Annotated in this window: 110 protein-coding genes and 1 rRNA gene (1 of these 111 running past the window's edge); 40 read left to right on the plus strand and 71 right to left on the minus strand. The window is 45.9% G+C overall.

Features of this window, described 5'->3' with window-relative positions:
- Positions 1 to 77, minus strand: a 16S ribosomal RNA gene (locus AZ46_RS17410); the annotation flags it as partial.
- Positions 78 to 321: 244 nt separating this feature from the next.
- On the minus strand, positions 322 to 1194 hold the full coding sequence (locus AZ46_RS17415) for a nucleotidyltransferase-like protein (RefSeq protein ID WP_029286001.1): 873 nt from the start codon (positions 1192 to 1194) through the stop codon (positions 322 to 324).
- Between the two features lie 203 nt (positions 1195 to 1397).
- Here AZ46_RS17415 and AZ46_RS17420 point away from each other — a divergent pair, with 203 nt between their 5' ends.
- A complete protein-coding gene (locus AZ46_RS17420) occupies positions 1398 to 1751 on the plus strand; it encodes a YgzB family protein (RefSeq protein ID WP_029285999.1) in 354 nt (117 codons plus the stop codon).
- A gap of 93 nt (positions 1752 to 1844) precedes the next feature.
- On the opposite strand, the gene perR is transcribed toward AZ46_RS17420, so the two are convergent.
- The 6 genes from perR to modA all read right to left on the minus strand — a co-directional run bounded on the left by perR (position 1845) and on the right by modA (position 5942).
- Positions 1845 to 2282, minus strand: coding sequence for a peroxide-responsive transcriptional repressor PerR (gene perR, locus AZ46_RS17425; RefSeq protein WP_029285997.1), 438 nt, complete (start codon positions 2280 to 2282; stop codon positions 1845 to 1847).
- A gap of 116 nt (positions 2283 to 2398) precedes the next feature.
- Positions 2399 to 3352, minus strand: a complete 954-nt coding sequence (locus AZ46_RS17430; RefSeq protein WP_029285995.1) for a D-2-hydroxyacid dehydrogenase — start codon at positions 3350 to 3352, stop codon at positions 2399 to 2401.
- A gap of 154 nt (positions 3353 to 3506) precedes the next feature.
- On the minus strand, positions 3507 to 3974 hold the full coding sequence (bcp, locus tag AZ46_RS17435) for a thioredoxin-dependent thiol peroxidase (RefSeq protein ID WP_029285993.1): 468 nt from the start codon (positions 3972 to 3974) through the stop codon (positions 3507 to 3509).
- Between the two features lie 63 nt (positions 3975 to 4037).
- Positions 4038 to 4442: an ion channel gene (locus AZ46_RS17440; RefSeq protein ID WP_029285991.1), complete on the minus strand. Its 405-nt coding sequence runs from the start codon at positions 4440 to 4442 to the stop codon at positions 4038 to 4040.
- Between the two features lie 80 nt (positions 4443 to 4522).
- The gene (modB, locus tag AZ46_RS17445; RefSeq protein WP_029285989.1) at positions 4523 to 5182 is read right to left on the minus strand and encodes a molybdate ABC transporter permease subunit; all 660 of its coding nucleotides are present in this window, start codon (positions 5180 to 5182) and stop codon (positions 4523 to 4525) included.
- Positions 5172 to 5942 carry a molybdate ABC transporter substrate-binding protein gene (modA, locus tag AZ46_RS17450; protein WP_029285987.1) on the minus strand — a complete coding sequence of 257 codons (771 nt, stop codon included), beginning with the start codon at positions 5940 to 5942 and terminating at the stop codon, positions 5172 to 5174. Before modA ends, modB begins: the two co-directional genes overlap by 11 nt.
- Positions 5943 to 6058: 116 nt before the next feature.
- On the opposite strand from modA, the gene AZ46_RS17455 reads away from it, so the two are divergent.
- The 3 genes from AZ46_RS17455 to AZ46_RS17465 all read left to right on the plus strand — a co-directional run bounded on the left by AZ46_RS17455 (position 6059) and on the right by AZ46_RS17465 (position 13468).
- Positions 6059 to 7354 (plus strand): glutamate-1-semialdehyde 2,1-aminomutase, encoded by a 1296-nt coding sequence (locus AZ46_RS17455; RefSeq protein ID WP_029285985.1) that lies wholly within the window; start codon positions 6059 to 6061, stop codon positions 7352 to 7354.
- A gap of 313 nt (positions 7355 to 7667) precedes the next feature.
- Positions 7668 to 12140, plus strand: a complete 4473-nt coding sequence (locus AZ46_RS17460; RefSeq protein WP_029285983.1) for a glutamate synthase-related protein — start codon at positions 7668 to 7670, stop codon at positions 12138 to 12140.
- A 245-nt stretch (positions 12141 to 12385) separates the two neighbouring features.
- Positions 12386 to 13468 carry an aromatic acid exporter family protein gene (locus tag AZ46_RS17465; protein ID WP_029285981.1) on the plus strand — a complete coding sequence of 361 codons (1083 nt, stop codon included), beginning with the start codon at positions 12386 to 12388 and terminating at the stop codon, positions 13466 to 13468.
- A gap of 39 nt (positions 13469 to 13507) precedes the next feature.
- Here the strand turns inward: AZ46_RS17465 and AZ46_RS17470 are convergent, their stop codons facing one another.
- From AZ46_RS17470 to AZ46_RS17515, 9 genes are all read right to left on the minus strand, one after another.
- A complete protein-coding gene (locus AZ46_RS17470; RefSeq protein WP_029285979.1) occupies positions 13508 to 14065 on the minus strand; it encodes a YdhK family protein in 558 nt (185 codons plus the stop codon).
- 379 nt (positions 14066 to 14444) lie between these two features.
- Positions 14445 to 15341, minus strand: a complete 897-nt coding sequence (locus AZ46_RS17480; RefSeq protein ID WP_029285976.1) for an ABC transporter permease — start codon at positions 15339 to 15341, stop codon at positions 14445 to 14447.
- Positions 15342 to 15358: 17 nt separating this feature from the next.
- Positions 15359 to 16360, minus strand: a complete 1002-nt coding sequence (locus tag AZ46_RS17485; protein WP_029285974.1) for an ABC transporter permease — start codon at positions 16358 to 16360, stop codon at positions 15359 to 15361.
- A gap of 192 nt (positions 16361 to 16552) precedes the next feature.
- Entirely contained in the window at positions 16553 to 18160 is a 1608-nt protein-coding gene (locus AZ46_RS17490; protein WP_029285972.1) for an ABC transporter substrate-binding protein, read from the minus strand.
- 50 nt (positions 18161 to 18210) lie between these two features.
- Positions 18211 to 19179, minus strand: coding sequence for an ABC transporter ATP-binding protein (locus AZ46_RS17495; protein WP_029285970.1), 969 nt, complete (start codon positions 19177 to 19179; stop codon positions 18211 to 18213).
- Positions 19160 to 20161: an ABC transporter ATP-binding protein gene (locus AZ46_RS17500; protein ID WP_029285968.1), complete on the minus strand. Its 1002-nt coding sequence runs from the start codon at positions 20159 to 20161 to the stop codon at positions 19160 to 19162. Before AZ46_RS17500 ends, AZ46_RS17495 begins: the two co-directional genes overlap by 20 nt.
- Before the next feature lie 322 nt (positions 20162 to 20483).
- Entirely contained in the window at positions 20484 to 22247 is a 1764-nt protein-coding gene (locus AZ46_RS17505; protein ID WP_029285966.1) for an ABC transporter ATP-binding protein, read from the minus strand.
- 110 nt (positions 22248 to 22357) lie between these two features.
- Complete coding sequence (gene ntdP, locus AZ46_RS17510) at positions 22358 to 22888, minus strand: nucleoside tri-diphosphate phosphatase (protein ID WP_029285964.1); 531 nt, start codon at positions 22886 to 22888, stop codon at positions 22358 to 22360.
- A 139-nt stretch (positions 22889 to 23027) separates the two neighbouring features.
- Positions 23028 to 23279 carry a YgaB family protein gene (locus tag AZ46_RS17515; protein WP_029285962.1) on the minus strand — a complete coding sequence of 84 codons (252 nt, stop codon included), beginning with the start codon at positions 23277 to 23279 and terminating at the stop codon, positions 23028 to 23030.
- 210 nt (positions 23280 to 23489) lie between these two features.
- Here AZ46_RS17515 and AZ46_RS17520 point away from each other — a divergent pair, with 210 nt between their 5' ends.
- Complete coding sequence (locus tag AZ46_RS17520) at positions 23490 to 24041, plus strand: methyltransferase family protein (protein ID WP_235728243.1); 552 nt, start codon at positions 23490 to 23492, stop codon at positions 24039 to 24041.
- 21 nt (positions 24042 to 24062) lie between these two features.
- Positions 24063 to 25571 carry a phytoene desaturase family protein gene (locus tag AZ46_RS17525; RefSeq protein ID WP_029285958.1) on the plus strand — a complete coding sequence of 503 codons (1509 nt, stop codon included), beginning with the start codon at positions 24063 to 24065 and terminating at the stop codon, positions 25569 to 25571.
- Positions 25572 to 25808: 237 nt separating this feature from the next.
- Here the strand turns inward: AZ46_RS17525 and AZ46_RS17530 are convergent, their stop codons facing one another.
- From AZ46_RS17530 to fabL, 5 genes are all read right to left on the minus strand, one after another.
- Positions 25809 to 26729 (minus strand): glycerophosphodiester phosphodiesterase family protein, encoded by a 921-nt coding sequence (locus AZ46_RS17530; RefSeq protein ID WP_081870245.1) that lies wholly within the window; start codon positions 26727 to 26729, stop codon positions 25809 to 25811.
- Between the two features lie 237 nt (positions 26730 to 26966).
- Positions 26967 to 27176 (minus strand): hypothetical protein, encoded by a 210-nt coding sequence (locus AZ46_RS17535; RefSeq protein ID WP_029285954.1) that lies wholly within the window; start codon positions 27174 to 27176, stop codon positions 26967 to 26969.
- Positions 27157 to 27324: a GIY-YIG nuclease family protein gene (locus AZ46_RS22015; RefSeq protein ID WP_161781223.1), complete on the minus strand. Its 168-nt coding sequence runs from the start codon at positions 27322 to 27324 to the stop codon at positions 27157 to 27159. The genes AZ46_RS17535 and AZ46_RS22015 overlap by 20 nt, the downstream gene beginning before the upstream one ends.
- 1224 nt (positions 27325 to 28548) lie before the next feature.
- The gene (locus AZ46_RS17545) at positions 28549 to 28734 is read right to left on the minus strand and encodes a gamma-type small acid-soluble spore protein (RefSeq protein ID WP_029285950.1); all 186 of its coding nucleotides are present in this window, start codon (positions 28732 to 28734) and stop codon (positions 28549 to 28551) included.
- A gap of 83 nt (positions 28735 to 28817) precedes the next feature.
- The gene (fabL, locus tag AZ46_RS17550) at positions 28818 to 29570 is read right to left on the minus strand and encodes an enoyl-[acyl-carrier-protein] reductase FabL (protein ID WP_029285948.1); all 753 of its coding nucleotides are present in this window, start codon (positions 29568 to 29570) and stop codon (positions 28818 to 28820) included.
- 89 nt (positions 29571 to 29659) lie between these two features.
- Here fabL and AZ46_RS17555 point away from each other — a divergent pair, with 89 nt between their 5' ends.
- The gene (locus AZ46_RS17555; RefSeq protein ID WP_029285946.1) at positions 29660 to 29884 is read left to right on the plus strand and encodes a hypothetical protein; all 225 of its coding nucleotides are present in this window, start codon (positions 29660 to 29662) and stop codon (positions 29882 to 29884) included.
- Positions 29885 to 29912: 28 nt separating this feature from the next.
- Here the strand turns inward: AZ46_RS17555 and mutY are convergent, their stop codons facing one another.
- Positions 29913 to 31007 (minus strand): A/G-specific adenine glycosylase, encoded by a 1095-nt coding sequence (gene mutY, locus AZ46_RS17560; RefSeq protein ID WP_035319472.1) that lies wholly within the window; start codon positions 31005 to 31007, stop codon positions 29913 to 29915.
- Between the two features lie 234 nt (positions 31008 to 31241).
- Here mutY and AZ46_RS17565 point away from each other — a divergent pair, with 234 nt between their 5' ends.
- Positions 31242 to 32222, plus strand: coding sequence for a metal-dependent hydrolase (locus AZ46_RS17565; protein WP_029285942.1), 981 nt, complete (start codon positions 31242 to 31244; stop codon positions 32220 to 32222).
- 34 nt (positions 32223 to 32256) lie between these two features.
- Here AZ46_RS17565 and AZ46_RS17570 read toward each other — a convergent pair whose 3' ends face one another.
- The gene (locus tag AZ46_RS17570) at positions 32257 to 32526 is read right to left on the minus strand and encodes a YfhJ family protein (protein WP_029285940.1); all 270 of its coding nucleotides are present in this window, start codon (positions 32524 to 32526) and stop codon (positions 32257 to 32259) included.
- Between the two features lie 99 nt (positions 32527 to 32625).
- On the opposite strand from AZ46_RS17570, the gene AZ46_RS17575 reads away from it, so the two are divergent.
- A complete protein-coding gene (locus tag AZ46_RS17575; protein WP_029285938.1) occupies positions 32626 to 32787 on the plus strand; it encodes a small, acid-soluble spore protein K in 162 nt (53 codons plus the stop codon).
- A gap of 32 nt (positions 32788 to 32819) precedes the next feature.
- Positions 32820 to 32978, plus strand: a complete 159-nt coding sequence (locus AZ46_RS21630) for a YpzG family protein (protein WP_081414247.1) — start codon at positions 32820 to 32822, stop codon at positions 32976 to 32978.
- Between the two features lie 37 nt (positions 32979 to 33015).
- Here AZ46_RS21630 and AZ46_RS17580 read toward each other — a convergent pair whose 3' ends face one another.
- The gene (locus AZ46_RS17580; RefSeq protein ID WP_029285936.1) at positions 33016 to 33357 is read right to left on the minus strand and encodes a YfhH family protein; all 342 of its coding nucleotides are present in this window, start codon (positions 33355 to 33357) and stop codon (positions 33016 to 33018) included.
- 72 nt (positions 33358 to 33429) lie between these two features.
- Here AZ46_RS17580 and AZ46_RS17585 point away from each other — a divergent pair, with 72 nt between their 5' ends.
- Entirely contained in the window at positions 33430 to 34086 is a 657-nt protein-coding gene (locus tag AZ46_RS17585) for an SDR family NAD(P)-dependent oxidoreductase (RefSeq protein ID WP_029285934.1), read from the plus strand.
- A gap of 5 nt (positions 34087 to 34091) precedes the next feature.
- Here the strand turns inward: AZ46_RS17585 and recX are convergent, their stop codons facing one another.
- Positions 34092 to 34904 carry a recombination regulator RecX gene (gene recX, locus AZ46_RS17590; protein ID WP_029285932.1) on the minus strand — a complete coding sequence of 271 codons (813 nt, stop codon included), beginning with the start codon at positions 34902 to 34904 and terminating at the stop codon, positions 34092 to 34094.
- A 163-nt stretch (positions 34905 to 35067) separates the two neighbouring features.
- Between recX and AZ46_RS17595 the strand changes: the two genes are divergently transcribed.
- The 5 genes from AZ46_RS17595 (at position 35068) to AZ46_RS17615 (ending at position 39106) form a co-directional block, all read left to right on the plus strand.
- Positions 35068 to 35964 (plus strand): TIGR01777 family oxidoreductase, encoded by an 897-nt coding sequence (locus tag AZ46_RS17595; RefSeq protein ID WP_029285930.1) that lies wholly within the window; start codon positions 35068 to 35070, stop codon positions 35962 to 35964.
- Positions 35965 to 35993: 29 nt separating this feature from the next.
- A complete protein-coding gene (locus tag AZ46_RS17600; RefSeq protein ID WP_029285928.1) occupies positions 35994 to 37124 on the plus strand; it encodes an amidohydrolase in 1131 nt (376 codons plus the stop codon).
- 457 nt (positions 37125 to 37581) lie between these two features.
- Positions 37582 to 38139 (plus strand): GNAT family N-acetyltransferase, encoded by a 558-nt coding sequence (locus AZ46_RS17610; RefSeq protein WP_029285924.1) that lies wholly within the window; start codon positions 37582 to 37584, stop codon positions 38137 to 38139.
- Positions 38140 to 38247: 108 nt separating this feature from the next.
- The gene (locus AZ46_RS21635) at positions 38248 to 38376 is read left to right on the plus strand and encodes a YfhE family protein (RefSeq protein WP_081414248.1); all 129 of its coding nucleotides are present in this window, start codon (positions 38248 to 38250) and stop codon (positions 38374 to 38376) included.
- A 547-nt stretch (positions 38377 to 38923) separates the two neighbouring features.
- On the plus strand, positions 38924 to 39106 hold the full coding sequence (locus AZ46_RS17615) for a YfhD family protein (protein ID WP_029285923.1): 183 nt from the start codon (positions 38924 to 38926) through the stop codon (positions 39104 to 39106).
- Positions 39107 to 39543: 437 nt separating this feature from the next.
- Here the strand turns inward: AZ46_RS17615 and AZ46_RS17620 are convergent, their stop codons facing one another.
- Complete coding sequence (locus tag AZ46_RS17620) at positions 39544 to 40680, minus strand: DEAD/DEAH box helicase (protein ID WP_029285921.1); 1137 nt, start codon at positions 40678 to 40680, stop codon at positions 39544 to 39546.
- Between the two features lie 207 nt (positions 40681 to 40887).
- On the opposite strand from AZ46_RS17620, the gene AZ46_RS17625 reads away from it, so the two are divergent.
- From AZ46_RS17625 to AZ46_RS17635, 3 genes are read left to right on the plus strand one after another with little or no spacing between them, the layout of a single operon-like run.
- Entirely contained in the window at positions 40888 to 42594 is a 1707-nt protein-coding gene (locus tag AZ46_RS17625; protein WP_029285919.1) for a molecular chaperone HscC, read from the plus strand.
- Positions 42591 to 44057, plus strand: a complete 1467-nt coding sequence (locus AZ46_RS21095) for a J domain-containing protein (protein WP_029285917.1) — start codon at positions 42591 to 42593, stop codon at positions 44055 to 44057. Before AZ46_RS17625 ends, AZ46_RS21095 begins: the two co-directional genes overlap by 4 nt.
- 17 nt (positions 44058 to 44074) lie before the next feature.
- Entirely contained in the window at positions 44075 to 44716 is a 642-nt protein-coding gene (locus tag AZ46_RS17635; protein WP_029285915.1) for a DUF1266 domain-containing protein, read from the plus strand.
- A 54-nt stretch (positions 44717 to 44770) separates the two neighbouring features.
- Here the strand turns inward: AZ46_RS17635 and AZ46_RS17640 are convergent, their stop codons facing one another.
- Positions 44771 to 45154 carry a hypothetical protein gene (locus AZ46_RS17640; RefSeq protein WP_029285913.1) on the minus strand — a complete coding sequence of 128 codons (384 nt, stop codon included), beginning with the start codon at positions 45152 to 45154 and terminating at the stop codon, positions 44771 to 44773.
- A 273-nt stretch (positions 45155 to 45427) separates the two neighbouring features.
- Here AZ46_RS17640 and AZ46_RS17645 point away from each other — a divergent pair, with 273 nt between their 5' ends.
- Entirely contained in the window at positions 45428 to 47170 is a 1743-nt protein-coding gene (locus AZ46_RS17645) for an ABC transporter ATP-binding protein (RefSeq protein WP_029285912.1), read from the plus strand.
- A 46-nt stretch (positions 47171 to 47216) separates the two neighbouring features.
- Here the strand turns inward: AZ46_RS17645 and AZ46_RS17650 are convergent, their stop codons facing one another.
- Positions 47217 to 48092 (minus strand): alpha/beta fold hydrolase, encoded by an 876-nt coding sequence (locus AZ46_RS17650; RefSeq protein ID WP_029285910.1) that lies wholly within the window; start codon positions 48090 to 48092, stop codon positions 47217 to 47219.
- A gap of 294 nt (positions 48093 to 48386) precedes the next feature.
- On the opposite strand from AZ46_RS17650, the gene AZ46_RS17655 reads away from it, so the two are divergent.
- Complete coding sequence (locus tag AZ46_RS17655; protein ID WP_029285908.1) at positions 48387 to 48884, plus strand: DinB family protein; 498 nt, start codon at positions 48387 to 48389, stop codon at positions 48882 to 48884.
- Between the two features lie 151 nt (positions 48885 to 49035).
- Here the strand turns inward: AZ46_RS17655 and map are convergent, their stop codons facing one another.
- From map to AZ46_RS17705, 9 genes are all read right to left on the minus strand, one after another.
- On the minus strand, positions 49036 to 49776 hold the full coding sequence (gene map, locus AZ46_RS17660; protein WP_029285906.1) for a type I methionyl aminopeptidase: 741 nt from the start codon (positions 49774 to 49776) through the stop codon (positions 49036 to 49038).
- Positions 49777 to 49874: 98 nt separating this feature from the next.
- Entirely contained in the window at positions 49875 to 50378 is a 504-nt protein-coding gene (locus tag AZ46_RS17665; protein ID WP_029285904.1) for a P-loop nucleotide/nucleoside kinase family protein, read from the minus strand.
- Between the two features lie 484 nt (positions 50379 to 50862).
- Positions 50863 to 51300: a hypothetical protein gene (locus AZ46_RS17670; protein ID WP_029285902.1), complete on the minus strand. Its 438-nt coding sequence runs from the start codon at positions 51298 to 51300 to the stop codon at positions 50863 to 50865.
- Between the two features lie 409 nt (positions 51301 to 51709).
- Positions 51710 to 53101 (minus strand): 23S rRNA (uracil(1939)-C(5))-methyltransferase RlmD, encoded by a 1392-nt coding sequence (gene rlmD / locus AZ46_RS17675; RefSeq protein WP_029285900.1) that lies wholly within the window; start codon positions 53099 to 53101, stop codon positions 51710 to 51712.
- 16 nt (positions 53102 to 53117) lie between these two features.
- Positions 53118 to 53981 (minus strand): DNA-3-methyladenine glycosylase family protein, encoded by an 864-nt coding sequence (locus AZ46_RS17680; protein ID WP_029285899.1) that lies wholly within the window; start codon positions 53979 to 53981, stop codon positions 53118 to 53120.
- Between the two features lie 83 nt (positions 53982 to 54064).
- Positions 54065 to 54865 carry a delta-lactam-biosynthetic de-N-acetylase gene (gene pdaA / locus AZ46_RS17685; protein ID WP_152554777.1) on the minus strand — a complete coding sequence of 267 codons (801 nt, stop codon included), beginning with the start codon at positions 54863 to 54865 and terminating at the stop codon, positions 54065 to 54067.
- Between the two features lie 116 nt (positions 54866 to 54981).
- The gene (locus AZ46_RS17690; RefSeq protein ID WP_029285895.1) at positions 54982 to 56514 is read right to left on the minus strand and encodes a fumarate hydratase; all 1533 of its coding nucleotides are present in this window, start codon (positions 56512 to 56514) and stop codon (positions 54982 to 54984) included.
- 292 nt (positions 56515 to 56806) lie between these two features.
- Entirely contained in the window at positions 56807 to 61036 is a 4230-nt protein-coding gene (locus AZ46_RS17695; RefSeq protein ID WP_029285893.1) for a phosphodiester glycosidase family protein, read from the minus strand.
- Positions 61037 to 61594: 558 nt separating this feature from the next.
- Positions 61595 to 61786, minus strand: a complete 192-nt coding sequence (locus AZ46_RS17705; protein WP_029285889.1) for an SE1561 family protein — start codon at positions 61784 to 61786, stop codon at positions 61595 to 61597.
- 141 nt (positions 61787 to 61927) lie between these two features.
- Between AZ46_RS17705 and yfkAB the strand changes: the two genes are divergently transcribed.
- Positions 61928 to 63052 (plus strand): radical SAM/CxCxxxxC motif protein YfkAB, encoded by a 1125-nt coding sequence (yfkAB, locus tag AZ46_RS17710; protein WP_029285887.1) that lies wholly within the window; start codon positions 61928 to 61930, stop codon positions 63050 to 63052.
- A gap of 85 nt (positions 63053 to 63137) precedes the next feature.
- On the opposite strand, the gene AZ46_RS17715 is transcribed toward yfkAB, so the two are convergent.
- The 3 genes from AZ46_RS17715 to cax form a co-directional block, all read right to left on the minus strand.
- A complete protein-coding gene (locus AZ46_RS17715; protein ID WP_029285885.1) occupies positions 63138 to 63923 on the minus strand; it encodes a YfkD famly protein in 786 nt (261 codons plus the stop codon).
- Positions 63924 to 63991: 68 nt separating this feature from the next.
- The gene (locus AZ46_RS17720; RefSeq protein WP_328286785.1) at positions 63992 to 64597 is read right to left on the minus strand and encodes a YczE/YyaS/YitT family protein; all 606 of its coding nucleotides are present in this window, start codon (positions 64595 to 64597) and stop codon (positions 63992 to 63994) included.
- A 166-nt stretch (positions 64598 to 64763) separates the two neighbouring features.
- Complete coding sequence (gene cax, locus AZ46_RS17725) at positions 64764 to 65816, minus strand: calcium/proton exchanger (protein WP_029285881.1); 1053 nt, start codon at positions 65814 to 65816, stop codon at positions 64764 to 64766.
- Positions 65817 to 65944: 128 nt separating this feature from the next.
- Here cax and AZ46_RS17730 point away from each other — a divergent pair, with 128 nt between their 5' ends.
- A complete protein-coding gene (locus AZ46_RS17730) occupies positions 65945 to 66361 on the plus strand; it encodes a pyridoxamine 5'-phosphate oxidase family protein (RefSeq protein ID WP_328286786.1) in 417 nt (138 codons plus the stop codon).
- 27 nt (positions 66362 to 66388) lie between these two features.
- Here the strand turns inward: AZ46_RS17730 and AZ46_RS17735 are convergent, their stop codons facing one another.
- Complete coding sequence (locus tag AZ46_RS17735; protein ID WP_029285878.1) at positions 66389 to 66772, minus strand: OsmC family protein; 384 nt, start codon at positions 66770 to 66772, stop codon at positions 66389 to 66391.
- A 125-nt stretch (positions 66773 to 66897) separates the two neighbouring features.
- On the opposite strand from AZ46_RS17735, the gene AZ46_RS17740 reads away from it, so the two are divergent.
- Positions 66898 to 68064: an MFS transporter gene (locus AZ46_RS17740; RefSeq protein WP_029285876.1), complete on the plus strand. Its 1167-nt coding sequence runs from the start codon at positions 66898 to 66900 to the stop codon at positions 68062 to 68064.
- A 132-nt stretch (positions 68065 to 68196) separates the two neighbouring features.
- Positions 68197 to 68343, plus strand: a complete 147-nt coding sequence (locus AZ46_RS17745) for a BH0509 family protein (protein WP_035207669.1) — start codon at positions 68197 to 68199, stop codon at positions 68341 to 68343.
- 390 nt (positions 68344 to 68733) lie between these two features.
- On the opposite strand, the gene AZ46_RS17750 is transcribed toward AZ46_RS17745, so the two are convergent.
- The 3 genes from AZ46_RS17750 to AZ46_RS17760 are packed head-to-tail and all read right to left on the minus strand — an operon-like array spanning position 68734 to position 70382.
- Positions 68734 to 69558, minus strand: coding sequence for a YihY/virulence factor BrkB family protein (locus AZ46_RS17750; RefSeq protein WP_412768606.1), 825 nt, complete (start codon positions 69556 to 69558; stop codon positions 68734 to 68736).
- Positions 69559 to 69568: 10 nt separating this feature from the next.
- Positions 69569 to 69895 carry a YtxH domain-containing protein gene (locus AZ46_RS17755; protein ID WP_029285873.1) on the minus strand — a complete coding sequence of 109 codons (327 nt, stop codon included), beginning with the start codon at positions 69893 to 69895 and terminating at the stop codon, positions 69569 to 69571.
- Positions 69888 to 70382 carry a low molecular weight protein-tyrosine-phosphatase gene (locus tag AZ46_RS17760; protein WP_029285871.1) on the minus strand — a complete coding sequence of 165 codons (495 nt, stop codon included), beginning with the start codon at positions 70380 to 70382 and terminating at the stop codon, positions 69888 to 69890. Before AZ46_RS17760 ends, AZ46_RS17755 begins: the two co-directional genes overlap by 8 nt.
- Positions 70383 to 70565: 183 nt before the next feature.
- On the opposite strand from AZ46_RS17760, the gene AZ46_RS17765 reads away from it, so the two are divergent.
- The gene (locus tag AZ46_RS17765) at positions 70566 to 70793 is read left to right on the plus strand and encodes a DUF1128 domain-containing protein (RefSeq protein ID WP_029285869.1); all 228 of its coding nucleotides are present in this window, start codon (positions 70566 to 70568) and stop codon (positions 70791 to 70793) included.
- Positions 70794 to 70863: 70 nt separating this feature from the next.
- Positions 70864 to 71064 (plus strand): hypothetical protein, encoded by a 201-nt coding sequence (locus AZ46_RS17770; RefSeq protein WP_029285867.1) that lies wholly within the window; start codon positions 70864 to 70866, stop codon positions 71062 to 71064.
- Positions 71065 to 71096: 32 nt separating this feature from the next.
- Here the strand turns inward: AZ46_RS17770 and AZ46_RS17775 are convergent, their stop codons facing one another.
- Positions 71097 to 71612 carry a type 1 glutamine amidotransferase domain-containing protein gene (locus AZ46_RS17775; protein WP_029285865.1) on the minus strand — a complete coding sequence of 172 codons (516 nt, stop codon included), beginning with the start codon at positions 71610 to 71612 and terminating at the stop codon, positions 71097 to 71099.
- A 310-nt stretch (positions 71613 to 71922) separates the two neighbouring features.
- On the opposite strand from AZ46_RS17775, the gene AZ46_RS17780 reads away from it, so the two are divergent.
- Positions 71923 to 76131, plus strand: coding sequence for a bifunctional 2',3'-cyclic-nucleotide 2'-phosphodiesterase/3'-nucleotidase (locus AZ46_RS17780; protein ID WP_029285863.1), 4209 nt, complete (start codon positions 71923 to 71925; stop codon positions 76129 to 76131).
- Positions 76132 to 76179: 48 nt separating this feature from the next.
- Here AZ46_RS17780 and AZ46_RS17785 read toward each other — a convergent pair whose 3' ends face one another.
- Both AZ46_RS17785 and AZ46_RS17790 read right to left on the minus strand, forming a co-directional pair.
- Positions 76180 to 77454 carry a lysine N(6)-hydroxylase/L-ornithine N(5)-oxygenase family protein gene (locus tag AZ46_RS17785; RefSeq protein WP_029285861.1) on the minus strand — a complete coding sequence of 425 codons (1275 nt, stop codon included), beginning with the start codon at positions 77452 to 77454 and terminating at the stop codon, positions 76180 to 76182.
- Positions 77455 to 78087: 633 nt separating this feature from the next.
- Positions 78088 to 79023, minus strand: coding sequence for an alpha/beta hydrolase (locus AZ46_RS17790; protein WP_051865724.1), 936 nt, complete (start codon positions 79021 to 79023; stop codon positions 78088 to 78090).
- A 120-nt stretch (positions 79024 to 79143) separates the two neighbouring features.
- Between AZ46_RS17790 and AZ46_RS17795 the strand changes: the two genes are divergently transcribed.
- On the plus strand, positions 79144 to 80679 hold the full coding sequence (locus tag AZ46_RS17795; RefSeq protein ID WP_235728244.1) for a phytoene desaturase family protein: 1536 nt from the start codon (positions 79144 to 79146) through the stop codon (positions 80677 to 80679).
- Positions 80680 to 80716: 37 nt separating this feature from the next.
- Here AZ46_RS17795 and treR read toward each other — a convergent pair whose 3' ends face one another.
- The 6 genes from treR to AZ46_RS17825 form a co-directional block, all read right to left on the minus strand.
- Entirely contained in the window at positions 80717 to 81436 is a 720-nt protein-coding gene (gene treR, locus AZ46_RS17800) for a trehalose operon repressor (protein ID WP_029285856.1), read from the minus strand.
- Between the two features lie 33 nt (positions 81437 to 81469).
- Positions 81470 to 83152, minus strand: a complete 1683-nt coding sequence (gene treC, locus AZ46_RS17805) for an alpha,alpha-phosphotrehalase (protein WP_029285854.1) — start codon at positions 83150 to 83152, stop codon at positions 81470 to 81472.
- A 63-nt stretch (positions 83153 to 83215) separates the two neighbouring features.
- A complete protein-coding gene (gene treP, locus AZ46_RS17810; protein ID WP_029285852.1) occupies positions 83216 to 84631 on the minus strand; it encodes a PTS system trehalose-specific EIIBC component in 1416 nt (471 codons plus the stop codon).
- 266 nt (positions 84632 to 84897) lie between these two features.
- A complete protein-coding gene (locus AZ46_RS17815; protein WP_029285850.1) occupies positions 84898 to 85548 on the minus strand; it encodes a DUF429 domain-containing protein in 651 nt (216 codons plus the stop codon).
- 14 nt (positions 85549 to 85562) lie between these two features.
- On the minus strand, positions 85563 to 86906 hold the full coding sequence (locus AZ46_RS17820) for an FAD-binding domain-containing protein (protein WP_051865730.1): 1344 nt from the start codon (positions 86904 to 86906) through the stop codon (positions 85563 to 85565).
- A gap of 15 nt (positions 86907 to 86921) precedes the next feature.
- Positions 86922 to 87293 (minus strand): DnaJ family domain-containing protein, encoded by a 372-nt coding sequence (locus tag AZ46_RS17825; protein WP_029285846.1) that lies wholly within the window; start codon positions 87291 to 87293, stop codon positions 86922 to 86924.
- A gap of 167 nt (positions 87294 to 87460) precedes the next feature.
- Here AZ46_RS17825 and AZ46_RS17830 point away from each other — a divergent pair, with 167 nt between their 5' ends.
- Together AZ46_RS17830 and AZ46_RS17835 are read left to right on the plus strand one after the other, a co-directional pair.
- On the plus strand, positions 87461 to 87862 hold the full coding sequence (locus AZ46_RS17830) for a hypothetical protein (protein ID WP_029285845.1): 402 nt from the start codon (positions 87461 to 87463) through the stop codon (positions 87860 to 87862).
- 161 nt (positions 87863 to 88023) lie between these two features.
- Positions 88024 to 89838, plus strand: a complete 1815-nt coding sequence (locus tag AZ46_RS17835; RefSeq protein WP_029285843.1) for a solute:sodium symporter family transporter — start codon at positions 88024 to 88026, stop codon at positions 89836 to 89838.
- Between the two features lie 34 nt (positions 89839 to 89872).
- On the opposite strand, the gene AZ46_RS17840 is transcribed toward AZ46_RS17835, so the two are convergent.
- On the minus strand, positions 89873 to 90667 hold the full coding sequence (locus AZ46_RS17840) for a VOC family protein (RefSeq protein WP_029285841.1): 795 nt from the start codon (positions 90665 to 90667) through the stop codon (positions 89873 to 89875).
- 143 nt (positions 90668 to 90810) lie between these two features.
- On the opposite strand from AZ46_RS17840, the gene AZ46_RS17845 reads away from it, so the two are divergent.
- Entirely contained in the window at positions 90811 to 92076 is a 1266-nt protein-coding gene (locus AZ46_RS17845; protein WP_029285839.1) for an MDR family MFS transporter, read from the plus strand.
- 15 nt (positions 92077 to 92091) lie between these two features.
- On the opposite strand, the gene AZ46_RS17850 is transcribed toward AZ46_RS17845, so the two are convergent.
- On the minus strand, positions 92092 to 92694 hold the full coding sequence (locus AZ46_RS17850; RefSeq protein ID WP_035319483.1) for an MOSC domain-containing protein: 603 nt from the start codon (positions 92692 to 92694) through the stop codon (positions 92092 to 92094).
- A 151-nt stretch (positions 92695 to 92845) separates the two neighbouring features.
- Here AZ46_RS17850 and AZ46_RS17855 point away from each other — a divergent pair, with 151 nt between their 5' ends.
- Positions 92846 to 94300, plus strand: coding sequence for an aldehyde dehydrogenase family protein (locus tag AZ46_RS17855; RefSeq protein WP_029285835.1), 1455 nt, complete (start codon positions 92846 to 92848; stop codon positions 94298 to 94300).
- Positions 94301 to 94903: 603 nt separating this feature from the next.
- Here the strand turns inward: AZ46_RS17855 and AZ46_RS17860 are convergent.
- The 3 genes from AZ46_RS17860 to AZ46_RS17870 are packed head-to-tail and all read right to left on the minus strand — an operon-like array spanning position 94904 to position 98579.
- Positions 94904 to 96124, minus strand: a complete 1221-nt coding sequence (locus tag AZ46_RS17860; RefSeq protein WP_035207678.1) for an iron-containing alcohol dehydrogenase — start codon at positions 96122 to 96124, stop codon at positions 94904 to 94906.
- Positions 96124 to 97668: an aldehyde dehydrogenase family protein gene (locus tag AZ46_RS17865; protein ID WP_029285832.1), complete on the minus strand. Its 1545-nt coding sequence runs from the start codon at positions 97666 to 97668 to the stop codon at positions 96124 to 96126. The genes AZ46_RS17860 and AZ46_RS17865 overlap by 1 nt, the downstream gene beginning before the upstream one ends.
- A 20-nt stretch (positions 97669 to 97688) precedes the next feature.
- Entirely contained in the window at positions 97689 to 98579 is an 891-nt protein-coding gene (locus tag AZ46_RS17870) for a R2-like ligand-binding oxidase (protein ID WP_029285830.1), read from the minus strand.
- A gap of 123 nt (positions 98580 to 98702) precedes the next feature.
- Between AZ46_RS17870 and AZ46_RS17875 the strand changes: the two genes are divergently transcribed.
- Complete coding sequence (locus AZ46_RS17875; protein WP_029285828.1) at positions 98703 to 99374, plus strand: response regulator transcription factor; 672 nt, start codon at positions 98703 to 98705, stop codon at positions 99372 to 99374.
- A gap of 48 nt (positions 99375 to 99422) precedes the next feature.
- On the opposite strand, the gene AZ46_RS17880 is transcribed toward AZ46_RS17875, so the two are convergent.
- Positions 99423 to 99845: a GNAT family N-acetyltransferase gene (locus AZ46_RS17880; RefSeq protein WP_035319474.1), complete on the minus strand. Its 423-nt coding sequence runs from the start codon at positions 99843 to 99845 to the stop codon at positions 99423 to 99425.
- 50 nt (positions 99846 to 99895) lie between these two features.
- On the opposite strand from AZ46_RS17880, the gene AZ46_RS17885 reads away from it, so the two are divergent.
- Positions 99896 to 100204, plus strand: a complete 309-nt coding sequence (locus AZ46_RS17885) for an acylphosphatase (protein ID WP_235728245.1) — start codon at positions 99896 to 99898, stop codon at positions 100202 to 100204.
- On the opposite strand, the gene AZ46_RS22020 is transcribed toward AZ46_RS17885, so the two are convergent.
- From AZ46_RS22020 to AZ46_RS17905, 5 genes are all read right to left on the minus strand, one after another.
- The gene (locus AZ46_RS22020) at positions 100194 to 100331 is read right to left on the minus strand and encodes a hypothetical protein (protein ID WP_161781224.1); all 138 of its coding nucleotides are present in this window, start codon (positions 100329 to 100331) and stop codon (positions 100194 to 100196) included. The genes AZ46_RS17885 and AZ46_RS22020 overlap by 11 nt on opposite strands.
- On the minus strand, positions 100328 to 101209 hold the full coding sequence (locus tag AZ46_RS17890; protein ID WP_029285823.1) for a helix-turn-helix transcriptional regulator: 882 nt from the start codon (positions 101207 to 101209) through the stop codon (positions 100328 to 100330). Before AZ46_RS17890 ends, AZ46_RS22020 begins: the two co-directional genes overlap by 4 nt.
- Positions 101210 to 101311: 102 nt before the next feature.
- Positions 101312 to 101767: a hypothetical protein gene (locus AZ46_RS17895; protein WP_029285821.1), complete on the minus strand. Its 456-nt coding sequence runs from the start codon at positions 101765 to 101767 to the stop codon at positions 101312 to 101314.
- Between the two features lie 16 nt (positions 101768 to 101783).
- Positions 101784 to 102494, minus strand: a complete 711-nt coding sequence (locus tag AZ46_RS17900) for an alpha/beta fold hydrolase (RefSeq protein ID WP_029285819.1) — start codon at positions 102492 to 102494, stop codon at positions 101784 to 101786.
- Positions 102495 to 103108: 614 nt separating this feature from the next.
- Entirely contained in the window at positions 103109 to 104197 is a 1089-nt protein-coding gene (locus tag AZ46_RS17905; protein WP_029285817.1) for a nitric oxide synthase oxygenase, read from the minus strand.
- Positions 104198 to 104611: 414 nt separating this feature from the next.
- Between AZ46_RS17905 and AZ46_RS17910 the strand changes: the two genes are divergently transcribed.
- The 4 genes from AZ46_RS17910 to AZ46_RS17925 all read left to right on the plus strand — a co-directional run bounded on the left by AZ46_RS17910 (position 104612) and on the right by AZ46_RS17925 (position 108669).
- Positions 104612 to 106252 (plus strand): PTS transporter subunit IIBC, encoded by a 1641-nt coding sequence (locus AZ46_RS17910; protein ID WP_029285816.1) that lies wholly within the window; start codon positions 104612 to 104614, stop codon positions 106250 to 106252.
- 3 nt (positions 106253 to 106255) lie between these two features.
- The gene (locus AZ46_RS17915; protein WP_029285814.1) at positions 106256 to 107047 is read left to right on the plus strand and encodes an endonuclease/exonuclease/phosphatase family protein; all 792 of its coding nucleotides are present in this window, start codon (positions 106256 to 106258) and stop codon (positions 107045 to 107047) included.
- Positions 107048 to 107169: 122 nt separating this feature from the next.
- On the plus strand, positions 107170 to 107982 hold the full coding sequence (locus tag AZ46_RS17920; protein ID WP_029285812.1) for a YihY/virulence factor BrkB family protein: 813 nt from the start codon (positions 107170 to 107172) through the stop codon (positions 107980 to 107982).
- A 66-nt stretch (positions 107983 to 108048) separates the two neighbouring features.
- Positions 108049 to 108669 carry a DedA family protein gene (locus AZ46_RS17925; RefSeq protein ID WP_235728246.1) on the plus strand — a complete coding sequence of 207 codons (621 nt, stop codon included), beginning with the start codon at positions 108049 to 108051 and terminating at the stop codon, positions 108667 to 108669.
- 30 nt (positions 108670 to 108699) lie between these two features.
- On the opposite strand, the gene AZ46_RS17930 is transcribed toward AZ46_RS17925, so the two are convergent.
- From AZ46_RS17930 to AZ46_RS17940, 3 genes are all read right to left on the minus strand, one after another.
- Positions 108700 to 110052 carry an amino acid permease gene (locus AZ46_RS17930; protein WP_029285809.1) on the minus strand — a complete coding sequence of 451 codons (1353 nt, stop codon included), beginning with the start codon at positions 110050 to 110052 and terminating at the stop codon, positions 108700 to 108702.
- Positions 110053 to 110140: 88 nt separating this feature from the next.
- Complete coding sequence (locus AZ46_RS17935; protein ID WP_029285807.1) at positions 110141 to 110857, minus strand: 5-formyltetrahydrofolate cyclo-ligase; 717 nt, start codon at positions 110855 to 110857, stop codon at positions 110141 to 110143.
- Positions 110841 to 111305: a GNAT family N-acetyltransferase gene (locus AZ46_RS17940; RefSeq protein WP_029285805.1), complete on the minus strand. Its 465-nt coding sequence runs from the start codon at positions 111303 to 111305 to the stop codon at positions 110841 to 110843. The genes AZ46_RS17935 and AZ46_RS17940 overlap by 17 nt, the downstream gene beginning before the upstream one ends.
- 135 nt (positions 111306 to 111440) lie before the next feature.
- Here AZ46_RS17940 and AZ46_RS17945 point away from each other — a divergent pair, with 135 nt between their 5' ends.
- The gene (locus tag AZ46_RS17945; RefSeq protein ID WP_152554779.1) at positions 111441 to 112457 is read left to right on the plus strand and encodes an NADP-dependent oxidoreductase; all 1017 of its coding nucleotides are present in this window, start codon (positions 111441 to 111443) and stop codon (positions 112455 to 112457) included.
- A gap of 459 nt (positions 112458 to 112916) precedes the next feature.
- Here the strand turns inward: AZ46_RS17945 and AZ46_RS22025 are convergent, their stop codons facing one another.
- The 3 genes from AZ46_RS22025 to AZ46_RS17960 form a co-directional block, all read right to left on the minus strand.
- Positions 112917 to 114224 carry a globin-coupled sensor protein gene (locus AZ46_RS22025; protein WP_029285801.1) on the minus strand — a complete coding sequence of 436 codons (1308 nt, stop codon included), beginning with the start codon at positions 114222 to 114224 and terminating at the stop codon, positions 112917 to 112919.
- A 164-nt stretch (positions 114225 to 114388) separates the two neighbouring features.
- Positions 114389 to 115021 (minus strand): response regulator transcription factor, encoded by a 633-nt coding sequence (locus AZ46_RS17955; protein WP_029285799.1) that lies wholly within the window; start codon positions 115019 to 115021, stop codon positions 114389 to 114391.
- Positions 115014 to 115343 carry the 3' end of a sensor histidine kinase gene (locus AZ46_RS17960; RefSeq protein ID WP_029285798.1) on the minus strand. Its footprint extends 711 nt past the window's final position, so the window shows 330 of its 1041 coding nt (coding positions 712-1041); the start codon falls outside the window, past its right edge; the stop codon is at positions 115014 to 115016. The genes AZ46_RS17955 and AZ46_RS17960 overlap by 8 nt, the downstream gene beginning before the upstream one ends.

Consider the following 115343-nt stretch of genomic DNA (forward strand, 5'->3'; position numbering starts at 1 on the left):
GAAGAGATCCGCTCGACTTGCATGTATTAGGCACGCCGCCAGCGTTCGTCCTGAGCCAGGATCAAACTCTCCGAAGAAAATTTGTGACTCATAAATGTTGCTGACTTAAAAAATTTAAAACGTTTGGTACGCTTTTGGTTTTGTTTAGTTTTCAAAGATCATTTTCGCTCTTGAAGCGACCTTCTTAATATATCATTTCGTTAACTCAGTGTCAACAACTATTTTAAGAAGTTTTTTTATGAGAAGTCGCTGTCTGCGCCGTCAAAAGTGAACTTGCTTCAGCAGCGACGCTTATTAATATATCACCGTAAAATATCAAAGTCAATACTTTTTTGTAACAGAATATCCGCGATGGAAAATTCTTTGTCCCTTCGTTTCAATCTTCACGACTTCAACGAATTCTTTATCAACAAGAAACTCAAGTAAAACACTTAAATCAACTGAATAATAGCGCGCTTCCGGATGCTCCATCAGATCGGCATACAGCCATACTTCTTTCTCTGAAAGAATGCCAAGAAGATGCCCCGCTCCGATTTCCGACTTGGAATGGATAAGAAAATCACTCGCCAAAAACAGCAGCTCAAGTCTTTTTTCTAGAGATTCTTCACTTTCGACCAGTTCTTTGTAGAGCTTGTACACCTGCGGCTCCATTTGGCGCACCTGGTTCCATACCGTTACTTCGGGATAAAATCCGCGGTCGATGACTTCAAGTCTTGCCAGATGATGAAGAGCATGGACGATATGATTGTAGGCATCAAGAAATTGTCTTGATTCAAAGAAGACCTTTCCTTCCAGATACCTTCTGATCAGCTTGCCGTATTCAAGGCCGATTTTCAGCCTGCGCTCTGAGAACGGAAATACTTTCAGGCGGTCTACAAGCTCGCCTAAATACTCATTGCGGTCAAATAATACTTTTCCGTTCAGGATCCAGTCGACCATTCTCCGGTTTGTTCCAAGCAGGATCCACTCCTGCACCTGCTGATCTGAAACAATCGTAAGAGAAGCCTTTTGTCCGTCAAATTCATAGTGTTTAATAAAAACAGGCTGCTTCGCCTCTTTCACGATGACAAGCAGCGCGACATCCAAATTATCAGTAAGCGGTGATGTCTGGTTTCTTTTTTCAATCATGACGATTGCAAGCGTATCCGGATGGCTCGCTCTTTCTTGATAAATAGGACGGAGAAGATTTTCCATTGGTATTCCCCCATTATATTTATGACTATATATCACAATTCTACAAAGGCGAAAAAACTCCTTTTGCATTCAGCACTTCAAAATTATAAGGGAAGGAAGAAAGAGAATCTATCGTTTTCTGATATTTTCTCGTCAAAAGCTTCAGGTAAGTTGTCCGAAATCCCTTACATTTGTGCTATATTGGTAATTAGGAGGTCGGAATAATGGCACTGAAATATTCAAGCAAGATCAACAAAATCCGCACGTTCGCGCTCAGTCTCATCTTTATTGGCTTTTTCATTATGTATATCGGCATCTTCTTTAGAACATCTCCGATTATCATGACCATCTTCATGATGCTCGGATTATTATCAATAGTAGGAAGCACGGTTGTTTATTTCTGGATCGGCATGCTTTCCACTAAAGCCGTCCAGGTCACTTGCCCGTCCTGCGGGAAGACCACGAAGATTCTCGGAAGGGTGGACATGTGCATGTACTGCAATGAACCGCTGACGCTTGATCCGAACTTGGAAGGCAAAGACTTTGACGAAAAATACAACCGGAAGACAGTGGAATAAAAAGATTTACACACAAAAGCGGAGAGCGACAGCCCTCCGCTTTTATTCGTATAGAAAGAAAAAACTGAATGCCGCTTGCAGCATTCAGTTCGATTAATGAGTCTCTCTCTTTTCGCAAGTTCCGCACACGCCGTATATTTCCATACGGTGGTGGCTTACTTTAAAGCCTGTCACGTGAGAAGCAAGGTGTTCTACCTCGTCCAGTCCCGGATAATGAAAATCTACGATCTTGCCGCATTTTTCGCAGATCACGTGGTAGTGCTCTGTTGTTACGAAATCAAATCTGCTTGAGGCATCTCCGTAGGTAAGCTCCTTCACAAGGCCAACTTCTCTGAAGACACGAAGGTTGTTGTAGACAGTCGCAACGCTCATGTTCGGAAATTTGCTTTCGAGGGATTTATAAATATCATCTGCCGTAGGGTGAGTCATTGATTGGATAAGATATTCTAAAATGGCATGCCGCTGGGGTGTGATTCTTACTCCAGTCTGCTTCAGCGTGTCAAGGGCTTCTTTTAACTGATGTTCTGACATCCGCTATGCACCTCTTTTCTGAAAAACATTCTTACTTTATAATATTTATAATTAGTGTACAGTGTGCCTGGGACTTTTGTCAATCAGATGCCCCGGGAATTCCTTTAAAAGATGGCTCAGTATTCCTTCTCTAAATCGACCGGGTTTTCAAAAGCTGACGGGTCCCTGTCCAGGTATCGCCTTAAGTTCCGCTTGAAAATCTCCATTGCCCTTGGCAGGTAGTTCTTCGTAATTCCAGATAAATGAGGGGTTACCGTTACCTTCTCCATTTCCCAGAAAGGATGATCTTCTCTAAGAGGCTCTTCTTCAAATACATCCAGCACAGCATGCTTCAGGGAACCTTCATTAAGGGCTGTGATCAAATCCGTTTCCACAACGGCATCCCCGCGCCCGATGTTGATAAAAACCGCTTCCTTCTTCATCTGCCTGAAAGCTTCTAGGTTCAGGATATGCCTTGTCTCTCCTGTGCTCGGAAGGACCGATACCGCAAAATCCGCTTCCTGAAGACCACGGTGCATCTCCTCAAACGTCAGAATCTCGTCAAAAAATTCAACAGACTTGCCGGAGCGGTTCATTCCGACTGCCGTCATGCCAAAAGCCTTAGCAAGCCTCGCTATTTCCGTGCCGATCGCTCCCGCTCCCAGAACAAAAAGGGTCTTTCCGTGAATTTCATTCATCACGACTCTCCGGTCCCACTTTCGTCTCTGCTGATTTTCAGAGAGTTTGGCGGCGTCTCTTGAGATTTGCAGCATCATTGATAGTGTATATTCAGCCATCGGGATCTTATGTACACCTTTAGCATTTGTTACAAGAATTTTTTTATCACGCAATGCTTCAAACGGCATTCTGTCCATTCCGGCAGATGCGACCATGATCCATTTCAGGGACGACGCCTCTTCAATGATTTCAGCCGTTAAATCTTCCCCGTAGGTTAAAATCACTTCCGCATTGTGCAGTTCATCTCCAGCTTCTTCTATTTTATTGTCAAAGCTGAACTGCGCTTCAGGAAATACGTTTAATAGGTCTTTTTTCATATGTAGTGGCAATTTTACTGTAGAAAATACGTTCACTGTTTCTCCCCCTTTTTTTGTTAGTTTACCAAAAATAAAAAGCGTGCAGGAATCTGAATTCCTGCACGTACAATGCGCTAACGAATGAGGAGGTTATGCCTTCCATACAGCATACTCACGGATGAATGGTTCTGTCTGGACGTTTGCCTCATGTTCACATATTTTCTTTTATATACTGCAGCGCTTCTTCTACATGTCCCTTCACTTTCACTTTTCTCCATTCTTTGGCGATTTCGCCGTCTTTGTTGATGATGAAAGTGGAGCGCTCGATTCCCATGTATTCTTTGCCGAAGTTCTTCTTAAGCTTCCACACTCCGAATTTTTCTGCTGCCTCATGTTCTTCATCCACAAGAAGGAGAAACGGTAGATCGTATTTCTCTTTGAATTTTTCATGACGGCTCTGAGGATCCGTGCTTACACCAAGTATGACGGCATCCACTTCTTCAAAGCTTTTGTGCTGGTCTCTGAAATCGCAGGCCTGAGTCGTGCAGCCAGGCGTCATGTCTTTTGGATAAAAATAAAGGACTACGTTTTTCCCTCTAAAGTCAGACAGCTTCACTTTTTGCCCGTTATCTGCTGTCAGTTCAAAATCAGGAGCCATTTGGCCGGCTTCGATTGTCATCGTATCATCCTCCGCTAAAATAGGTTTACTTAAAGACTACCCAATTCAGCGGCAGGATACAACTTATGACACTTTATCCATGCCCCAAACGGTTCTTGCCACAAACACCGCCGGAAGCACATAACCGATCAGCGCCTCAAGCACGGCGAGCAGGCGGCCGAACCCGATGGGCACAACATCCCCGTATCCGAGGGAAAACAGGGTCACCGCACTGAAATATAAGCATGTATGCAGCCGTTCAAGATACGTTCCTTCCAAAATAACACCGTTATCCACCAGCACCTCAAAACCGCTTGCGTCAAGGATCAGGTACATCATGCTAAAACCGATCAAAATCGAAAGATATAGAAAGATCACGATCAGCAGTGTATCAATGGAGAGAAAGTTTTTTCTCGAAAACGTCCGGATGAAAATGTTGAAGCTCATCAGCAGGCACAGCGTTACAGCTACCGCAAAAAGCCCTCCCATGTATGCAGCACCCCATGTCCAAAACAGGTAATGATACAATATATACAGGAAGGCTTTGTTTATTCGGCCTGTCTGAAAAATTACGGCCTCTTCAGCATCTGCACGAAGAATAACAGGGTGAAAGACAAGAGGACCAGCACACCCGTTAAAAGCCAGGCAAGGTTCATATCACCTGAATCCATCGCGACATAAATGGCCGTTGCCGCCGTCTGGGTCTGACCCGGTATATTTCCCGCAAACATCAGACTCGCCCCAAATTCCCCCAGGGCTCTTGTAAAAGAAAGGACCACTCCGGTTATAAGAGACGGAACAGCAAGAGGCAGGGTAATGTGCATAAACGTCTGCATCCCTCCTGCCCCGTCCACCTTGGATGCATCCTCGATCTCCCTGTCCACCATCTGAAAACCGAGCTTTGCCGCCTGATACATAAGGGGAAAAGAGACCACTCCTGCAGCGATGACAGCAGCCCACACTGTAAAAATAAGCGGGGATCCCGTGACCCCTTCAATTAGCCTGCCTGCCGGACTGTTCACACCGAATGCGACAATCAGCAAAAAGCCGACAACGGTAGGCGGAAGGACAAGAGGGAGCATCAGGATGGTTTCAAGGAGCGTCTTCCCCTTGAACGAGGCTCTCGCCATCAGTCTCCCAGCGAGTATCCCGGATGCAGCCACAAAGATCGTGGAAATCACCGCAACCTGGACAGACAGCAGGACCGGTCCGCTTGCATCAGTCCACATGTTCGTCACCTGCAGGCAAAACCGCAAATCCGTACTTTTTAAATACCTGCTTTGCCCTGTCTGTTTTTAAGTATTCATAAAAAGCTTCTGCTTCTTTTTGGTGCCTCGTTCTCTCCAGAACACCTGCCGGATAGACAATGTCGCCATAGGATTCAGGATCGATGCTTTCCTGCTTCACTTTTTGGGACTGCATGGCATCTGTCCTGTAGACAATTCCCGCATCGACGTTACCTGTCTCTACATATGAAAGAACCTGCCTGACATCCTTAGCAAAGACGGTTTTTGCTTCCACCATGTCCCATATCCCGTGATATTCAAGGGCTTCTTTTGCATACGCTCCCGCCGGTACGGTTTCAGGAATGCCGATTGATATTTTTCCTGCCTCGGGCAAATCCTTCATTTCCATGTCCTCCTTGGCTGTAACCATAACAAGTTCATTTCCCAGATAGTCCATTTGCAGGGAAGGGCTTATGTATCCTTTTTTGCTCAGCTCTGTGAAAAATGGTTTAGATGCAGATATCAGCAGGTCTGCGGGAGCACCCTGTTCGATCTGTTTCTGAAGGGAACCGGTTGAGCCGAAGTTCATTTGTACTTCAATAGAAGGATTTTCCTTTTCAAACTGTTCTATTACCTCCTGCAGGGATTCCTTCAGGCTCGCTGCAGCCGAAATCAGCAGCACGGTTTTCTTTTCGGGGGGTGCCTGTCCCCCGCAGGCAGCAAGAACAAGGCATAATAAAATCAAGAGATAGTTTTTGCGCACAGGTGCCCATCCTTTTCATAGGTTCATTATTTCTATTATACTAGTGTCATCTGACGTTTTTCATCTTATTTAAACGTGCTAGAATAGACAGCAGACTTATTTTTCAGGAGGATTCTATGAATTTCACAAAATCTGAACAGCTTCATTCAGAAGCATTAGAACATATTGTCGGCGGGGTGAACAGCCCTTCCCGTTCCTATAAAGCGGTTGGCGGAGGATCGCCGGTTGTAATGGAGAGAGCGAACGGAGCTTATTTCTGGGATGTGGACGGCAACAAATACATTGATTATCTTGCTGCGTACGGGCCGATCATCACAGGACATGCCCATCCTCATATTACAAAAGCGATTCAAAAAGCGGCAGAGGACGGCGTCCTTTACGGAACTCCGACTCCGCATGAAGTGAAATTTGCAAAAATGCTGAAAGAAGCCATGCCGGGCATGGACAAGGTCCGATTTGTCAACTCAGGTACAGAAGCGGTCATGACGACCATCCGTGTAGCCCGTGCTTATACAGGACGCGACAAAATCATCAAATTCGCAGGCTGCTATCACGGACATTCCGATCTTGTGCTTGTTGCAGCAGGATCCGGTCCTTCCACTCTCGGCACCCCCGATTCAGCAGGCGTGCCGAAAAGCATTGCAAATGAAGTCATCACAGTACCATTTAATGATATCGAACCTTTTAAAGAAGCGTTAGATAAATGGGGAGATCAAATCGCCGCTGTGCTTGTTGAGCCGATCGTCGGCAACTTCGGGATCGTTGAGCCGCTTCCGGGATTCCTTCAAGCAGTGAACGACCTGACACACGATGCAGGAGCACTAGTCATCTATGATGAAGTCATTACAGCTTTCCGCTTCATGTACGGCGGAGCGCAGGATCTGCTCGGCATCACCCCTGACCTCACTGCCCTCGGCAAAATTATCGGCGGAGGTCTTCCAATCGGTGCATACGGAGGCAAAAAAGAGATTATGGACCAGGTTGCCCCGCTCGGACCTGCTTACCAGGCGGGAACCATGGCCGGAAACCCGGCGTCCATTCTGTCCGGCATTGCCTGTCTTGAAGTTCTGAAGGAAGAAGGAGTCTATGAAAAGCTGGACAAACTTGGCCAGATGCTTGAAGAAGGCATCGGGAAGCATGCAGAAACCCACGGTATCCCGATTACGATGAACCGCTTAAAAGGAGCCCTTACCATCTACTTTACGACTGAGAAAGTAGTGAACTATGATCAGGCTGAAAAGACGGACGGTGAAATGTTCGCCAGGTTCTTCAAGCTGATGCTTCATGAAGGCATCAACCTTGCCCCGTCCAAATATGAAGCGTGGTTCCTCACTACAGCTCACACGGAAGAAGACATCGCACAGACACTTGCAGCGGTGGAGCGGTCATTCAGACAATTAAAGACTGTATAAATATACAATTTATTCAAACAGGGATTTTATTCCCTGTTTTTTTCTTTTTTTGAACGTGTTTGAAAACGTTTACAAATAAGCCGTTAAGCGTTTTGTATGAATATTTAAATTTTTCTGGCATGTATGCCTCCTCCAAAAAAATGTATAAATAATTGAATTTTCATAATCTAAATGATATGATAAGTATTACATTTCTGAAAATTTTGTTATTAAATCTCACAAAGAAATCTATGTTTTTACATGATAGATTCATATTTTACCCGGGAGGTGAAGGCTATAAGCGGGAAACGAATTCCCCTTTCAAGCCGCTTTTATGAGAGAAAACTGGAGCCCAAGTAAGTTTAAGGACTTTCACAACGCAGAGCATGACGCTTGCGGCATTGTGTCCATCATTGAGAAACGTAAAGTCCCGACAAAAGAAAATATCGACCTCTGTATTGATGCCCTCGTGACGATGAACCATCGTGCAGGTTTCATCAATGGCGAAGGTGACGGAGTCGGCATCCACATCGACATTCCAAGAGCTCTTTGGAAGGAAAAGCTTGAGAATGCAGGCCTTGACCCGGCGCTAGCCGAACGCGGAGATTTCATCGTCGGACACCTGTTCCTATCCAAAAACGAAAACCCGGATACACTAAAAAAAGAAATCAGGCAGCTTCTTTCTGATAAAAACTTCGAACTTCTATTTGAATCTGACAAAGTAACAACTTCATCTGCACTTGGACCCATCGCTTTACAAGAAGAACCTCTCTTTTGGCAATTTGCCGTGATTCCTGCTGGAAACCCTGATTCCCTTAATAAGGATCTCTTTGAACTAACCATTCAAATCGAGAAAAATCATCATGTGCATGTGGCATCGCTCAGCCAGCATGCAGCCGTCTACAAAGTAATGGGAGCAGGAGATGTTCTTCCGAAGTTCTATCATGACCTTGCAAACCCGCTTGCAGCATCAACGATGACTCTTGGCCATAACAGGTATTCTACGAATACGCTTTCTACTTTTTTTCGCGTGCAGCCATTCAGCCTGCTAGGCCACAACGGAGAAATCAATACGATTGCCAAGCTTCGCGATGAAGCAAGAATCATGGATGTCCCGCTTACAGACGGAGGCAGTGATTCCCAGGATCTGAACAGAACGATTGAAACGCTTGTTGCAAGAGAAGGATACAGCCTCTTTGAAGCACTTGACGTCCTGTTCCCTCCTATTATTAATGAAATCAAAGCTTATCCTGATCACCTGAAGGATTTGTATACGTATATCCGCGAGGCGTGGGGACACTTTGCACAGGGACCTGCGGGCATTATTTCAAGATTTGCCGATGAAGCTGTCTTCAGTGTTGATGCACTCGGCCTCAGACCGCTTTGGAAAGTTGAATCTGTTTCTTCCTATATTTTCGCATCAGAGCCGGGAATCATTCCGAACTCCCTTTATGCGGGCGAACCAAAGCCGCTTGGACCAGGAGAAAAACTTGGCCTTAAGTGGAAAGAAGACGAGATGGAACTGTTTGAATATCCATCCCTCCAGGAAGAAGTCTACAAGCGTTTCTCAAGCAGACTTGATGTGGACGGATACAGAGAACGGCTTCTGCACCCTGTCAGCAAAGGCAAATGCTCTGCTTCACCTATTTTCAAGGTACACAACGGGCATTATGCAGCATTCGGCTGGGACCGCGAGCACATCCAGCTGCTTGAGCAGATGGCTGAAAAAGGCGCTGAGCCAATTCGCTCACTTGGACACGACGGACCGCTAGCAGCCATCCATCCGGACCGAAAAAACATCGCAGACTTCATTAAAGAAAGTGTTGCGGTTGTTACAAACCCTGCGATTGACCGGGACCGCGAATCCGAACACTTTTCAATCCGCTCGGTTGTCGGCAAACGTCCTTCTCTGACGGAGCAGCATGACAAAACGGCGATGATTGAACTGCCGTCACCGCTTCTGCTTGAAGGCAAGCTCGGCATTATGGCTTCTGAGCAGATTGACCAGCTGCCATATGAAGAAGTCATTGACTATTTTTCAAAAGAAAAGCAGCTCCATGTGCTTTCAGCGGTGTACACAGAAGAGGAAACGCTTAAAGACGCTCTTAACCGTCTGAAGCTTGAAGCCATTCATGCCGTAAATGACGGCGCTGTCCTGCTTGTCCTTGATGACAGAGAAGCCCATCAGAACGGCAAGCTCTGGATTGATCCTCATTTGGTGACATCCGTGATTGATCAGGCCCTTGTAAAGGAAAGCCTGCGCAGAAACTGTTCGATCCTTCTCCGCACCGGTGCGGTCAGATCGCTGCATGACATTATGGTGGCTTACGGTCTCGGTGCGAACCTGATCAGCCCGTACATTCTGTTTGCTACGGTTGCTGAAGAAGACTCTGCGAAGCCTGCGGTCAATCTGTATGAATCATTAAACAAAGGACTTGAAAAAGTCATTTCGACCATCGGAATTCATGAGCTGCGCGGTTACGGCAGACTCTTCTCTTCCATCGGCTTAAATGAGGAAATTGAAAAAGAACTGAACATCGTCAACTTCCTTGGCTCTCCTTCTTTGAAATTCAATTTTGAAAGCATGAAGGCAGATGCTGTAGAACGAAGCAGTGATTTTGAAAATGAAAAAGCACGTCCGAGCAAAACGTTCCACATCTTCCCGCGTATCTGGAAAGCAATCGGCGATGTCGCGAAATCAGGAGATTACGAAGGCTACCGCGAAAAGCTGACGGAACAGGAAGAAAGCAATCCGATTACGATCCGCCATCTGACAGATCTGAAAAAAGGAAAGACTTCTGTCCCTAAAGATAAAGTCAATATTGGCATCGGCGATCACAGCCTTCCGTTTGTCATCGCTTCAATGTCATTCGGGTCTCAAAACGAGGTTGCTTTCCGCGCATATGCAGAAGCGGCGGAGCAGCTGAACATGGTGAGCTTAAACGGTGAGGGCGGCGAGATTAAAGATATGCTCGGGAAATATCCGCGCACCCGCGGCCAGCAGATTGCGTCCGGACGCTTTGGCGTAAACGCCGAGCTTCTGAACTCGTCAAACCTGCTTGAAATCAAGATTGGCCAGGGGGCAAAGCCTGGTGAAGGCGGACATCTTCCAGGTTCAAAAGTAACAGCAAAAATTGCTGAATCACGGAATGCTACAATCGGTTCTGACCTTATTTCACCGTCAAACAACCATGACATCTATTCGATCGAAGATTTGGCGCAGATGATTTCAGAGCTGAAAACAGCCAACGATCAGGCGAAGGTTTCTGTAAAGGTTCCTGTTGTTCCAAATATCGGAACAATCACAGTGGGAATCGCAAAAGCCGGCGCTGACATCATCACACTCAGCGGATTTGACGGCGGAACAGGTGCAGCGCGTATTCATGCCCTTCAGCACGTAGGTCTTCCTGTTGAGATTGGGGTAAAGGCGGCGCACAACGCCCTGCTTGAAGCCGGTCTCCGCGAAAAAGTGGAGCTTTGGGCAGACGGCGGCATCAAGAGTGCGATGGACGTCATGAAGGTCATGCTGCTTGGCGCCAACCGCGTCGGCTTCGGCACCCTTTCAATGATTGCCATCGGCTGTACAACATGCCGCGGCTGTCACTTGGATACATGCCATGTAGGAATTGCGACACAGATTGAATCAGAAGCACAGGCGAAAGAACATGGTCTTCGCCGATTTGTTCCAAGAAAGTACGACCCGTCTGTAGAAGGGCTTGTGAACCTGTTCAGCGCGTTCGGTTCAGAGCTCCAGACATTGACTGCTTCCCTTGGCTTTACAAATCTTCAGGACCTTGTCGGACGCTCTGATCTTCTTGAACAGACTCGAGGCAAGGATGAAATGGACCTGTCCCTTCTTCTTGAGACGCTTGAAATCCAGAACCTCTCACATAAAGAAGTGGCAGCAAGCCTTGAAAGCAAGCGTCTTGCCGTTGCTGCGGGAGCAGAGTACCTTGACTATGACGAAAGCGAACTTCACAGCTCAAGAGAATTCTCAAGCGTTACATCCGAGCAGCGAATTCTTGGAAGCCGCGTTTCCTGTCACAGGGTCCGCGGACGTCTTGACGGTTCATACCGCAAACTTGATGACATTGAGCTGCACTACAAAGAAGGTTCCATTCCGGGCAACGGACTTGGCGCCTACAACTCAAGCGGCATCAATATCCGCGTAGAAGGCGGCGCCCAGGACGGCACGGGTAAAACGTCCTTTGGCGGCACGATTCAGGTCTTCAAATCAAAAGGAGCAGACGGACACTATTACAACGGTTCTGTCGGAAAAGGCTTCGGTTACGGCGCACAAAGCGGCCTCCTTCTCGTTCAGGGGAATGCAGATGCACGTGCAGGCATCCGCTTATCAGGTGCCGACATGATCATCGGGGGGAAAATCACAAAGCCAATCCCGGCAGAGGAAAAGGGCAATATCGGGGTAAATGCCAACATAAAAGGATTTGCATTTGAGTATATGACGAACGGACGCGGACTTGTCCTCGGCGATCCTGGTCCATGGATCTGTGCAGGCATGACCGGCGGCGTCGTGTACGTCAGACACCAGCCTGAGCTCGGCTTAACAAAACAGGCGCTTGAGCGCCGTGTGGCCAAAGGCGCCAAAATCGAGATCTCATCTCTGAATGCCAAAGGCAAATCCGACGTGACAGAGCTTCTGACAACTTATATCGAATCACTTGAAAAACACGGACAGCATGATGAAGCAAATGAACTCAAGCAACTGCTGAACACAGTCGGAGATCACTTCATTCAGCTTGTTCCAGTTAAAGAACAGGCGGATCCATCTGTATCGACTGAGTGATTGGGGCACATTAAAAATAACACCTGCTATGCGGGTGTTATTTTTTTTACACAAACAGCATAGGTCTAAGTGGTACCGGATAAAAATCTTTTGAAAAAAGGCTTATTTTTTTCACGAAAACGGGAAAAAGTAACTTGAATAATTTCTTTTAACATTGTATAGTCATTACTTGTTTACCAGACAGATTTTTCTGTCATAAGGTCCATTATCATATCAGTAAAGAAGGGAATGTAGAAACACACCCAATGAAACTTGGTGCCCGCATTATCAAAACGGGGATTGCCATTACACTGGCTCTGTTTTTGGCCACTCTTTTAAACATACCGTCTCCAGCCTTTGCCGGTATCGCCGCGATCTTTGCGATACAGCCTACCATTTACCGCTCTTATCTTTCTGTTATCGAGCAGGTTCAGGCAAATGTCATCGGAGCAGCCTTTGCCATTTTATTCGGGCTGATTTTCGGTCCCCATCCGTTTGTTATCGGTTTAACTGTCATTATCGTCATTGCGATTAATTTAAGAATAAAGATTGAAAATACAATTCCGGTTTCAGTCGTGACCGTCATTGCTATTTTGGAGAGTCCCGGCGAAGATTTCATCGAGTTTGCCCTGATCCGCTTCGGAACGGTTCTCCTCGGCGTCCTGTCAGCATTCATCGTGAATCTGATTTTCATTCCGCCAAAATATGAAACTAAGCTGTATTACCGAATTGTGGATAATACAGAAGAAATCATTAAGTGGATCCGTTTTAACACGAGACAGGTGTCGGAATATACTGAGCTTAAAACAGATATTGAAAGACTGAAAGAAAAAATGATGAAGCTTGATCAGCTTTATCTCATGTATAAGGAAGAACGCGCCTATTTCAAACGCAATATTTATGCAAAATCACGCAAGCTGGTGCTTTTCAGACAAATGCTGGTGACCACCAACAGATCGCTTGATACCCTGAAAAAGCTGCACCGCCTGGAAAACGAACTCCATCACCTGCCGGAGGAATTCCAGAGCATTCTTGCAAATGAGCTGGACTATCTCGTTGATTTTCACGAACGAAGTCTGCTGAAATTCATCGGAAAAATTAAGCCCGAGGCACCGGTTGAGTTTATTAAAGAAGGGCAGTTCAATAAACAGGAGCTTGTTGATACATTCATGGATTTTAAAGGAAACTGCATTGACCAGGAGTGCTTCTACCACCTTCTGCCGCTTATCGCCGTCATCATTGATTACAGCGAACAGCTTGAGCACCTTGATACGCTGATCAACAGCTTCCACAGCTATCACAAAGAAGAGAATGAACTTCAGATATCGGAGCAGGAAGAACCTAGCTAAACACAAAGGACTGAACGGAAATCGTTCAGTCCTTTTTTGTTATTCAGCGGCAGTAAGCTCGCTTTCTGTCACCCACTTGTGATTTTTCACTTCTTCGCCGCCGTCTGCAGGTACAAAGTCGACCATGTAGACAGTCGTTTCTTCTGCTGAGTCAATCGTGGCCTCTGCTCCTTCCATGCCTTCCATATGATCGGCTGCAAGTGTCACCTTGTCTCCTTCTTTGTATGGCTCTTCAGATGCATCTTTAATTTCTTCGTGTATGACCCATTTATGGTCTGTGACTGGGTCTCCCCCGCCTTCCGGAGTATAAGAGACCGTATAGACAGTTGTTTCAAACGCACCCGCAATGGTCGCTTCCGCACCGTCCATGCCTTCCATGTGATCAGCATTCATGACCGCTTTGCTTCCTTTTTCAAACTTAGGATTCTCAGCTTCCTTCAACCCCTCAGGCAACTCGCCTGAACCTGAGTGGTTCATGCCCTCGTGACCGGCATGCTCAGAAGACTCTTCCTTCTTCTGCCCTTCATTTTCATTCGCACACCCCGCAACCGTCAGTGAAAAAGCTGCAGCAAGAGCAAGCATCATAGATCTTTTCATCTCTAACATCCTTTCGTCATTGTCTAATGTCATTTTAAAGGTAGTTTGTGCAGAAAGTGTGCATATAAAAAGAGGAATCTGTGGATTGATGGTACTTATCGGAGAGTTTGGAACCCTCAAGTTTTGGATTCTGTGAATTGATGGCACTTATAGCAGTGTTTAGAACCCTCAAGCTTTGGATTCTGAGATTTGATGGCACTTATAGAACCCTCAAGCTTTGGATTCTGAAAGTTGATGGCACTTATCCAGGAGATCAGAACCCTAAAAAAGAGCAAACTGAGATTTGGTGGCACTTATCCTGAGAGTTTAAAACCATCAAGAACAAAAAAAGAACGCTGACGGAGTCTGCGTCCTTCTTTTAAATCAAGTAAACTACACCTCAATGCTTCCCCTTAGGATCCAGCGCATCACGCAGCCCGTCACCCATTAGGTTAAAGCCGAGAACTGTCAGCATGATGGCAAGGCCCGGGAAGAAGAGCGTCCATGGCGCCTGCACCAGGTACTGTTTGGAGTCGGCGAGCATTTTCCCCCACTCCGGATTCGGGGCCTGGGCTCCGAGTCCGAGGAAGCCTAGGGCCGCCGCCTCGATGATGGCCGTTGCGATGGCCAGGGAGGCTTGTACAATAATCGGCGAAAGACTGTTTGGCAGCACGTGCACGAGCAGGATCCGGGTATCACTTGTGCCAAGTGCTTTTGCAGCCATGATATACTCTTCTTCTTTTACGCTGAGTACCTTTGCCCGGATCAGTCTTCCGAAGTTCGGAATGTTGATGACGGCGATGGCGATCAGGGCGTTTTGAAGAGATGGCCCAAGAATTGCTACGATTGCGATGGCAAGCAGGATGCTTGGGAACGCGAGCATGATGTCAAACAGCCTTGAAATAATGCTGTCGATGACGCGGCCGTAGTAACCGGCAAGGATTCCAAGCAGCGTCCCAATTAGAGCGGATCCAAGAACGGAGAAAAATCCTACCCAAAGGGAAATTCGCGCCCCGAACAATACCCTTGAGAAAATATCCCTCCCGAAGTCATCTGTTCCGAACCAGTGCTCGGATGACGGAGGAAGCAGGCGCTTAGAGAGTTCCTGTTCATCGATGCCCTGCGATGCGATGAGCGGAGCAGCTATTGCAATGAAGACAAAGAATAAAACGAGAACACTTCCAGCGATCGCGAGTTTATTTTGCAGAAACAAACGGAGTTTCTGCTGAAAAGGGGTGATGACCTTTTCCTGTTTGATGATGGCTGTCTTTTCTTCTTGAAGTGCCGGCAGTGACATGGCATTCTCCCCCTTTTCTAGTATTTAATCCTCGGATCAATGGCTGCATACAAGAGATCGACGATCAGATTGATAAAAACAAAGATGGCGGCAATGATCAAAATGCCTGACTGAATGACCGGATAATCCCGGTAGCTGATGGCATCGAAAATGTACCTGCCCATCCCCGGCCAGCCGAAGATGGTTTCTGTCAGGATCGCCCCTCCGAGAAGCAGTCCTGTTTGAAGACCGATAATTGTTAAAATTGGAATGACTGCATTTTTCAAAGCATGCTTGTACACAACCCAGAACATATGAAGGCCTTTCGCTCTGGCTGTTCTGATAAAATCGGATTCCATCGCTTCGATCATGGTCGACCTTGTGATTCTTGCAATAATGGCCATCGGGATTGTAGCGAGGGCAATTCCCGGCATGAGAATATGCTTCAGCACCTGAACGAACTGATCAAACCTTCCTTGAAGAAGGGTATCAAGCAGGTACAGATTTGTGATGCTGTCTACAGGATTTCTGATTTCCTCCCTGCCCGTTGTCGGCAGCCAGCCAAGCTTGATCGAGAAGACGTACTGCTCCATCAGGCCAAGCCAGAAAATCGGCATCGACACGCCAATAAGGGCAATGATCATCGCCAAGTAGTCAAACCATGAATTCCGGAACCATGCACTGATGATCCCCGCATTAATGCCGACAACGATGGCAATGACCATCGCAAAGAATGTCAGTTCCATTGTAGCGGCAAGATATGGCGTCATCTCTTTGCTGATGGCGGCACCTGTCCGGATCGATTGTCCAAGATCACCTGTCAGAAGTCCGCCGACATAATCAAAATACTGTATGTACCAAGGCTGGTCGAGTCCAAGCTGCTGTGTTAATTTTTCAATGGCCTCCTGCGTTGCACGCTGCCCGAGAATGACCTGTGCCGGGTTCCCCGGTATGGCTCTGATGATGGAAAAGACAACGAGCGTCATCCCGATCAGAACAGGTATGAGCAAACCAATTCTTCTTATTGTGTATGAAACCATTTTCTCACCTCTCATTAGAAAAGCGGAAGCGCCCGTTTAGCTCCGATAGACAGATAAGAAATCACACGAAAAGTCCGGTTTTGACTTTTCGGGTGATTTTGTTCTGGCAGAGGAGCTGGGTGCTGTAGCTAGACATATTTATGCATTCTGCTTTTTAAAAAAGAGAGGAGGACAGGTCCTCCTCTCAACTCATTACTTAAATTCGACCTTTGTCAGGATGTCAGAACCTGTTGGATGCGGCTTGAAGTTCGTCAGCTTGCTGCTTCCCGCAAGGATTGGCGTAGAGTGCGCAAGCGGAATCCAAGGTGCATCTTCTTTAATGATTTCCTGTGCTTTTTTGTATAGCTCATTACGTTTTTCCTGGTCAGCATTGGACTGTGCTTCAATCAGAATGTCATGAAGCTCGTCGTTGCTGTAGTACGTGTAGTTGTTGCTGCCGATGCTGTCTTTGTCAAGAAGCGTGTAAAGGAAGTTGTCGGCATCACCGTTGTCGCCTGTCCATCCAAGCATGAATGAGTCTGCTTCCCCTTTTGCTGCTTTGTCAAGGTAAGTAGCCCAGTCGTACGTTTTGATTTCTGCTTCAACACCGATTTTGGCAAAGCTTGATTTGATGACTTCCGCTACTTTCATTCCTTCAGGCATATATGGACGAGGAACAGGCATTGCCCAAAGTTCCATTTTAAATCCATCCGGGAAGCCTGCTTCTGCTAGAAGGGCTTTTGCTTTTTCAAGGTCATACGGGTAAGGCTCAATGTCATCGTTATAGCCTTCAAGTGATGGAGGCATTGGATTTTTCGCAGGCTCTGCAAGTCCGCCGTAGAATGAATCGATAATGCCCTGCTTGTCAACAGCATGGTTCAGTGCCTGGCGCACAAGCTTGTTGTCAAGCGGCTTGCGGTTTGTTGTCAAACCAACGTAGCCAATGTTCATAGACGGACGTTCGAACGTCTGAAGGTCGCTGTTGCTTGAAATAGATTTCGTATCAGATGGGTTTACGCCATCCATTAAGTCGATTTCGCCTGTTTGAAGGGCATTTAAGCGTGCTGAGTTTTCAGGAATCGATTTGAAGATAACCTGATTTAATTTTGGATAGCCTTCCATCCAGTAGTCTTCATTCTTTTCAAGAACGATTCTGTCGTTTGGCTTCCACTCTACAAATTTGAATGGGCCAGTTCCAACTGGATTTTCTCTGAATTTGTCGCCGTGCTTCTCGATAGCTGCCGGGCTCGCAATGCCGAAAGGAGACATGGCAAGGTTCTTTAAGAACGGAGCCTGAGGACGTTTTAATGTGAAAACAACTTTATAATCGCCGTCTGCTTTTACTTCTTTAATGACGTGTCCTTCGTCCTTTTTAAAGCCGCCGAACATTGTGTAGTAAGGGAATTTGTCTGCATCCCCGTTCATCCAGCGTTCAAAGTTGAAGACAACCGCGTCTGCATTGAAGTCTGTGCCGTCATGGAATTTGACGCCTTCTCTAAGAGTAAGCGTGTAAGTCAGGTTATCCTCTGACACTTCCCATTTCGTTGCAAGGCCTTCCTGTACTGTTGTATCCTGTTCACCATAGTTTAAGAGTGTTTCAAAAACGTTGACTGTTACTTTGAAGGCTTCCCCTTCAGTTGTTGTAATCGGATCCAGCGAAGTAGAGTCACCGCCGCGTCCAAAAACGAGGCTGTCCTGTTTCTTTTCACTGCTTCCGCCGTCGCCGCCTTCTGATGAAGAGCTGTCAGAACTGCAGCCCATCAAGGCCGCTGATAAAAGCAGCACAAACATAATTGAGACTAACAGGCTTTTCTTTTTCACGCATACATCCCCCTAATTTCTAGTGATGAATCTATCAATCACGTCCCGTGTCACTCATACAAGTGACATGCGACATAATGACCTTCTTTAACTTCCTTCCATGCAGGCTTCTTGACCATGCATGGTTCAAAGCATGCCGGGCACCTCGTGTGAAACGCGCACCCTTTTGGCGGGTCAGACGGGCTAGGAAGATCCCCTTTTAACACAATCTGCTCTTTTACCGCTTCCGGATCAGGCAGCGGTACAGCGGACAGAAGCGCCTTCGTGTACGGGTGAAGCGGATCTGCATACACCTTTTCACTGTCAGCAAGCTCTACTAAACTCCCTAAATACATAACTCCGAGTCTGTCACTTATATGGCGGACAACCCCGAGATCATGGGAGATGAAAATATACGTCAGGGAAAATTCCTTCTGCAGATCCTTCAGCAGATTCAGGATTTGCGACTGGATGGATACATCAAGGGCAGAGACCGGTTCGTCTGCAATGATGAGCTTCGGATTGGTCATCAGCGCTCTTGCAATCCCGATTCTCTGGCGCTGACCTCCGCTGAACTGATGCGGATAGCGCTTGCCGTAGGCTTCATCAAGTCCGACAATCCCGAGCATCTCTTTCACCTTTTGGCGGCGCTCTTCTTTATTGCCAATTCCGTGGACAATGAGCGGCTCTTCGAGAATTCGTTCTACGGTCATTCTCGGATTCAGAGAAGCATACGGATCCTGGAAAACCATCTGCAGCTCCCGCCTCATTTTTCTCATTTCCTTGGGAGATTTCGTCAGCAGCTGCTCCTCGCGGAAGGCGACCGAACCGTCAGTCGGTTCAATCAATTTAAGGAGCAGGCGCCCCATCGTTGATTTGCCGCAGCCGGATTCTCCTACAATCCCTAGGGTTTCTCCTTCGTAAACTTCAAATGACAGGTCATTGACCGCTTTTACCGCTCCCACTTTTCTGCCGAGCACCCCTCCCGTAATCGGGAAATGCTTCGTGAGCTTTTCTACTTTAAGCAAAGGCTTCGTCATGCTCTAAAGCCTCCTCTCTCGCTAAAAAACATCTCGACTGGTGCGAATCCTGCAGTTTATACAGCGGAGGCGAATGCTTCACGCACTCTGCCATCGCATATTCGCAGCGGCCTGCAAACAGACAGCCTGTCTGCACGGTGCCCGGACGCGGCACCTGGCCCGAGATGGAATACAGCCGTTCATTTTTCTTCCGGATGTCCGGAACAGATTTCATTAAGCCCCTTGTGTACGGATGCTTCGGATTTTTAAAGATGGTTTTGACGCTGCCTTCCTCCACAACTTGTCCGGCATACATGACCATGACGCGGTCGCACATTTCCGCCACAACTCCGAGGTCATGTGTGATAAAGACAATCGAGGTCTCCATTTTTTTGTTCAGATCCTTCATCAGCTTCAGGATCTGAGCCTGAATCGTCACATCAAGCGCCGTTGTCGGTTCATCTGCAATCAGCACCTTCGGATCGCAGATCATCGCCATGGCAATCATGACGCGCTGCCTCATTCCGCCTGAAAGCTGATGCGGATACTCCCCGTACAGCTCTTCAGGGCGAGGCAGGCCGACAAGCTTTAAAATTTGAATTGCTCGCTCTTTCGCCTGTTTTTTCGTCAGGCTTAAATGAACGCGTAGAGACTCTTCAAGCTGGTTTCCGATTTTAAACAGCGGATTAAGAGACGTCATCGGCTCCTGAAAAACCATCGCCAGTTCATTTCCCCGCAGTTTGCGCAGCGATTTTTCGTTCAGCTTCAGCAGATCTTTTCCCTGAAACAGGATCTCACCTGAAAGCTTTGAAGTTTTTTTGGGCAGCAGCCCCATAATGGATAGGGAGGTTACGCTCTTTCCGCAGCCGGATTCCCCGACAATTCCGAGAACTTCCCCTTTATGTACGTCAAACCTGATCGAATCAACGACACGCGTTTCTTCTTTTCCCTGCAGGAACGTAATGCTCAAATCTTTGATTTCTAAAATCTTTTCCCGCGACAGACCGCTCACCCCCAGTTTGGACACCCTAAACAGCATATGAAGCCGGATGACCCGCTATGTCATGTTATTTCTGTAAGATACTATTAAAACTACTTAAAATTTGGATATGTACAAATTATAGACTAAAAATTCTAAATATTAAAATAGTTCATTCTTCCTATTTCCACCCGTTCCTATCTTTTCCAAAAGGCGGTGAATAAGGTCTTATTCATGTCATTTGAAGCATAAAAAATAAGCAATCCGCAAAGGACTGCTTATTTTTACTTAATTTAGCATTTTATATCTGCTGAAAAGTATTTTTATTATGATAGAAAAATATGGGCTAATCCAGCTGCTGAATCTGGAACAGAGCAAAATAGTGGCCCTGTTTTTCCATTAATTCGGCGTGGGTGCCTTCTTCAACAATCTTCCCGTTTTCCATTACGACAATCTTATCGGCATGTGTGATGGTCGACAGTCTGTGGGCGACAATGAAGGTCGTTCTGTCCTCAGCAAGCTTCTCAAGAGCTTCCTGAATCAGATGTTCGCTTTCAAGGTCCAGTGCAGAGGTTGCTTCATCAAGGACAAGAATCGGCGGATTTTTCAAAAAGACCCTCGCAATGGCAAGGCGCTGCTTCTGCCCTCCCGAAAGCTTGACTCCGCGCTCGCCAACCTTTGTGTTATAGCCTTCCGGAAAACCAAGGATAAAATCGTGTGCATTCGCAGCTTTTGCCGCTTCAAACACTTCTTCATCGCTAGCTCCCGGTTTCCCGATCAGGATATTTTCTTTAACAGTCTGGCTGAATAAGAACGTATCCTGAAGCACCATCCCGATCTGATCTCTCAGACTTTGAGCGCGGTATTCCCGGATGTCTGTGCCGTCAAGGAGAATCCTGCCCTCGGTTACATCGTAAAACCGCGGGATCAGACTGATGAATGTCGACTTTCCGCCGCCGCTCATTCCAACAAGCGCAACGGTTTCTCCCCTGTTCACCTCAAGCGATACGTCTTCAAGAATCATCGGTTCCTTCTCATCGTATTTGAAGGAAACATGGTCAAACTTAATGGTGCCGCTGATGTCTTTGGCTTCCTTCGCATCGCGCTTGTCTGTAATATCGTATTTTTCATCAATCAGCTCAAACACGCGGTCCATAGAAGCAAGAGCCTGCGTCAGCGTTGTGGAAGATGTCACAAGACGTCTCAGCGGATTGTAAAGCTGATCAATGTAGGCGATAAACGCCACCATAGTTCCGACTGTCATGTTCCCGTGAATGACCTGGTAAGCTGCAAAAGCAATGACTAGCAGCGGTGCAACGTCAGTAATCGTATTCACCACGGCAAAGGTCTTTGCGTTCCAGCTAGTATGGTCAATGGCTTTGCTTAAAAAGTTATGGTTTTCCTTATCGAACTCTTTTTGTTCATGATCTTCAATCGCAAAGCTCCGAATGACAGGCATCCCCTGCACTCTTTCGTGGAGATGGCCCTGAACCTGTGCAAGCGCCTGCGATCTCACTCTTGTCAGATGTCTCAGTCTTCCATAGAAATATTTCACCGAAAAACCGTACAGCGGGAAAAGCACAATGGATACTAGTGTCAATTTAATATCCATCGTGAACATGATGATGACGGCAATGACAATCGTAAAAATATCAAGCCATACATTCATCAGCCCGGTGATGACAAAGTTTTTCGTCTGCTCCACATCATTGATGACGCGGGAAATAATCTCTCCCGCTCTTGTATTCGCATAATAGCGCAGACTCAGTTTTTGAAGATGGGTGAACAAACTGTCCCTTATATCATAGAGGATTTTGCTGCCTGTCCACTGCGCAAAATACTGTCTGTAATATTCAATCGGCGGTCTTACAATCAGGAAAATTGCAAACATAATGCCCATGATCGCGAACAGCTTTCCCGTTTTTTCATCAGCGGACATGTTGCCGCCGAGAATGTCATCTACTACATATTTAAGAAGCAGGGGCGTAAGAAGAGGTATGGAAAATTTTATGATTCCAATTGCGATTGTCCCTGCAATCTGCCATTTGTAGGGTTTAACAAATTTCATGTAGCGTTTAACTGAACTCAAGGTTTTGTCTCCCCCTCTCATTTCTTTTTATTTTGTGCTTTTACGCGCGGTTCATGCCGACCCCATGCAGAAAGAGCCTGCTTTAGAAAACAGGCTCTTAAAAAACAACCCATTCATTTGTCTTGTGCTTGTCATTTCACATGTGTCAGATAGCGCTCATACCACTCATCGATAAAGTCAGGCGAGAAAGGACCTTTCCTTTGCCTGATCCAGCGAAGCAGCTTCTCAAGATTGCTTTTTAAAATCAAGTCGATCACATTCGGATAATTCATTTTCTTACGGTGATATTCGTACTCATCTTCATCAAGAATGATGTACGTCATATCGGGAAAAATTTTCACATCCAGGTCATAGTCAATATATTTAAGGGCTTCATCATCCCATGCAAATGGCGAACTGATGTTGCAGTAATAGTAGATTCCGTCTTCCCGGATCATGCCGATTACATTGAACCAGTATTTTGTATGAAAGTAACAGATGGCCGGCTCCCGGGTAATCCACGTTCTTCCGTCGGATTCCGTTACGATCGTCCGGTCGTTTCCGCCGATGATGCAGTGTCCGCTTGCCTTCAGGACAGTGGTTTCATCCCAGATTCTGTGGATATGCCCGTCATGTTTGTAACTATGTATCTGTATGCTGTCTCCTTCCTTGGGAAATCCCATTTTGCTCCCCTACTTTCTATATCGCCGCTCCGCAAATAAGCAAAGATTGTCAACTTTTCGTTTTTACCATTATACCGCCTGCCGTTTAAAAAAGAAAATAAAAGAGCCGCCCGTGTTTGCCGGAGACTCTTCTGGTCGGTTACTTATGCAGAGGCTCCCTGATCTGATACGACCGGATGACCTCCTCTGTCTGTTTTTGAAAAACCTTCTGAATGGACTGCAGCTCTTCCTTCATAATCTCAATCTCCTCCTGAATCTCCCCGCACGCCTCACCCGGGAGATTGTTCAGCTGCTCTTTCAGCTCCTGGCATCTCTCAATCTCTCCCTGAAGATACAGCAGCTTATCCATTGTCTCAAGCTGGCGGCCCACCAATGCATCAAAATCCTTCAAGTTCATTTGCACCTCCGCTTATTTGTCCGCTATACCAATTCGGTTTTTAAAACGGTTCTCCTTTGACTTTATCTGTTGAGGAATCAGAGGTTTTGTCGGAAAAATTCAGGCGGGCTCAGCACATTCTATGCGCTTTAACTGGTTTGCCGGTCATAAAATAGGGGAATTGGATAAAAGTTCTAATGCTATTTAAAGGAGATGAGCCGCTCTTTGATTTCCCTTCTCTTTTTAGTGATCACCGTCAGCTGGATGGCTGAATTCATTCTTTTCCGGAACAGGGGAACTTCTGAGGGCGAAATGCAGGAAAGGCGGTCCTATCCTTTTTTGCTTTTCGTCATTGCCCTCACCATTTCAATGGCTGTTCTAATGAGGGAATGGAACATCTTTTATGTCGGCAGCACCCTTGTTCATGCGGCAGGCATTGTTCTATATGCATCAGGGGTTCTTCTGAGATACTGGGGTATTTTTCACCTGAAAGAGCAGTTTACCCGCCATGTATCATTCCGGCAGGGAGATGCGCTTGTCAGCTCCGGCCCGTACCGCAGGCTGAGGCATCCTCTCTATACAGGACTCCTGCTCATTATCATCGGCATATGCCTTTCTCTCGGCAATGCTGTGCTTGCAGGCGCAGGGGGGACAGCCGCCGCACTTGGCCTGCTTAAACGGATTCGAATTGAAGAAAAGATGCTGATTGAAGCTTACGGAGAGGAATACCGGAGCTGGGCAGAGAAAAGATACCGCCTTGTTCCGCCTATATATTAACCATTACCTGGAGGTGCTTGCATGTTAAATCAGAAAAAGAAAGCCGTTGTAGTCGGAGCAGGACTTGGAGGCATGTCTGCTGCAATCAGACTATCGGCAGACGGCTATGATGTGACCGTTTTAGAGAAAAACAGCAATGTCGGAGGCAAGCTAAACCGCAGGTCCGGGAAAGGCTTCACGTTTGATACTGGCCCTTCCATCCTGACAATGCCGTGGGTGCTCGAGAAGCTCTTTAAAAGCGTCAACAGGCACCTTGAAGATTACATATCTGTTGTACGTGTCGAACCGCAGTGGCGCACTTTTTTCGAAGACGGCACGTCCATTGATGTATCAAGCGACCTGCCGACGATGATTGCCGAGATGGCAAAGGTGTCGAATGAACCGCACGGCAGCATGAGCAGCCTCCTTTCCTACAGCGAAAAAATGTATGACCTCTGTCTGAAAAGCTTTTACAAATACAGCCTTGAAGACCTGAAAGATCTGAAAAAACACCATACCCTGAAAGACTTGATGGCGATGGATCCGCTGAGCACGGTTGCAGATGGAACAGAGAAATACCTTGATTCAAAGCACCTGCAGCAGCTCTTCAACTTCTTTGTCATGTACGTCGGTTCAAACCCATACTCCGCGCCGGCCATATTGAATCAGCTGATCTATGTACAGCTCGGCCTAGGCATTCACTACGTAAAAGGCGGAATGTACGAAATCGCAGAAGGTATGAAAAAAGTCATGGACGAACTGAGAATCGAAGTGAAAACAGACACACCTGTTGCCCACCTTGAGCTCGAAGGCAAAAAAGTGACGGGCGTTGTGACAGAGAGCGGGGATGTCTACCGCGCCGATGTCGTTATTTCAAACCTGGAAGCCATTCCTGCCTACCGGAACCTTGCTCCGTCAACCGGAGAAGTAAAGCGTGAAGTGAAAAAGCTCGGCAAGTCATTCATCCCGAGCGTATCCGGACTCGTGCTTCTGCTTGGAACAGACCGGAAGTTTGAAAACTTAAAACACCACAACTTCTTCTTCTCAGAAGATCCGAAAAAAGAATTCCAGCAAATTTTTGATCAGGGAGTACCCGCAGATGACCCAACCATCTACATCGGCATCTCTGCAAGGTCCGACGCAAGCCAGGCTCCTGAAGGAAAAGACAACCTCTTTGTGCTGACGCACGTGCCTCCTCTTAAAGAAGGAGCAAAAACAAGCATCGACTGGGACGAATACAGAGAACTTGTCCTGAACAAACTCGAGCGGATGGGCATGACCGGACTCCGGGACTCCATCGAATTCGAATACCGCTTTACCCCTGAGAACCTTGAAGAGCTTTACGGTCCAAACGGCGGATCCATCTACGGAGTCGCATCTGATAAGAAGAAAAACAGCGGATTCAAAATCCCGTCCAAAAGCCAGCTGTACGAAGGCCTGTACTTCGTCGGCGGCTCAACCCACCCCGGCGGAGGCGTGCCGATGGTCACCCTCTCCGGCCAGCTGACAGCGGATTTGATTAAAGAGAATGAGCTTGCTGCTGTGAAATAGGTTATCTCAGAGATCTAACATTTTCAAAATTTACGAATCCCATCCAGCTAAATTTCCTATCAAAAAGAGCGCATAAGATATCATGCGCTCTTTTTTGATGAAATTATTAGCTTTAAAACTGTCCCCTACACCCCAGACTGTTTCGATTTGTTCGCTTATGCAACCTGAAATTTGTATGTAATGATCATTTTATTTTTGAATTTGTAGATTGTTGCCTAACTTACATCCAGCTATTAGCTAATCTCTTTCCTGAATAACTTTAGAAATAATATCTATACGATTTGTCCAGATCCCACCAGTATATCCTTTTGGCAGACGCTCTAAATCTTGTTCTTCATCAAACCCTTCTGACCATCCGCCACTACCGGCAACTAAGATAACTCTCGTACCGACACTATCCATTCTATTGAGGAATTTGTCTGAACTCCCCCACAAGTAAGAAAAATAAGTTTCTGGTATGTGTAACTGCGTATTTTCACACGCCGCTGGAATATAGCCAGTCCAGCCGGCTGCTATATATGTGAGCAGGCAGCTTTTCAATGTTTCTTTGGACATTACACGCATGTCTGGTATGGCTTCTTTTAGGGTAGCAATAGGCTGATCACCGCCGTATGCTGAAAGATGTTCTAACCTATTATCAGGATATTTTGAGAGATAATCTGCTAGTTGACTTCCTTCTTTTGGATCATCGCTTTTAATGTGAATAAGAAAAGATCCGTTTGGAAACTCTTCCAGTACCTCATCGAGTGTATGTATTAACCCTACTCCTTTGCCCCGAAAAGGAAAAGATTTTCCGTTGTCAGCGGTATATCCGTATCCTGCATCCAGCTGTTTCAATTCTTCCATCGTATGTTCCCGAGTGGTGCCCTTACCATCCGTTCTACAATCAAGAGTCCAATCATGGAAAATCGCAAACTCTCCATCTAAAGTAGGTTGGACATCAATTTCAACGATGTCTGCGCCCCCTTCAAATGCCGCTTTTATAGAAGGAATGGTATTCTCGAGATATGGATGATCTGGTTCGTACATTCTTTCCGCCGTACAGGTTTCTGCCGTTATCCCCTCCATGCGAAAGGTCTGTCCTAATCCTCGATGCGCTAAAAGCATAGGCTCGCCACTACGTTCCTTTGTAAAAAGTGAACTATTATTTACAAACATAAACAAAGCCAGTAATAGTAAAATGAATAAAGTTCTTTTTGCAATTTTTTTAACGTTCACTTGATTATATTCCCCTCATTTATATGATAAGAGTTGTCGAGAGCAAAATGACCTCAATAGCTGGAATAATAAACAATAATCATTTTTCGTCATACAAAAGGAGAATACGATTAGCTCCTTTATCGATTAACAACAATCCTTGAGCAGTTTGCTAAAACTTTGCGAGTGATGATTTAACTATTTTTTATCAAGATCACTTATTTCTCTTTCAATAAGAGATATTGAAATACTAAATGCTTCTAACCGTCTTTTAGCCAGGGTAATTTGAGATTTATATCGGTCAGGATTTTCTTTGCCTTCCAGCGTTTTTACTGTTTCTTTTAGTTTGTGTATAGTTGATTCAATTTGACGTTTTGCTTCAATTAATTCAGATACCTGAAATTCCAATTGAATTTCCCTCCTTTTTGTAACTTTCTTTCTTATTTCTAATTTGATAAATAGCTGCTTCAGGCGGAGTTTCATTAAGTTGCTGTTTTAGCTCTTTTTTCCTTTTCGTTGATCTCCACCTGCTGCTTCCCATTACTTTTTTATCCAATACTCACTTCCATCGGGTTTACGGTCCACTATTCCCTAATAATATTCCACATCGTCCAAGCTATACTGGCGGGTCCCATTTCATAATCCTCTAATTCAGGCCAATCCGCAAACCAGACACCTTCCTTTTCGTGAATGCCCAGACCTTTTAAAAAACTGCACCACAAATCAAGTGAAGCCTCAGTATAACAAACGTTCATTAAATTAGTATAACTAATTACAAACGTTTTGTTTGGTATAAGTCAATGATATACATTGGTGTTTTTATTTTCTGCAATAACTGCCATCAACCAAGTGAAATCCTCCGTTAATGGTTTGATTCTCTGACATAAGTACCACCGAGCTAGCGAGAGCCGCCGTTGGTGGTCTTATTCTCTTCTATAAGTACCACCAACCAAACGAAATCCTCACTTGAGGGTTCCTTTCTCCCCGATAAGTACCACCAACCAAGCGATATCCGCTGTTGTTGGTTCCATTCTCCCTGATAAGTACCACCAACCATACAAAATCCGCTGTTGATGGTTCCTTTCTCCCCGATAAGTACAACGAACTAAGCGATATCCGCTGCTTTTCTCTGAAGGACCATAAGCAACCTTGTTTTGACCCTTCAGCTCTGTTGGTTTGCTGTGAAGGGTCATATGCGTTCCTGTTTTGACCTTTCATCTCCTTTGATTTGCTGTGAAGGGTCATATGCCATCCTGTTTTGACCCTTCAGCTCTATTGGTTTGCTGTGAAGAGTCATATGCCATCCTGTTTTGACCCTTCAACTCTATTGGTTTCCTCTGAAGAATCATATGCACTCCTGTATTGACCCTTCAGCTCTGTTGGTTTCCTCTGAAGAGTCATATGCAACCCAGTTTTGACCCTTCACCTCTGTTGGTTTGCTCTGTATGGTCATATGCCATCATGTTTAGACCCTCCAGCTCTCTTGGTTTGCTATAAAGGGTCATATGCGACCTTGTTTTGACCCTTCACCTCTGTTGGTTTGCTCTGAAGAGTCATATGCAATCCTGTATTGACCCTTCAGCTCTCTTGGTTTGCTCTAAAGGGTCATATGCGACCCTGTTTTGACCCTTCATCTCCTTTGATTTGCTCTGAAGAGTCACATGCGATCCTGTTTTGACCCTTCAGCTCTCATTTATTCAGCCCGCTCCCCCCACAACAAAAAAAGACACCTCTCCACACAAGGGGAGAAGTGTTTCTTTTCGTTTTTTAAACGGTTCGATTATGAGTTTTGGTTCTTTTTAGCTTCAGCTTGCTGGTTGTACTTCTTTACGTGTTGAGCGTCAGTCTCGCTTGCGAACTCAGCACCGTATTGTTGTTGACCTTGAGCAGCTTGAGCGTTTTGTTGTTTCACGTGTTGTGCGCTTGTGCCTGCTTGTGATTTGTTTGGTTGTTGTTGGTTTGCCATGTTTATCACCTCCACGAAATTTATCATGTCCCGGAGGTGATTTTTATATCCGCTTTTTTTTCGATCTTTTTTTCAGGATCGATTTACATCAAAAGAGAACGGCCGCCATCTACAATAATGGTCTGCCCTCTGATCATCGAGGCTTTTTCAGAGCAGAGGAATTCAACGGCGTCGACTATGTCTTCTGTGTCGACCATTCTTCCGGCAGGGGTCATTCTTCTTGCATCAGCAAGCAATTCTTCTCGGTTTGGGAAATGCTTGAGCGCTTCTGTGTCGACCGCCCCGCCTGAAACTGCGTTGACCACGATGTTTTTGGATGCGAGCTCTACAGCCAGATAGCGTGTCAATGATTCCAGCGCAGCTTTTGAAACGCCTACGGTTGTGTAGTTTTCAAGGACGCGGATGGAGCCGAGGGAGCTGATGCTGACAATTGTGCCTCCGCCCGTTTTTTCCATACGCTTGGCCGCTTCCTGGGCGCAGAATAAAAGAGCCTTGCTGTTAATATCCATTGTCCAGTCCCAGTGCGTTTCTTCAAGCTCCATCAGCGGACGAAGAACGCCTGATGCCGCGTTATTGACAAAAATATCAAGTCTGCCGAACGTCTCATCAACTTCGGCAAACATTTCTTTGATTTTCTCAGGCTTTCCCACATTTGCTTTCACAACAAGCGCTTTGACGCCAAGTGCTTCAATTTCTTCCGCTGTCTGCAGGGCAGCGCTTTTGCTGCGTGCATAGTTGATCACGATATTATAGCCCTGTTCGGCAAGGCGGAGAGCGATTGCTTTGCCGATGCCGCGGCTGCTTCCTGTAATTAGAGCGGTTTTGTTCTGGTTCATATTGACATCTCCTTAAGTGCTGTAGTTCGTATAGTTGCCCTTATTGTATCAAACAATAGGAAAAGCGAGTAGTAGAGGAGGAGTTCATCATGTACGTAGGCAGAGATATGACGGAACTGTCAATGATGTCCATACACGAATGGAAAGACAGTGAGCTTGCATATTTTCACCACGGGCTTCAGCAGATGATGCCGTATTTAAACGCCGAGGGCCAGACGATCCACCGCGAAATCATCGAGGAGATTGAAGCCCGCGGAGGCCTGAAGCGCGGCGAGGCGGATTACACCCACGGAACAAGAGTGAGCTATGATTGACAAAAATCCGGCCGCATCCGGCCGGATTTTATTTATGCGCTTCTGTCATCTGATAAATTTTCTGATGGGAAACGGGAAAGGCATATTTCTGCATTTCTTCTTCTGTCACTTTTAAAAGGTTATTGGGGATGCTGCCCGGCTTCAGCTTTCCTGCATAGACAGAGATATTCCAGACGAGATGGGAAAAAATATGCTGAATGGTTCCTGACAAGGGTTCAAGCTCAGCATCTGCTTCATATTCCTCATGCAAGTACCTTACAAGCTGTTCTTTTTGAGAAAGCAGCTCCACTTCCGTCTCACAGTTCGGGAACTCCCACAGATTTGCAAGGAGTCCGGATGACGGGCGTTTGTGAATATAGAAATTTCCTTCTGCGTCCTTTAATACAGCCGCCGCCATTGTTACCTGCCTTGGCTTTTTCTTTTTGCTTTTTACGGGAAGTTCCGTCTGAACGCCTTCTTCAAACGCCTGGCAATGTTCTCTTACAGGACAGATCAGGCAGGACGGGGACGTCGGCGTACATACGATTGCACCAAGCTCCATGAGCGCCTGATTAAATTCAGACGGCTGTTCTTTAGAAATGACTTCATAAAGAATCTTTTCAAAAATGGTCCTTGTCTTCGGTTTCGCGATGTCTTCCCAGATTGAAAGAATACGCGACATGACTCTCATGACATTTCCGTCAACAGCGGGCTCCGGCACCCCGTATGCGATGCTCAGGATTGCCCCTTTCGTATAGGGACCGACACCTTTCAGCTTACTGATTTCCTCAGGCGTATTCGGCACGATGCCTCCGTAAGTACTTACAACTTCTTTTACCGCAGACTGAAGATTGCGGACGCGCGAGTAGTAGCCAAGTCCTTCCCACGCTTTCAGCACATCTTCCTCATCAGCAGCTGCAAGTGCTTCAAGTGTCGGAAATTTCTCCGTGAATTTCAGGAAATAAGGAATGACCGTGTCCACCCTTGTCTGCTGCAGCATGATCTCTGAGACCCATACTTTATATGGATCCTGGTCAAGCCTCCACGGCAGATCTCTTTTTTCGCGCAGGTACCATGAGATTAAGTCGCGCCTGAAATCTTCTATATGTAATGAGTGCAGATTCTTATCGGCTGCATCAAGCATATTTATCTTTCCTCTCATGTTATTTTTATTGGATATTTGGGAAAATAAAAGGGTATCTTTGTTTTCAACCTAGAAATCATACAGCATTTATCCGTATTTAAAAAGGGAAAGCATGTTAGTGTTTGACTCTTTCATGCCGTTCCATGCAAAATGCCATATAGAGCACACTTATTCTTTTCAGAAGGGATAGGAAAAGCTCAGTCTTCATAAGAATGTGACAGGAGGTTTTGCAAAGTGGATACAGGCACACACGTTGTGATGGGCATTGCCCTTGGCGGACTTGCGACACTGGATCCCGCTGTCGGTGCGGACCCGGTAACAGCCCAGGCAGTCATGATCGGAGCGATTGCCGGTTCACAGGCTCCTGATCTTGATACAGTACTCAAATTCCGAAATAACGCAAAATATATCCGCAATCACCGCGGCATCACCCATTCCATTCCGGCGGTGATTCTCTGGTCGGTGCTGATCACCGGCTTGCTGTACTGGTTCTACCCCGGCTCTGATTTGCTGCATCTTGGGATGTGGACAACAATTGCGGTCGTTTTGCATGTATTCGTTGATATCTTCAACGCGTACGGCACACAGGCTCTGCGGCCGTTTTCCCACAAATGGGTGGCGCTCGGCATGATCAACACGTTTGACCCGATTCTGTTTGCCATATACTGTGTTGGCATCTTGTTCTGGGTTTTCGGCACACCAGCAGGGTACACGTTTCTGACCGTCTTTGTCATCGTCTTTTTCTATTACATTTTACGCTTCTTTATGAAAAGAAGCATTGTGAAAAAAATCCATCAAAAATACAGCGAAGTGGAAAAAATCATCATTTCCCCGACGTTGAAATTCAGACGGTGGCGCGTGGCGATTATTACAAAATCCCATTTCTATGTGGGACGGTCGCTGAACGGCAAACTAACGATACTTGATGAGTATGACCGAGTTCCCGTCCCTCAGACGGCAATCATTCAGGCAGCTGAAGAGGATGAAAACATCTCGGCCTTTCTGTCTTTTTCTCCCGTGTACCGGTGGGAAGTGGATGAGTATACAGACCACTATGAAGTGAAATTCATCGACCTGAGATACAGAAGCAAAGGCCATTACCCCTTTGTTGCGATCGTCCAGCTCGATCAGAACCTGAATATTGTCAGCTCCTATACAGGATGGATTTTCAGTGAAGAAAAGCTACGGAAAAAATTAGACCTTTTGCCGGAATAAAAAACTTGGCTCCCAAGAATGGGGCCAAGTTTTTTTAATGGAGCATGCCGTCGCTGTCATTCAAAAGATGACTGTATTTCGGGTTCGTCGCCAAAAATTGATGCAGTTTGTCACCGTAGTTGACAATCCACTGCGTGACAATCTTCTCCGTCATGTTTTTCCCGCGGTACTTCTCCCCCGCTTTGGCGTACGTTGTCTCAAAATCATCCCACAGCAGTTCAACCCATGTTCTCGCCTTGTCATAGGACAGGGCAGGATTTTTTTCCATAAGCAGCCGGGCAAGCCGGTCGTGATACATTTCCATTTTTCATCACCCCGTTCTGTTTATAGTTTTTGCGGAAGCATCACATACTATAAGTAGGCTTCGAATGAAGCTAGTTTAAACCCATTGGAGGTCATACGAATGCGGAATAAAGCGAAAGACTTTCCGATCCAGTCAAGCAATAAGTTTGAAGGAGAGCCAAGAGCAAAAGATGATTTCGCGTCCAAACGGGCCGACGGAACCATCAACACACATCCGCAGGAACGCATGAGAGCTTCCGGCGAGCGCGAAAATCAGTTTTAAAAGACTGCACACATTTTGCGGAGGTGCTTATAATGGGGTCAACACATAAAAAGTTTTTTGAAAATCGAATGGCTAATCCTTTTCAGCAGCCTTGGGCCAACCCAAAGCATGCGCATGCGCAGGTAAACGGGCAGACGCAGCAGACTCAGGATTTAATCATTCTCGAGCGTCAGACACGAAAAAGATCATAGGCTAAACGCATAACGAATCATGCTGAATGAATCAGATTCAGCGTGGTTCGTTTTCTTCTTTTTTTCGGCCAAGCATTGAAATCGGTATTCCTTCCTCTTCTGAGTCCGGGGATTCAAGACGGTTCCCCCACGCAAATACACCATTCATGTAGTCAATTTTAAAGTATGAGCCCGGTGCACCTTCTATTTCATACACTTCCCCAGGCTTAAAATCATCTGGGTTAAGCAAATAGGCCTTTGCCATCGTAATCTTGCGGTCAAGCACCGCAAATTCATTGACCATGCCTAGCTGCTCGGCTTTGCGGGCTTTCTCGGAAAGAGCGGCGATTTCTGTTTTCAGTTCATATTCTGTCATCGTGCTGTAGCGTTTTGTCTGCATGATGGTACTTCCTTTCTTTTTTGCCCTTTAAAAGGATAAAATAAATGTATGACATCTATAGGAGTGATTTTAATGACAGCACTAGTCGTCACAGGTGCAGGCTCAGGACTCGGACGCTCACTCGCCTTGGCCTACAGCATAGATTTTGACGAGATCATTCTTCTCGGGCGCAGCACGGAAAAGCTGCTGGAAACAAAACAGCTGCTGCCTGATAAGCAGGTATTTACATATGAGCTTGACATCAGGTCTCATGCGGAGATTGAACGGCTGACAGACACCCTCTTCAGCCGTCATCCTGTCACTGCGCTGATCAATAACGCAGGAGTGGGCCACTTTGGTCCAATCACGGACATGCCCGCTGATCAAATCAAAGAAATGCTCGATACAAATGTGTTTGGCACCATTCTTTTAACACAGGCATTTCTAAAGCATTACATAGAAAAAGGAAAAATCGTGAACATTATCTCAACAGCAGGCCTCAGAGGAAAAGTGAATGAAAGTGCCTACTGCGCCTCCAAATTTGCCCTGAGAGGCTTTACTGAGAGCCTCGTAAAAGAATATGAGGGAACTGGCATCGTTCTGTCAGGAGCATACATGGGCGGCATGGACACACCGTTCTGGAACGAAAGCGATCATATTAAAGATAAATCACGGCTCCGATCACCCGACGTTATTGCTGAAAAAATATACAGTCTTGATGACGGGAGATCTGAAATCATTGTGGAGTAGGGCGTTCAGTCCTGCTCCTCTTCTTCATTCAGGAACCGTTCGATCATGTCTATCTGGAACCCTTTTCTGTACAGCGCCTGCTTCATCTTGAGACGGTATGCTGACGGCTTTTCTTTAGCGTACTTCCGCTGAAGTTTTTCTGCCTGCTTCACCAGAGACTGATATTCTTCATCATCATTGTTCTCATATGTCATTTCTTCCGTAACGATTGAAATCACATCGAAATTGAATCCTTTTCGAAGAAGGGTCTGCTCTATCTTCTGCTTTGTCTGAACAGTGGAGCTTTTTGCTTCTTTTCTTACCGTTTTCTCGGCATGGACCATTGCCTGTTCAATCTGATCCTCTTTTGTATACTGCTCCAACGCCTTTTCCGCCGTTACTTTATCAATGCCTTTTAAGGAAAGCTCCCTTTTAATTACACCCGGTCCTTTTCCCCCGGTTTTCCAGTGTGTCCGCACAAATGCATCCGCGAATTCACTGTCATTTACGTATTTATAATGCCGAAGCTGATGGATGACCTCTGTCACAACCGATTCGGGGTATTCTTTTTTCAAAAGCATATCGGCCGTTTCCTTCTCGGATCTCATTCTGAATCCGAGAAATTCAATCGCTTTGTTAAACGCCTTTTTGACCGAATCCCCGTACTGGATCTCGAGGATTTCCATCTCATCCAGTTCAAGCCCTTTTTTCAGGCCATACTTCAATAGAATGTTCTGGTCGACGCTGAAGGCGAATTTTTCACCTTTGCCATCATTCAAAAACACATTAAACCGTTCTTCACTGCTCTTTTGAGTCGTTATTTTCGATATTGTTGGCATAGGACACCTCCCCTTTATTTTATCACATTTCCCTTTTTGCACCTTTTAAAAAGAACTGCTGCATACTGAACCAAAAAACTTTCCGGAGCAGAGCATATTAAAAAGGATTATCGGGGTTTGAGTGCTGAATTATAAGGAAAGAGAATAACAAGGAGTGATGACCGTGAAAATAGCAATCGCAGGCGGAACGGGCTTTGTCGGAAACGAGCTGACCGACTATCTCGCTGAAAACGGAAATGAAGTGCTGATTTTAACCAGATCGAAAAAAGAAAGCGATAAAAGCGGCGTCCGGTTTGTTGAATGGATGACAGACGGCGCTGCTCCTGAAAAAGAACTTGAGGGCATTGATGCCTTTATCAACCTTGCAGGCAAATCCATCAACGACAGATGGACGGAGGAAAATAAAAAAGAAATCGTTGAAAGCAGAATCAAAACAACCCGTGAAGTATACAGAATCATTGACAATCTCCAGAAAAAACCTGAAGTCCATGTAAACGCAAGCGCTGTCGGCATATACGGAACGTCGGAAACCGAGACCTTTACGGAAGAATCCGCACCTGGCGCTACTGATTTTCTGTCAGAGACCGTCATGAAATGGGAGCAGGAAGCAGCGGAAATCGGAAAACTTGGTGTCCGCACCGTTTTTGTCCGCTTCGGGATCATTCTCGGTGACAAAGGGGCTCTTCCAGCCATTCTTCTTCCATATAAATTATTTGCGGGAGGGACAGTGGGCTCAGGCACACAATGGATGTCATGGGTTCATATACATGATGTAGTGAGACTTATTGATTTCGTGATGAAAGACAGCACAATAGAAGGCCCCGTGAATGCCGTTTCTCCAAATCCAGTGCAGATGAAGGAATTCGGGAAAACCGCTGCAAAAGTGATGAACCGCCCCCACTGGATTCCTGCACCGGGCTTCGCACTGAAACTGGCGCTTGGGGAGCGAAGCATCCTCGTCCTTGAAGGGCAGCGCGTCATTCCAAAAGCAGCTGCAGAAAACGGCTTTACTTTTACATTTCCAATACTAGAGAATGCTTTGTCAGACTTATTAAAATAACGATCGGACACTCAGAATAGGAGTTTGCCATGGACAGCTTTTTATTCAGGAATGCAACCATTTATCCCATAACGTCAAAAACGCTCTATCAATCAGATCTGCTCGTGACAGGAGGCAAAATCAAAGCAATCGGCAAGAACCTCCCTGCCCCGCCTGATGCAGCCATCATTGAATGCGGGGAGCAGTTTCTTTTCCCCGGCTTTATCGATGTTCATACACACCTTGGTCTGTATGATGAAGGAACAGGCTGGGCAGGCAATGATGCGAATGAAACCATTGAAGTGCTCTCTCCGCACATTCGTGCACTCGACGGCGTGCATCCCCTTGATCAGGGCTTTAAAGATGCAGTCAGGTACGGCATAACAACCGTCCACGTCATGCCGGGCAGCGCAAACGTAATCGGCGGAACAACATCCGTCATCAAAACCCACGGCATCAATATCAAAGACATGCTCGTGGTGGAAACGGCTGCTCTTAAAATTGCTTTGGGCGAAAACCCGAAGCGCATTCACAGCCACGGCAATAAGGATTCCATTACAAGAATGGGCATCATGGGCATGCTCAGGGAAGCTTTTTATAAAGCCAAATGCAGCATGAATGACTGCGATGACTTCAGATCCATCCCCATTAAAAAAGTGCTGAACCGTGAAATCCCAGTCCGCATTCACGCACACAGAGCAGATGACATCCTGTCTGCAATACGGTTTGCAGAAGAATTCGATCTGGATTTAAGGATTGAACACTGTACAGAAGGCCATCTGATCGCAGATGAATTTATCGGTAAAAACATCAAAGTAAGCGTAGGCCCGACCCTTACCCGCAAATCAAAAATCGAACTCAAAAACAAAAGCTGGGAAACGTATCAGGCACTCGCTGACCGGGGGGTAGAAGTCTCCATCACGACGGACCACCCCTACACCCCGATCCAGTATTTGAACGTGGTCGCATCCATCGCCGTAAGGGAAGGTTTTGACGAAAAACTCGCTCTTGAATCCATCACCATAACTGCTGCCAAAAACCTGATGATCGACCACCTTGTCGGAAGCCTTGAACCGGGAAAAGACGCCGACATCGTCCTGTGGAACCACCACCCGTTCCACTACCTCGCAAAGCCCGGGCTGACAATGATAAATGGGAAAATAGTCTATCAAAAAACCTGAATTTCCCTCTTGAAAAACAGCGCTTTCTCAGTCTCAAAAAATGTGCTCAAATTCACATAAAATTAACAAAAAAAATTGTTCCATTTTGAAAAAAAATCGAGTATGATACTTGAGGAAAGAGTAATATGCTAGAAAAGCGGAAGCGCCCGTTTTGCTCCGGCAGTCAGATAAGAAATCACCCGAAAAGTCCGGGTTTGACTTTTTGGGGGATTTTGTTCTGACAGAGGAGTTGGGCGCTGCAGCTGGACATCGAAAACCGAGTCTAAGTATTCCTGAAGTTATTACTAAAAACCGAATGATGCAATTGCGTGGGAAGGCAAATGGTGCGCCACCAGTAAACTGGTCCTAGTGGGTTCGATTCCCACCCCGAAATTTTTTGGCTAATTTAAAAAATTTCGAGGGTGGGACTTTCACACGACAAGTCTGTAAGTCTGCCCTCTGGTTGGAGGGACAGCAAATGCTTAAAAAACGTGATATTCATGACAGTCAGCCGCTATATGATCATATGATCCACCCTGATGTCTTCCCATTTGTGCGCCACAAAGCAGCATCAATTGATGAATATCTTTTTTTAACCAAACAGACAATTGAAGCAGAAGAGCGCGGGGAATTAATTTCACGTACCATTCTTGATGAATGGGGCTCTCCAATCGGAACGATCAGTCTGTTTGACATCCAGGACAACGCAGGATTTCTCGGCACATGGCTCGGGAAACCATACCACGGAAAAGGCTATAACCAAGCCGCAAAAGATGCCTTCTTCAATGAACTCTTTTTTGAGCTTGGCATCGACCGGATTTTCCTTCGCATCCGCAAGAAAAACGTCCGTTCAACAAAAGCAGCCGAAAAACTGCCGTACGTTGTCTACGCGAACGAAACAAGAAAACCGCTCCTTGATGAAATCAATCAGGGTGAAGATATCTATAACCTATACGAAATTTCAAAAGACCTTTACACCTTCTATACGGTGCGCACCGCTGCAGAAACAGAGGAACAGCATCTTAAAGAGGCATAAAATAAGAAAAGCCTAAAAAACCTGCTCATACAAAGCAGGTTTTTTTGTATGAGATTTTGCCGCGATGACGAAAATAGATGTGACACAAATTCGAAAGGGTGAAAAAGCATGTCGGACAAAAGAAAACGCGAAAAAACACGCAACTCTCTAAGCGGCGCTCAAGAAGTAACCTATTCCCGAGAATTTAAAATGGCAGACCGCGCGGGCGGGTACATAGGCAGTAAGAGCGGACGCTGAGGCAGAAGCATAAACGCTGGTGAATATTTTTGGAAAGTGCTGTGAACCTTGGTTTGCAGCATTTTCTTTGTTGATTGCTTTATGGAAAGTGCGCTTAAGTTGGGTTTGCAGCACAATCTTGGATGATTGCTCTTTGATAAGTGTTCTTAGCCTTGGTTAACAGCACAAACTTTGTTGATTGTTCACTGGAAAGTGTTCTTAACCTGGGTTAGCAACACAAACTTTGTTGAGTGTTCATTGGTAAGTGTTCTTAACCTGGGTTAGCAACACAAACTTTGCTGATGGTTCATTGGAAAGTGTTCTTAACCTGGGTTAGCAGCACAAACTCTGTTGATTGTTCACTGGAAAGTGTTCTTAATCTGAGTTAGCAACACAAACTTTCATGATCGCTCCCTGGAAAGTGTTCTTAACCAGCTCAAAGACAAATAACCGCTTGACCGTATGTGAGCTTAACGCCTAAAGTCAGCAACTACCAGCATAAGTCCTCCCAAATAATCCACACTAAACAAGAACCTTGCGTTCAACTTTTTTTAGGGGGGCTTTTACCATGGGAAGAGCAAACAGCCAGCAGTCCAAAAACAAGAGCAACTTGCCTCAAGTACCGAAAAACTTAAAAAAAGAAGCTGACGGTGTTTACGAGGAATATTCAGCTGAACTCGCAGACAGTGCAGACAAAGAAGCTCAGGCTAGAGCAAAAGCTGCCGACCAGCGTCAGGGAAAATCATTATAGCAGAAAAAAATCAGCCAGTGATGGTTCTTCCGTCACTGGCTTTCAAATGGGGATAAAGTTATCCACACACCTGTTGATAATGTGAATAATATCTTTCCGGCATGAACATCCCCTCTATTCACCTTATTCCCACAGTCCACAGATTTCACGGAAAGTCTGTGTTTAAACTGTTGATAATGTGCATAAGTCGTGTAAACGCTTTACATTATTGTTTCGAAACGTATATCATCTGTGGATATCTTCGTACATGCCTCTTTTATCCCATTGTGGATAATCATGAATAGTTTCTTAAAGATATACACACTTTAAAAATACATCCAAGATTGGCCCCATGATATGTGCAAAGCTGCCTTCCCGGCGGCTTTTTCTTTTTTATAGCTGTATAATGTAACATCAACTGAAAAAGCCCCGCACTAAGTGCAGGACCTTCACTTAACTCACTTTGAATCCACAACTTCCCCGTGGTAAAAACGCTTTTTGTGCAGCTCAATTTTGAGGTTGCGGCACAGTTGCTTTAATTCGCGTTCTTCACGTTCTGTCACGAGAGATACGACCGTTCCGCTGGCACCGTTTCTTCCCGTACGGCCTGAGCGGTGAACATATTGTTCAGACGTTTCCGGCAGGTCATAGTGGATAACGTGCGTCACACCTTCAATATCAAGGCCGCGTGCTGCGACATCTGTTGCAAGCAGCATGGAGATCTCCCCTGTTCGGAAGCTCTTCATCGCAAGTTCGCGCTCGCGCTTAGAAGAGTCGCCGTGCAGGATGCCGAGTTCAATGCCTTTGTACATCAGCTTTTCAGCAAGGACCGCTGCATTACCGATATCCTTTACGAATGCAATCGCTTTTGTCCCTTCCACTCTTGAAAGCTTTTGAAGAAGATCAATTTTGTCGCGCTGTTCTGATGGGAAATAAATATGTTCAACATCAGACTGAACGGCTTCTCCGCGGCTGATTTTAATCAGCTCCGGATTTTGCATCAGCTTTTTAGCTTCTGCTTCCGTTTTTTCAGGAAGAGTCGCCGAGAAAAGAAGAAGCTGTCTGTCTTTCAATGTTGTTTTAATGATGTTTTTGATGTTCGAAAGATGCTCCGGCTGCAGCAGCTGATCACCTTCATCAAGAACAATCGTCTTAACCTCGTGCATCTTGATTTTTTTCTGGTTGATCAGTTCATAAACACGTCCGGGTGTTCCGACGATAATCTGCGGGCGCTTCTTCAGCTTTTCAAGCTGTCTTTTCACATTGGCTCCGCCGATGAAGCTTGCGCCCAAGATTCCGCTCCCTGCTGACCACTTTTGAATTTCCTCATGGATCTGCATGACCAGTTCCCTTGAAGACGCCATGATCAGTGTCTGGATATTCTTGCTCTCAGGATTGATGCGCTGCAGGACAGGCAGCAAATAGGCAAGCGTTTTGCCTGTTCCCGTCGGCGATTCTGCAATCACATCGCGTCCTTCCAGAATGGCAGGAACCGCCTTTTCCTGTATAGCGGTTGGAGTTGTATACGAAGCCTTTTCCCAGGCTTCCTTTAAAAATGGTTTTGCTTCTTCAAGCATTGACCATGTGCTGTTCATTTGTTTTCACCTTTTCGTATCTGAAGTCCGTCTTTTATGAGAAAGACGCATTTTCTTATTATATACCATTTCGGCTGATGGAAAAACAGCTCTTGTTCTTCCGCCCGCAAGAATATCCTGAAAATTACCAGTTATTGTTTTAACTTTTCGTTTCCAGCTTATATAATAGACTCCATAAATAGAACTTTTCATAGAGGAGAGAACAGAATGACTGTCATTGGCATCGACCTGGGCACATCCAACAGTCTTGCAGCGTTTTGGTCTGAAGAAGGGCCGAAAATTATTCCAAATGTACTCGGCAGCAATTTGACTCCATCCATTGTCAGCATTGATGATAATGGCGAAATCCTCGTCGGCGAAATTGCAAAAGAGCGCCAGATTTCACATCCCCACCTCACTGCATCCGCTTTTAAGCGTTATATGGGCACGGCTAAAACCTATCATCTCGGAACCTATCATTTGTCTCCGGAGGAATTGTCCTCCTTTGTTCTTCAGTCTTTAAAAAGAGATGCGGAAACGTTTTTGAACGAAGAAATCACGCATGCGGTCATCAGTGTTCCGGCATATTTTAATGACCAGCAGAGAAAAGCGACAAAGCGTGCAGCCGAACTTGCAGGTCTTACGGTTGACCGTCTGATCAGCGAACCGACAGCTGCAGCTATTGCATACGGCTTTCACCAGCAGAATGAGGACACTCGCTTCCTCGTTTTTGACCTTGGCGGCGGAACGTTTGACGTATCGATTCTTGAGCTTTTTGAAGGCGTCATGGAGGTTAAATCTATTGCAGGAGACAATTTTCTCGGCGGCGAGGATTTTACGAACCTGCTCATGCACTATTTTCTGAACGACCACAAGCTTGCGGCAGATGACCTGGATGCACGAGAGCAATCTGTCCTGTTCAAGCAGGCGGAAACATGCAAACGGGAGCTTGGCAGCCATCATCAGCGCGGCCGGATGGTGCTTCATCACAACGGCCAGGAGTATTCAACCAGCTTAGACAGGACTACTTTTGAAAAAATAGCCCAGCCTCTCGTGCTGAAACTTCGAAATCCGATCGAACGCGCACTGCGGGATGCCGATTTGCAGACAGACGAGATTGACGCCGTCATCCTGATTGGCGGAGCAACAAGACTTCCAATGATTAAAGGCATTGTCACAAAGATTTTCGGCAAGCTTCCCTTCCTGACGATTCATCCTGATGAAGCAGTAGTCCTTGGAACTGCCGTCCAGGTTGCGCTGAAAGAGCGGAATGAAGCCGTGGACGAACTCATCCTGACCGATGTGTGCCCTTATTCACTCGGAACAGATGTCGTGAAGCAGCATGATGCCGACTCCTACACGTCCGGCCATTTCCTTCCGATCATTGAGCGAAATACGCCGATTCCCGTCAGCAGAGTCGAACGCCTCTACACGATCAAGGACAACCAGGACCGGATTGTCATTGACATCTATCAGGGAGAAAGCAGACGCGTTGAAAATAACTTGAAAATCGGCGAACTGACCGTTCAGATTCCGAAGTCGCCTGCGGGAAAAGAAGCTGTCGATGTGCGCTATACATACGACATAAACGGCTTGCTTGAGGTTGAGGTCACAACCATCAGCACCGGCAGCAAACAAAACATGATGATTGAAAAAAATGCAGGAAGCATGACCCCTCTTGAAATGGAAAAAAGAATGGAAGAGCTGAAGGCTCTTAAAATTCATCCGAGAGACCGGACGGAAAACAGGCTCCTTCTCGCAAGGGGCGAACGGTTATATGAAGAAACACTTGGACGCGAACGGGAAGCTGCAGCCGCTGCCCTGGAACAGTTCGAGCACATCCTTGCGTCACAGGATGACCAGAAGATCCGCGCAGCCGCAGCGCGCTTAAAAGAGATCCTGGAAGAGATGGAAAACTGGAGCAGACAGCGATGAATTCAGCGTGGAAGATATTAGGCATCGAACCGACTGACGACATGACCGTTATTAAAAAAGCCTACTCGGCAAAGCTCAAAATTCATCACCCTGAAGACGATCCGGAAGGCTATCAGAGGCTGCGGGAGGCCTTTGACACCATCAAAAAGGCATGGAAAAACCGAAACTTACGTCCTGCTGAAGAAAGAGCCTATGAAGATAGCGTACATATACAAATGGAGGAGGAACCTGCCCCTCCCCTCCCGTCTCATTTCCCATTTTCGGAATGGCAGGAGACAGAAACAGATTCCCGCTCAACAATCGATTTGTTCCTGGAGAAAGTGGAGCAGATCTATGACCACTTCCCTTCCCGCATAAACAAGGAGAAATGGCTTGAACTCCTCAATGATGATGCACTGTGGGATTTGGAGCAAAGAGATTATCTGAGTGAACGGCTCCTGACCTTTTTCGAGCTGAATCCTTATCTCCCGGATTACATCTGGAAACTGCTTGAAGACACCTTCCAGTGGACTGATATGCTTAGGGAAAACCCGTACATTCTCGGCGAAGAAGAAACCGAAGCTTTTCTCCGGCGCCTGAAAGATAATACCGGTCTCTATCCTTCACTTTCGTACCAACCGCTTTTACATAGCGAGGACATCCCATATGATCTCTATCTGATGAACCGGGAAAGAGCCCTTGACGAACTCCTTGAAAACCGACTGGAAGAAGCAGATACATATGTGAACACAGCCCTGTCTATTTTCCAAGATGATTCGCAGCTGCACACAATTTCCGGAATGATTTTTGAACGGAGCGGAAGGTTTGAAGAAGCTGCCGCTGCTTATGAAAAAGCATGTGCACTTCAGCCTGAAAACATCACAAATCGAATGCTTCTTGCACAGCTGCTATTTAAAACAGGAAAATATGAAGAAGCGGAACAAGCCTGCCTAAAAATCCTTTCTGACCATCCGGATCACCCGGATGCTCTCAGCCTTTTAGGCAGAATCCATTTTGAAACAGAAGAATGGCAAAAAGCCCGTGAAACCTTTATGCAACTGGAGAGAATTCAGGGAAAAGATCCAGAGACCATGGTTTATCTGGCTAAAATCAATGATTTTCTGATCCGAAACAGCTTTAAGCGGAAGCCGCTTACGAAGAAGGAAATTAAGAAAGAGATCAGGCCTGATACGTTTAAAGATAAGCTGCGTATTTTTCTGTACTGCCATTTGAAATGGAGGATCTTTTTCGCTTTCATTTTTTTACTAGTGAGCCACAACAAACTGCAGGCTCTTGGCGGAGAGAATTGGTTTGATCATCCGATTCTTAAAGTCTTATACGCAGTCTATTCACTCTTTCAGTACATTAATTTATCACTCTATTTTGAGTACACCCTGACGCCGCTGTTCTGGGCAGTATTATGGATCTATTCTGTGATTACGATTTTGAGAGAGTTGAACCGCGTACGGAAAATGGTTTTATAGAAAGGAGGAGCAGCTTTATGAACCGTAAACAGAAAAAATATATGAACACAATGGCACCACTGTGTATGATTGGCTATCCCACCTTCTATTACTCTCTTTTTCTGACATATGTTCCGTTCAGCAAACGCGCCGCCAGAAACCACCTTAAAAATTATGGGGCCACAGACAAAAACACTGCAAAGAACCTGCTTGAGTGGTTTTTAACAACAGGAAACAGAAGAGAATTTTACGTTCTGCAAAGCTCCCTTCTGTTCCTTTCAGAGAATGAAGCCCAGGAGCTGATTTCCGGAGAAGAAGATGAAGTACTGACGGCAAAGCTCTCAGCCGTAAAAAAGTACATGCATCGCTTAAATGAACACAGCATCGGTGCACTTGATCTCTCCAACGCCCTTTTTATTGCAAAACACGCGCAACAGACCGGTCTCCTTACTCAGGAAGAAGCACAATACTACCAGCTCCGGGCAGTCACACTTGCACAGACCATGTACACGAGCTGGCGTGAATACCTGACAGCCTGCACAGCAGGAGCCGAATTCGTCCAAAAAAGCAAAGACCAACAGGAAAAATATCTGAAAGCACAAAAAAGCACTCTGATCAAACTGATGGCCTCGAAGCACAGTCCGTTTAGGAAGATTGATTTTATGACCAGTTTTTCTTAATGAAGAAATCAACAGCAAAACCCGGGAATGCGTTCCCGGGTTTTGCTGTTGATTTCAGGAAGAACACTCTTCTGTACGCATCCCCCTGGCTAAAATCCAGCCGTTTAACCCGTAAGAAGCTTCTACTATGTAGTACGTATACCCGTTTTTCTTAATAAGATCGGTCAATTCCTTTGCATTTCTATAATCCATCGGCCATCCATAGTCTTTTGATTCACTCAGCAGCTCCTTATGATCTTCAGCAAAATCTTTGATATCACCTTCAGTAATGTCAAAGAGGATGCTGCCCGGCAGCTGGTCTTCAAAATAGTAAGCAAAGAAGCCATAAAACAGCAGCTTTGCTTTGTTCCCCTTTTCATCCACTGCCTTTATTTCAATGTGCAAGTTTTCAAAATCAACTTGATAGGCAAGGATTTTGCTGTCGTGGATTGTGAACATGTTGGATTCTCCTTAATCAAATATGTTATGGGTAGGATTTGTTTTGTAGTTAGGAAAAACTGTTTTAAAACGATTACCGTTAATTTCATGAATTTTCTGCACTCAACAAAAAGATTTAGACTATAATTTTCTTATCAACCATTAAGGAGGAATTTTCAATGAGAAAGATCATGAAGAAAACCGTACAACCGTATAAGGGGGCAGCACTTCTTTAATTGTCACGGTGTACCCCCTTGTATGTATTTATTTAAATAACACATAAAGGGGTAAATCATGGATTTTCCAGTTAAAAAGTTTTTCTCTTATTATAAGCCGCATCTGAGGTTATTTTTATCCATATTGGCATGTGCTTTGATTGTATCTTCATTGTCTTTGGTATTTCCGCTGCTTGTGCGGTATATTACCAAGGAAGTTTTGGCGGGAGACTTGTCAAATGCGATTCAGCAGGTGTATTGGGTTGGCGGGCTTATGCTCTTGGTTACCGCCATTCAAAATATCGGAAACTATATCGTGGATTACAAAGGCCATGAACTCGGTGCCAGAATGGAAAGCAGCCTCCGCACCGAGCTTTTTGAACACATGCAGAAGCTATCATTCAGCTTTTATGATAAGGAAAAAACCGGTCAGCTCATGGCCAGAATTACAAACGACCTGCTTTGGCTGTCCGAGCTGTATCACCACGGACCTGAAGACTACTTAAAATATCTCGTCCGCTTTATTGGAGCCTTTTTCATCTTGTTTTTTATTAACGCGCCGCTGACGATTGTGATTTTCTGCTTTTTGCCTGTCCTTGGGTTCATCATCTTCTATTTCAATAAACTTGAAAACAGGGCGCTGATACGGAACAAAGAAAGAATTGGAGATGTGAACGCCCAGGTGGAGGATAGTCTTGCCGGCATCCGGGTTGTGAAATCTTTTGCCAACGAGCAGGTAGAAATCGGGAAATTCACCCGTGAAAATAATCGTTTCCTTGAAAGCAGAATCAGCTTCTATAAGACAGAAGCTAACTTTTACAACGTCACCCAAACCTTCATTCAGCTGATTACGATCGCGGTCATCATCTTCGGAAGTTCAAGCATTGTAAATAAGACATTGGATTTAGCCGATTTGATTACGTTTATGCTGTATATAAACTACATGCTCGAGCCGGTTCAAAAAATGGCGCAAATGAGCACGTTATTCCAGGAAGGAATCACAGGCTTCCAGCGCTTCACGGAAATCATGAAAATAAAGCCCTCCATTGATAATAAACCAGGTGCGGTTACACTGGGGAATGTGCGTGGCGAAATTGAGTTTAAGAACGTTCAATTCCGGTACGAAGATCATCTGAACAACGTCCTTAATCAATTGTCGCTGAAAATACAGCCCGGGGAATATGTTGCCCTGGTTGGCCCGTCAGGATCAGGCAAAACAACATTTTGCTCTCTCATCCCCCGCTTCTATGATGTAAGCGCCGGTGAAGTCATGCTTGACGGGATCGATGTGCGAACAATTGATTTAGCCTCATTAAGGAACAACATCGGGATCGTTCAACAGGATGTTTACCTGTTTGCCGGGACAGTGATGGAAAATATTCGCTACGGAAACCCCAAAGCAAGTGATGAGGAAATTATCGCTGCAGCCAAAAGCGCCAATGCCCACGACTTTATCATGAAACTGCCGGACGGGTATCAGTCAGAAATTGGCCAGCGGGGCGTAAGACTTTCGGGCGGACAAAAGCAGCGGCTCAGCATCGCCCGCGTCTTCCTTAAAAATCCGCCAGTCCTGATTTTAGATGAGGCAACGAGCGCGCTTGATAACGAAAGTGAAAGCATCATCAAGGACTCACTGGAACTGCTCGCAAAAGGCCGAACAACCATCGTCATTGCCCACCGCCTCTCCACAATCCGGAACGCACACCGGATCATCGTTTTAACAGAAGAGGGTATTGCGGAAGAAGGAACACATGATGAGCTGCTTTCAAGGCAAGGAGCTTATTTGCTTCTCTATTCAAAGCAGTTTGAACCAATTGTATAATTTTTTGCTGACCCGGCTCTTATGAAAGAGCCGGGTTTTGTCATGATTAGTAATGCATTTTTAAAAACTCGGCAATATCTTGATTAATCTTCACCAAATGTCCTTCAGACGGGAAATGTCCCATTTCATAGCTCTTGAACGCCGTTAAATTCGGTATGATTTCTTTAGTCGCTTTATTCAAACTGCTTTCAGGAAAAAAGATATCTTTTGTCCCTGCTATTACTAAAGTTGGCGCGTTGTAATCTGACAGCTCTTCCCTGGTCGTTAATTTCGGCATTTCCTGTTCAAGGCGAATATATTTGAATACATCTCCAATAATCCTCTTATCCATTTCCTTCATACTATGATCTGACATTGTATCAGCAATCTTATCAAGGTGTCTTTGCGATGAAGTGCCATGAAATAAAACTAAAGGAAACAAGATTTTCTGAATCATTTTGGCTTTGGATCCCAAGCTTATCCCTGCAGGTGATACCAATACAGAACAGTCAATTTTATCCGGCATGAAGGCTGCCAACCTCATAATAATCCCTGCACCGTAGGAAGGGCCGACAAACGCGCTGCTGGCTATTTGAAAGTGGTCCATTAATTCTTTTATCCATAGGGCAAAGCTATTGTCCCTTGCTGAAATTCTGCCCTCACTGCTGTAGCCCGGATGACCAATTGTATCTGGCGCATACACTCTGTATTTTTCCGTGAGCGGCAAAAACCAGGATAACGTCATTGGATTGATGCAATTGCCGCCCTGGAAAACAAAAACAGTTTTTCCTTCCGGTGGTCCTGCTGCAAGCACATGCGTTTTACCATAGCTTGTATCAATATAAATCTGCTCCACATCAATATCGAATGACTTCAGATAGTTATCGTAATGCTGAGTGATCAGCCTTTTCCCATCCTTTTTATAGATGGTTCCTTTCCCCAAGACTATCCCCCCTTATCTAGTTAAAACAACCTTATTGGAAAATTCTTATCATCTAAGTTTATCAGAGTAGGTATCTCACTATCTATTAGATTTGGTTTGATTTCTACATGATCATCTATCATATCTGGTTAGTTGTTTAAAAAAGCATGGGGCAGTCCGATTCACTTGCTATCAAATCAGCAGAATCATCGTGGGATTTAGGCGACATGTTGCAGGAATGTAAGTTGGATTAGCCGAATAGAAAAACTGTTGTTCCTTTAGTAGATTACCCTAATCAGTGAGGAGATGGGATGTATGCAAACGGTAACCAACCTTTTTTCAGATCAGTTCGACATGCATTGGCGAGAGAATGACTGGTTTGCATCCTTGGAGCAGGCGCTTGATGGAGTATCCGCGCCTGAAGCATCATGGACAGGTTCAGGAAAGAGCAATTCGATATGGCAGATTGTCAACCATTTGATTTATTGGAATGATGACGTCATTCACAGAATCAAGGGCACAGAAAACCCGCATAAAATAAAGGATAATGAAGAAACCTTTGCAGATCACGGGGATCCGGAAGACGAATATGGCTGGGCCCAAACACTACAGCGCCTTGATGAAGTCATGAATCGATTCAAAACCGTCATCGCGGAACTAGATGACGAAAAGCTAAAAGCCCCCTATGCAGCGAACAGGCCCTCCATTGAGCGCTTAATCAGCAGTATTATGATGCATGATTCTTATCATATTGGACAAATTGTTTTGCTTCGGAAGTTACAATCTTCTTGGGGCGGGGTTGATTGGTCTTAGTGGGCTCCTGTTTAAATGTAAATGAAAAGAAGCAGGAACCTGTTAACGGGTTCCTGCTTCTTTTTTAGAACTAATTATAACGCACTCCATCAGGGTAACAGAGCTGCCATCATATTAGTTACCTTTTTTTCAAAATTGCTTCTATCTAGCATTAAAGAGTTAAAATAATCGGCCCGTTTTTCGTCAGGATGATTGTATGTTCCACTTGAGCGACATAGCTCTTTTCCGTAGCAAAGGTCCAGCCATCATCCAATTGGAACACTTCTTCTTCAGAGGTGGAGATAAACGGTTCGAAGGCGATGACCATTCCTTCCTTCAGGATCTCATCATCCCACGGGTCATTATAATTGAGAATGTGGTCAGGGGCTTCGTGGATCTTACGGCCAATCCCGTGACCGGTAAGGTTTTTGATAACAGTAAACCCATGCTGTTTCGCTGTTTCGAATACCGCTTTACCGATTCTGCTTTTTTTGGAACCTGGCTTTGCTTTCGCAAGGCCCGCTTCAAAAGCTTTCTTCGCAGCTTCACATAATTTCGTTAAGACTTCTTCGCCTTTTCCCACGACAAATGAGATTCCCGTATCAGCGAAATAACCGTTCTTGGAAGCAGACACATCGATATTGACGAGATCCCCTTCCTGGATCATCCGGTCACCCGGAATACCGTGTGCCACCTCTTCGTTCACACTGATGCACGTAAATCCGGGAAAATCATACTCGCCTTTTGGTGCTGAAACGGCCCCTGCTTTCTCAAAAAGCTCCCCGGCCAAATCATCGAGCTCTTTCGTCGTAATGCCGGGAACCGTTTTTTGAACCAACTCATCCCGAATGGACGCGATAATCTTTCCGATTTCCTTCAAACCGCTGAAATCTTCTTCTGTCTTAGCAATCATATTTTCAACCTCTTTTTCTTTTTCTTCTATAGGAGTCATTATTCCATTGTTTAAAAGAAAATACCCGGATTATGCTCATGATCAGTCTGCCGGGCGATCTACTCTTTAGATCCTCCACTAAACTCTATAACATGTAAACCCTCAGATGCATCTGGCTCTTCGAAGAAACTTGTGACATGATGAAACACCGCTTCCGTATCAAAAACCGCCCGTTCGGGTTGTTCCTTACGTCTTTGAGCAATTTGGCGCAAGCACTGTTCGTCACTCAGGTTGAGATAAATCAGCTGATGATCTGCATGAACCTCTTCAGCCATATTTAAAAACCATTTTCGCAGCTTTTGAGTGTTGGCCGGAAAGTCCATAACTACATCAGTACCGACACATAATATGTTTTGAACGTGCTTTTTCACCAGTGGCTTTAGCTGAAGGGAAAATCGTTTGTAATCCTCAAATGATTCAATTTGATTCGGGTATAGTGATGAAAGCCAATCATCTTCTGAGAGTAATACCGCACGTTTTTCGTTTGCCAGTCGTTTTGACTCTGTAGATTTTCCGGCGCCCATTTTTCCGCAGAAGAAGTATAGGGTTCCTGGTTGGTTCAATTTTGATCCCGCCTTTATTAATAATTGGTTTTATTGTTGATTGTTCTTCTTTCTCAGCCTTGTCCATCTATGTTTTAAAGGGATTGGAATTAAAAGGATGCAGGTCTACAAGGGTACTTACTATTTCGGTAAGGGCCGATTGCTGATGTGCAACCATCTCCTATGACTGTCTGTAGCCATTAGCAAGTTCATGTTCAAGAAACGATAGATGTCTGGGAGCCAAATTATCATTAGCCGCATCTTCCGCAACTCTGTTATGAAAAGCAATCTGCATATCAACGAGGCTCGGCCACTCATCCAAGTGATGCCTGTTCCTAGTAAAAGCTCTGAGTAGCCTTCGCCCCTTCCCCCTGAAAAAATATCATGGGATGCGAGACTTGATCCAAGGTCTTCTGTAAGACAAGCAAATTAATACGCAATTTATTATATTTTGCAAGGGGATCCCTTTAGGGCAGGGGGAATTTCATTCATTGGCAATAGATTCTTATTGCATTTTTTCCGCTAGCGTTTTTATACGCTCTAGAGCTTTGGGAAAACTTATATTAAATGTTTCTTCTTGTTCCTGTGGAATATCGGTTTTAACTATTAATGTAGTAACTCCATTTTTTTCGGTAAGAGAATAACTCTCTTTTCCACCAGTCCACTCTTTTTCGCGCTCCTGCTGTCCACTTTCTTTTGTGTCTGCACCGTGCCTGAATAATACAAATTCATTTGATGTAAGTTTCTCTATCAGACTTGTCACACCGTAGCCACTTACAGATGATATAAACTGGATTTCATTTCCTTCTTTAAATACTCCTTTCATATATGTACCCTCATCAATTATATTTGCCCAGTCACGGAATATTGTATCTTCCCAAAGAGTTGTCCAGACACTTTCTTTAGAGGCATTTATTTCGATTGAGAACTGAGTTTCTTTCATATTTTCCTCCTTCAAATAAATGGTTTTACAAATTATAAAGATTTCTTTATATAACATAAATCGTTTTGGCAACAAATTTGAGAAAACACCATAGTCTCGAACTTTTGAATATGGGCGACATTTACAGATGTTCTACTTCTTCACCCTTGACATCTCTTTGAGTATACATCAATCGATTACAAATGCTCGATAAATAAATTCATTTTTCTGTAATTAGAACACTATCCAAATAATACCACAGCAGCACATTGACTATATGAATTTAAAGCTTATATAGAGTAATATCGAAAAATATTATCTATTCTCTCACTAAAACGCACTGGGTTGCATAATTAATGATAACCAATCAGTAAATCCGTCTAACGAAAAAAAGCAGGAAACCCTCAAGCCGGTTTCCTGCTTTTTAAACTTACTTCAATACAAACCTCACCACAAGCTCCACATGCGCAGTATGCGGAAACATATCCACAGGCTGAATATACTCAACCTTATACGCCTTCGAAAGTGTTTTAATATCCTTCGCGAGTGTCGACGGGTTACACGACACATAGATGAACTTCTTCGGTTTTACCTTCAATATCGCACCAAGCAGCTTTTGATCGCAGCCTGTTCTTGGCGGATCCACTACAACAGCGTCGGGTCTCCAGCCTTCGCCGAGCCATTTTGGGAGCCAGTGTTCGGCTGTGCCTTTTACGTAGGTGGCGTTTTTGAAGCCGTGTTTTTTGGCGTTCTTTTTGGCGTCTTCGACGGAGTCGGCGATGGTGTCCATGCCCCTGATTTCTTTGGCGCCGTCTGCGAGCCACATGCCGATGGTGCCTACGCCGCAGTAAGCGTCGACGATTTTTTCTTTGCCGGTCAGCTGGGCGGCTTTTTTGACTTCGTCATAGAGTTTGACGGTCTGGACGGGGTTGAGCTGGAAGAAGGCCCGTGCCGAGAGGTCAAAGGTCAGGTCGCCGAGCTGTTCCTGGATGACTTCTTCTCCGTCTAAGTGGACGGTTTTTTCGCCGAAGATCAGGGATGTTTTTTCACCGTTGATGTTTTGCATGATCGATTTGACTTCAGGGAGACGCTTGTTGATTTCGCTGACAATCAGGTCCTTGCGCGGCAGGTTTTCCTGTGCGGTGATGAGGACGATCTGCACTTGTCCGCTTTTGAAGCCGACTCTGCTGACGATGGTCCGGACGATGCCTTTGCGTTTTCGCTCATCATAAATGGATACTTTCAGGTCCTGCAGAATTTGCTTGACGGTTTGTACCGCTTTGTTCGTTGCTTCGTGCTGCACGATGCAGTGATCGATGTTGACAAGGTGGTGGGAGTTTTTGCTGTACAGTCCCGCGATGACTTTCCCGTTTCTGAGTCCTGTCTGGAACTGGCTTTTGTTGCGGTAGTTCCACGGGTCCTCCATGCCGATCGTCTGTCTGATGTCTGTTTTTCCTAGATCAAGTCCGGAAAAGCGCTCCATCGCCTGGACGACAATGTCTCTTTTTTCATGCAGCTGTTTTTCATAGGAAAGGTGCTGAAGCTGGCAGCCGCCGCATTCGTGGTAGATCGGGCAAGGCGGATTCACTCTGTGTGGGGAGGCCTTCCTGATTTTTTTCACTTTGCCCTCGGCAAATTTTGCGCTGATGTTCGTCGCTTCCACGACCACTTCTTCATTTGGCAGGGCACCTGGTACGAATACGACCTGCTTTTTGAAGTAGCCGACTCCTTCTCCGTTGATTCCGAGTCTTTTTATGGTTAATGGAAAGGTTTGTCCTATTTCAAGAGGGACACCTTTGTTCTTTTGTTCATTGGTCTTCATGTTTGACGCTCCATTTCTATTCAATGCTTCTCCATAAATAAAGGGAAGCATAGCTTAAATAAGGGTCCCACTCCCTGCTCAGCTCCTGCATTTCTTCCAAGGTGGGCTTGCGGTCGAGTCCAAAATGCTTTTTCATCGCGTTTTGAATGCCGATATCGGCAACCGGGAACAGGTTGGGCCGTCCCAGTCCGAACAAGAGCAGGTTCTGGACCGTCCATGGCCCCACTCCGCGGATTTTCACGAGCTCCTTCAGGATGACCTCGTCCGGCTGATCCTTCAATTCTTCCAGGTTTATTTTGCCTTCTGCAATCAGCTTTGATGTATCAATAACATACTCTGATTTGCGTCCGCTGAACTGCAGCTCCCGCAGGTCGCTGTAGTCGAGTGCCGCCACTTTTTCAGGAAGCGGATAAAACCAGACTCCGTCCACCTGCTCGCCGAATGTATGGACGAACCGCTCTGTCAGTGTATGGGCGAACTTCAGGTTCAGCTGCTGGTGGATGATGCATTTCATTAGGCACTCATACAGGCCAAATTCAAGCACAAGCGGCGTGCCGTCGTGCTCCTGAAAAATACCGGCGATGTTTGAGGAACGAAAATGGATCTGAACGTCAAGCAGGGACGTATCCCACTGAAAAATGCGCATCGTCTCTTGGAGCGCAGCCTCGCGGTTCCCGCTTCCGCTCACTAAAAACTCTGGTGCATCCTTCGTTCCAAGAGCCTTCACCTTCACAACAAACGGCTTTTTATCCCCGTCTCTCATCGGAATGGATACCTCGCGTTCAGCCATCGTCACGTGATGCAGCGGATCCATGGATAAACGATCAAGGACACGGTCAAAATCATATGGAGGATCTATCTTTACTCGCTCTTCCCACATTCGTTCTCAAACCCCTTATTTTTGATACTGATTATTATATCATGAAACGCCCGGGGAAAAGAGAAAACTCCCTGTGACCACTGTCAGAGGGAGAAAAAGTACGGCTGATGAAAGGTTCGGTCTATCATAAGATCGTCCAGGCTCTTGAAAATATAACCCTGTTTGCGCAAATCCGTAATGGCTTTGTCAAGCGCCTCCGCATTGTCTTTTGAAACAGTATGAAGCAGAAGGATGCTGCCGGGATGGATCTGGCTCATCATCTGATCATAGGAATATCTCCAGCCCTTTTGTGCATTCGTATGCCAGTCGACAAAAGCAAGCGACCAGAAAACCGGCTGGTACCCGAGCTCTTTTGACTTGGCCAGCACCCGCTCGCTGAATACGCCCCTCGGCGGACGGAGATATTGAATTCCCTGATAGCCTGTCAGCTTTTCCGTCTTTTCTTTCACGGAATCCAGCTCTTTTTTCAGTCTTTCGTCCGTGACTTTTGTCAGATCAGGATGGTGCCACGAGTGGTTTCCGACAATGTGCCCCTCATCTGCCATGCGTTTTACAAGGTTGGGCTGGTCAAGAAGGTAGTGTCCGGTCACGAAGAAGGCTGCGGGAACCTTTTGTTTTTTCAGGACATCCAGAACTCCTTCTGTGTAGCCATTTTCATAGCCATTGTCGAAGGTGAGATAAATGTACTTTTGGCTTGGGTCTCCCATAAAAAAAGCATCATATTTATTCAGCAGCTTCACAAGCGGTTCACCGGGGTTCGCGGATTTATGGTTTCTGCTTTTCTCAAAGCCCCAGTTGATCGGCTGGTTGGAAACAGCTGCTGCGGGCTGAATGCCTGACAGGAAAAACAGCAATACGCATGTTGCAAGTGTCCAGTATTTCAACTTCTTCACTCCCCTGACATTGTTCTACTTATAGTGTCGGGAAGTGAGGGAATTACATACTGGGAATAATTATGTAATAAATGGAATACAAAAAGCCGGATTTCTCCGGCTTCTCCTTAAATGAATACTGGTTCTTTAAATTGTGAGAGCTTCTCAAGAGACGACTGATCTACGTCTGCATGGAGGCTGTTCCCGTGGGAATCCATCGTTACAACGGCTGTAAAGCCTTCTACCTTCAGGTGCCACATCGCCTCAGGAATCCCGAACTGCATGAGGTCAACGCCTTCAACAGATTTGATGCAGTCTGCATAGTACTGGGCAGCTCCGCCGATGGCATTGAGGTAAACGCCGCCGTGCTCATTCAGTGCTTTCAGTGTTTTCGGGCCCATGCCGCCTTTTCCGATCACAGCGCGGATGCCGAATTTTTTCATAATGTCTCCCTGATAAGGCTCTTCGCGGATGCTTGTTGTCGGTCCAGCTGCTTTTACATGCCAGTTTTCATCCTCATCCTTCAGCATAACTGGTCCGCAGTGATAAATGATCTGGCCGTTCAGATCCACTGGTGAGTCATTGGTTGAAAGGTACTTGTGGATGGCATCGCGCCCTGTGTACATCATGCCGTTGATCCGCACTACATCTCCGACTCTCAGCTCGCGGATTTTTTCTTCTGTGATTGGCGCTTCAAGCACGACTTCACGCGGGCTTTCTGCCGGCGCCTCTGCAGGCTCGTCGTCCTGGAGGTTTGGCATCTCGCCTTCCTGGTACAGCCAGTCCTGAATCGCTCCGCTGCCGGCATCAATCGTGACGCCTAAACGGCGGTATGCCCAGCAATTGTACGCAACAGAAACAAATAAGCTTGCCGGAATCCGGTTCATCACGCCGACTTTACAGCCGAGAAGCGTGGCTTCCCCGCCAAAGCCCATTGTACCGATGCCAAGCTTGTTTGCTTTATCTACGATATATTCTTCAAGTCGTTGCAGATCCTGATTCGGATTCGTGTCATCCGCGCTTCTGAAAAGCTGATCCTTCGCAAGCTCGTAGCCTGAAGTCCGGTCTCCGCCGATGCCGACGCCGATGAAGCCTGCGCTGCAGCCCTGCCCTTGTGCCTGGTACACGGAGTGAAGGATGCATTTGCGGATGCCGTCAAGGTCGCGTCCGGCTTTGCCCAGTCCGTCCAGTTCGCATGGAAGGCTGTACTGAATGTTTTTATTTTCACAGCCGCCGCCTTTTAAAATCAGGCGCGCGTCGATGTAGTCTTTTTCCCACTGCTCGAATTTGATGACAGGAGTGCCGAAGCCAAGGTTGTCCCCGCTGTTGTCGCCAGTCAGCGAGTCAACTGAATTCGGGCGCAGCTTTCCGTCCTTTGTCGCCTGTGCAATCGCACGGTAGATGTCTTCCTTCATATTGAGCTGATTGGCTCCGACGGGAACCTTCAGTTTAAATGTAGGCAGTCCTGTATCCTGGCAAATCGGCGATACGTTCTCGTCCGCCATTTTGATATTCTCGGATATTGTCGCAAGAGACATCGCAGCGCGCGTGCCTGCGTTTTCCTGCTGTTTCGCTCTTAAAATCGCGCGGCGCACATCCTTCGGAAGCTTCGTTGATGTTTCCACGATCAGTTCATACATGCTTTCATAAAAACGATCCATCCTGTTTCTCCCCTTATTGTCTATAGAATTCGGTCAATTTCATTCAATTTTCATTATACTCCTTTGCAGTTTGGTTGGAAAGGCTTTCAGTTTAGAAATGCGGAGGCTCCGTTTAGCCCTGATAGGCAGAAAAGAAATTACCGGAAAGGTCCGGGTTTGACTTTTTGGGGGATTTTGTTCTGACAGAGGAGTTGGGCGCTGCAGTTGGACAAGGAGTCAAGTTCCTTCCGCTGCAATCCACTGGAGTTTTATACTAAAAAAAACCGCCCGGCCAATGACCGGGCAGCTTCTGCTAGTTCTGTTTTTTAGGGAGGATATCAATCTCCAGGCTTTTCTTGATTTCCAGGTACTGATATGAAATGGTTAGTGTTCCGCTTTTCTTTGTTTTGATTTTGCCGTTTTTCCATTCTGCGAGGTCTGGAGGCGAAAGCTCCATGAAGAGCTTGTCCGGGTTCATGGCAAATCGGTTGCCGTCTTTGTCGATGGCTGTTGCTGTCAGGCGGATGTTCTTTCCTTCAATGATTGTTTCGTTGTTTGGGTTGAGTTCAACGTTGACAGGCTTGATTGTGTTCGGATCAACCACGGTCACTTTGATCGTGCTGCTTTTTCCTCCTGAAACGGCTGTAATGTTAGCTGTACCAGGCTTGAATGTCTGAATGGTTCCGTCCTGAAGCACTTTTACGGCTTTTTCATTATCAGAGGTCCAGACTGTGTTAACATCTTCGAACGAGCTCAGGTTGACGAGATAATTTCCGTAGATTTCTCTAAAATCGCCGAAAAGGTTGAGTGTGCGTTCTGCACCTGCTGCCATTTTCATTTCCCGCTGTTCGCTTAGGGCATCGTCGACGATGGATACTTCCGTCAGCAATGGGTTGAATTTGTAGTCCATTCCTGATTTCGTCACTTGGAGCACTCCGCTTCCAAGGATATTTCCTTTGTCGTTTGAGACATATCCTTTGCTTGCGCCGTTGCCTGTGATTGTGTACTTGACGCCGTCTTTTTCCCATGACTGCAGGAGGTGAAGGTGACCAAACAGCACTTGAACGTTCACGCCGCTGTTTTTCTTTTTATAGGATCCGAGAATGTCTTCGAATTGTTTGGCATCCGTTGGGTTCATTTCATGCTTCGTGCCGAAATCATCTTTTGTTGTATTGTGTGTCACGACAAGAACATTCTTCTTTTTATTTTCCTTCAGTAGCTTTTGAAGGTAATGGAACTGTGTGGAGTCTGATGCTGAAATACTCTGTCCAAACGCACTGTTCAAGCTGATGATCAGCGTGTTTCCATATTCGAAATGATAGGTTGGCGATCCAATGATATCTGAGTAGAAATCAATGTTTCCCTGGAATGATTCATGGTTTCCTGGTGTTGCGAAAAACGGTTTTTCTCCAAGTAAGGCAAGGTCGCTTGCCGCTCTGTCCCACTCTGACTGGGAAGAGGTATCCACGATGTCACCTACGTGCATCACAAAGTCCGTTTCTTCTTTTGCAGCCCGGTCAAACAGGCGTTTTGAGTACATAAATCCTTGTGTATCAGGCAGGACAGAAATGGCGAACTGATTAGCCTTTTCCGGCTGCTGAAGCTGCTTTGTTTGGAATTCCTTCACAAACGGTGTCATGACATTACCGCTATTGTCTTTTGCCTCGATGATATAAGAATGCTGGCCGTCTTTAAGCGGTTTTTCAGGAACGGCATATGCCCAGCCCGTTTTTTCGTCGTAGTGGACAGGTGCAGGTTTGCCGTCAATTTTTACTGCGACACTGTTTTTCTTCACGCCGCTTTTTACATCTTTGAGTTTAAAGGTAATGCGCGGTTCTGCTGTTTTCTCAACCGCTTTTCCTGTCGGCGTCACATTTGAAAGAACCGGTTTTTCTGTATCATCGCTTAAGTCTACTTTGATTGTTTTATCAACGGATGGAACAGATGCATTTCCGTTTGTGTCGCGCGCTGAAGCCGTCAGATGGTAGGTGCCCTCTGTCAGGTTTTCAGCTGTTGCTTCCACTTTGCCGGTTTCAGCATCATATGTGTACGGAAGCTCCTCCCCGTTTAATTTTACTTCGATTGAAGCAGCATCCACCCCTGATTCTTCGTCAATCACGAGGGAAGAAAAAGCGATTTTGTTTTCATAGACGGTATTTCCCGCAGGTGTAACCTCTTTGAATTCCGGTCCGTTAAAGTCTTCTGTTTCGTTCGTGTAAATATATCTCATATGGTCGATGTAAACACTGCCGCTGTAGTCAGGGATGCTTTTGTTCGTTTCGACAAAATAGAGATAGTTGAAAACGATCGGCAGCGCCCAGTCCTGTGGAAGCTCAACCTCAAGGTATTTCCAGCCCGTCCAGTCTACTTTCGGTGCAAGGTCCAGTGTTTTGTTGACACCGTTTGCTTTGAAAATCAGGCGTGCCCACGGAGCTTTGCCGTCGCCGTACACCCATACGCCGAATTTCTTCGGTTTGATGTCTGTTTTATAGGTTTCATACATGGAATCAGCAAGCTCGTCCGGCCATGCCCCAGATGCTGATTTGTACCAGTGCGGGATGACGTTAATTGTGCCGTTGTATTTGCGTTCCCACTTTTTCGAATCGTAATCCACACGCAGGCTGCGCTCTCCGAATTTCGCTTCGTCCCCGGAAAGCTGATGGGTTCCGCCCATGAAGCCGGATACTTCATAGCCTACTTTTAGGTACGTTTCATAGTCATCGATGACTTGTTCTTTCAAGCCTATTAATAACTCAATCTGCTTTTCAATGGAACCAAGTTTTGCAGTAACGGTTGTTCTTGTTCCCTCAGGGACATCTTCTTTGATTTGGATGGTGCCGTCTGGAGTAATTTCACCAAACTGCTCCTCCATCTCCCAGTCGATCGCATCTCCTGTGAGGATGACTTCTTTTCCGTCTTTGACGGCTTCGGCCTCTAGTTTCTTTTGCTCACCCGGCTGAAGAATAACCGGACCCTGATCAGCAAATTTGAAGTCGTCCACCTGGTCGATGACTGTGAGGGATGCCTGCCCGCTTACGCCGTTGATGGCAGCTTCCACTTTATCTGTCCCTGCCTTAGCGGGCGCCTTGTACAGACCCGTTTTGTCGATGGTGCCCTTTGAAGCTTTCCAATGGATGGAGCGGCTTGCAATCATGACAGGGTTGCCGTTGCTGTCTGTTGCTTTAACCCCGAATGTGAATGCTGCGTTCTTGAAAATTGTCAGATCCTTTTCTACTATTACTTCGCCAATTTCCCCTGTTTTCGTTGAATGATTGACAAAGAGAAGGCCGTTTGTGATCGATCTTGACTGCCCGTCACTCGGGTGATTGGCCGTCTCAAGCGCGCTTTTCCCTTTCGGCTGGACGATCATTTCTGTCGATCCTCCGCCGTCAAGGCCAAGAGCCGAAACTGCGCCGTGCTCTTCCATGATCTCAGCCATTTCGACTAGCGTTACCCCCTGGCTTTTATCAAAAAGGGTGCTTGGTTTATCAATCGTCATCGTGATGACCTTTTGCTCTGCTGTTATTCCGATGGCGGTTCTGGCGCTCTTAAGATTAACATGGCTGCCGTATTTGGACTGGAGCTCGTCTTTTGTGAGCGCCTTTCCGTCCTTAACAAGCCAGTTGTAGCCGCCTGTTGCCTCTGTAATATCATTTTTCAGGACTCTGTTTTCTCCCGTGAAAAGATCAAACTGAAAGGAGATGTTCATGCCTTCTTTTAATTCATTCCGGATCATCTCTGCTTTTGAACCGAATCCGGCGATGATGACACTGTCTGATGGAATATCAATGCTCTCATAGGAAGAATAGATTTTCTCGATTTTTCCTGTGTAAGCCTGTCCTGCTTTGATGGCAGAAGCGTCCTTTACCTCTTTTACGACTGCCATGGCTCCATTTTTAATGAAATTCTCATTGCGGTCATCAAAGGTGAGGATTCCCTTCTGGTTTAGCTTGGGTGTAAAAATCCCGAGCTTTTCTCCCGCGTTTTCATTGCGGTTCAGTGTATCCACTTTTACATTTTTGCCGCTGTAGGACAGCGAGCCTCTCATTTCAACTTCCCCGATAAAAGGTTTCTTGTCTTGGTCAATCGTAAAAACAGGATGAAGAGCAACGCCTGAAGGATAGCTGTGATTAATAAGAAGATTGCGGTTTTGGACCTGGAGCGTCATATTGATGCCTGTCTGCATATTGAACATATCCGCATTCACGCCTGCCACAATGTCTTTTCCCTTGAATTCTTCTCTGGCAGCCTGTGACGGGAGGGTCTCTGCAGCTACGACTCGTTCAAGTGCCTTCGATGTGACAACGGATACATTCGGATTCGAAAGATCTGCCTCTAGCACGTTCACTCTCTGGCTGTTTCCCGCTGTTCCCCCGAAATTCTCGATTTGCTTTTCAGTGTGTGTAATGCCTGAAGAAATCTGCTCCGCTTTTAACACCGTGCTTTTTTCTGACGGGACCGTTTCTTCTCCGAGAACGGAAACCGGCTGAATCAGCAGCGTGCAGGCCATCAGCATGACGGCAAGCTTGTTTTTCCCTTTCATCTTGCACCTCCGGATAGTAGTTTGTACCACTCTATTCTAGAAGGAAATTGTTGATAGGATTTGGTATTTTTTTTAATGCTTGTAAATTTTTTAGGGCTAAAAGTACCGGCTAGTGTGGATTTTGTGTAAAGGGGTGAGGTATGGACTAGATATAATTGAAGAAAATTACATTTCGTTCAGGTCTTTAGGTTGGTGAAGGCTCGAGGCTGTTTTGTTTTTTGTTTCTCTGGTACCTTTTTTTGCAATCTGCACCCGTTCCTTTCCCGCGGTTAAGGAGGGGAAACTATTCAGACGTTTTTGTGACCTTCCCACTGGTTTTCTTTTCGTTGATAGCACTTATCGGGGAGAACGGAACCATCAACAGTGAATTTTGTTTGGTTGGTGGCACTTATCCGGAAAGAATGGAACCATCAACAGACAATTTCGTTTGGTTGATGGTACTTATCGGGGAGAATGGAACCAGCAACAGACAATTTCGTTTGGTTGATGGCACTTATCGGGGAGCCAGCTAAAAAAGCAAAACAAAAAGAACACCCTCATCGGGTGCCCTCGCGTCATCTATTCTTTGTTCCAGTCTTTTTTAAACTGCTCCTGCTTGATTTCAAGTTCATCCAGCATGTTTATTAAACGGTCGATATCTTCAAGGTCGGTTGATTCGGGATCCATGGAATCAATCACATTCATGAACATATTCAGCCGTGATTTTAAATATTGTAGTTGTGAGTCTTTATCATGAACGGCGTTGCCCAAGATGTATCTCTCCTTTCACTGTTACAGTTATCGTAGCTCATTCAGGGAACTTTGACAACCGCTCCTGAACGCGAGGTGTTCCAAACTGACGGGTTCATGTTAGAATGTTCTTTATGTGAACTTGAAAAAGGAGTTTTATGAATGAATGCATCAGCTGTGAATCTGCTGCCTATCACCCCTTCTCACGACCCGTGGGAGGCTTATTTAGATGTTAAACAATATGGAAAAATGACCCTTACAAACGTGGAGTTTACAACGACGACACTTTGCAATATGCGGTGTGAGCATTGCGCCGTGGGATACACCCTTTCTCCAAAGGATCCCCAGGCACTTCCGATCGAGCTTATCTTGAAACGGCTTGAAGAGGTTGAGACGCTCCGTTCGATCAGTATTACAGGCGGAGAACCGATGCTTTCAAGAAAATCCGTTGATCAGTATGTGCTTCCTCTTTTAAAGTATGCCCGGGAACGCGGGGTGCGTACGCAAATAAATTCGAATTTGACGCTTGATCTGGCCAGGTATGAAAAGATTGCCCCGTACCTTGATGTGCTGCATATCTCCCATAACTGGGGAACACTCGATGATTTTGCCGAAGGCGGCTTTGCGATGATGGAGAAAAAGCCATCTTACGCGCAGCGCACGGCGTATTTTGACCGGATTGTTGAAAACAGCCGGGCGCTTGTTGATGCCGGCATCATGGTCTCGGCAGAAACGATGCTGAACAAGCGGACGCTTCCTCATATGGAAAAGATACATAAGCAGATTACGGAGGATATGAAGTGCCAGCGGCATGAGGTGCACCCTATGTACCCATCTGACTTTGCCAGCACGCTCGAAACGCTGTCTCTCGAAGAAACGAGAGCTGCCATTCATCACCTGCTTGATATTCGGAACGAGGATGTCTGGATGCTGTTCGGCACGCTGCCGTTTTACGCGTGCAGCACGAATGTTGAGGATACAGAACTGATTAAAAGGCTTCGCGCTTCCAAAAACGTGACAGTAAGGAATGATCCCGACGGCCGTTCAAGACTGAATGTCAACATTTTTAACGGCGATATCATTGTGACGGATTTCGGGGATACGCCTGAGCTTGGGAACATTCAGCGCGACACCCTCCAGTCTGCCTACGACCGCTGGAATGATACAGAGCTTGCGCGCGGTCTGAACTGCCACTGCCCGGCCGTATCCTGTCTTGGACCTAACCTGCTTGTTAAAAACGCCTACTACCCTGATGTAGATTTCATGACGAGAAAATCAGTGATTTAAACCCAAAAAGCGAGCCACAAAAATGCACCTCCAAATGTTAGATTGTGTGTCTAACATTTGGGGTGCATTTCAAATGGCTCGCTTTTTATCGTGGCTGTTCAGAAACGGTAAATCCGAAGGAAGCGTGATCCTGTACAGGAATCCAGGCTCCAATTCCCTGTGATGTTACGTTTTGGACAACGATTTTGCGCTTGCTGCCTTTCAGCACTAAGTACACTTCGCCGTAAGTCACCTTGCCTTTTTCACTGACGGCAGGTGCGTAGGCGTTTAAATACCCAAGGCGCTTAACCGGGACATTATAGACCTGGTCTTTTTTCGAGCCTGTCCCGATGATGGTTTGAAAAGACAGTGGAAGATTTGTTTTCTTCATGGCTTTTAACAGCATCATTTTTTTCACATCTTCTTCGTTCGGGATCCGCGCTGTCAGTCCGCCTTTGACCTGCTTTTGAGATTCCTGCTTGTAATGGATCTGAACGGCTGCTTTTCCGCCCCTGTTGTCGAAAAAGTTTGTGTTGATCTTTTGGTATTCCCAGTTTACTGCTGTTTCGGACGACTCATAGTTCAGTGCCCACTGGCCGAGAAAAATTGTTGCTCTGTAGCCGATTGCAAGCTTATTGTCCGGAATTGATGATTCGTTTAAGAGACGAATCAGATTCGGATTTTCAATCGCTATTTTTGATGTATCGATTAACCCTTGTGTAAACTCGCTAGGTTGCAGATACGGAAGGTCCTGAGTGGGGTTCGGATACGTGTTTTCTTTTGAGATATCCAAAACCGAACTCGGGACTTTTGCTTTCGGTGCTGCAGACACAGAGCCTGAAAAACTGATTGATAAGAGCAAAGCCATTGAAACGAGCATCCATTTTCTCATTTCTTAAACCCCTTTCGGTTGCTTTCCCTTATTGTTTTCAAGCCCTTATGTCTTTATCCACACTTTCATTACGTTTTTGCGATCCATTTTCCAAGCACCGCATGTACCCTTGGATTGCAGAGCTGAATAAGCGGTCCGATTGCAAATGTAATAATGATGGTGCCAAGGCCGATCGGTCCCGCGAACAGGAGGGCAAGCAGCAAAGCAGCTACTTCACCGATCGTTTTTGCCGCCATCAGGCTGAGCCCGAATCTCTCGTGCAGTGTGAGCATGAGCTGATCAATCGGATTAGCCGGGAAATTCGTTTGAAGATAGATGGAAACGCCAATCGCGATCAGTAAAATTCCTGAGAGCAGGATACCCGCTCTGCCTGCAAAGCTCTGCATCTCAAAATCCTGGAAAACGCGCAGCATCCAGAAATCGACGAAAAAGCCGATCAGCAAAATCGTGATGATGCCAAGAACTTTAGGAGTCTCCCGCATGATCAGAGCATTAAGGATAATAATCAGAATGCCGACGATGAAGATCCAGCTTCCCACCGTAAGGCCAATTTGATCTGTCAGTCCTACATTCAGCGCATCCCAGGCGCCGGCGCCAAGGTTTGCTTTAATCGTTAATGTCACCCCAAAGGCCAGAATAAATAGACCGGCCGCGAAAAAAATCAACCGAAACATCATGTTCCCCCAACTCCTTTATGTTCTATATGTATGTCCACGCAGCCACTCTAAATAACTGAATATTTACAAAGTTTAACCAATATGTTACCTTAGAGGTAATCGTTACAAATTGTTTCGTCCTACACATAAAAGACTCTGTGCTGTCTGCACAGAGTCTCTTTTTTTACAGAAGATAAAACCCGATGCCCATAATCAGGTAAGCTGCAAGCAGCGTCGCCCCTTCAAACCAGTTCGTATCACCGTCATTGGTGATTGATATCGTCAGAAGAACAGCTGTAATCATGGAGATCAGTTCCGGCACTGTAAAGACAAGAGGCATTTTCTTTGTAAACAGCAGTGAAATCAGGACGAGAACAGGCGCCACGAACATGGCCACCTGAAGCGTTGACCCGACCGCAATTTCGACTGCAACATTCATTTTATTTTTATAAGCCATAATGATCGCGGAAGCATGCTCTGCAGCATTTCCGACGATGGCTACGATGATGACCCCGATAAACAATTCGCTCCAGCCGAATCTCTCTCCCACTGCTTCAAATGTATGTACAAGGCTTTCAGACACATAGGCAACAGCAGCGGTTGCAAGCAGGAGAATCAGCAGCGCCTTTTTCGCCGACCATTCCGCTTCTTCGTCATGTCCGGCTTCGTCAGTCTCATGCTTATAAACACCGCGGTGGGTCACAAGCTTAAAGAACAGCGCGGCAAGATATAAAAGAATTAAAATGACAGATATTCCTATGCTCAAGTTTAACGTCTTTGTCTCGTCCATGTCCATCGAAAAAATTTCCGGAATGACAAAAGCGACAACGACTGCAAAGATCAGCAGCCCTGAATTATGCCTCGCATCATACACGCTGAACTCCTGCCGTTTGTATTTTAACCCTCCAACAAAAAAAGAAAGACCGGCGACAAGCAGCAGGTTCCCAAGTACTGAGCCAGTAAGGGATGCCAGCACAACCCCGATTAGACCAGCCTTTAAGGCAAATATTGAAATGATCAGCTCAACGGCATTTCCAAACGTAGCATTAAGCAGCCCCCCGACTCTCGGGCCCGCCACAACAGCAAGACTCTCCGTTGCCCGCCCCATATAGCCTGCAAGAGCAATAATCGTCAGGCAGTATACGGCAAACATGATCACTTCAGGCCAGTGAAGCAGTCTTCCGATCACTGAAAGCGGCACACCGGCCAAAACGACGATGAAAAAGATTCGATTCACTCATATCCCACCCTTTCTATGTCTTATTCTTTCTCTATTTTGCAAAAAAATAAACCACACCCTTTTCCTGCGTATGAAACGGGTAAATTGATGCAGATTAATGATAGATATGAAAGGAGTGGATGATGATGAGCGATACAAAACAAAGAGTCCAGCAGATGCTCAAAGACCATAAAATCGGAACACTTGCGACCATTCGCGAGAACAAGCCATTCTCGAGATTCATGCTGTTTTTCCACGAAGATCTGACGTTATACACGGCAACCAATAAAGAAACGCATAAAGCAGATGACATTGAAAGCAATCCGAATGTCCATGTTCTCCTGGGGCTTGAAGGCAGCGGTTGGAACAATGAATACGCAGAAGTTGAGGGAACAGCATCTTTTGAAGAATCTGCCGAATTGAAAAAGAAATTCTGGCAGGAGGATTTGAAAGAGTGGATTTCAGGACCGGATGATCCGAATTATGTGCTGCTGAAGATTCAGCCTTCCTCGATCAGGTATTATCAAAAGGCTGGAAGTGAGCCTGAAGTCATTAAAATGTAAGCAAAAAGACCGAGCTTGTGCACGGTCTTAGTTTTTGATTTCAAATGTTTCGGTGATCTCAATGCTCCCCTCAACAGAGCGCACCATCGGGCAGTTTTTTCTTGCAAGCTTCACGGCCCCATCCACTTTTTCTTCCTTTAAATCATTTCCTGTGATGACGTAATGAATGGCAATGCTCTCAATGCGGTTCGCTTCCTCTTCATTTCGTTTCACGGATGCCTGAATTGTTATATCCTCAACCTCAAGCCTTTTCTTCTCAAGAATTCCGCGTAAGACTCCTCCGCTGCAGACAGCAATGGATGAGACCATCAGCTGATACGGACGGAATCCGTATTCTTCGTTCCCTGCAACATGCAGTTCCCCGTATTCAAAATCAGCAGAAAAGCCAACTTCCCTCATTTTAAATTCCATTTGAATCATCCTCTCTTTTTTGCCATCATACCTGAATCTTCCCTAAGGAAAAAAGAAATGTGCTTGTCTGTAAGGGTAGATGCGTGTAACATTCAGGATGGAAAATCAAGTTAGGAGTCATGTTCATGTCAAAATTCAAATTTGCGATTTTAGTCAGCATTGTTGCCATCTCAGGCTTTTCCCAGGGTATGCTTCTGCCCCTGATTGCCGTTATTTTTGAAAAAGAAGGATATTCCTCTTCTGTAAACGGACTTCATGCAACGGGACTTTATATTGGGGTTCTGCTTGCGTCCCCGTTCATGGAAGGCCCGCTGAAAAAATTCGGTTTTAAGCCGCTGATCCTAGTCGGCGGACTCATGGTGGCGCTGAGCCTGTTCGGCTTTTTATGGTTTCAATCCTTCTGGTTCTGGTTTTTGCTGAGGCTTTTAATTGGCGTTGGAGACCACATGCTCCATTTCTCCACCCAGACATGGATTACATCGATTTCATCTGAAGAGCGGAGAGGACGGAACATTTCGCTCTACGGTCTGTTTTTCGGACTTGGATTTGCAGCCGGACCGCTTATGGTCCCTTTGGCAGAAATCAATACGTCCCTGCCGTTCATCGTATCAGGCAGCATCAGTCTGATTGCCTGGGCATTCGTGTTTTTCCTTAGAAACGACTTTCCTGAACATGATACAGGGTCCACCTCTTTCTTTGGAACAGCAAAGCGGTTTGCCAAAGCATCGCGTCTTGCTTGGGTTGCCTTCCTTCCGACTTTCGGATACGGATTTCTTGAAGCTTCCCTGAACGGAAACTACCCTGTTTATGCTCTCAGAACTGGCATTGATGTCGCATCTGTCTCTATTATCCTGACTTCATTCGCCGTCGGCGCCATTCTTTTTCAGCTGCCGCTTGGCATCATCAGTGACCGGTACGGCAGAAGAAACACCCTTTTGTTTGTCATGCTCTCCGGCTTCGCTGCATTTATGGCAGCAAGCTTTGCGGAAACCCTTGTCCCGCTTATGATCTGCTTTTTCACAGCAGGCATGATGGTCGGATCGACGTTTTCTCTCGGCATCAGCTTCATGGCTGACCTTCTGCCTAAAAACCTTTTGCCGGCGGGCAATCTGCTCTGCGGAATCTTCTTCAGCATCGGCAGCATATCAGGCCCGTTCCTTGGCGGACTCTACATCGAAGCCGTGGATTCAGCCAATTTCCTGCACGTCGTCAGCTTTATCCTGCTTCTTATTTTTATTACACTCGCTTTTTACAGGCAGAAGAAACTTGAACCGGTAAACGCAAACTCATAATGACAACCGCCAATCTAAAAAAATTGGCGGTTTTTTTAAAATATAGGTTGAACATTTTGAATTATCTGTTATATAATAGAATTAACAAATACAAACTGTATCATAACAAACAAAACCAGGAGGATGATTAACATGAAAAGACAGGAACGCAAAAATATGATCGAGTTTATCGCTAAAATGAAGGATATCGAGTCAGAAACGCTTATGTACATGACAGATGAGGACATCGAGCATATCTACACTTCGGCTTATCACTCTTACATTCAATGGTCTGAATAACGAAAACAGGAAGAGTCATTACTTACTTGCCGCTTTCAGCCTTTTACTTGCCATTTCACACGGTTTACTTGAAAAATGCATTTAAATACTTGCCAATTTCATCAAATTACTAGAAATTATCCAGTTACAGGAAATCAAAAACACACCAAAAAAGCAAACCGCCCCAAGCGGTTTGCTTTTTTATGTTTAATGGTAGCCGTTCTGCCCGTTGGCACTTCCGCTTGTCTTGTTCTGCGGCTTGCTTTTCGAGCTTTGTTTTGTGTGGCTTCCGCCCTTTTTTGTATGCTTTGTCATGATTGGTCACCATCCCGGCTATAGTTTGAAGACCTGGGTCTTCTCCATTACTGTCTCACTGACAGCCGGTGAGTATGAGTCACAATCACTGGAAAGCTACGTTTGTTTTTTCCGCGCATAAAGAACCGCATTCAGCTCACCGCCAAGCATGATGATCATGCCGGACAAGTAAAACCAGCTCATCAGGACGATGATCCCGCCTAAGCTCCCGTAAGCGGCGCTGTAGTTCCCGAAGCTTGAAACGTAGTATGAGAAAGCAAACGATGCTGCAGCCCATCCAACTGTTGCAAAGACAGCACCCGGAAAAACATCCTTGATATGCAGCCGTTTATTCGGCGCAAAAAAGTACAGGGCGGTAAACACGATGAACAGAATGACGGCACTCACAAGCCATCTTGCCATGTTCCAAAACGCCAGAAAGGCATCTGACAGTCCAAATGCGGAAAACAGAAAAACACCGAGCTCTTTTCCGAAAACAGGCAGCAAAAGCGCAACTAGTATGACAAATACCATTGCAATCGTAAGTAAAACTGCCATCCCCCGTGCCACGATGAATGACCTGCTTTCTTCTACTTCATAAGCACGGTTGAATGCGCGGACGATGGCATTGATGCCATTTGACGCCGACCAAAGGGTTGCCAGAATTCCAAAGGAGAGCAACCCCCCGCTTGATCCAGCCACAATTTCAGTCAGTGTTCTCTCAATCAGTTTGATTGATTCCCCCGGTGCATACTGCGCGAGGAAATTCAGCAAATCATCCTGGGACAAAGGCAAAAAAGCAATCAATGTAATTAAAAAGATTAAAAACGGAAAGAGAGACAGCAGAAAAAAGTACGCAAGCTCTGCTGAGAGCCCAATCAGCTCGTCTTTTGAAAAACGCCTGATCAGACTTCTGATGATGGATTCCTTCACATGCTGCACGCTCCTCCGCTTATTTATCCGTCAGAAACCTTTCTTTTGTCTCTTCAATCATTTCGAGTACCTGCGGAGTTGTTTCCTTCAGTTCATTGATTTTTTCATTAATAAAATCAATATCGTCTTTCGCTTCCTGAACAACGGCCCTCGCCTTGTCAATCTGCTCTTTAATCTCTTCAGTGAGGAGCGACGGGTTTTCAATGTAGACAGCTGTTTTATCCTTCAGCGCGATTCCCTGCCGGACAAACTGATCTCTTGTCGGCTTGTGCAAAAGAGTGATGGCTCCTCCGATTGCCGCACCTGCAAAAACACCTTTTAAAAACAAACTGTTTGATTCACTCATCAATATCCCCCGCTTCTTTTAAATGATGATCTTCCATAATCCGGTTTAACAAAAGCCTGCAGCCGTTATACACCATGTCATAAACTTCTTCAAAATTGTCTGTGTAATACGGGTCCGGCACATCCGCAATATCAGAGTCCGGCACAAAATCCATTAAACGGCCGACGTATCCCGTCTTTGAATAACCGGCAAGCCTTCTGAGAAAACCAAGATTTTCATTATCCATTGCGATAATATAATCACTATCTGTTAAGTCTCCCATTGAAACCTGTCTTGCAGTGATTCCTTCAAAGCTGATCTGATTCTCTTCAAGCATCCGCCTCGTGCCTTCGTGGGGCCCCTTCCCGATGTGCCAGTTCCCGGTCCCTGCGGAATCAGCGGAAATAAGCCCGCTCAAGCCCTCTTTTTCAATCAAATGTCTCATGATGCCTTCTGCCATCGGCGAACGGCATATATTCCCTAAACAAACAAATACTACTTTAATCATCAATATCCTCCCGGGTGATGTCCATAAACCGCACGTTATTTTATATGTATGAGAGTACATGCCGCCTTTATGGTACTTTTCTCTATTCTTTCATAAGTGATTCAAGAATTAGCATCTTTCATCCATATAAAACATGTTACAATAAATCATACTTACATTGGCAAGCTGAAAGGATGAATCCGTTTGAATAATCTGTCTGAAAAATCGGTTGAAAACGTAGAATTTATGATTGAGCAAATTAAAGAAAAGCTTCGCGTCATCAATATCGGCGCCATCAAGCCTTCTCATTTTGACGAGGAAATGTATGAAGAACTGAAAGACATTTATGATCATGTGATGAAAAAGAACACGTTCTCGCCTAATGAAATGCAGGCGATCGTTGAAGAGCTAGGCAACCTCCGCAAAGTATAAGCTCCGGCAAAGAAAAAGATTCTAAAGCCAGTCCCCTTTTGCATATATGTGTAAAAAGGGGGCTGAAATCATGGCTGTAATGTGGTGGTTTGCAACACTTGTGCTGTTCTTATTATTGGTCGTCTGTATCGTTTTTGTCATTTACGCCTTAAAATCGGCTATTCATACAGAGGATGCTGTCACGATTGATCCGCTGCCTGAAGCGGAGAATTCGGAAGAAAATGCTGAAGAAGATCCGCCTGAAAAAGAGGAAGCTGAAGACAAGAAGTAACCCGGTGCGTTTTTACGCCCGGGCTCTTTTTTTTATTTTAAAAGGGTAAGCGATTCACGTGTGAATGCCGGCAGATCATCCGGCGTACGGCTTGTGACAAGCTGATTGCCGCAAACGACAACCTCTTTGTCATGGAAGTTTGCACCTGCATTTTTAAGATCAACGGCAATCGACGTGTAGCCTGTTGCATCGCGTCCGTTAAGCGTCTCTGCTGTAATGAGAAGCTGCGGGCCGTGGCAGATGGCAAACACCGGCTTTTTCTCATCCATGAACGCTTTGGCGAACGTTACAAATTTATCGTCTGCGCGGAGGATATCCGGCGAGAAGCCTCCTGGAATGAACAGTGCATCAAAGTCTTCCGGCTTTACGTCATCAATGGACGCATCCACCTTGACAGATTCCTGTCCCTGTTTCCCTTTAACGGTTTTTCCTTTTTCATTCTCAATAACTGTCAGCGAATGTCCTGCTTCTTTGAACGCTTTTGCAGGATCTGTGTATTCAGAGTCCTCAAAATGATCGGTCATAACTACTGCGATTTTTTTACTCATCGATTAGAACCCTCCTATTTGATTGACAATGTATAAATTACCCTTTTGCCCCAAAAATAAAACACACGATGCTTTTGTCGATTGATGGAGCAGAATCATCTCCGCGTCTAAGACTAATGACCTGCCTTCTTTTGAAAAATACGGTCATCCCCTCTTCAAACAGGTCCATCCTCCTACAAAACTTTGCCAATTGTAAATCTTTTGTTCTCCTATCATTTACGATTTTTTAACAATATTAGACAAAATACTCATAGCATTATAGACAGATTATTTATAAAATTTAACTGTTGCGAAAATTTCCGAAAGGTGGATGTTTGTGAAAAGTAAACCGAAAACAGTCAGTAAGAAATTCCTGCACTCATTTGCTGCTTCTCTTGTTTTTTTAAGTATTCTTCCTTTTTCTGCCCCAAAAGCTTCAGCCGAGGTAACGGCTGCAGTCGATCTTCGCCTGATTGAAACAACTGATATTCACGCACACATTATGGATTATGACTATTATTCTGATAAAGAAACAGCTTCGTACGGGCTCGCCAGAACAGCAGTCCTGATTGATCAGTACAGAAGCTCTGCCAAAAACAGCATCCTTGTCGATAACGGAGATCTGATCCAGGGAAATCCGCTCGGGGAATATGTTTTCAAAAACCTTGGCGCAGAGATTGCGGCCGGCACGAAAACAAATCCGATATTCGATGCACTTGGCACACTTGACTATGATGCGGGGACACTCGGAAATCATGAATTCAACTACGGTCTTGAGTATCTGAAAGGATCGCTTAAGAATACGAATTTTCCTGTAGTAAGCGCGAACGTTTACGATGCTGCAACAAATGAGCCGTATTTTAAGCAGTACGATATCCAGGAAAAAGAACTGATCGATGCAAACGGCAATAAACATCTTGTCAAGATTGGCTACACAGGCTTTGTTCCGCCGCAAATAAACGTATGGGACAAAAAGCACCTTGAAGGAAAAGTTGTGACGAAGGATATTGTCGATACAGCAAACAAAGTCATTCCTGAAATGAAAGCCCAGGGCGCAGACCTGATCGTTGTCATGGCTCACTCCGGGATTGAAACAGCTTCAAGCTCTGCAGGCTCTGAAAACATGGTGTTCGACCTGGCTAAAGAAGTGAAAGACATTGACGCCATCGTATCAGGCCATCAGCACGGCATCTTCCCCGGCGACAAAAAATATGACGGCATCGCTTCCATTGATAATGTAAAAGGAACGGTGAACGGCGTGCCTGTTGTCATGCCGAAAAACTGGGGCAGTCATTTAGGGGTCATCGACCTGAAGCTGACTGAGCAAAACGGCGACTGGTCAGTAGCAGACTCACAGTCAAAGGCCGTGCCGATCACTACGGTCACAGCAAAAGACCAAACGATTGCCTCATCCATTAAAGATGTTCACGAAAAAACGCTTGAATACGTAAGAAAGCCGGTCGGAACAACCGAAGCTCCGATTAACAGCTTCTTTGCGCTTGTCCAGGACGACCCGTCTGTGCAAATCGTCAACGATGCCCAAATGTGGTATGCCAAAAAGGTTGCCGAGCAGAATCCGGCCCTTCAGAACCTGCCGATTCTCTCAGCAGCTGCACCTTTTAAATCAGGCGGCCGAAACGGCGTTGACTACTACACGAATATTGCAAAAGGAAGTCTCGCCATTAAGAACATCGGCGACCTCTATCTCTACGACAATACGGTACAGATTGTTAAGCTTAAAGGATCACAAGTAAAGGAATGGCTTGAAATGTCAGCCGGACAGTTCAACCAGATTGATCCTGCAAAAGAAGGCGAACAGCCTCTTTTAGACACGAACTTCAGATCGTACAATTTTGACGTGATCGATGGTGTCACGTATCAGATTGATGTGACAAAACCTGCTAAATACAATGCGGATGGAAAAATTGTCAATCCGGATTCAGGAAGAATCATCAACTTCAAATATGATGGCAAAGATGTAAATCCGGAGCAGGAATTTTTAATTGTCACAAATAACTACCGCGCTTCAGGCGGAGGCGGCTTCCCGAACATGAAGGCTGAAAACATTGCCTACGTTTCTGCAGACGAAAACCGCCAGGCTCTGATGAATTACATTTCAGAAGAAAAAACAATCAACCCTTCTGCCGACGGCAACTGGTCGATTGCGCCTGTAGAAGGCAATGCACAGGCTGTATTTACTTCAACGCCTGCTGCAAAAGACCTTGCTGAAGAAACTCCGAATATCCGTTATGCGGGTGAAGCAGCCGACGGGTTTGCCAAATATACAATCGATTTAAAAGTCGGCACCACGCCTCCTCCGTCAGACAGCTGGAAACTGACGGTCATGCATACGAATGACACGCATGCTCACCTTGACGATGCGGCCCGCCGCGTGACAAAGGTAAAAGAAGTCCGCGCTGCAGAAGAAAACAGCATTCTTCTTGATGCAGGCGATGTCTTCTCTGGAGATCTCTATTTCACAAGATGGAACGGCCTTGCAGACGTTGAGTTTATGAACATGATGCAATACGATGCCATGACGTTTGGAAACCATGAGTTTGACAAAGGACCGGACACTTTAAGAGCATTTATTGAAAAAGCCAAATTCCCGATTGTCAGCTCGAACGTGGATGTAAGCAAGGAACCGAAATTAAGCGATCTCGTTAAATCACCAAGCGACTATCCTTCAGTAAAAGAAAGCGCGATTTATCCTTACATCGTTCTTGATGTAAACGGCGAAAAAGTGGCTGTATACGGACTGACGACAGAAGATACTCCTGAAGCTTCAAGCCCGGGCGAGAATATCGTTTTTAAAGACGCAGTGAAAACATCTGAAGAGACTATCAAAACCATTGAAGAAAACGAAAAGGTTGACAAGATTATTGCCCTGACCCACCTCGGCTACCAGAAAGACCTTGAGCTTGCCGAAAAAGTGGAAGGCATTGACGTCATCATCGGCGGACACACGCATACCCTTGTGGATACGTTAAAAGTAGTTGATGAAGACCAAACGCCAACCATCGTTGCACAAGTTCAGGATTATGGAAAATTCTTAGGTAAGCTTGATGTTGCATTTAATGGCGAGGGAGTCGTACTCCCTGAAGAATCAGCGGTCGAGCTGATTGCGATTGATGAAACAGTCGAAGAAGATCCGGAAGCTAAAGCCCTGCTTGACGGATACAAAGAAGAGATCAACAGCTTTAAAGATAAAGTGGTCGGACATACAAAAACGGTACTGGACGGTAAACGCGAACATGTCCGTTCAAAAGAGACTAACCTCGGAAACCTGATTGCAGACGGCATGCTTGCTAAAGCGAAAGAAGCAAAAGGCGCGCAGCTTGCCATCACAAACGGCGGAGGAATCCGTGAGTCCATTAACGAAGGCGACATCACTCTCGGCGAAGTTTTGACCGTGATGCCTTTTGGAAATACGCTGTTTGTCCTTGATGTAACAGGTGAACAGATTGTCGCTGCACTCGAACACGGCGTGAGCGCCGTTGAAGAGGGCAAAGGACAGTTCCCTCAAGTTGCCGGCGTCACGTTCGCTTTTTCTAAGGGACTTCCTGCAGGCGAGCGCATTATGAACGTTGAAGTTCAAAACGAAGACGGCTCTTACTCTCCTATTGAGCTTGACAAGACTTACAGAGTGGCGACAAACGGCTTTATGGGAGCAGGCGGAGATGGATATGACGTCTTTAAAGAAGCAACTTATGCTGAAGATCTTTTCTTCGTAGATTACGAGGTGTTCCTTGAGCAGCTAGAGGAGAAAGAATCCGTTAACCCTGAAATTGAAGGCCGCATTATGGAATACTTCACGCCAACGGTTGAAGTAAAAGATAATAAAGCGTTTGTTACGTTTGATGACACGTTTATTCCATACATCGAGCACACAAATGACGTGCTGATCGATCTTTTCGGCACATCTGAGTTTGATGCAGTCGAAATGACATTTACGGCAGATCAAATCACCGCTCTAAAAGCAAAAGAAGAAAGCCTGTCCTTTAACAATGAGGCAATCGGTCTCGACATCCCGCTTTCAAATCTGGATGAGAAAGAAACCATCATTTCTTTTGCAAAAACAGAAAAAGTGGAAGACGCCCTGACTGACACTTATGATTTCGGGATTACTCAGGACGGGAAAAACGTAAAGAAATTCAAAGACGAAATCGGTCTTGCTTTCTTTATTGAAAATGCCGAAAATCCAAGAGTCTATTACGTAGACCGCAAAAAAGAAAAAGTGACTGAGCTTGAAGGATCTTACGAAGACGGTGCAGTATATGGCTATACAGACCACTTCAGCGAATTTACGGTTCTTGAATCAGCTGACTCCGGCGAAAATCCAGGGGAAAAACCGGGCAATGGAAAGAATCCGGGCAGCGGAGAAAACCCTGGAAAAGGCGCTGATAAAGGAAACAACAACGGAAAAGGCCTTCCTCATACAGCAACAAGTTCATTCAACATCCTTCTTACGGGTGTCGCGATCTTGATTGCAGGAAGCGTATTTTACATCATTCAGCGCAGAAGGCTGAACAGCAAGTAACCACAGATGCAAAAAGTCCCTTCCCGGGTCCGGGGAGGGACTTTCTTTTTACGGCATAAACTGCTGAAAGACGTTTTTGCCCTGATCTTTAAAATGCTCTTTTCCAAGGATTGAATTGATGATTTTCATGTTCCGGTCAACCGAAAGCGCAAGGTTTGTTGCCCCAGTCCCGTGAGAGTGTTCAAGGTTTGTAAGAGTGTAGATCCCTTCTTTCCTGCCGTCCTTAAAGGCAAGCCGGAAATCCTTTTCAACTTTGAACAGCTTTTCATCCTCCCAGATGATCTCATCCTTCATTCCCTCTATCCATTCAGGAATATTCGGCTTAAAGCCTGTTGCAAATACGACTCCTTCTGTCGTGTGATCAAAGCTTGTATCGCTTTGCCACTGATGGCATTTGAGCACATATTTTTCACCATCCGCCATTAAATCTTTCACATCTGTCAGCGGCATAATCTTCACGCGCGCATCTTTTCCATGAATGGAACGGTGATACAGCAGGTCATAGATAGAAACGAGCGTCGTTTTGTCCACGCCGTTACGCAGCTGTTCAAGCTCAGGCAACGCTTTTTTTCTTTGCTCAAACGTCAGGTCATGAAAATAGCTGACAAAATCCGGAGAAAATACCTCCTGCCCGAGCTTGGCCGATTCCAGCTGGGTGAAGCCTGCCGATCTCGTAAACCAGCTGAGCTCATAATCAAACAGATCCTGAGATTGGAGAAGATCCAGAAAAATCTCTGCGGCGCTTTGCCCGGAACCGATGACTGTGATGGATTTTTTCTTCTTTAAAGACTCCTGCCTGAACATATAGTCGGATGAATGAAACACATCTTCCGCGGGCTCTGTCTCAAACGGCAGCAGCGGGATGCTTCCGGTGCCCATGACCACGTGCCTCGTTTGATAAACCTGAGTGCCTTCTTTGTTTTCCACATGCACTTCATAATGCGGGGTTTCCCCTTTTTTGTATTCAACATGTGTCACGCATGAACCGAACCGGCAGCACTGGATTTCCTTTGCCGCCCAAGCCGCATATTCACTGTATTCTCTCCTAGGAATATCAAACCGGTTAAAAAAGTAAAAAGGATAAAGCCTGTTATGTACATGAAGATAGTTTATAAAGGTATATTTGCTCCTAGGATTGCAGAACGTCACAAGATCTGCTAGAAACGGCACCTGCAGATCCGTCCCCTCAATCAGCATGCCGGGATGCCAGATAAACTCATCCGTTTTATCAAAAAAGATCGCTTCAATCTCAGGCAGGTCCTCCAAAATGGCCGCCATCCCAAGGTTATATGGACCAATCCCAATCCCGATCACATCGTACACTGTCTCACCTGCTTTTCTCATAATCGCTTCTGAATCTATACCCCTACTTTCCCCAGAATAATCGGTTTTAAGCAGACTGTGGTGAACCAGAGGATTCTTCTTTTATTGGTCCTATGTTTCCGAATAAGTGCCATCAACCTGAAGATTCTACCTTTTGATGGTTCTATTCTTCCGGATAAGTGCCATCAACCTGAGGATTCTGTCTTTTGATGGTTCTTTTCTGCCAGATAAGTGCCATCAACCTGTAAATTCTTCTTTTTGATGGTTCTATTCTTCCGGATAAGTGCCACCAACCTGTGGATTCTTCTTTTTGATGGTTCTATTCTTCCGGATAAGTGCCATCAACCTGTGGATTCTTCTTTTTGATGGTTCTATTCTTCTGGATAAGTGCCATCAACCTGTGGATTCTTCTTTTTGATGGTTCTATTCTTCTGGATAAGTGCCATCAACCTGTGGATTCTTCTTTTTGATGGTTCTATTCTTACGGATAAGTGCCATCAACCAATACATTCTTCTTTTTGATGGTTCTATTCTGCCCGATAAATGCCATCAACCAATACATTCTTCCTTTTGATGGTTCTATTCTTCTAAATAAGTGCCATCAACCAAAACTCCCAAACAAAAAAAGACGCCTCAGCGTCCTCCCATCTCTGCTATTCCATCTCCGTCATGCTCGATCTTCTTTAAAAACTCCAGAACCTTAGTTTCATAGCCTTCAGGATCTGTTAAAAACGCCTGGGCGTGGCCGGCTTTCGGCACCAGGTACAGCTGTTTGAGTCCTTTTTTCACTTTGTACATATCAAGGGTCATGTTGACAGGGATAAAGGAATCTTCCTTACCGTGGATGAAGAGAATCGGTGTTTTCGTGTTCTCAAGATCGCGCGCAGGCTTTATTTCCTCAAATCCCCACCCATATCTAAGCTTCGTGACCATGCTGGTCAGGTAGATGAGCGGATAAAATCTGATTTTAAAGTCCAGCCTGAGCCGTGTTTTTAAAAGTTCGGTCAGGTCGCTGAAGGCGCAGTCTGCGATGCAGAAGGAAACACGGGAATCTTTTTTCACATACTGCAGGGCCGATGCCGCTCCAAGGGATTCGCCGAGTATGCCTACAAATGCGGATGATCCGAGTTCTTCATAAATATGGTCGACCCAGGCGTGCAGGTCGTCGCTTTCATAGTAGCCGAATGAGGTATGCGTACCGCCGCTCAGGCCGTGGAATCTGTGGTCGCACAAAAGAACGTGATAACCCCGTTTATGGAACATTTCGACGTATTTGAAGCTTCCGAACAGCGACCATGTAATCCCGTGTGCAACGATAATCGCTTTTTTGCCGGATTCAACAGGAAACCACATGCCGTGAATCTTGTAGCCGTGGTAGGAATCTATGAACCATTCTTCTTTAGGCGTTTTTTCAAAATGCTCTGTATTGATTTCCCCGCTTTCCACTCCGAGCCTGTACGTTTTTTCATATTCCACTTTTCTGGGTACCGTAATAAGGGTGCTGAAAAAGAAGGATACAGCGAGTATTGCTAGCAAAGCGGCAAGTATGGAGCAAAGCAAAATCCACATGGTATCACCTTCACTTCCCTTTTCCACATCATATTACCGTTTTCATAATAGGTGATTAGTGTAAGGGTACCGTTTATTCACTGTAAAAGTTTTGTAAGAATACCGGCAGCCGATTAAAAGTTGGGGGCTGAGCAGGATAAAACGTACAATGACAGCGAGGTGAAAACGATGGCAAAACGGACAATCGTAATCGGCGGCGGCATCGGCGGACTGACAGCGGCTGCTTTTCTTTCAAAAGAAGGAAGGGACGTCACCGTTCTTGAAGCATCAAACGAGTGGGGCGGCTGTGCGGGGAAGTTTCAACGCGGGAAGTTTTTATATCCTGCAGGTGCAACCCTCGGCATGGGCTTTGAACAAGGCGGCGTGCACGATAAGCTTTTCCGCGAACTTCATCTTTCTTTTCAGGAGCACAGCCTGCTTGATGTCATCATGGACATACACTTGCCGGAAAAAACCATTTCCTATTACCGCGACCGGGCTCTTTATCTAAAAGAAGTGGAGAAACACTTTCCGCATCTTACAGCGAAAATCCGCGCATTCTACTCAGACATTTGGAAAACCGGCGCTGAAGTAAAGAAGCTGATTGATCCCCTGCCGGTCCTTCCTCCGAAGACTGCTTTTGAGTGGGGGAAGCTATTAACATCACTAAAGCCATCTACCCTTGGCCTTCTCCCTCATTTTCAGAGCACGATGGCGGCGCTGCTCAAAAAGCATGGACTGCAGAATGAGCGGGACTTTGTTCACTTGATTGATGCCCAGCTAATTGATTCGATGCAGACAACGAGCGCGGACTGCTCTGCCATCCTTGGCGCCTATGCCCTGACTGTGTACCATGACGGCGCGTTTTATGTGAATGGCGGCCTGTATCAGATAGCCGAGCATCTTGCTGCATTCGCAAAAGACCGCGGAGCTGTTCTGAAAAAACGATCCTGGGTGAAATCCATTCATAAAGAAAACGGCCGCTACAGAGTAACCGACCAGAAGAACAAAACCTATGACGCGGACTATATCATCTGCAACCTTCCCCTGCCCGGATTTATCAGCCTCCTTTCCAAGGATTTAATAATGCAGCTGAGCAAGGCTTATAGGAAAAAGCAGCCCCTGCAGCAATGGGGCACGATGACGCTTTATCTTACTGTAAAAGAGGAGGTCATCCCGGAGAACTTTCCGCTTTTTCATCAGGTGATGGACAATGACTCAGGCGATATGACGGAAGGGCATCACCTGTTTCTCTCTGTTTCAAAAAAAGAGGACGCGCGGAGGGCACCTGCCGGATACAGAACCATGACAGCAAGCACCCATACGGACTTAAAGCTGTGGGATACGAAGGAAAAGTATGACCGATATAAAGAGGTGCTCACAAACCGGATGCTGCACTCGATTGAGACGGCGATTCCGCGTCTGCAGGACGGATTGACAGATTTCATGCCGGGGGCTCCGGGAGCGTGGGAAACGTTCACTAAAAGACCGGGAGGAATGGTCGGGGGATATCCGCAAACTCTGGAGCATTCGCTGTTCAACAGTCTGTCGCACCGTGCCGGCATACCGGGAATTTACTTGTGCGGAGACAGTGTGTTTCCCGGAGCCGGAACGATTGGAGTATCTGTCAGCGGGTATCATGCTTCCCAGTCTGTTCTGAGGGATTTGCGCAGCTGAAAGCATACAAAAAAAGTCAGGCAGCCGCCTGACTTTTTCAATGCCCTCTTCGGGCGAAATCCACAAACCTGAACTTATCGAGCCTGTGCCTTGATTCTGTGTACTGAAACAGACTTGTATCATCCAGGTAAACATGGTTTTTCACGACAACGATGTGGGTGAAGCTGTGCAGATCAAGATAAGCATAGTCTTCTTCCGTGCACTCTTCCACAACGATTTCTTTTTTCGCAAAGCTGATCTTAAGACCAAGCTCTTCTTCGATGTACCTGTAAATGGAATCCTCGCAGATTTCCTTTGTTAAAGAAGGAATGAAGCGGCTGTTCAGGTAATCCTTATCGAGAATAATGGATTCCCCGTCGATGTTCCTTGACCTGACAACCTCCCATACCTCATCCCCGCCGCTCAGGTTCAGCTGCTGGGCAATAAACGGGTCCGGTTTGATCAGACCCAGTTTTTCTACATTTGTCCGGGACGAGCGTCCAAGGTTCTGGGACAGCTCTTTAAAACTGACAAGACCGGAAACGGGAAAGCTCATTTTCGTCACATCGAGCACAATGGACCCTTTTCCTTTTACCTTCTGAATGAACCCGTTCTGCGCCAATAGATTGAGCGCCTTGCGGATTGTCTCCCTTGACGTCTCGTATTTTGCAGCAAGCTCGTTTTCAGATGGAATGGTTTCATCAGGCGCGAGGATGCCCTGTTTGATTAAATCGGCAAGCTCCTGGTAAATAGCCAGGTATTTATTGTTTGTTTTCATCTTTAACCACCATCATCAGTTTACCATGAAATCTTACTTTTTAAGATGATAAACGACGGATTCAAATGGACGCAGAGTGATTTCTTTTACAGATTCACTAGAGTCCGGGTAGTTGCTGATCAGGATTTCCGCTTTAAACTCATCACCGATGTGCTCCGGCAATGTAAAGACGGTTTCTTTTTCATAGAAATTGTTGATGACGAGCAGTTTTTCGCCGTCTCCATTGCGGACGTAGGCAAACAGCTGCTCATGGTCGTCATGGATTAGTTCGTAATCTCCGTATGTTATGAGATCAACGTCTTTTCTTAGTTGAATCAGTTTCTGATAATGGTAGAAAACTGAGTTTTCATCCTGGACAGCTTTCTCGGCGTTGATCTCAGGATAATTTTTCGCAGGCAGGATCCATGGGGTGCCTGTTGTAAATCCTGCATGCTTCGAGTCATTCCACTGAACCGGGGTGCGGGAATTGTCTCTTGATTTGCTCTTTAAGATCTCAAGGATTTCTTCTTCTGACTTGCCGGCTTCTTTTAAAATATTGAACATATTCAGAGATTCAACATCGCGGTAGTCATTGATTGATTCAAACTTAGGATTTGTCATGCCGAATTCCTCGCCCTGATAAATATAGGGAGTGCCCTGCATCATGTGGACGGTTGTGGCCAGCATTTTTGCCGATTCCACACGGTACTTGCCGTCGTTTCCGTATCTTGAAACGACCCTTGGCTGATCATGGTTGCACCAGAACAGGGCATTCCAGCCGCCGCCCTTATGCATCTCCACCTGCCATTTTGAAAGGATTTGCTTCAGTGCCTGAAAATCAAAATCTGCGAGCGCCCACTTCTCGCCGTTCGGGTAATCCACTTTCAAATGATGGAAGTTGAACGTCATGCTGAGCTCATTTGAATCCGGATTTGAATATTGGATGCAGTTGTCGATTGTCGTGGATGACATTTCGCCGACTGTCATGCTGTCATATTTAGAGAACACTTCTCTGTTCATTTCTTTCATATACTCATGAACTCGCGGACCGTCTGTGTAAAACTTGCGGCCGTCTCCGGGTGCTGTGCTGCCGTCATCATCAGGGAAATCCTGATCCTTTGAAATCAGGTTAATGACGTCAAGCCTGAAACCGTCGACACCTTTTTCAAACCAGAACGTCATCATGTCGTACACTTTCCGGCGGACTTCTTCGTTTTCCCAGTTCAAATCTGCCTGTGTGACGTCAAAAAGGTGAAGGTAGTATTCGCCTGTTTTTTCATCAAGCTTCCATGCAGAGCCCCCGAACTTTGAAATCCAGTTTGAAGGCTCAGAACCGTCCTCTTTTCCTTCTTTCCAGATGTAAAAATCGCGGTATGGATTCTCTTTTGAAGACTGTGCTTCTTTAAACCAGGCATGCTCTGTTGACGTGTGGTTCACCACAATATCCATGATGACTTTAATTCCGCGGTCATGAGCCTCTTTTAACAAGCGTTCAAAGTCTTCCATCGTTCCGTATTCTTCATGAATCGAAAAATAGTCGCTGATATCATAGCCATTATCTTTTTGGGGAGATTCATAAATCGGCGTCAGCCACACGACATCGATGCCGAGTTTTTTCAAGTAATCAAGTTTATCGATGATTCCCTGAATATCGCCGACTCCATTTCCCGTTGTATCGTTAAAGCTTTTCGGATAAATCTGATAGACCGCTGATTTTTTCCACCAGGGCTGTTTCATTGTACATGCACCACCATTATAGAATTTACGCAAAAAAGGACAATGGCTTGTCCCTTTCTGCTTTTATTTTTTCTTCCAGTTAAATTTCGCAAACACATATGTCAGAACAAACGGCACGACAATGGCTATCGCCATTCCGATAAAGAATGCTGTCCAGTATTCGGACTGGATGGAAAGGAATCCCGGGATTCCGCCGACGCCGATTGAGAATGCTTTGACATGGTTGATTGTAATAAAGATGCCAGCAATCGCAGAACCAATCATGGCCGCGATAAACGGATAGCGGTATCTGAGGTTCACACCGAACATGGCCGGCTCCGTAATTCCGAGATAAGCGGAAATACCGGATGTCAGGGCAAGACCTTTTTGCTTTTCATCCTTCACAATGCGCATCATCGCAAATGCGGCAGAACCTTGAGCAATGTTTGACAATGCAAGCATCGGCCACAGGAACGTTCCTCCTGCACTTGCCACAAGCTGAAGGTCAACGGCAAGGAACGTATGATGCATGCCTGTTACAACAAGCAGCGAATAGAATCCGCCGTACAGGAGACCGCCAAGAGCAGCAAAGTTGTCGAAAATGGCAATGACGCCGTCCGTGATGGCATTTCCTGCTGCAAACGTTACAGGTCCAATCAGGATAAATGCTGCAAAGCCTGTTACTAAAAGAGTGATTGGAGCAACAACAAGCAGTTTGATGGAATCAGGTATCCGCTTGTTTAAGAAAAGTTCCACTTTGGCAAGCAGGTACGATGCAAACAGAACCGGAAGCACCTGTCCCTGATAGCCGATTTTTTCAACCTCAAGACCGAACAGGTTCCAGACCGGCACCTCTCCTTTGGCCTGAGCTTCCCCGTAAGACCATGCATTCAGAAGATCCGGATGCACAAGAATCAAACCAAGGACAATACCAAGCAGCGGGCTTCCGCCGAACCGCTTTACTGCCGACCACCCGATCAAAGCAGGCAGGAAGGTAAATGCGGTGTTGGCAATCAAGTTAATAATGGAGGATAAATCCGCCCATTGCGGGTATACCTGGATCAGAGACTGCCCGTCAAAGAAAATATCTTTCCCGCTAAGAATGTTGTTGATCCCCATCAGAAGACCGGCCGTCACGATTGCCGGCAGAATCGGAATGAAAATATCCGCAAGCATCTTAACAGCACGCTGAAGCGGATTCAATTTGCCTGATGCGGCTTCCTTGACATCCTCTTTCGACGATTCGCCCATGCCTGTCTGTTCAGCCATTTCTTTATATACCTTGTCAACAAGTCCCTGTCCAATAACGACCTGGAACTGGCCGTTCGTTGAAAATGAACCCTTTACCATATCAATCTGATCAAGCTTCTCTTTGTCCACTTTGCTTTCATCTTTTAAAGCAAACCGCAGACGGGTAACACAGTGCGTAGCGGCGGCAATATTCTCTTTCCCGCCGACCGCCTCCACAATGTCGCGGACTTCCTGCTTGTTCACGCTCATCTATTTCAACCTCCCGAAATCGTTTTCATTTCCCTGCTATTATTCTAGCTTTGTTCGTTGGAATTTATCCTGTATATACAAGTTACACTCACATTGTATTCCTGTATATACAGGTTGTCAACAGAAAAGCGTAATCGTTTTCAGATAGATGCTTTTTCATGCATACAATCATTCCCTTCAACAGGTCTTTACTTGGTTGTTACCCTTTTTACCGCCATACAAGCAGGAAAAAACAAATTAAAAAAGACCACGCATAAACGTGATCTTCAGCAGCAAAAATCAAAAGGATGAAACGGCTTATCGGCCCCTATGCATATTTCGGGCTCATACTCCGGATCTGCCCAGTGCCAGGCAGCAAGAGCCGCCGCACATGCATCAAGTCCATGGCTTGTTTCTGCAGCGTCCGGAGAAATGCTTTTTACCCTCCACTGTTCAAAGAACGGCAGAAGGCTTCTCCTGTCTTCCTCTGATTTTTTATAGGACAAAGCGAGATGCCGGTCCTCAGGCTTCAGCCTTAGTCCGATAGCTCCGCCGGGGTGCACTTCAACGATAGAACCAGTATAGTTCTCAAGCGCCCTGCTCAGATGAATGCCCCTTAAAGTGAGATAAACCATGCGGTTGAGGGTCGGCGGCATGATGGAACCGTGGTAGAGGCCCGCCTCCCGAAGCTTTGATCTGACAGCTTTGTCTGAGGGCCTGTCCCCGCCGCCGTCCTGATAGGAGAGCGGCGCATCAATGCCGACAGTAACCTGTCCTCCTTCTGAGGCTAAACGGCTTACTGTATCCAGAATAAGCCGGTCGCTGTTATGAAACGTCAAGCTGTTCAGTACAAGGCTGTCCGCTTCTTTTTTAAAAACAGCAACTGCCGTCTCCTTGTGATTGGCAGGACCGGCAAGATCAATTCCAACTACATGCACTCTTCTCCCTCCTTTTATAAATCAAATGACAGCTGTTCACTGTCAGAAGGCTTGTTTTTGCGTTCCGTTCCTTTTTTTGCAGGTTTAATCGCTTTTTTCAGATCAATCACCGGTGCTTGGTAGTCCATCTGAAAAAAACCTGGATAGTTCCAAGGTTCATGAATGTATTTCGCAGGCACATGCTCCAGAACGGGCAGATACCTCCTGATAAAGACTCCGTCCGGATCTTCCGTCTTTCCTGTTTTGACCGGGTTCACCACTTTTGAAGCGACCTTTTTCATCTGCCCGCTGTGAATTGCCGGTTCATAGTCCAGGAAAAGGGAGGCAAGTGCTGCCGAACATGCTGCGGGATCCAGTTTGAGAACCGCAATTCCAAAAGAAGCAAGCATGCCACGGTACTTGGCAGGCAGCCATCCTGTTTTGTGCAGACATTTCATGCATGCATCAGCAAACGGTATGCCTGTTTCTCCCGCGTGCCATTTGTCGAATAATGGTGGTCTTTCATCATGAAGACACAGCTCTGAAATCGCTTCAACTCCACTATCCATAAGCTTCCATCTCGCCTTCAGCTGATCCATGAAAGCCGTCAATTGTTCCACGGGAAACAAATTATCACAATTTTCTATCTTTATCGACGTTTTTTGTACAACGGTGCGCAGCGAGATGTTTCCCCAAGCGAGATATGGAGACAGCCTGCTTGAAGAAATCGTGGACTGAAGAGGGTTTGACCGATTCTCTAAATAGGAAGCGGCACGCTCATTTAAAAACGTATCAAGGGTTTCCAGTGCCTGTACTTCTCCGCCCTGCTGGCCAAATTTTATAGGGCTGCCTTTGACAGGGAGCGATTTGAGCTTTTCTGAGCCGGAATAGAAACGGTCCGGAACCTTTTCCGGCATGAATAAACGGCTGGGCATCCTGGCTCCTTCGCTTCTCACAAAAGCTTCCCACCTCTGTTTTGCATTCTTTCCGGGTGCACCGTACTCTTCATACTCATGAAAAGCAAGCCCTCTATCAGTCATCCATTCTCTCACTCTTGTATGCTTTTGCACCTCTGCTTCTGACCGCGATTCTCTGTAGGCATGCAGGGAAAAGTCGCTGCACATTTCATAGATCGCCTCCAGCGCATCCTCTATTTCTCCGGTGAATGTATAAAGACTGCCTCCCATTTTTTCAAAGGAGTACTGCATGTCTTCAAGACTTTCCCGTACGAATTGAAAATGCCGTGCTGACATAGACCCTGTCCCCCAGACGGAAGGCTCCGCAGCATACAGCGGCAGCACTTCCCCGAACCGTGCTGCTTTTGCAAGAGGGGTGTGATCTTCGGTCCTCAGATCCCGTTTAAACCAGACAACGTTCATGTCACTCACTCCATGTTATGACCATTTCGAATTGATTTTATCTTTGTAAAAAGCGGATGCCTTTGAAGAAAATGTGCCGCGCTTTTTAAGTATCTGTTCAAGCTTTACCCGTTTTTCGCTCAGCTGCATCTCAAGCTTTTCTTTTTGGAGTTCATCCTGACAGGCCGATGCCAGGTCCTCAAGCTTAAAAATGGATTTTTTCAGCTCTCCTTCTTCATCAAGCATGCCTGCATTCTTCATCATCTTGTAGGACACCCTGAGCTCCGGTGAAATATGCGACAAATCCTCAAGCTGAAGCGGTTTTCCCATGCCGGGAAGCCGGTTAAATTCCCCGTCTTTTATCGCCTGCTTTATTTTATCCTCTGACAGAATGGTGAACAGATCCATTTTTACAGCCTCCTGTTCCATATCACTTCTCTATACTAGCTTATACACCGGTCCGCACGATTCCTTCTTAAAAATATAGATGATTCGTGACAATCAATCAAACAGACGTTCTGCAAACAGGCCCTCTTGCATATCCTTTAAAGACATCATAAATTGGAGGCATCAGAATGAACAATTCAAACACCTTTCAGATTCCTGAGGAAATGGTCTCCCGCTATGCTGCACTGAATGAAAAGGCAAAGAAGATTGAAGAAGAAATGGCGGAAATCAAAAAGATTTTCAACGCGTATTTTGATCATGAATACGGCAAAAACAGCAAAGGGGAAGAAAGAATCGGAGCCTACAAGATCCAGCGGCAAATCAGGCAGTCCGAATCCTATCATCCTGATAAAACGGTTAAAATTCTTGAAGAATTAAATCTCTCAGATTGTATTATTCTCGTAAAACAGCCTGATAAAGAAAAAATTCAAGCCGCGCTCACACTGGGCATGCTGTCGCTTGAGGAAATGAAGGACTGCGTGATCCGGAAATGCTCCCAGGCAATTGTGGTAAAACCTTTAAATAAATAAGTAACACTCTAAAAGTCTGATTTTTCTTTTAAATCAGACTTTTATTTCGTTCATATTTCCTGTTTTTGATCCAACAAGGTTTATCTTTTCAGAAAGGAGGTTATTTAATGGATAGAAATTATTCTAAAAAACAATTTTAGCATCTTGAAGGAGGCATACATATGGGAGGAATCTGGTTCACGCTTTTATCATGCGCCTTTTTTATGGGTCTTGTAGCATGGATTTCCTATCTGAAAACTAAAGGCGGCAATGAGGATTCAAACGGTTATTTCCTTGCGGGCAGAGGCCTTACGGGTGGTTTTATAGCAGGCTCACTGCTTCTTACGAATTTATCGGCTGAGCAGCTTGTTGGACTTAATGGACAGGCTTATCGCACAAACCTGTCAAATATGGCGTGGGAGGTTACTTCGGCCTTTGCGATCGTCGTTATGGCTCTATACTTGCTTCCGAAATATCTCGGAGGAAGCTTTACAACCCTGCCGGAATTTTTGAGCAAGCGGTTTGATGAAGGCGTAAGACGTTATACCGTTATCCTTTTTATGCTCGGGTATATTCTGGTAACGATTCCTTCCATGCTTTATTCCGGAGCACTTGCTGTCCTGCAGATGTTTGACGTTCCGGAACTGTTCGGAATCTCTTATATGCAATCAATCTGGCTTGTCATTTGGGTGATCGGCATTATCGGTGCTGTTTACGCCATCTTCGGAGGGCTGAAAGCAGTGGCTGTATCAGATACACTGAACGGAATCGGACTTTTAATCATCGGAATTCTCGTTCCTGTTTTAGGTTTTATCGCCCTTGGCAACGGAAATATGCTTGATGGCATGAAAGAGATTACCACTTCCCATCCCGAAAAACTGAATGCGATCGGATCCAGTGAAGACTCTGTTCCCTTCGGCACTATTTTCACAGGCATGATTTTCGCCAATCTGTTCTACTGGGCATCCAATCAGTATGTTATCCAAAGAACGCTTGGCGCCAAAAACCTTGCCGAGGGTCAAAAAGGGGTCATTCTCTCAGGCTTTTATAAGCTGCTTATACCTCTCTTCATGATGATTCCCGGCATCATTGTTTTCCATCAATATGGTGACAGCCTGAAATCAGTTGACCTAGCTTATCCGACTCTGATTGCGGACGTGCTGCCGACGTATCTGTCAGGATTTTTCCTTGCCGTGCTGCTTGGTGCCGTGTTCAGTTCGTTCAACTCTTTGCTTAACAGTGCCGCCACGATGTTTGCGCTTGATATCTACAAAGTGCAGGTCAATCCTAAGGCTGATGATAAAAAGCTGATCAGCGTCAGCAAACTGTTTGGAACATTCCTGGCCATTGTCGCCTTGTTTGTTTCTCCGCTGCTTATGTATGCGCCGGACGGCTTATGGGATTTGATCCGGAAATTTACAGGCTTTTTCAACATCCCGATTATCGCCATCGTCCTTGTCGGCCTGCTGTCTAAGTTTGTTCCGGCAGCTGCTGCAAAAGCGGTCATTATTTTTCACGTCATTACCTACTATATGCTCGTATGGGGGACAAACCATCTCTTCGGCTTCACCGTTGACATTCATTTCATACACATCTATGCGATTCTCTTCTTCATCGAAGTGTTCATGATGCTTGCGATCGGAATGGTCAGCCCGCGGGAAGAAGCCTATATTTACAAGACAGAAGCATCTGTGGACATGATGCCGTGGAAATATACAATCGCCACATCTGTGATTCTTCTTTCACTGGTTTGTGCAACCTATATCGTCTTTTCTCCGATTGGACTTGCGTATGCAGACGGCTATGTATCTCCTGCCTTCTGGCCTGCAGTGGCCGGCCTGTTTTTACTGACTGGCATTCTCGTATTTGCCTCTATTAAACACTGGAACCGAAAATATGAAGAATACCTGCTGAAGCAGCATACGAAAAAGAATTACAGACTTCGCCGCCCTTCCGGAAAATTGAATCCGGTCTATATAAGATATATGACGAACTGAAAAAATCAGCCTCCACATCCGGGAGGCTGATTTTTTATTTATACATGCTGCCGTGCACCTGGTAATAAGATCCAAAAACAGGCGGGTCAAACTCTGCGAGATAAGGGCCTTCCCCTTTTCGTTCAAGCATCTGCTGAACAAGGCCGTCCCCTGAAGGCTCGGCAAAAACCAGCTGGAAAGACGGAAGTGTAAATGTGTAGATTCTTGCCCGCCATTCGTCATATACGCCCTCTTCGCCTCTTGGAAGGTCGAAATATTTTCTCCACTTTAAAACAGCTGCATTTAAATCCTTTACAATGTAGTGAATTTTAGAAACCGATACACTGGTATTTTCAGAGGGCAGGGCACCTGAATGGAACAAGTCACGCTTGCGCTCATCCTCTGACTGCTTCCACTCAATAAAAAAAGGAAGAGGTGCGTCATCATCCCTTTGCTCGATAAAAAGCATTCTCCACTCAAGCAGGGATCCATCCTCGCGTTTTCTGCCCGCTTCAAGAATATCTCCTGTTTCAAGCCCCTTCTCTTCAAGCTCTGCTTTCACATGTTCGAGGTTATTTGACCTCAGGGCAATCTGGCCAAGACCCTCTGCGCGCTGCTTCAGAAGGCGGTGAATGAGCGGATTGTCCGATCCATTCGCTTTTTTCCTGTCTTCAATCGAAAGGAACTCCAAATAGGCGAGATCGCTGAAATAACAAAGGCTGTTATACGAGCCCCATTTCTCATGACGGCCTCCCATGACAGCATTCAGTCCCTGTTTTTTAAAAAACTCTGCCGCTTGGAGCGGATGACGGTCTGTAAAATGTACGAGATGATCTAAAATAATATCCATTGGACAGCTCCTTTGGCTTTATTTTCGGCCTATTAAAAACATATACCCTTATGCAGCGGTGCACAAGCTTGGATCTGTTTGCCCCTTTTTGTGCAGCAGGGTATGATGATAGAGGTTTAATCATAAAAAGTGAGGTCGGCAGCATGAGACTTAGAGATTGGGACCGCAATTTAAAGATACGCTTGTTCGGGGAAGCATTGATGAATATTACATACTGGATGTTTTTCCCGTTTTTGACGATTTATTTTGCAGATGAGTTCGGCAAGGAACAGGCCGGGTTCCTATTAGTGTTTTCACAGGTATTTTCCGTATTGGCAAATTTAATGGGCGGCTACTGCGCTGACCGGTTCGGGAGAAAAAAGATGCTCGTCCTCTCTTCAGCGGGACAGGGAGTTTCATTTCTCATATTTGCTCTGTCTGTATCACCATGGCTTGACGCCCCTCTGATCGGATTTGCATGCTTCGCTTTAGCGGGGGTTTTCGGTTCGTTTTACTGGCCTGCAAGCCAGGCTATGATTGCGGATGTGGTAAAGGAAAAAGACCGGAGCAATGTGTTCGCGGTATTTTATACATCAATCAATCTGGCTGTCGTCATCGGCCCTATCTTAGGAGCCATCTTCTATGTGAACTATTTCTTTGAACTCCTCGTCTTTGCAGGGTTCATCTGTTTTCTGCTTTCAGGCATGCTCTTTCTCTGGACAAGAGAAACAGCACCCGAATCCGTGCTGAACAGGAAGGGAAGCACAAAGTGGCATCACTTTCTCCTTCAACAGCTGGGAGAATACAAAATCATCTTCAAAGACCGGGCCTTCCTCCTGTACATTGGTGCCGGTGTTCTTGCGGCACAGACCTTTATGCAGTTTGACATGCTGATGCCCGTCTATACGAAGGAAACCGTTCAAAATGAAGAGCTTTTCTCATTCGGCAGCTGGTCGTTCACACTCGGCGGCGAGCAGGCCTTCGGTTTTCTTCTTTCGGAAAACGGACTGCTGGTCGCCCTATTGACTATTTCTGTTACGAAATGGATGACTCTGTATAAAGAAAGGAATGTCTTCATTCTTTCTTCCGTCTTATACGCAGTCTCGATCTTCCTTTTCGGACAGTTCAGCTTCTTGTGGGGACTGATCTTCGCCATGGCTTTGTTTACACTCGCCGAATTGATGACTGCCGGCCTGCAACAGAGCTTTGTTTCAAAGCTTGCACCAGAGCATATGCGCGGGCAGTACTTTGCGGCAGCAAGTCTCCGCTATACAGTCGGACGGACCATTGCCCCGCTCTCCATTCCGATGACGGTCTGGTTTGGCTTTCAGTGGACATTCGCCATCCTTGGGATTCTTGCTTTGGCAAGTGCAGCCCTTTATTGGGTGACGTTTGCGGTTTATGAAAAGAGGAGTGAAAAAAGCGCATGATCGATGCGCTTTTTTTTACAGCCGTTTTTCAAACGAACTCCTAAAGCTCCCCGCCAGTTCCTTCACTTCCAAAATCTCTTTGATCGCTTCAGCGTTGAACTTATCCTCGTATTTGATCTTGTTGACAAACTCTATGGTCACCTTCTTCGGATGGGACGAAATCCGTTCAAGTGCATCCCCTTTTTTGATCAGGCCCTCTTTTTTCACCCGAAAGTAAAACCCGGTATATCGGGTGTTTTGCACCTGCACAGGAAGATCCTTGACTTCATGTTTCAATGCAAGCTTGAAGCATGGCTGGCGCGGCTGGCTCACTTCAAGCTCGGCTTCTCCGAGGCGGAAGATGTCTCCTATACAGACTTCTTTTTCAGTCATGCCGCTTAATGTCAGGTTTTCTCCAAAAGCACCCGGCAGGAGCTTAAAACCCAGTGTTTTTTTCCAATATGGGTAGTGATCGTAAAAGTAGGCGCAGACCGCCTTGTCTTCACCGCCGTGATTTTTCAGATCCGCCTGGCCGTCCCCTTCAAAATTTGTTTTTTTCAGTATGATCGGCATCTCTGCCGGTTCTTTATAAATGCCGGTTTCAATTTCACGGCCATTGTACAGGACTTTTTTCGGCATTCCGACATTGATAGAAACTATCTTCACCTTGCCTCCGCTCCCTTACCTGTTTATATATCCCTATTTTGCCATAAAATCGGGCTCTGCACATCCAAACGTTTTAAAGAAATAACTTAACGGGAATAGTACGGGATGACAGGAGGAATGCAAAATGAACAACTATACAAAACAATTTATCAATGGTGAATGGACTGAAGGATCGAGCGAAAAGTCAATTAAGAACATCAATCCGTTCAGCGGTGAAACGATAAACGAATTCCGCTCTGCAGATGAAGGTGATTTGGACAGAGCCTATCTGGCTGCCGAAAAAGCACAGAAAGAATGGGCAGAAACTCTTCCTCAAAAGAAACAGGAAGTCATGGACAATGTGGCAAAGGCGCTTCTTGAGCGAAAAGACGAAATCATAGATCTTCTCGTAAATGAATCAGGAAGCACAAAAGTAAAAGCAGAAGTGGAATGGGCGGCAACACTTCGGATTGTCAAAGAAGCAAGTACATTCCCGTACCGGATGGAAGGCAAAATTCTCCCTTCCAACATTCCCGGAAAAGAAAACAGGGTGTACCGGACGGCAAAAGGGGTAATCGGCGTCATCGGCCCGTGGAATTTCCCGCTGCATCTTGCCATGCGTTCCGTCGCACCGGCACTTGCCACAGGCAATACAGTTGTCATTAAGCCAGCATCAGAAGCGCCGATTACGTCCGGTTTTTTAATTGGAGAGCTTTTTGAAAACGCAGGAGCTCCCAAGGGCACAGTAAACGTAGTCGCAGGACGGGGCTCAGAGATTGGTGATGCCTTTATAGAACACCGCGTTCCAAAGCTGATTTCCTTTACAGGTTCAACGGAGGTCGGCCGTCACATCGGAGAGCTTGCAGGCAAGCACCTTAAGGATACAGCGCTTGAACTTGGCGGCAATAATGTCATGCTCGTGCTGGCAGACGCAGATCTTGAAAAAGCTGCTGAATCCGCCGCCTTCGGGAAATTCCTTCACCAGGGCCAGATTTGCATGGCGCTGAACCGCATCATTGTTGTAGAAAGCGTACATGATGAATTCGTCGAGCTTTTCAAACAAAAAGTCGGACAGCTTCAGGCAGGTGATCCATCTGACCCTAAAACAGCTGTAGGTCCGCTGATCAACAGCGATCAGATTGAACGGATTCAGTCAGATCTGGAAGACAGTCTGAAAGCAGGAGCTGAAAAAATTGCCGGCGGAGCTGTGAACGGAAACGTCATGGAGCCGGTCATTCTCACGCACGTAACAAATGACATGCCGATTGCCAAAAATGAAATCTTTGGCCCTGTTGCCCCAATCCTAAAAGCAAAAGACGAGGCACACGCCATTGAACTTGCCAACGGTTCCCCGTACGGCTTGAGCGGATCCGTCTTTACAAAGGACCTTCACAGAGGCGTCACCGTTGCCAAACAAATCGAAACCGGCATGATTCACGTAAACGACCAGTCCGTAAACGATGAAGCACATGTAGCCTTCGGAGGGGAAAAAGATTCAGGCCTTGGCCGCTTCGGCGGCGAGTGGGCGCTTGATAAATTCACAACCGTCAAATGGATCGGCGTACAGGAAAAAGATCGTAGCTATCCGTTTTTCAGCTGATTGCGAATAGATGATAGAAAAAACGAGGCGCAGGAGTTTTGCGCCTCGTTTTTTTGTGTGCCATCAAGCTTTTCTTCTCACGCACTTGATGGTCCTTATAACCGTTTTTAGTGCCACCAAACTTCTTTCTCACACGCTTGATGGTCCCTATAACCATTTTCAGTGCCACCAAACTTCTTTCTCACGCGCTTGATGGTTCTTATAACCGTTTTTAGTACCACCAAACTTCTTCCTCACGCGCTTGATGGTTCTTATAACCGTTCCCAGTACCACCAAACTTCTTCCTCACGCGCTTGATGGTTCTTATAACCGTTTTTAGTACCACCAAACTTCTTCCTCACGCGCTTGATGGTTCTTATAACCGTATTCAGTGCCACCAAACTTCTTTCTCACACGCTTGATGGTTCTTATAACCGTTTTTAGTACCACCAAACTTCTTCCTCACGCGCTTGATGGTCCCTATAACCGTTTTTAGTGCCACCAAACTTCTTTCTTCTACGCTTGATGGTTCTTATAACCGTATTCAGTGCCACCAAACTTCATCCTCACACGCTTGATGGCATCAAACTCTACCGGATATCCGCCATTCCCCTGCTCATTCCATCAACTAGTAACCCCCGCACCTGCAGGAAGCACTTTCTGGCTGATCGCCTGTATCAGCTCAGGCGGCATTGGGAAGGAAACGGCAGCAGGGTCCATCGCAACAGCCTTCACGATATTCTCTGTATCTTGAGGCGAAACACTGTAGTCTCCAAAATCAGACGGCAATCCTGTTTTCTTCTGCATCAGCCTGATTTTTTCAACAACTCGCTCTAACACCGCCTCCGGGTCCTTGTCCCGGCTCTCCACATTCAGTGCCTCTGCAAGCTGATGGATTTTCGGCAGGTAGAGAGCAGGTATAGTCTCCATAACGGCAGGCAGGAAGACAGCATTTGCAAGACCGTGCGGAATCCGGTACATGGCGCCGTATGCATGGGCAAAATTGTGCACCGGAATGGCATTCAGTGCAAAGCTGAAGGCTGTGATTCCCATAAGGCTTGCATGGAGCATGTCCATTCTTGCTTTCAGGTTCTCCCCGTCCTCCACGGCTTTCACGAGATTCTGCTCGATCAGGCGGACGGCGTGCAGGGCGTATGCATCCGTAAGCGCAGTTGCATTAGGCGAGGCATATGCTTCAATCGCATGGGTCAGAGCATCAAAGCCTGTGAATGCTGTAATGAACGGCGGCAGCCCCGTCGTCAGATCCGGATCCAGGACCGCAATATCGGCACTAATAAACGGATTAATCATATTTGTTTTCAGCTTCAGATCTTCGTTGTAGATAACGGCAATCGGCGAAACTTCCGATCCGGTTCCAGCTGTTGTCGGAATGGCAATATGCGGGATTGGCATGTGCGTAGCTTCCGGAAACGACTCCATGACAAATCCTCCGGGAATGGCGTCCTTAATGGTTGCTAACCCTTTGTGCAGACAGTATTTCACCCCTTTAACCGTATCAAGCACACTGCCTCCTCCAACCGCGAGGAGTGCGTCTGCACCAGTTTCCCTGGCGAAGCGCAGGGCCTGGTCCACACAGCTGCTCTCTGCATCCTGCCTGATATCCGTGTACACACCTGCAAGAACAGGGCCGTTTCCGTGACCTGCCAACGTGAAAATGGACGCCACTTTATCCACTACCCCCGCTTTTTCAAGGCCTTTATCACTGAACAGCACGACCCGCTTTGCGCCAAGTCCCCTGAATAGATCCGGGACCATCGCCCGTGTATTCGATCCGCTGTAGATACCCGAACGCAGCATAAATTGTGAAAAAGTTGTCGTCAGCATCACTTCTCACCTCTCGTTTCAGCTTTTTCAGAAAACAAAATGCCGTACCAATTGCGTTTATGAAGATCTGTCACCATTGACGTATGCACATGTTTTACTTGTGTGTAGGCATCAAGAGAATGCTTCCCCATCTCCCTGCCAATGCCGCTCTGCTTGTACCCGCCGAACGGTGCATCATTCCGCAGCATGTGCCAGTCGTTGATCCAGACAACTCCTGCCTGCAGCTTTCTGGCAGCTTCATAGGCTTTATTCACATCTCTTGTCCATACACCTGCAGCAAGACCGTAAATGGTATCGTTCGCCATTGCAATGACTTCATCCATACTGGTGTATTTGATGACGCAAAGGACAGGACCGAATGTCTCTTCTCTGGCAATTTTCATGTCGTTTGTCACGTTTGTGAAAATCGTCGGTTCAATAAAGGATCCTCCTTCACAGCCGGGCACCGACATTTCTTTGCCGCCGCATACAAGCTCCGCTCCTTCTTCAAGCCCCAACCGGATATAGGACAGAACGGTATCTTTCTGCTGTTTAGAAATAAGCGGCCCCATATCAGATGCGGGATCGAGCGGATTTCCGGGCTTTATGTTTTTCGCCAGCTGCACAAGCCCTTCCACTACTTCATCATGCATGCTTTCATGGACGAACAAACGTGTTCCTGATTCACAAAGCTGTCCTGAATGGAGAAATACGCCGAATAGACTTCCAGGCAATGCAAGGGATAGATCCGCATCTTCAAGAAGAATGTTCGGAGACTTTCCTCCAAGCTCAAGAGTCGTATTTTTCACCGTATCAGCTGCAAGCTTCATGATGTTTCTGCCTACTTCTGTCGATCCTGTAAAAGCCACTTTATCCACGTTCGGGTGGCGCACCAGCGCTTCACCTGTTTCAGCACCGGGACCTGTGACAACATTGATGACACCAGGCGGGACAACCTTCGAGATGATTTCAGCCAATTTTAAAGTCGAGAGCGGCGTATAGCTCGCCGGCTTAATGACAATCGTATTTCCCATCGCAAGAGCAGGCGCTATTTTCCACGAGGCAATCAGCATCGGCATATTCCATGGAGTGATGGCTGCACATACTCCAACCGGCTCTCTCCAGATGAAATTATGGGCAGGACCCGGAAACGGCGGGACCGGCAGTGTTTCAGAGAATGGATACTCGAGCACGAATTTGCCAAACGTCTGGAACAAGTCGGCCATCTGCAGAATGTCATTGGAGCTGATGCGCCTGATTGTTCCGCCTGAGCTGACGCATTCGAGATAAGCAAGTTCTTCTGCATGCTCTATAATCTGATGGGCTATCGCATACATTACCTTGGAGCGGTCCTTTGGATTCATCTCTCTCCACTCCGCTTGATCAAAGGCAGCTCTTGCCGCCATCACAGCACGGTCAACATCCTCCGCCGTTCCTTTTGCAGCTTTTGCTATTACCTCGCCTGTTGCAGGATTGTTTACATCAAACCACTCCCCTGAAGCAGCACTCTCCCACTTTCCATTAATGAAAAGCGGCATTGTCAGTATATCGACTTTCACACTCATTCGTTTCAGCCTCCTCTTTTTTAAAGTACGCCAACCTCTTTTTCTGTCATTCTGTAAATCTCTTCGATTCTTTTTCCGCGCGCCCTTGCCAAAATATCCATGCGAACAGACAGCTGCTTCATCGTAAAGTGCATGGTATCTTCAATCGTGTGACCGAACGCCGTCTGCTCACCGGCTATGCCTTCCTGGTTCAGCTTAATCGCATACGGAGTCAGCTCGTCCATTTTTTGAGCTACCAAATCAAAAATAGAATCATTCTCGCATATAAGCCTCTGAAGCAGAAACGTCCCGTAGCCTATGTGCCGTGATTCATCCTTTTTCAGCAGACCAACACCTTTTAATAGTCCAGGCATGATATTCGCTTCCTCAAGCGACCGGTAGAATGAAAAATAGCCCGTTTCAGCAAGTACTCCCTCAACGAACATGTTGTAGACAGTCGACGCTTCAGCAATGGCTTCCTGCGACTGATCATGGAGCAGCCTGTCCATTGTCCGGGGCAGAAGCTCGTAAAAAATCTCTTTATATGTCTCTGTATGATAGACGGACAGATCTCCCGTTTCTCCGAGAGCATTTAAAGCAAGCCTGAAAAATTCGGTATGCTTTGCTTCCTCAAATAAAAACGTTGTTAAATACATCTCCTCTTCCAGACGGCCTTCCTTGGCAATCGCCATCATCAGCGGCAGCAAATCAAGTGTGACCGCCTCTTCTCCCGCCTGAAACTGCGAAATCAGCCTCAAGACTTCTGTCCTTTGATCCTGATTCATGCCCTGCCAGTCTCGCTGATCCTGTGAAAAATCAATGTCAGACGGGTTCCAAATCCCAAAACGCTTCGCTTTTTGATAAAGTCTGAACGGGAGAGAGTCCTCCTGAATGCCCCGCGCACTCGTGGTAATGATTTCACGCTTATTCATCGCTACCTCCTGAAAACTTTTTTTCAAAAACACGGCTTCACGTTTGTAAGTGCTTACATAACTATTTTACAATGGGAAGTGGAACCCTCATATTCCTGAAAAAGTAGGGGAGGAAATTGTCGAATGATAGATTCCAAAGTGAGAGATTATGTACGTGAAACGCACAAGATCCATGACTTTTCCAAAAAATGCGAACGGATGGTCCTCGGGTGCATCCGCTTCTTCCCATTCAAGCGGGCAACTCTCTTTACATACTCCGCCTTCAGTAATATCGGTGAAGGCCTGATCCAGGCAGAAGAAGGAAAAATCACCTCCGTCAAATGGATCAAAGAAGATGTCCGAACCATCCCGCCAGTCTATCACGCTCTCAAAAACAACAAGCTCCGGCTCCTTGACCTCACACAAAGCAACGTCCCTTTTCCAGAAAAATATATTCAGCAATTTGACCTCTCAACCATCGCCGTCATCCCGATCAGCCAGTCCAACCATGTCATCGGCTGTGTTCTGGCCGATCAGTACACGGGCTGCAGCCAGTCCATTCACACCCAGCTCGAGCAGCTCTCCAGCTACTTTCAGGAATTTTTCGCAAACCGGCCCGCGCACAGACTCAGCAGGCGGGAAACCGAAGTCCTGCAGCACCTCGCAAACGGCCTTTGCATGAAAGAAATGGCGCACTCCATGAACATAAGCGAATACACCGTCCGAGACTACCTGAGCGCCGTCATCCGGAAACTCGGCGTCAGGCACAGAGCAGAAGCTGTGGCGGAGGGGTTGAGAAGGGGGATAATCGTATAAGAATCCGCATAAAAAAACACCGCCAGCAGCGGTGCAAATCTTCACTATTTAAGCAAGCGGGCTCCCCATCACCGGACGCCTCATGCACTCATCGGTCTCAAACCCGAACTGTCTGTAAAGCCCGTGCGCATCCTTTGTGGCAAGCCCGAACTTTGTGTTGATCAAATCCGGATGATCCAGAACACATTGTACGAGCCATTTACCGAGCCCTTCTCCTCTGGCGCTGTCGTCAATGACTACATCCATCAGCCAGGAGAAGACGGCGCGGTCTGTTATGACTCTTGCAAACCCAAGCTGGGTTCCGCTGCTGTCATAGAGTCCGAAACTTAGTGAATTCCGCACGCTTTCTTCGATTACGTGCACGGGCCTGCCTTTTGCCCAGTACTGATTGCCGATCCATCCGGCAATTTTGTCTATTTGCAGCAGATTCTGTTCGTCTGATACGAAAAACCCTTCTTTATTCCAGATCATCCTTACCATCTCCTTAAACGATTATCTGACTAGATTATAACGGATGTCTCATGGGTATTGTGATTGTAATGGAGGCGATTTTTGATATGAAAACCATTCATATAATTGTTTACGGCCATGTCCAGGGTGTCGGATTCCGTTATTTCGCTCAGACCTCAGCCCTATCAGAGAAAGTAACCGGCTGGGTGAAAAATAAAGAAGACGGTACAGTCGAAGCTGTAGCACAGGGGACAGAGAACCAGCTGGAGTCCTTCGTCGATACCCTGCGTTCGGGAAACCGCTATGCACGGGTGGAGGAAATAAAAGTACGCGAAGCAGATCAAAACCAGGCATACGCTGATTTCAAAATCATCCGCTAGCTGTTTTTCTCAGCTTCATTTTCTTTATGACGGCTCCTATGACAACAGCTGTCAGAAGGAGCCCGCCTCCAATCCAGATGCTCCCAAAGTGCAGAAGACTTTTACCGATTGCCGCTAATGCGTTCATGCCAATTCCTCCTCAAAAGAAAGGTTTGCCGGCTCATCAAGAAGATGGGAGGTTAATTCGATGTTTGTAGTAGGAACCGTTTCGTCGACTTCTTCAAATTTCAGCTCGTCCACCCACATCCTTCCGCCTCCTGAAAGCAGCGCTCCAATTGAAATGACCGCACTTTCTTCCGGTATATCAAGGACGATCGAGCAATAATGCCATTCTGTATCCTTCGTGATCGGTCTGTCTCCCATGTTGTCAAATCGGAGAACATCCTGAAGGGCATTGTCCACTCTCATCCACAGTCCGCAAAAGCCGTCCAGATGTTCAGCACGAATAAACCCAGAGAACTTATAGCGTTCCCCCTTATACTTATCCGCCTTGATTTCCTGCATCATCGTTGCAAATTCACCCTGATGCTGCACGCTTGTGGCAGCTAAATACCCTGAGCTTTTCCCTGAGTGATAGACTTTCCTGTCCAGTCCCATTTCGTAATTAAATGGATGACTGCCGCTTAGAACCCACCCTTTTACACCTTGATTTCCCATTGAAATCTCCTCCTTCTGCATCGTCAGGCTGGCCATGATCTTCCGGTAGGTGCCCGGCGGCAGCCTGTATATCTTTTTGAATGCCCTCGTGAATGATTCCTGGCTTTCAAATTGATAGGAAAGGGCAATATCAAGTATTTTTTCATCTGTATAAAGCAGCATTTTTGCTGCATCCGCTATCCGCCTCGTTCTTACGTATTCAGAGGCTGTCATTCCAAACTCCCTTTGGAACAGCCTGTGAAAGTGGAATTTTGAGTACCCGGCTTCACGGGCAATCGTCTCAAGCGGCAGCTCTTCCTGAAGATGATGTTCGATATAGGCAATTGTCTTTTGAAGGGCTGTATCCATTTCCTCACCTCTTACTGAGAGTTTACCAGGAAAACTTCTCCTTTTTTTGATTTTTCTTGCTAAAAAAGAGCCCCCTTTTGATAACAGGAGCTCTGTCATGCATCATTCGATTTCAATATTTCCAACATACTGCGCCAAACCGCTGTCAGCATCAAGCTCCACTACAAGGATGTACTCCCCTTTTTCTTCCGGAAAAGTAAAGGAACGCTGTTTATCTAAGGGTAATTCCTGTTCGGTGCCATCTTTCCAGAGTGCAGCTTCAAGATCCTCCACCATGAAATCCTCACTGTCAAACAGCAGATCTATTTTCTGTCCCGGCTGGAACGTCAGCTGCTCTTGCTCATTTGCATACGACAGAACGTCGTCAATGCGTTTTTCCTCAAGCTTGTTGTTTTCACCCGTCCACTTGATGTTTGCCTCTGTCAGCTTTTCAGACTGGGAACTGTCCGGACTGGATAAAGTTACGGAAGGCGGAGTGAAATCATAGTCTTCCGCAATACATCCTGCTGATAAAGCAACTAGAAAAATAGATGTAATGACTTTCAATCTTTTTCTCATAATCTCCCTCTTCATCTTAAGAGTTTTTCAGGAACGCATACAAAGTCTGGGAGTAGAGGTCAGGCTGCTCCCTGTGTACAAGGTGTCCGGCAAATGGAATGACAGCGATATTGATTGCTGAGTGCAGCTGCTTATACACAATAGCAGCCTCGACTTCCAGCTCCTGATTTTCACCGACGAGACATAAAACCGGAATCTCTATGCCGTAAACATCACCTGTCGCGTGAAAAGGATAAAAGTCAGCTTCATTAAAAGATTGCAGCAGGGATTTCCAGTCATTCTCCCCGTGGATTTCATTCAAGAACGCAACGGCTTCTTCATTCGCAAACAAGTGCTCATAATGTTCTGCTTCTTCTATTAACAGTTCAGCCCAGTTAACAGGCTCTTTCGGGAGAACGCCTGAAAAACAAAGTGATTTCACTTTCTCAGGGTACTCTTTTGCAAAAAGTAATGCAGTTATTCCCCCTACAGAAACCCCTGCTATGTGACACTGGTCAATCCCGAGGTGATCGAGTGTTTCTTTCAGATCCTGCACGCATCGAACAAAATAATGATCAATCTCTCCCCCTGACTTCCCGTGGCCCCTCAGATCAGGTCTGATCACTTTGAAGTTTTTCGATGAAAAAAACTCGCTCTGCTCGCTGTATTCCGTATCACCTGTCATTCCGCCAGAATGAATAAGGACGAGAGGCTCTCCTTCTCCCGATACATATGTATGCAAAATCATCCATGCTTCCCCCTGTGCATGACCGTATTTACCGGCCATCATTATATATGTAAAATCACACTTCCCCAGTACGAAAAACTCATTGTGAGAAAAACAACCGCAAACACTTTGACCGTTGCCGGCAATCTTCCTTTAAAGTATATAAAACCAATGCCGGCCAATATGTGAAAGCTGATAAAAAGGAGCAGACTCATTTGGTTCACCTCTTTAAGACTGGAACTTCTTTGGCAACTTAGTGCTGAGTACACGCTTTGATTCTTATCCTGCTTTTACTGCACTTACCTCAGCTCCGTAACCGCTCTAAGTGTTCTTGCCCTGCTTTTGCAGCACTTATCTCTATTCCGGACTCACCCTAAGTGTTCTTATCCTGCTTTTACTGCACTTATCTCCGCTCCGGACTCACTCAAAGTGTTCTTATCCTGCTTTTACTGCACTTATCTCCGCTCCAGATTCACTCTAAGTGTTCTAATCCTGCTCTTGCAGCACTCACCTCAGCTCCGAAGCCACTCTAAGTGTCCTTAACCAAAATACCTTCATTTTCCATTTTATCACAATCAAAACCTCCGCAATACAAAAAAACACCCGCCATTCAGAATGACGGATGTGCTGATAGATTAATACGCTTTTTCCTGATAAAAATAATTCGGCTTCACGATTTTGTTTTTATACTGATTATGAAAGATGTGGGTTGTGGCGGGAGACATTGGCGGTATGAGCCAAGTCCAGTCACCTGTTACTTCGCGTCCCGCTGTTGATTCGTTATGTTCGAATCGTTTAAATTGCTGGGCAGCCGTATGATGGTCCACTATGCTCGCGCCTGCTGTCTTGAAGGAGTGCAGCACGGCTCTGTTCAGTTCCACAAGAGCCCGGTCTTTCCATAATGTTGCTTGTGTTGACGTGTCAAGCCCCAGGAGCTCAGCCACTTTCGGCAGCATATTATACCGGTTTTCATCGGCAAGGTTTCTGGCGCCTATTTCCGTTCCCATGTACCAGCCGTTAAAAGGAGCGGCCGGGAATGTGATGCCCCCGATTTCAAGCTTCATATCCGAAATGATCGGGACGGCATACCACCTGGCATCGAGTTTTTCCAGCTGGGGATACTCAGGATGTGTAATAGGGACCTGCATGACGATTTCATCGGGGATTTCGTACCACACAGGCAATTCCCCGCCAACCTGAATAACAAGCGGAAGAAGATCATAGGCTGTCCCCTGCCCTTTCCATCCGAGCGCGAGACATTCTTTTGTAAACGCAACTGATCCCGGATCTCCTACGATTCCCGAATCTGTCTCATACCCTGCGTATCTAAGCAGCTGGTGATTCCAGATTCTAACAGGTGCCTGTCCGTCCTGTTCCGGTTTGAAAATGGTGATGAACGGACGGATTCTGCCGCCGTTCGTTGCAAATTCTATATGGGAGAAAAGGGCGTCCCTTATTTCATCAGCTGTTTCAAGATGCCTTGCATCTGCAACCCGGAGTGTGTTCCAAAACAGGCGGCCGATGCATTTGTTGCTGTTCCGCCAGGCCATTTTTGCTCCATGCTCAAGTTCTTCTGACGTAAGATCAATGGTGCTGTTCTGTTCAAACCGGGATTTAACCTGAAGCAGGCGGGCAGTCGTTTCTTCTTCCGTTTTCTCAAGCTCCCGGTAGCATTCGATAATAAACTGCTCTGCTTCTGACATGATATCAAGCTTGGTATTCATAAGAGCCTCCTAAATTGCCGGACTTCTATATAAAGACTTACGTATCTTTATGGGTATTAGATCACATATTACCTTCCCTGATAGTATAGCATCTCACGCAGCTCATCCTTTTACTACAACGAACACTTTCATGAACATTCCTATCCGAAAAAAACATTTCATGCGAACACAACCGCAAATCCTTATGAATTAAGGGGTTGAGTCCATAAAATAAAAGTATTCTATAAAAATATGAAAAAAGTAGTATTTTTTTGTTGCAATGTGAAAGCCCTTTAATTAAAATAGGTTTATGCAAGCGATTGCACATGTTGCACTTATAGTTGCACACCACTTATTAAAAATAATGTAAGCGATTTTGCCTTTAAATGAATTCGTTTACACCTATTATACTTACAGGAGAAAGAAGGGCAAAAAATGAAGAACTTATTATCATTCGACTTTTGGCAAAAGTTCGGTAAAGCCTTAATGGTCGTAGTAGCCGTAATGCCTGCAGCCGGTATCATGATCTCACTCGGCAAGCTTATTGCAATGACAGGCGGAGACATCACGCTCGTGCAAACGATTGCACGTGTAATGGAAGATATCGGATGGGGAATCATCACGAATCTTCACATTTTATTCGCTGTAGCCATCGGGGGATCCTGGGCTAAGGAGCGTGCAGGCGGAGCATTCGCAGCACTTATCGCATTCGTACTGATTAACCGCATCACAGGTGCTATCTTCGGAGTTAATGCTGCAATGCTTGCAGATCCTGAAGCAACAGTAAACTCTCTTTTCGGACAAGAACTGATTGTTAAAGATTACTTTACTTCTGTACTTGGCGCTCCTGCACTGAACATGGGCGTGTTTGTCGGAATCATCGCAGGTTTCCTTGGTGCAAACCTGTTCAATAAATATTACAACTACAGCAAGCTTCCTGAATCACTTTCATTCTTTAACGGTAAACGTTTTGTGCCTTTCGCAGTAATTGGAGGTTCAGTTGTAACTGCTATCGTTCTTTCACTAGTATGGCCGTTTATTCAAGGTTTGCTTAACGACTTTGGACAATGGATTGCAACATCACGCAACACCGCTCCAGTTGTTGCACCATTCATCTTCGGTGCCCTTGAGCGTCTGCTTCTCCCATTCGGTCTTCACCACATGCTGACTGTACCGATGAACTATACGTCACTTGGCGGAACGTATCAAATTCTTACTGGCGGAAGCGCCGGTTCAACTGTTGCAGGTCAGGATCCGCTTTGGCTTGCATGGATTGCCGATCTGAACAACTTCCTAGCTGCAGGTGATACTGCAAGCTACAACAAACTGCTTGAAGAAGTAACTCCAGCCCGTTTCAAGGTTGGACAAATGATTCTTTCAACTGCTTCTCTTATCGGTATCGCTTTTGCCATGTACCGCAATGTTGATAAGGAAAAACGCACGAAATACAAATCAATGTTCCTATCTGCAGGTCTTGCAGTTTTCTTAACAGGTGTAACTGAGCCAATCGAATTTATGTTCATGTTCGCTGCACCGCTATTATATGTTGTATACGCAATTACAACAGGTCTTGCATTCGCAATCGTCGATATTATCGACATCCGCGTTCACTCATTTGGATTCATTGAGCTTCTGACTCGTACACCGATGATTATTAAAGCAGGATTATGGCTTGACCTTGTCAACTTCTTCCTTGCATGTGCCGTGTTCTTCGGACTGAACTTTGGAATTGCGAACTTCCTGATCAAACGTTTCAACTTCCCGACCCCGGGACGCAACGGAAACTACATCGATTCTGAAGAGCCTGCTGCAAAAACAACAGGTGAAGTAAACAAAGACTCTCAAGCTTCTGCGATTATTACTTTGCTTGGCGGTTCTGGTAATATTGAAGATGTAGATGCTTGTATGACACGTCTTCGCGTAACAGTCAAAGACCCTGCTATTGTTGCAAATGAAGCGCAATGGAAAGAAAACGGCGCGCTTGGTTTAATCATTAAAGACAAAGGCGTTCAAGCCATCTACGGACCGAAAGCAGATGTTTTAAAATCTGACATTCAAGATACGTTAGGAGCTTAAACGATGAAATTATTAACGCTTAATTGTCATTCCTGGCAAGAAGAAAATCAGATGGAAAAAATCAGGACGCTCGCGCTTGCCATCAAGGAACAGTCTTATGATGTGATTGCCCTTCAGGAGGTAAGCCAGCGGGTGGAAGAGCCCGTCCTGTATGACGGAGTCAAAAAAAACAATTATGCGTTAGTGCTGCTTGATGAACTGAAAAAACTTGGAGTTGCCGGATATGAGCTGGTATGGGGATTTGCCCATATCGGCTATCCGGGCTTTGAAGAAGGCTTAGCCATTCTGACAAAGCATCCGGTAGTCGACTCAGAAGTGTTCTCCGTCACAAAAGGCAAAAACACTGACTACTGGAAAACCCGTTCCATCGTCCGTGCGGATATCGACTATAATGGACAGGAAATTTCTTTTTACTCCTGTCATCTAGGCTGGTGGCACGATGAAGAAGAACCATGCAAATATCAGCTCGATTCTCTTCTTCAAAAGGTTGACCTTGATAAGCCTTCCTTTTTAATGGGAGACTTCAACAACAGTGCTGAAGTGAGAGATGAAGGCTATGATTATCTTCTGTCACATGATTTGTATGATACGTACGAGCTTGCAGAAGACAAAGACTCAGGCATCACGGTAAAAGGAAAAATTGCCGGATGGGATGAAAATAAGAAAGATTTGAGAATTGACCTGATCCTTGTGAACAAGGAAGTCAAAGTTCATTCTTCAAAGGTTATTTTCAATGATGACAACAGACCGGTTGTTTCTGACCATTACGGGGTTGAAATCGAAATCAGCATGTAAGACCATGGCTGCTTCTTTAAAAGAGGCAGCTTTTTTTATGTGATCGTGATCTTTTTTTCTCCTCTTTGCGTTTATCCTGTCGATCCCCCGGGAAACTATAAAGGTTATAGGGAGGCAGATGTATGAAAGACTTATTCAGAAGAATTCACCAGCACGAATTAAACGACCTGTCTGCAGTTATCGCATATTATTTACTTTTATCCCTGTTTCCGCTGCTTATTTTCTTAATTGCGCTGTTTCCTTATTTTTCGCTTGATGTAACGCCGCTTCTCACATGGATTAATCACTATGTGCCTTCAGAGACAGCTGAGCTTTTAACGGAGCAAATCAGAAGCCTGTTCGGAGAAACCAACAGTTACATCCTTGCATTTGGCTTATTGGCCGCTTTATGGTCTGCAAGCAATGCCACACACATTCTAATCAGAGCGTTCAACCGCGCTCTTGAAATTAAAGAAACGCGCCCCTTTATTAAGGTGCGCATAGATGCCCTGCTGCTTGCTGCAGGACTTATTATTACGATTACGATCGCTTTACTCCTGCCTGTTTTCGGCAAAGTGATCATCAGCACATTAACGCGCTATGCACCATTTCTTGAAGCCGTTAATCCGCTTTTAAATCAGGCAAGATGGGTCATTTCCTTTTTCATGATTAATCTCGTCCTGCTTGCGCTGTATTACTTTGCTCCGAATGAAAAGCTGAAGTTTTTTGATATCTACTTCGGATCCCTTTTGGCAACTGTCCTTTGGACGTTAAGTTCTTACGGTTTTTCTTTTTATGTAGAGAACTTCAAAGCTTTCAATGCTGCATACGGAAGTTTGGGAGGCATTATTATTTTGCTCATCTGGATCTACTTTACCGCCTTTTCGATATTGCTTGGCGGAGAAGTGAATGCGATGCGCGTCTGCAGGAGAAGAGATAAGTTCTGTCCGGACTGATATTTCCTTAATACACCAGTTTGATAAATTTGGAAGCGGGTATTTCACTTAGAGAAGACGCATGAAGTGAAAGGAGACCGTATGCTTGATTTTGTGATCAATATGCTCAGGGAATTTGGAATATGGGGATTGATGGCGGGGCTCGCGATTGAAGCATCTTCTCTTCCATTTCCAGGCTCTCTCATCACCCTTGCCTATGGTTATCTGCTGAAGCTTTCATTTATTGAAATCATTCTGATAGCCCTTTTAGGAAGTGCTGTCTATACGATTTTCAGTTTTATCCCTTATTGGATTGGCTATAAATTAGAGCACAAAATGAAAAAGAAACTGACCAAAAAGAAGAAAACATTCGAAAAAACGCAGCGCTGGTTTAAAAAATGCGGACTTTGGAGCATCGCTCTTGCGCGTCCTTTCGGGATTGGAAACTACATTTCCTATGTCTCAGGACTTTCCAAAGTAAAGTGGGTCCCGTTTGCCGCTCTCACCTTTCTTGGAGTATTGCCTTTAAATATAGCGATGCTCTGGCTCGGACAGCTTGGAAGCCTCAAAACAGTGACAGCCTTTATGTCAGAGATGCAGATGTATGTCCTGATAACAGCCGGCGCAGCCATCTTGCTTTTCTTCGTATGGCGTTATGTCAGCAAGAAAAAACAGTGCGCTCCAGCTGCGCAGCAGGAAACAAATTAAACAGAAAAAATCCAGGGGAGATCCCCTGGATTATTTTTTTGCCCCGCCCGCATATAGAATAACCAGCAGCACGGCAACGCCAAATGCAATGATGGTTCCTGCTGGAGGAGAAGTAATTAGAATGCCTGCCAGAATTGCAAGCAGGGCCACTAGTGAGAACCAGGAGGAATAAGGGTAGCTTTTCACATAAAAGCCACGAAGCTCTTCCCCTTTCTTCCTGCTTTTCAAGTGGGCGACTGTCAGCAGAATCCAGATGGACAGAATGGCATACCCCGGTACAACCATCAAGTAACCGAATGTCTTTTCCTCAGCAAAAACGGCAATGATCACACCGATGTACAGAAAGGATGTGCTCGCAAGCAATGCTCTGACAGGGACCTTTTTAGCAGACAGCTTTGAGAAGAAGGACGGTGCATTTCCGCTCAGCGCCTGCGTGTAAAGCAGTCTTGAAGCTGCATACATGCCTGTATTCGCAGCAGATATAACGGCTGTTAAGAGAACAAAATTCATAAAGCCTCCAACATACGGGATGCCGATTCGGTCAAAGACCGAGACAAACGGGCTTTCCGCTCCTACCATATTCCACGGCATGAGGCTCACAATAATCAGAATCGGAAGAACATAAAAAATTAGAATTCTCACGATGACACTCCGCGCTGCTCTCGGTATCACTTTTTCAGGATTTTCCGTTTCACCGAGCGTCATTCCGATCATCTCTGTTCCGCCAAAAGAAAACATGACAACAAGCATGGAGGCTGCAATTCCTGATATGCCAAACGGCAAGAAGCCGCCGTGCTCTGTCAGATTTGAAAATCCGGCTGCACTTCCACCGCCGATCCCTGTAAAGATCAGGACACCGCCGAGAATGATGAACAGTGTAAGAACTGTAATTTTCAGTGCTGCAAGCCAGTATTCCGTTTCACCGAAAATACCCACTGCAAACAAATTGATGACCGTAATCAGGATGGAAACACCAAGTGACAGCAGCCACATCGGCACATCCGGAAACCAGTATTTCAGGAAACCGGCCGCAGCAGCCATCTCCGCTGCCATAACAAGCATCCAGCTGATAAAATAAATCCATCCGGCAAAGAAGCCGGCAAACGGTCCGAGAATGGTTTCGATCAAATCTCTGAGCGTTTTTGCTTTCGGCTGCTGGACAGCCATTTCCGCCATTGCCTGCATCACAAAATAAAGAATAATGCCTGCCAGCAAATACGAAATAATAACACCTGGGCCTGCAAGTTCAATCGATGAACTGCTTCCCTGAAAAATGCCTGCTCCAATGGCTCCGCCAAGAGCAATCATGGTGACGTGCCTTGATTTAAGCCCTCTGGCTAACTCGTCTTTTTGATCAGACGAATGGTGGTTTTTATTGCTCATGCTCGTCTCTCCTCATATATGGTCTATGCTCTTTTGTCTTGCACGTGTTATCTTAACAAAAAAGCAGATACATGAAAACAGTGACGTCTCAGTCTTTTTTCGTAAGGTTCCACACTTCCATTAAGACCGGCATCTCTTTCTTTTCATCCTCCGTTACAAGGTTCCATTGAATGCCGTCAGGCTTTTTATACGGCGTATCAGTTTCAATGATTCCCTGTTCGGTTACGATATAGTCCACGGGCAAATCATATGTATCAACCTTAAAGTCTTCCTCTGTTACCTGAATGCTGTGAATGGTCGAGATAACGGGCATGTCGGGATTGCCAAGTTCTCTCATAATGGCATACTCGCGGTCTGAGTATCCCTCTCCTTTTCCAATCCTTCTCCCGTCCTTATGGACAGCAACAGATCCTGCAACAAACAGGTCGACCTTCGGCAGCTCGGATAGAGAGATTTCCTTTCCATACTGCCTGATATTTTTTAAGCTTACAGCCTTCCTCTCTTCTCCGGACGGAACCCATTCTCTTTTCAGCATGATAAATCCTGCTTTGAGCCTCGGCGTCGGAACGAGAAGGGTTTTCCCATCCTTGATCACACGGGCTCTGAGAGGAAGCTGCGGGGCGTCCGGATTGATTTTGACAACCTCCGCATTCTTGTAAATGTCCATCTGTGAAACAAGTTCAGCTGCCGCTGCAGCCCCTTTGAAATTCGGAATTCGGTTCTTCAGCGGAAACGGGAAGCCTCCTAGCTTTTCATCCTCGAGCCTTTGCCACTTATTCTGTCTGATTTCATCTTTTGTGATCATGTAGCTCTCCTCCCCCTAATGTAAGCCCATGTGTTGCATGGTCTGACTGAATTTTACTGAATCCTGCACGTTCATAAAATCTTGCTGCCTCTTTTGTATCTGTTCGTAAAACAGCCGCTGAAAAGTTCGGAGCCGCCTCACGTAATAGCGTCTTTAAAAGCAGGGTTCCCGCTCCTTTTCTCCTGTACTCTTTTCCTACATAAAATCTTCTGATCCTGCATGTTCGTTTATCCTGATCGTACGGGTCCCGGTTTAGTCCCCCGACGGCAATTAATGTTTCTTTATGAAACACGCCAAACAGTGCTTCGCCCGGCAGACTGAACTTGTTTTTTCCGGTTTGGTAATCATGAACAAGTCTTTCAACAAAGCGGAATCCCTCTTTTTTACTTTCTTCTAAAAGCGGTCCTAACTGTTCTTTTTGGAGTCTATTTATTCGTCTGACAATCATAGTGTTCCCTCCAGCATTATTTTTTTCCGCACGGAAGGCTATTCTTTGCCTTGTAACGGACAAGGTGATACGGTAGTAACAAATGTTCCAGTGCCCAAAGACACCGGAGCAAGCTTACAGAACCCAAGGAGGAATTTGAAGATGAGCCAAAAACAGATACTGCTTGCAGAACGCCCGTCGGGAAAACCGACAGCTGAAACCTTCCGCTATACGGAAGCTCCTGTTCCATCACCCGAATCAGGACAAGTACTGATCCGCACTCTCTATCTGTCAGTTGATCCTTATATGCGCGGCCGGATGAATGAAGGAAAATCCTACGTTGCTCCTTTTGAGCTTAACCAGCCAATCTCTGGCGGGGTAGTCGGCGAAATTGTCGAAGCAAACGGCAGCAAGCTGAAAAAGGGAGACTTTGTCATCGGAAACCTCCCGTGGCAGGAATACTCTGTCGCAGGCGAAAATGAAGTGCGTCAAATTGACCCTTCCCTAGCGCCAATTCAGGCTTACCTTGGCATACTGGGCATGCCCGGCTTGACCGCCTATTTTGGACTGCTTGATATCGGCAAGCCGAAAGAAGGCGAAACAGTGGTCGTATCAGGTGCTGCAGGAGCGGTTGGTTCAATTGTCGGACAGCTTGCTAAAATTAAAGGCGCCCGTGTTGTAGGAATTGCCGGTTCGGACGAAAAAATTTCCTATCTGATTGATGAACTCGGATTTGACGCTGCCATCAACTATAAAACACAGAACGTCGGCAAAGCACTTGAAGAGGCATGCCCGAATGGAGTAGATGTCTACTATGATAATGTAGGCGGAGAAATTTCGGAAGCTGTTCATAAACTGCTGAACAAATTTGCCCGCATCCCTGTATGCGGAGCCATCTCCACTTATAATTCAGACGGCAAAGATGTCGGTCCGAGAATCGAATCAACCTTGATCAAATCAAGCGTGCTCATGCAGGGCTTTGTTGTAGGCGACTTTTCTTCCCGCTTCAGCGAAGGCGCAAGAGAGCTTGGCGGCTGGCTGAAAGAAGGCAGACTGAAGTATGAAGAGACGATCGTTGAAGGCTTTGAAAACATTCCCCAGGCATTCCTTGGCTTGTTCGAAGGCACAAACCTAGGCAAGCAGCTTGTGAAGGTTGCAGATCCTTCCTCTTGATTCCTGTTACTTTATAGAAAAAATCCCCCGGTTAGCCGATTTTTGGCTGATGGGGTTTTTTTTTCTGTTTGTAGTCTGGCGATTTACTGCCAGCTATTGCCCTTTTACTAATGGCTATCGGTTTACTACCAACAATCATCGCTTTACTGCCAACTACCGCAGATTTACTACCAACTACCGCAGATTTACTACCAACTACCGCAGATTTACTACCAACTACGAATGATTCACATCCAACTATTACTCATTTACAACCGACTGTCGGCTTACTACCAACAATCATCTTTTTACTGCCAACTACCGCAAATTCACTACCGACTATCGCCCTTTTACTACCAACTATTGCTCATTTACAACCAGCTGTTGTCCCACCACTACCTATCGCTTCCCGCTGCCCAACAACCCGCTATATTCCCACATATAAAAAAAAGAGAGCAACTAAGCTCCCTTTAAAGTGACTCACATCTTGCTTTCAGCTTTATCCAGAAGGACTTTCGCCAAATCTGACAGACTCTCAGTCGTTTTATTGATTTCCTGAATAGAATCCACGATTGCATCAAGATCTGTTTTGTTTCGTTCAAACATTTCCATGTAGTTTTCCATTTCGGTTTTGACAGTAACCAGTCCGCTGCGCACTTGCTGGATTTGGGACTGGGAGGTTTGAGTGGACTCGTTCATGGAACTCATAATGGTGACGATTGTATCCATGTGTTTGTTGCTGTTTGATGTAAGTGCATTGATTTCATTGCTGGTCCGCTTTGAATCTTCTGCAAGCTTTCTGACCTCGCTTGCTACAACCGCAAAGCCTTTGCCGTGATCGCCTGCTCTTGCCGCCTCAATGGATGCATTTAATGCAAGAAGATTTGTCTGATCTGCAATTCCTTCAATTTCCTTTGTCATTCTCGTAATCTGGTCGGAAATCTTTTTCAGATCTCCAATACCCTCAAGAGAGTTTTCCACTTTTGAAAATACTTCCCCGAAGACAGAGACCATTTCATCCATCTGTTTTTCATTTTCATTCGTCAGCTTCAGCAGATGTTCGCTTGTTTTCTTCGTAGATTGGATTTCCTCGCGAATTTGTTCTGCTTTTGCGCTGGTATCATCCATTGTGGAATCTGTCAGCTGGACGGATGCCGCCATTTCCTGGCTGATTGAAGACAGCTCTTTTTGAAGACTGATATTTTCCTCGTTCAATTCTTTCAGTTCGTTCATTCGTTTTTGCATATATTGATCAACAACAAGCTGGGAGTCTAAATTAATCGCATGTGTAATCGCAAGCAGCGCCGTTGAAAGCTTTTGAGGCTCCTGATGCAGCAGCTCCACAACTTTCGGAAGCAGGAGTGTGCTGATGGCTGAATACGTAGAAAGAAACCACGTAACAGGCAAATGCGTCTCGCTGTGTGTGCCGCCGATCCGTTTTCTCATTTCAAAAAACCGCGCATCCATTTCTCCGCTTAATAGACTTTGGAAATAGTCGACAAATACAGCCTTTAAACGCTCTCTGCTTGAATGATCGGAAGCAATTCTGCTGAGAAGCGGCTGTTTATAGAGTTGTGTGAGGACCTTTTCAAGAAGTTCATCCAGAAGAGGAAGTACGACAGGCTTTAGCTCTTTTAAAACAGCCAGCTGTTCTTTCGTAAAACCCATATAGATCAGTCTTGCATTTATTTCGCGCTCTGAAGTGGCAATGACCGCGTCATCTTCAGGAAATTCCATAACTGGATGAAATGCATCCGTTGTCTGTTTCTTAGAAAAAAGTGTCAGCATGCTCGTTCTCCTTACCTTCTACCTTAAGATTCCCTTCTTGGAAAAGAAAGTTCTCTCCTTATATCGGCAGGAAACGGTAAATGATTAGAGGGGTTTGAGGGCTGAATGTGCTCGGGTGCCGATGTTTCCTGAAGAATAAAAAACACAAACCTTAAGTCTGTGTTTTAGTTGACCAGCGAATGCTTGAACGCATAGATAACAGCCTGTGTTCTGTCCTGCACATCCAGCTTGCTGAGAATATTGCTTACATGTGTTTTGACTGTTTTCAGCGCAATGAACAGTTCATCCGCTATTTCCTGATTTGTTTTTCCTTCAGCCACGAGCAGCAGGATCTCCATTTCGCGGGCAGTCAGTTCATCATGCGGATGATGAACAGGCTTCTGCCTCATCTTCATCATCATTTTTCCTGTCACTTCAGGTTCAAGAACAGAGTGTCCATGGAATGTCTTTCTTACAGCCTCTGCAATTTCACTTGCCTTGGATGTTTTGAGCATATAGCTTGTCGCACCAGCTTCAAGCGCCGGGTACACTTTTTCATCGTCAAGAAAGCTTGTGACGATGATGATTTTCGCTTCCGGCCACTTTTCAATAATCTGCCGGGTTGCTTCAATCCCATCCATGCCGTCCATGACAAGGTCCATCAAAATGATATCTGGCCGCAGTTCGAGGGCCAGTTCAATTGCTGTAAAGCCATTGTCCGCCTCACCGACAACCTCAATGTCGCTTTGGGCTGCAAGATATGAAGATACACCGATCCTCACCATTTCATGATCATCTACAAATAATACCTTAATCATCCTTTTCCCCCCTTACAAGCGGAATTTTGACTTCAAGCTTTGTACCTTTTCCGGGAAAACTCACGATCTTAAGGGTTCCGCCAAGCTGCGCGGCCCGTTCGTGCATGTTCTGCAGACCGTAGCTTCCTGTTTTGGCTGCATCTACTTTAAATCCGATCCCGTCATCAATCACTCTGAGAAGCACCAGATCATCCCGTTCAATAAACAGCACTTCAAGCGTTTCAGCTTTTGAATGCCTGAGGGTATTTGAAACGGATTCCTGCAGGATTCTGAATAAATGATCCTCTATTCCTTTATCAAGCTGTACATCTTCCATTTTCCA

The organism is Metabacillus indicus LMG 22858 (assembly GCF_000708755.2).
Lineage (GTDB): Bacteria > Bacillota > Bacilli > Bacillales > Bacillaceae > Bacillus_P > Bacillus_P indicus.

What these genes read in the sequence shown, in the direction of transcription:
- AZ46_RS22025 (WP_029285801.1), bottom strand. Translation starts at nt 114,224, where the DNA reads ATGCTGACACTTTTTTCTAAGAAACAGACAACGGATGCATTTCATCCA.
- AZ46_RS17580 (WP_029285936.1), bottom strand. Translation starts at nt 33,357, where the DNA reads ATGCAGACAAAACGCTACAGCACGATGACAGAATATGAACTGAAAACA.
- AZ46_RS17780 (WP_029285863.1), top strand. Translation starts at nt 71,923, where the DNA reads ATGTTTGTGAAAAGTAAACCGAAAACAGTCAGTAAGAAATTCCTGCAC.
- ntdP (WP_029285964.1), bottom strand. Translation starts at nt 22,888, where the DNA reads ATGGGATTTCCCAAGGAAGGAGACAGCATACAGATACATAGTTACAAA.
- AZ46_RS17525 (WP_029285958.1), top strand. Translation starts at nt 24,063, where the DNA reads ATGTTAAATCAGAAAAAGAAAGCCGTTGTAGTCGGAGCAGGACTTGGA.
- AZ46_RS17760 (WP_029285871.1), bottom strand. Translation starts at nt 70,382, where the DNA reads ATGATTAAAGTAGTATTTGTTTGTTTAGGGAATATATGCCGTTCGCCG.
- AZ46_RS17835 (WP_029285843.1), top strand. Translation starts at nt 88,024, where the DNA reads ATGGGAGGAATCTGGTTCACGCTTTTATCATGCGCCTTTTTTATGGGT.
- recX (WP_029285932.1), bottom strand. Translation starts at nt 34,904, where the DNA reads ATGCCAACAATATCGAAAATAACGACTCAAAAGAGCAGTGAAGAACGG.
- AZ46_RS22020 (WP_161781224.1), bottom strand. Translation starts at nt 100,331, where the DNA reads ATGAACGCATTAGCGGCAATCGGTAAAAGTCTTCTGCACTTTGGGAGC.
- AZ46_RS17420 (WP_029285999.1), top strand. Translation starts at nt 1,398, where the DNA reads ATGGCACTGAAATATTCAAGCAAGATCAACAAAATCCGCACGTTCGCG.
- yfkAB (WP_029285887.1), top strand. Translation starts at nt 61,928, where the DNA reads ATGAATGCATCAGCTGTGAATCTGCTGCCTATCACCCCTTCTCACGAC.
- AZ46_RS17690 (WP_029285895.1), bottom strand. Translation starts at nt 56,514, where the DNA reads ATGGATCGTTTTTATGAAAGCATGTATGAACTGATCGTGGAAACATCA.
- AZ46_RS17460 (WP_029285983.1), top strand. Translation starts at nt 7,668, where the DNA reads ATGAGAGAAAACTGGAGCCCAAGTAAGTTTAAGGACTTTCACAACGCA.
- AZ46_RS17855 (WP_029285835.1), top strand. Translation starts at nt 92,846, where the DNA reads ATGAACAACTATACAAAACAATTTATCAATGGTGAATGGACTGAAGGA.
- AZ46_RS17735 (WP_029285878.1), bottom strand. Translation starts at nt 66,772, where the DNA reads ATGGAATTTAAAATGAGGGAAGTTGGCTTTTCTGCTGATTTTGAATAC.
- AZ46_RS17890 (WP_029285823.1), bottom strand. Translation starts at nt 101,209, where the DNA reads ATGGATACAGCCCTTCAAAAGACAATTGCCTATATCGAACATCATCTT.
- treR (WP_029285856.1), bottom strand. Translation starts at nt 81,436, where the DNA reads ATGAAAACAAACAATAAATACCTGGCTATTTACCAGGAGCTTGCCGAT.
- treC (WP_029285854.1), bottom strand. Translation starts at nt 83,152, where the DNA reads ATGAAACAGCCCTGGTGGAAAAAATCAGCGGTCTATCAGATTTATCCG.
- AZ46_RS17935 (WP_029285807.1), bottom strand. Translation starts at nt 110,857, where the DNA reads ATGATCACAAAAGATGAAATCAGACAGAATAAGTGGCAAAGGCTCGAG.
- mutY (WP_035319472.1), bottom strand. Translation starts at nt 31,007, where the DNA reads ATGCTTGATGCAGCCGATAAGAATCTGCACTCATTACATATAGAAGAT.
- treP (WP_029285852.1), bottom strand. Translation starts at nt 84,631, where the DNA reads ATGAGCGTGAACAAGCAGGAAGTCCGCGACATTGTGGAGGCGGTCGGC.
- AZ46_RS17640 (WP_029285913.1), bottom strand. Translation starts at nt 45,154, where the DNA reads ATGTTCACAATCCACGACAGCAAAATCCTTGCCTATCAAGTTGATTTT.
- AZ46_RS17905 (WP_029285817.1), bottom strand. Translation starts at nt 104,197, where the DNA reads ATGAATACCAAGCTTGATATCATGTCAGAAGCAGAGCAGTTTATTATC.
- AZ46_RS21635 (WP_081414248.1), top strand. Translation starts at nt 38,248, where the DNA reads ATGTCGGACAAAAGAAAACGCGAAAAAACACGCAACTCTCTAAGCGGC.
- AZ46_RS17895 (WP_029285821.1), bottom strand. Translation starts at nt 101,767, where the DNA reads ATGAGAAAAAGATTGAAAGTCATTACATCTATTTTTCTAGTTGCTTTA.
- AZ46_RS17615 (WP_029285923.1), top strand. Translation starts at nt 38,924, where the DNA reads ATGGGAAGAGCAAACAGCCAGCAGTCCAAAAACAAGAGCAACTTGCCT.
- rlmD (WP_029285900.1), bottom strand. Translation starts at nt 53,101, where the DNA reads ATGAAGACCAATGAACAAAAGAACAAAGGTGTCCCTCTTGAAATAGGA.
- AZ46_RS17695 (WP_029285893.1), bottom strand. Translation starts at nt 61,036, where the DNA reads ATGAAAGGGAAAAACAAGCTTGCCGTCATGCTGATGGCCTGCACGCTG.
- AZ46_RS17670 (WP_029285902.1), bottom strand. Translation starts at nt 51,300, where the DNA reads ATGAAAGAAACTCAGTTCTCAATCGAAATAAATGCCTCTAAAGAAAGT.
- AZ46_RS17545 (WP_029285950.1), bottom strand. Translation starts at nt 28,734, where the DNA reads ATGGCAAACCAACAACAACCAAACAAATCACAAGCAGGCACAAGCGCA.
- AZ46_RS17720 (WP_328286785.1), bottom strand. Translation starts at nt 64,597, where the DNA reads ATGTTTCGGTTGATTTTTTTCGCGGCCGGTCTATTTATTCTGGCCTTT.
- AZ46_RS17625 (WP_029285919.1), top strand. Translation starts at nt 40,888, where the DNA reads ATGACTGTCATTGGCATCGACCTGGGCACATCCAACAGTCTTGCAGCG.
- AZ46_RS17570 (WP_029285940.1), bottom strand. Translation starts at nt 32,526, where the DNA reads ATGGAAATGTATCACGACCGGCTTGCCCGGCTGCTTATGGAAAAAAAT.
- AZ46_RS17745 (WP_035207669.1), top strand. Translation starts at nt 68,197, where the DNA reads ATGAAAAGACAGGAACGCAAAAATATGATCGAGTTTATCGCTAAAATG.
- AZ46_RS17730 (WP_328286786.1), top strand. Translation starts at nt 65,945, where the DNA reads ATGAGCGATACAAAACAAAGAGTCCAGCAGATGCTCAAAGACCATAAA.
- AZ46_RS17635 (WP_029285915.1), top strand. Translation starts at nt 44,075, where the DNA reads ATGAACCGTAAACAGAAAAAATATATGAACACAATGGCACCACTGTGT.
- AZ46_RS17610 (WP_029285924.1), top strand. Translation starts at nt 37,582, where the DNA reads ATGCTTAAAAAACGTGATATTCATGACAGTCAGCCGCTATATGATCAT.
- AZ46_RS17480 (WP_029285976.1), bottom strand. Translation starts at nt 15,341, where the DNA reads ATGTCACTGCCGGCACTTCAAGAAGAAAAGACAGCCATCATCAAACAG.
- AZ46_RS17860 (WP_035207678.1), bottom strand. Translation starts at nt 96,124, where the DNA reads ATGCTGACGACAACTTTTTCACAATTTATGCTGCGTTCGGGTATCTAC.
- AZ46_RS17585 (WP_029285934.1), top strand. Translation starts at nt 33,430, where the DNA reads ATGACAGCACTAGTCGTCACAGGTGCAGGCTCAGGACTCGGACGCTCA.
- AZ46_RS17455 (WP_029285985.1), top strand. Translation starts at nt 6,059, where the DNA reads ATGAATTTCACAAAATCTGAACAGCTTCATTCAGAAGCATTAGAACAT.
- map (WP_029285906.1), bottom strand. Translation starts at nt 49,776, where the DNA reads ATGATTGCTAAGACAGAAGAAGATTTCAGCGGTTTGAAGGAAATCGGA.
- AZ46_RS17875 (WP_029285828.1), top strand. Translation starts at nt 98,703, where the DNA reads ATGATAGATTCCAAAGTGAGAGATTATGTACGTGAAACGCACAAGATC.
- AZ46_RS17850 (WP_035319483.1), bottom strand. Translation starts at nt 92,694, where the DNA reads ATGCCGAAAAAAGTCCTGTACAATGGCCGTGAAATTGAAACCGGCATT.
- AZ46_RS17485 (WP_029285974.1), bottom strand. Translation starts at nt 16,360, where the DNA reads ATGGTTTCATACACAATAAGAAGAATTGGTTTGCTCATACCTGTTCTG.
- AZ46_RS17790 (WP_051865724.1), bottom strand. Translation starts at nt 79,023, where the DNA reads ATGTGGATTTTGCTTTGCTCCATACTTGCCGCTTTGCTAGCAATACTC.
- AZ46_RS17740 (WP_029285876.1), top strand. Translation starts at nt 66,898, where the DNA reads ATGTCAAAATTCAAATTTGCGATTTTAGTCAGCATTGTTGCCATCTCA.
- AZ46_RS21630 (WP_081414247.1), top strand. Translation starts at nt 32,820, where the DNA reads ATGGGGTCAACACATAAAAAGTTTTTTGAAAATCGAATGGCTAATCCT.
- AZ46_RS17885 (WP_235728245.1), top strand. Translation starts at nt 99,896, where the DNA reads ATGGGTATTGTGATTGTAATGGAGGCGATTTTTGATATGAAAACCATT.
- AZ46_RS17465 (WP_029285981.1), top strand. Translation starts at nt 12,386, where the DNA reads ATGAAACTTGGTGCCCGCATTATCAAAACGGGGATTGCCATTACACTG.
- AZ46_RS17955 (WP_029285799.1), bottom strand. Translation starts at nt 115,021, where the DNA reads ATGATTAAGGTATTATTTGTAGATGATCATGAAATGGTGAGGATCGGT.
- AZ46_RS17840 (WP_029285841.1), bottom strand. Translation starts at nt 90,667, where the DNA reads ATGGATATTATTTTAGATCATCTCGTACATTTTACAGACCGTCATCCG.
- fabL (WP_029285948.1), bottom strand. Translation starts at nt 29,570, where the DNA reads ATGAACCAGAACAAAACCGCTCTAATTACAGGAAGCAGCCGCGGCATC.
- AZ46_RS17865 (WP_029285832.1), bottom strand. Translation starts at nt 97,668, where the DNA reads ATGAGTGTGAAAGTCGATATACTGACAATGCCGCTTTTCATTAATGGA.
- AZ46_RS17880 (WP_035319474.1), bottom strand. Translation starts at nt 99,845, where the DNA reads ATGATCTGGAATAAAGAAGGGTTTTTCGTATCAGACGAACAGAATCTG.
- AZ46_RS17755 (WP_029285873.1), bottom strand. Translation starts at nt 69,895, where the DNA reads ATGAGTGAATCAAACAGTTTGTTTTTAAAAGGTGTTTTTGCAGGTGCG.
- AZ46_RS17775 (WP_029285865.1), bottom strand. Translation starts at nt 71,612, where the DNA reads ATGAGTAAAAAAATCGCAGTAGTTATGACCGATCATTTTGAGGACTCT.
- modB (WP_029285989.1), bottom strand. Translation starts at nt 5,182, where the DNA reads ATGTGGACTGATGCAAGCGGACCGGTCCTGCTGTCTGTCCAGGTTGCG.
- perR (WP_029285997.1), bottom strand. Translation starts at nt 2,282, where the DNA reads ATGTCAGAACATCAGTTAAAAGAAGCCCTTGACACGCTGAAGCAGACT.
- AZ46_RS17820 (WP_051865730.1), bottom strand. Translation starts at nt 86,906, where the DNA reads ATGAACGTTGTCTGGTTTAAACGGGATCTGAGGACCGAAGATCACACC.
- AZ46_RS17870 (WP_029285830.1), bottom strand. Translation starts at nt 98,579, where the DNA reads ATGAATAAGCGTGAAATCATTACCACGAGTGCGCGGGGCATTCAGGAG.
- AZ46_RS17495 (WP_029285970.1), bottom strand. Translation starts at nt 19,179, where the DNA reads ATGACGAAGCCTTTGCTTAAAGTAGAAAAGCTCACGAAGCATTTCCCG.
- AZ46_RS21095 (WP_029285917.1), top strand. Translation starts at nt 42,591, where the DNA reads ATGAATTCAGCGTGGAAGATATTAGGCATCGAACCGACTGACGACATG.
- AZ46_RS17440 (WP_029285991.1), bottom strand. Translation starts at nt 4,442, where the DNA reads ATGGGAGGGCTTTTTGCGGTAGCTGTAACGCTGTGCCTGCTGATGAGC.
- AZ46_RS17505 (WP_029285966.1), bottom strand. Translation starts at nt 22,247, where the DNA reads ATGAGAGGGGGAGACAAAACCTTGAGTTCAGTTAAACGCTACATGAAA.
- AZ46_RS17930 (WP_029285809.1), bottom strand. Translation starts at nt 110,052, where the DNA reads ATGAGCAATAAAAACCACCATTCGTCTGATCAAAAAGACGAGTTAGCC.
- AZ46_RS17715 (WP_029285885.1), bottom strand. Translation starts at nt 63,923, where the DNA reads ATGAGAAAATGGATGCTCGTTTCAATGGCTTTGCTCTTATCAATCAGT.
- bcp (WP_029285993.1), bottom strand. Translation starts at nt 3,974, where the DNA reads ATGACAATCGAAGCCGGCCAAATGGCTCCTGATTTTGAACTGACAGCA.
- AZ46_RS17600 (WP_029285928.1), top strand. Translation starts at nt 35,994, where the DNA reads ATGGACAGCTTTTTATTCAGGAATGCAACCATTTATCCCATAACGTCA.
- AZ46_RS17900 (WP_029285819.1), bottom strand. Translation starts at nt 102,494, where the DNA reads ATGATTTTGCATACATATGTATCGGGAGAAGGAGAGCCTCTCGTCCTT.
- AZ46_RS17530 (WP_081870245.1), bottom strand. Translation starts at nt 26,729, where the DNA reads ATGTTTGTAAATAATAGTTCACTTTTTACAAAGGAACGTAGTGGCGAG.
- AZ46_RS17910 (WP_029285816.1), top strand. Translation starts at nt 104,612, where the DNA reads ATGAAGAACTTATTATCATTCGACTTTTGGCAAAAGTTCGGTAAAGCC.
- AZ46_RS17575 (WP_029285938.1), top strand. Translation starts at nt 32,626, where the DNA reads ATGCGGAATAAAGCGAAAGACTTTCCGATCCAGTCAAGCAATAAGTTT.
- AZ46_RS17680 (WP_029285899.1), bottom strand. Translation starts at nt 53,981, where the DNA reads ATGTGGGAAGAGCGAGTAAAGATAGATCCTCCATATGATTTTGACCGT.
- AZ46_RS17645 (WP_029285912.1), top strand. Translation starts at nt 45,428, where the DNA reads ATGGATTTTCCAGTTAAAAAGTTTTTCTCTTATTATAAGCCGCATCTG.
- AZ46_RS17920 (WP_029285812.1), top strand. Translation starts at nt 107,170, where the DNA reads ATGAAAGACTTATTCAGAAGAATTCACCAGCACGAATTAAACGACCTG.
- AZ46_RS17830 (WP_029285845.1), top strand. Translation starts at nt 87,461, where the DNA reads ATGAACAATTCAAACACCTTTCAGATTCCTGAGGAAATGGTCTCCCGC.
- AZ46_RS17825 (WP_029285846.1), bottom strand. Translation starts at nt 87,293, where the DNA reads ATGGATCTGTTCACCATTCTGTCAGAGGATAAAATAAAGCAGGCGATA.
- AZ46_RS17415 (WP_029286001.1), bottom strand. Translation starts at nt 1,194, where the DNA reads ATGGAAAATCTTCTCCGTCCTATTTATCAAGAAAGAGCGAGCCATCCG.
- AZ46_RS17620 (WP_029285921.1), bottom strand. Translation starts at nt 40,680, where the DNA reads ATGAACAGCACATGGTCAATGCTTGAAGAAGCAAAACCATTTTTAAAG.
- AZ46_RS17940 (WP_029285805.1), bottom strand. Translation starts at nt 111,305, where the DNA reads ATGATTGTCAGACGAATAAATAGACTCCAAAAAGAACAGTTAGGACCG.
- AZ46_RS17470 (WP_029285979.1), bottom strand. Translation starts at nt 14,065, where the DNA reads ATGAAAAGATCTATGATGCTTGCTCTTGCTGCAGCTTTTTCACTGACG.
- AZ46_RS17555 (WP_029285946.1), top strand. Translation starts at nt 29,660, where the DNA reads ATGTACGTAGGCAGAGATATGACGGAACTGTCAATGATGTCCATACAC.
- AZ46_RS17770 (WP_029285867.1), top strand. Translation starts at nt 70,864, where the DNA reads ATGGCTGTAATGTGGTGGTTTGCAACACTTGTGCTGTTCTTATTATTG.
- AZ46_RS17655 (WP_029285908.1), top strand. Translation starts at nt 48,387, where the DNA reads ATGCAAACGGTAACCAACCTTTTTTCAGATCAGTTCGACATGCATTGG.
- AZ46_RS17845 (WP_029285839.1), top strand. Translation starts at nt 90,811, where the DNA reads ATGAGACTTAGAGATTGGGACCGCAATTTAAAGATACGCTTGTTCGGG.
- AZ46_RS17915 (WP_029285814.1), top strand. Translation starts at nt 106,256, where the DNA reads ATGAAATTATTAACGCTTAATTGTCATTCCTGGCAAGAAGAAAATCAG.